The sequence below is a fragment of the Marinobacter nauticus genome, assembly GCF_003634635.1.
Lineage (GTDB): Bacteria > Pseudomonadota > Gammaproteobacteria > Pseudomonadales > Oleiphilaceae > Marinobacter > Marinobacter nauticus.
Window position 1 is genome coordinate 171,090 of record NZ_RBJB01000004.1, and the last position, 115,343, is coordinate 286,432.

Sequence of the window (115,343 nt, forward strand, 5' to 3'; positions counted from 1 at the left end):
CCCTTCTCGATCACCAGAATCCGGTCCGCCGCATCCATCACAAAGCTCAACACCTGCTCCGACACCACAATCGACAACCCCCGCTCGTCGCGAATCCGCCGAAGGGTTTTGGCAATGTCCTTGATGATGTTGGGCTGGATGCCCTCGGTCGGCTCATCGAGCAGAAGCACCTTGGGCCGGGTCGCCAGGGCCCGGGCGATGGCCAGCTGTTGCTGCTGCCCGCCGGAAAGGTTGCCGCCCCGGCGGTGCTGCATTTCCTTCAGCACCGGAAACAGCTCATAAAGGTCTTCCGGAATTTTCTTCTCGCCTACCGCGGCCAGACCGGTCTCGATGTTTTCCTTCACCGTCAGGGTCGGGAAAATCATCCGCCCCTGGGGCACAAACCCGATGCCGGCCCTCACCCGCTGGAAGCTCTTCAGGTTCGACAGGTCCGTGCCATCCAGCGTGACCTGGCCACCGCGGCTCGGGGTCATACCCACCAGGGATTTCATCAGGGTGGTTTTACCCATACCGTTGCGGCCAACCACCGCCACGATTTCCTGCTTGCCCACCTCCAGGTTCAGGTCCTGAATGATGCTGCTCTGGCCATAGGCCACCGAATGTTGTTTGACGCTCAGCATGATCAATGCCCCAGGTAGACTTCGATGACTTTAGGGTCCGACTTCACGTGCTCGATGGACCCCTCAGACAGAACCTTGCCCTGGTGCATCACCGTGACCCGGTCTGCGATATCCCCGACAAACTGCATGTCGTGCTCGATCACCAGCACCGTGTGGTCTTTGGTAATGCGCCGCAGCAGTTCAGCGGTTTTCTTGCGCTCGGCCACCGACATGCCGGCCACCGGTTCATCCAGCATCAAGAGGTCCGGCTTCTGGATCAGCAGCATGCCAATCTCCAGCCACTGCTTCTGGCCGTGACTGAGCAGCGACGCCGGCTGCTCCAGGGCATCTTTCAGGAAGATGGTCTCGGCCACGTCTTCGACCGCAGCCACCACCTCAGCCGAGCGTTTGAAGGCCAGCGCGCCCATCACGCTGTGGCCCTGTGGATAAGACACCTCCAGGTTCTCGAACACCGTCAGGTCCTCGAACACCGACGGGGTCTGGAACTTGCGACCAACGCCGGAATGCACAATCTGGTGCTCCTTGAGCCTGGTCAGCTCCTTGCCATCAAACTTGATGGAACCCGAGGTCGCCTTGGTCTTGCCGCAAATCAGGTCCAGTACCGTGGTTTTGCCGGCCCCGTTGGGGCCGATGATGACCCGGATCTCTTTCGGGTCCAGGTAGAACGAGAGATCATCCACCGCCTTGAAGCCATCGAATGAGACGGTCAGGCCCTCGACTGCGAGCAGGAAGTCCTTGCTCTGTGCTTTGGCTGCGTTCATCAGGATTTCTCCGGGCTGTATTGATCCAGCATCGGGTCGTAATCACGGCCCTCATCTTGGCGGGCAGCAGGCGCTGGCTTCGCCGGGGCGCTCACCGCTGCTTTCGGCTTGCGCTTGAACAGACGGTCTTCCAGGGGCATCACGTAGGTCTGGTACAGGCCGGCCAGGCCATTCGGGAAAGCCAGCACCACACCGATGAACAACGCACCCATGGCGAACGGCCACAATTCCGGGAAGGATTCGGAGAAGCCGCTCTTGGCGGCGTTCACCAGCAACGCGCCGTAGACTGCGCCCAGAATCGACAGGCGACCCCCGAGGGCGCAGAAGATGACCATTTCAATAGAGGCAACGATGCCGATGAACGAGGGCGACATGAAGCCGACAATCAGGGTGAACAGCGCGCCGCCAATGCCCGCAAAGGCGGCGGCCAGGCAGAACACGAAGATCTTGAACGCGGCCACGTCATAGCCGGAGAAACGCACCCGGTTTTCCTGGGCGTTCATCGCCACCAGGATGCGACCGAGTTTGCGGTTCTGGACGAACCGGGCCACGAACAGGCACACGAACAGCAGGCCCACGCATACGAAGTACAGGATGGTTTTGGCCTCGTCGGTGCGGATGTCCCAGCCCATCAGGGTCTGCAGATCGGTAATGCCGTTGACACCCCCGGTGTAGCCCTGCTGACCAATGATCAGAATGGTCAGGATGGCGGCGATGGCCTGGGTGATGATGGCGAAGTAGACGCCCCCCACCCGGCGGGTAAACATCGCAAAACCGATGATGAATGCCAGCAACACCGGCACACCGACGATCGCCAGCAGGGTGAACGAGAAGCTGTGGAACGGTTCCCAGAACCACGGCAGCTCGGTCAGCTGGTTCCAGTCCATGAAGTCCGGGATACCCGGGGTGGACTGGATGGCCGTGGCCTCCGGCGTGGAAGCCTCCAGCTTCAGGAACATGGCCATGCAGTAGCCGCCCAGGCCGAAGAACACGCCCTGGCCCAGGCTGAGGATGCCGGCTTTGCCCCAGCACATCACCAAGCCGATGGCCACGAAGGCGTAGGTGAGGTATTTACCCACCATGTTCAGGCGGAACGGGTCCAGCGCCAGCGGCAGGATGACGACCAGCAGCAACGCCAGTGCCAGATAGTAGAGTCCCTCTCGGGAGGCAAACCATTTCAAAGGGGAAGTGTTTTTCATGACAGTCTCCTAGCGACGGACCTTGAGCGCCATCAGGCCTTCCGGGCGCAGCATCAGGATGCCAACGACCACCAGCAGGGTGAGGACTTTGGCCATGGAACCACTGAGGAAGAACTCCATCGTGGACTGGGCCTGGGAAATACCGAAGGCAGAGACAATGGTGCCAATCAGACTCTGGGCACCGCCGAAAACCACCACCAGGAAGGTATCGACAATGTAGGCCTGGCCGGAGGACGGGCCCGTGGAGCCGATCATGGTGAAGGCCGCACCGGCGATACCGGCAATGCCACAGCCCAGGGCGAAGGTCATACGGTCAACACCGGCACTGTTGATGCCCACGGCTTCGGCCATCGGTCGGTTCTGTACCACGGCACGAACCTTCTTGCCCCAGCCGGAGCGGTACATCAGCAGGTAAACCCCCAGGGCGATGGACAGGGCAATGATCATCACGAACAGGCCGTTGATGGGCAGTTCCACCAGATCGGTAACCTGGATGGCGCCCATCATCCACTCCGGCAGTTCCACACCCACTTCCCGGGCCCCGAAGATGGAGCGGTAGGTTTGCTGCATGATCAGGCTCAGGCCCCAGGTGGCCAGCAGGGTGTCGAGTGGCCGCCGGTAGAGGTGCCGGATCATGGCCCATTCGATAAAGGCCCCGAGGGCCGCACAGATGAGAAACGCAATAATGATGGCGACGAAGAAGTATCCGCCAAACAGACCGGGCAGGACCGACTGGAAAAACCCGGAGACAAGGTAGGTGGTGTAGGCGCCGAGGATCATGAATTCCCCGTGGGCCATATTGATCACCCCCATCTGACCAAAAATGATCGCCAGGCCCAGTGCCATCAGTACGAATACCGAGAACAGGGACAGCCCGGCAAAGCCCTGCATGGCAAAAATCGACATCAATTCGCTGGTGGTGTATCCGTCAAACATGACCCTTACTCCCGTCGCTTAAGAACACGTGCTTGCGTCCGAGCCGGACGCCGGTGCCCGAAGGCACCGGCCACGGCTGCTTACTGGTAACCTTCCGGGAACGGATCGGGTTCCATCAGCTCGTCGGTTTCATAAACCACTTCATACTGGCCATCGGTTTTGGCGCGGCCGATGCGGGTCTTGGACCAGAGGTGATGGTTTTCGTGGATGCGGACATAGCCTTCCGGTGCCTTGGTAAACTCGATACCGGGTGAGGCTTCACGGATCTTGTCGATGTCGAAGGAGCCGGCTTTTTCCACCGCCATCTTCCACAGCCACGGGCCGAGATAGGCCGCCTGGGTTACGTCGCCAATCACCATGTCGTCACCCCAGGCTTCCTTGAAGGCGGCCACGAATTCTTCGTTGTTGGGGTTATCCAGGCTCTGGAAATACTTCATGGAGGCGTAGATACCTTCCACGTTCTCACCGCCGATACCGCGGATTTCATCCTCGGTGACGGAGATGGTGAGCAGCAGCGGCTTCTCGTCGGTGAAATCGACACCGGCGGCTTTCATCTGCTTGTAGAAGGCCACGTTGGAACCACCCACCACCGACGCAAAGATCACGTCCGGCTTCTTGAGCTTGATCTTGTTGATCACGGAGTTGAACTGGGTGTGGCCCAGCGGGTAGTACTCCTCGCCCACTACTTTCAGGCCCAGTTTGTCGATGTGCTTGCGGGCAATTTTGTTGGAGGTACGGGGCCAGATGTAATCCGAGCCCAGCAGGTAGAAGGTTTTGGCGCCTTTCTCTTTCACCGCCCAGTCGATACCCGCCAGAATCTGCTGGGTGGCTTCCTGGCCGGTGTAGATCACGTTGGGTGACTGCTCCAGACCCTCGTAGAAGGTCGGGTAGTACAGCATACCGTTGTACTGCTCGATGACCGGCAGAATGGCTTTACGGGAAGCCGAGGTCCAGGCTCCGAAGATGGCCGCGACGTTGTCCTGGCGAAGCAGCTTACGGGATTTCTCCGCGAAGGTGGGCCAGTCACTGGCGCCGTCTTCCTGGACAAACTCGATCTGCCGGCCAAGGACACCGCCGGACTCGTTGATCTGCTCAATAGCGAGCTTCTCGGCCTGCACCGAACCAATCTCACTGATGGCCATGGTGCCGGTGATGGAGTGCAGGATACCGACCTTGACGGTGTCGTCAGTGACCGCCAGTCCGGTGGTGTTTACCTCATCGGTTGCCGGCGTGGCCGCCTGGGCCGACGTGGCCAGCATGATGGATGCGGCCAGGGTGGCCAGGCTCTTTCGTAGCCCTTTGCTCTTGTGACTCCGCCCTCCGGCGGCAATGGTTGTGGTTCCCATGGTCATTCCTCGCAGTGGTTGAAAGCCGGTACCGTGCTCCGCTCCGGAAGCACAGTGCCCACGTCAATCATTCTGCTCAGGCCTGTCATGGGTGCCCATTCGGCATTCACCCCAGCGTGGTACGTCATTTGACGCATACCCGTGCCAGGTCAGACAGGTTACAACCGCAGGCAACCCCAAGGCGCACATCCGTTGCACCGGTTTATGGCACGGTTCTTGTTCCAGCTTTCTGATCCGGTGCGTGACGGCAGCAAACGCGCACCAATTCAGGGCGGCCCGGCGGGCCAGGAGCAGGGCGGGAATGGCAGTAAAACAGAATATTTTTCGGGTCCGGCGTAGCTATAACCAATGGGTAGCCAACCAGACCCTGGAGGACTACGCCCTGCGCTTTACCGCCAAAAGTGCGCGTCGGTGGTCGGCTGCGCGGGTCAGCCACACTGCACTGGGGGCCATCTCGTTCCTGGCCATGGAGGCCATCGGCGGCTCCATTACCCTGCACTATGGTTTCGACAACGCCGTCGCGGCGATCCTCGCGGTCAGCCTGGTGATTTTCCTGACCGCGATCCCGATCAGCTACTACGCCGCCCGCTACGGGGTGGATATCGACCTGCTGACCCGGGGCGCCGGCTTCGGCTACATCGGCTCAACCATCACCTCGCTGATCTACGCCTCCTTTACCTTTATCTTCTTCGCCATTGAGGCGGCCATCATGGCGATGGCGCTGGAAATGCTGATTGCCATTCCCCTGGTACTGGGCTACCTGATCTGCGCCGTGGTGATCATTCCTCTGGTCACCCACGGCATCACCACCATCAGCCGCTTTCAGGTGTGGACCCAGCCCCTGTTTATCCTGCTGCAACTGGCGCCTTTCGTTTTCATCATCTACGCAGATGCCTCCTCCATCACCGACTGGACGCAGTTCCAGGGCGTGGGCCTGCCCGCCGACAATGGCTTTGACCTGTTGCTGTTCGGGGCGGCCGCCGCGGTGGTGTTCTCCCTGATTGCCCAGATTGGCGAACAGGTGGATTTCCTGCGCTTCATTCCCGAGCCCACTAACGCCCCGGAACGGCGCCGTTGGTGGGTGGCGGTGATGGCCGGCGGCCCCGGCTGGATTGTCATCGGCATGGTGAAAATTCTGGCCGGCTCCTTTCTGGCCGTGCTTGCACTTAATCAGGGCATTTCCGCGACGGAGGCGGCCGATCCAACCCAGATGTATCTGGTGGCGTTCAACTACATCACCCATTCTCCCGAGCTCTCGCTGGCGATGGCCGGCATCTTCGTGATCCTGTGTCAGATCAAGATCAACGTGACCAATGCCTACGCCGGCTCCATTGCCTGGTCCAATTTCTTCTCCCGGTTGACCCACAGCCACCCTGGCCGGGTGGTCTGGCTGGTGTTCAATGTCGCCATTGCCCTGCTGGTGATGGAACTTGGAGTGTATCGGGCACTGGAAGAGACCCTGGGGTTCTACGGCATTGTCGCCATTGCCTGGGTGGGTGCCCTGGTGGCAGACCTGGTGATCAACAAACCCCTGGGCCTGAGCCCGGCCCATATCGAATTCAAACGGGCGCACCTGTACGACATCAATCCGGTGGGCGTGGGCGCCATGATCACCGCCTCGGTGGTGGGAATCACCTGCCACACCGGGGTACTGGGTGACTACGCCCAGGCCCTTTCCCATTTCTTTGCCCTGGCGGTGGCACTGGTCACCGCGCCCCTGATTGCCTGGAAGACCGGCGGGCGTTTCTACACCGCCCGCCCGTTTGTGCCCCTCGCCACCGATCACCAACTGGTGGGGTGCAGCATCTGCGAACACCGCTTCGAGCCGGAAGATGTTACCCACTGCCCCGCCTACGATGGCGCCATCTGCTCGCTGTGCTGTTCGCTGGATGCCCGCTGTGAGGACGCCTGCAAGCCGGGTGCCGGCTATCAGGAGCAGATGCAGCAGTTTCTCGGGCGCTTCCTTCCGGCGCCACTGCTGTCGGCACTGCGCTCCCGGCTCGGGCATTTCCTGTCGCTGCTGGTGGTCATCAACGGGTTTTCCGCACTGCTGCTGTCGCTGATCTACTTCAAAACTCCGGTGGCTTCGCTTGCCGAGGCTGTGCTGCTGTCTGTCACCCTGTGGAAAGTGTTCTTCATTCTGGTGATTGTCACCGGAGTGATCTGCTGGCTGTTTGTACTGGCCCATGAAAGCCGGGTAGTGGCAGAGGAGGAATCCCGGCGCCAGACCCGCCTGCTGACCGAGGAAATTGTCGCCCACGAGCGCACCGACCAGGCCCTGCAGCAGGCCAAGGAACAGGCTGAGGCCGCCAACGGCGCCAAGAGCCGGTACCTGACCGGAATCAGCCACGAGTTACGCTCGCCCCTGAACGCCATCCTCGGTTACGCCCAGCTCATGGAGAACGACGACTCGGTACCGCCTCATCGCAAGGAAGCCCTGGGGGTCATTCGCCGCAGCGGCGAATACCTGGCGGATCTGATTGAAGGGTTGCTGGATATCTCAAAAATTGAGGCGGGCCGGCTAGATCTGCACCGGGACCAGGTACGCATCGGGTTGCTGATGGAGCAGTTGGTCACCATGTTCCGGCTTCAGGCCGAAGAAAAGGGCCTGGCGTTCGACTACCACTGCCCTCACCCTCTGCCGGAGCTGGTGACCACCGATGAAAAACGCCTGCGCCAGATACTGATCAATCTGTTGTCGAACGCCATCAAATACACCGACCAGGGCAGCGTGTCACTGACCCTCCGCTACCGCAGCCAGGTGGCGGAATTCACCGTGCGTGATACCGGCGAGGGCATTGCCGCAGAGAACATCGAACGCATCTTCCGGCCGTTTGAGCGTATCCGCAATCCCGGCCAGAGCCGCACCGGAACCGGCCTGGGCCTGACCATCACTCGGCTGCTGACGGAAATCATGGGCGGCGACATCTCGGTGGAGAGCGAACCTGGCGAGGGCAGCGTGTTCAAGGTCAGCCTGATGCTGTCGAGCCTGCATTCCGCCAGCCCTCGCTCGATCTCGACACCGGCCCGCCGGATCTACGGCTACCATGGCGCCCGCCGGAAAATCCTGCTGGTGGATGACGACGACTCCCATCGTCAGGTGATCCGGGCCATGCTGTCGCCACTTGGCTTTGAGATCAGCGACACAGGCAATGCCATGACCGTTCCGGAACGGGTGGAACAGGAGCGCCCCAACCTGATTCTGCTTGATGTGTCGATGCCCGGGAAAAGCGGCTGGGAGGCGCTGGCCGAGCTCAGGGAAATGAAATACAACCTGCCCGTGGTGATGGTCTCGGCCGACGCCAACGAGGGCCACCATAGCGCCGAGGCACCGCGCCTGCACGACGGTTACATCATCAAACCGGTGCGACTGAACCTGCTGCTGGACACCATCGGCCGGGTCATGGGCCTGGACTGGCGCTTCGAGAAAAGCCCGGAGCCCCTGGCCGCGCTACCGCTGCCAGCCAGCGGCGCGCTTGAACTGCCCGCCCGGGAGCACTGCGAGGCGTTGGCAGACCTGGCCAGAATCGGCCACCGCAAGGGCCTGCTGGAGGCGCTGCACAGCTTGCAGTATGCCGGAGACGCCAGTGACGCCTTCGTTCAGGAGATCACCAAATTCACCAACGATTTCCAGTTCGAGAAAATTCTCGAACTTCTTGAGGTAGCCGAACATGAAGCATCCTGATGACCGCAAAACCGTGGTACTGGTCGTCGACGACGCCATCGATTCCATACGCATGATCAATGATGCACTGGAAGAAGCAGGCATGACCGTGCTGGTGGCGCTGGAAGGCAATCAGGCCCTGACCATCAGCCAGAACATCACCCCCGATGTGGTGCTGATGGATGCGCTGATGCCGAATATGGATGGCTTCGAGACGTGTCGGCGACTCAAGGAAAACCCAGCCTTCGCGGACATTCCGATCATTTTCATGACCGGCCTGAGCGATACCGAACACGTGGTTATGGGCCTGAATGCCGGCGGCGTGGACTATGTCACCAAGCCCATCGACACCACCGAGTTACTGGCCCGCATGGCGGTGCACCTGGCCAACGCCAGAATGACCCGCAGCGCCCGTTGCGCGCTCGATACCGCCGGTCAGAACCTGTTTGCGGTCGACCGCGAGGGCAATCTGCTGTGGGGTACTCCGCAGGTATGCCGTTGCCTGCCGCCGCCGGATCACGAGGACTTTCAGGAAGTACGGGAACAACTTGAGGACTGGCTGGGCCACCGGCCGGATCCCGGCCACAGTCTCCCCATCCGGTTACTGGACACGCCCCGCTCCATTGAATATCTGGCCCTGGTGGATGGCCAGGAATACCTGTTGCGACTGAAAACACCCCAGAACCAGAACAGCGCCTCAGCGGCGCTGCGGGAACGTTTTGATCTTACCCTGAGGGAGTCGGATGTCCTGCTGTGGATCGCCAATGGCAAGACCAACCGGGAAATCGGACAGATTCTGGAGATGAGCCCCCGCACTGTGAACAAACACCTGGAGCAGGTGTTCCGGAAGATGAATGTGGAAAACCGGACGGCGGCAGCGGCCAATGCCATTCGGGTGCTGGCAACGCTTTAAAGCCTGCCGGTGTTACTGATACTGTACCGGGAATCCTGGCACCACATAGGTTTGCTGAAACCGCCGCACCGGCGGTACTTCGCCCTTTTCGGCCAGGCGCAGGTAAGCGTCGTCAAAGGCCTCACGCAGAATGGCCGCACGCGGATTGGCCAGGGAAAACAGCCAGGCGCCGTTGCGACTGCGCATTTCCGATTCGCGAATCTCGTTATCTTCGTTCCGGCTCAGGGTCTGCTGAACCGGTTGCCGGTAGTCCAGCAGGTAATCGCCGCGATGACGCTTGAGCATGTTGAGCCCGGAGCGATGGTTCGGTGCTTCGGTAATCTGGATATCGGGCTGGGAGGTCAGCCAGTCTCTGAGGCCGGCATAGGTATAGCCGCCGATCAGAATCACGGTTTTGTTACGCAGGCGATCCATATGATCCACCGGTGGCACGCCCTCCAGATACCAGGCACTCAGTTCCACCGGAATCGGGCTGATCCAGCTTTCGAGAATGTCATCTTTTAAAGCGGGAATGTCGGTTAGCCCCATCCACAAATCGATCGTGCCGTTTTTCAGATAGAGGTAGGTGCGGGCCACCGGCAGGTAGATGAATTCCAGTTGGTAACCCGCCTCTGTCGCTACCTTGCGGGTGATGTCCACAAACTCTCCGGCAGGCTCGCCCCTGTCATCCCGATAAGTGACCGGAGGAAACTCGACATAAGCAACCCGTATGGTTTTATCGACAATAGCCTCCGAATCTGAGGCACGGACAGCGCTGGGATAGAACAAATATGAGAAAACCAGAACAAGAAAAAGCGCCATCAGACAGGCGCGCGAAAGGATCGATTGGGGTTGTTGGCAACTGCGCATGTATACCGCTTTTCTTTTATCTGTTTACCTGAAGGTTAACAGATCCTATGAAAACTGTGCGGTGAAATATGCAAAACCTTGACTCAGAACGCGTGGGTGACCATGTACAGACCGACGCCCCCCATCACGATGGTGTAAGGCAACGCCATGATCACCATGCGCCCGTAGGACAAACGCACCAGAGGTGCAATGGCTGAGGTCAGCAGGAACAGGAACGCCGCCTGGCCATTGGGTGTAGCTACGCTCGGCAGGTTGGTACCGGTATTGATGGCTACGGCCAGGGTCTGGAAGTGCTCGTAGCTGATGCTGCCGGCGTCCAGCGCCTGTTTCACTTCGCTGATGTAGACGGTCGCCACAAACACGTTGTCGCTGATCATCGACAACAGCCCGTTGGCAATGAAGAACATGCCCGGCTGCTGGCCTTCAGGCAGCGCCAGTACGTAATCAATGATCGGTTTGAACAGGTGCTGCTCGTGAATCACTGCCACCACGGCGAAAAATACCACCAGCAATGAGGTAAAGGGCAGGGATTCCTGGAACGCCTTGCCAATCTGGTGTTCGTCCGTCACGCCGGTAAAGGAGGTAATCAGGATAATCACCAGCAGACCAATCAATCCTACTTCGGCGATGTGGAATGCCAGACCAAACACCAGAATGACCGCCGCCAGCGCCTGAATCCAGAGCGCCGCCTGATCAGACTTGGTGCGCCGTGCCTTTTCATTGTCAGCGAACTCTTCCAATACCCTTCGCACCGGCTTGGGCAGTCGACCGCCGTATCCGAACCAGCGCAGCTTTTCCAGCGCCCAGCAGGTAAACAGGCCGGCGAACAGAACCGGAATACTCACCGGTGCCATGTGCAGGAAAAAGCCGGCGAAATCCCAGCCCACCACCTTGGCAATCAGCAGGTTCTGGGGTTCACCCACCATGGTGGCGACGCCGCCCAGAGCGGTACCGATCGCCCCGTGCATCAACAGGCTGCGGAGAAAGGCACGGAAGTTTTCCAGATCTTCCCGGTGCAGCTCAATCACTTCGTCGTCGCTGTTGGTGTTGTGATCTTTCTGCTGGTAGCCCTTGCCGGATGCCACCTTGTGATAGACCGAGAAGAAACCTACCGCTACGCTGATGATGACGGCGGTGACGGTCAGGGCATCGAGAAACGCAGACAGCACCGCTGCAGCGCTACAGAACAGCAGCGACAACGCCGACTTGGACCGCACCCCCACCAGAATCTGGGTGAAGGTCACCAGCAGCAGCTCTTTCATGAAGTAAATACCTGCCACCATGAACATCAGCAGCAGGATGACCGGGAAATTGGTCAGAACCTCATGGTACACCGCATCTGCCGACGTCAGCCCGATCAGCAGGGCCTCCACCGCCAGCAAGCCCCCCGGCAGCAGCGGATAGCATTTCAGCGCCATCGCCAGGGTGAAAATAAACTCGCCGATAAGCAACCAGCCAGCAACGCCCGGCCCTAGCACGTACATCACGACGGGATTGGCGATCAGGAATAGCAGAATGACCTGCTTGTACCAGACGGGCGCCTTGCCAAGAAAATTATGGGTGAAGCCAGCAATTACGGTGTTGGGCATTACACAATTCTTCTGAAGATGACTGCCGGAGAAGTATGCGGCATGAAGCCGTTATCTTCCTTGATATTTGTGCCCGGAGTAATGGCCCGAAGGTAGTAGAAAGGCCCACATTCAGGTGTAGGCGGGGCGTACCCATGCGGCATGGTTGGCAAGTTTACCGGTATTTATCCACAGGCGCGAGTGTCGGTAGTGACCGGAACTCTGGCTTGTTCGGATTTTGGTGGCCAGAAACTGAACGCTTTTGTTTTGCATTTGAGACACAATATCAATAACATCTGTGTGCACGTATTGACCAGCCCATCGCAGGCCTGTACAACGCAGCCCGGCACCAAGGTTTTGTGTGTATGACCCCGGAAACTCTGGCTGAGGGCGTTTCGCCGCCCGACCAGACACAGCCCCGCGCCCATTTCTCACGCATCAGCCAGGTTCTTGATTATGTCCACCGGAACCTGGATCACCCCCTGGCGGTCGACCATTTGGCGGGCATCTGCGGCTGGTCACGATGGCAATTCAACCGGGTGTTCGCGCGGGAGACCGGCCGCTCACTGGGGCGTTATGTGCGGGAATTGCGGTTGAGCCTGGCCGCAGAAATGCTGTTGTTCACCGATCAGCGGGTGATTGATATCAGTATCGCCTGTGGCTTCAACTCAGACATCAGCTTTGCCCGCAGCTTTCGCCAGTATTTTGGCTGCTCCCCCCGCCATTACCGCCAACGCGGCCTGCCTTGCCTGCTCAAAGCCCCCATCGAATGTCAGGCCAACTCGCTCCCGCCGGCCACTCTGCAGGCCAGGCTGCCGGAAATCCGTCTCGACCACCGGGAGGCTTTTTCCGTCACCGGCATTGCCGGTGACATCACCGGCCTGTTCTCCGACACGCCAAACTTCCGAACCCGGGTACCGGAATTATGGGCCAAGGCTCTGGATTCCCTGCCGATTCCGCCAGCTCAATGCAAGGTGGGCGTACTTGATGCCTCGGGCCCACCGGGTGCCCCGATGCGCTATCTGGCCGGTGTCGAAGGCATCGAACGGGCCGAGACGCCCGACGCGAAAACATTAACCGTGCCCGCCCGGAACTACGTGGTGATTTCGTTTCGTGGACCGCTGGCATCGTTGTCGGACATCCTGCAATGGTTTTTCGATGCCTGGCTGCCTAACGCCGGCTGTTCTGCCCTGAATGGCTACGATCTGGAGGTTTACCCAGCCGGTTTTGATCCTTCGGCACCGGAGATTGCGATGGAATACTGGATACCGGTCCGGCTGGTTCGTCCCTTGATTGGCGGTTATGCACCAAAGTGTTAAGTATCGATCCTGCGCTTGAATATAATAGGAATGATTCTCACTACATTCCTTTATATGGTTCACACACGGGATTTCATCATGCTTGATCGTATCGGCAACCCCCGCCTGCTTGCGCTCGCCATCAGTGCGGTTATTAGTCAGACAACACTGGCCAGCACCGGCGATGCGTTGGAACTGGATGCCCTGGCCGTTTACGGCGACACCTACCGAAATACCGCCACCAAAACGGCGCTGGAACCCGAAGAAACTCCACAGAGCATTTCGGTTCTCGATCAGCAGGCACTGGAGATGCGGGACGCCGATTCCGTAGCTGCCGCGCTTCGCTACGCCCCCGGGGTCAATACCGAATTGCGCGGCGGCGCGGTCGGGCGCCTGGACCTGTTCAGCATTCGCGGGTTCATCAACTACCAGAATTACTACGACGGCCTCCAGCTGCTTTATAACGACTGGAACCTTCAGCCCCAGGTGGATCTCGCGGCGGTTGAACAGGTGGAGGTTTTCCGCGGCCCGACCTCCACCCTGTACGGCGCCATGCCGCCGGGGGGCATGGTTAACCTGATTGGAAAACAACCCTCAACGGATTCGTTTCATCGGGTTGAGCTGGCCACCGGCTCGCGCAATCTACGGGAAGCCACCATTGAAAGCCGTGGCCAGATCGCCGACTCTGACCTGTCGTACAGCCTGGTGGGCCTGAGCCGCAGCCGTGACGGCCAGGCCAAAACCTCGGAGGAGGAACGCCACCTGATTGCGCCCTCAGTGGACTGGCGGGTCAGCGACGATACCCTGGTAAACTTCAACCTGTATTACCAGAAAGACCCGGAGATGGGCGTTTACACCAGTCTGCCCGCATCTGGCCTGTTCCTGCCCAACCCCAACGGGAAGCTGGAGACCGACGCGTTTTCCGGCGACGCCAACTGGAACGAATTCGATAAAGAAGTGTTGATGGCCGGTTACAAGATCAACCACAACATCAACAACAACTGGACGTTCCTGCAGAACTTCCGCTATACCGATGCCGAGGTGTTCCAGACAAACACCTACAGTACGGGCCTTGCCGCAGACGGCCGTACCCTGGCCCGCCAGGCCTATCTGACCGACGAAACCACCAGCGGATTCACTGTGGATAACCAGTTCTCCGGCCGTTTCAGCACCGGCCGCGTGCAACACAATATTCTGGTAGGTGTGGATTACCTCAGCCTGGACTCCGACGTGCTCTATGAAGACACCGCAGCACCCACCATTGATCTTTACAACCCGGATTATTATCAGATCTCCAAAGATACCATCAATATCACCAACACCGCGCTCTCTTCAGACTTCGCTATCCGCAAGAAGCAGTTGGGCCTGTATCTGCAGGATCAGATTGAGCTAGGGCAATTTGTGCTCATCGGTGGCGTGCGCTGGGATGACTTTACCGGCGAGGAAGACGGCCGCAAATACGGCGCGCCGGTAGACACCAAACTCGAACAGGACAATGTGTCCACCCGCGTTGGCGTGATGTATCGCGGCGACAACGGCGTATCGCCCTACCTCAGCTTTGCCGAGAGCTTCGAGCCGCAAACCGGCAGCGACCGAAACGGCAACGAGTTTGAACCGTCTGAAGGCGACCAATGGGAACTGGGGCTGAAATATCAGACCGAAGACCAGCGCACCTCTGCCAATCTGGCGTTCTACCAGATCACCAAAGACAATGTGCCAACACGAGACCCGAACGGCACCGCCTATGACAAAATCCAGGCCGGTGAAGTGCGGTCTCAGGGCTTGGAACTGGAAGCCCAGACCCAACCCATCGATAGCCTGATCATGACCTTGAGCTATACGCTACAGGATGTTGAAATAACCAAAGACAACTCCGGCCTGAAAGGCCAGACACCGGTGTGGGTGCCTGAGCACCTGCTGTCAGTCTGGGCCGATTACGGGTTCTACCGTGGTCCGCTGAACGGTCTGGTAGCCGGCATCGGCACCCGCTACATCGGCGAATCGGAATACAACGCCGCCACTAATGAAGATAGCGTTCCGGATGTCACCCTGGTGGATATCGCACTGCGCTACGATCTCGGCCAACTGGCTCACACCCTGCGCGGCACAGAGCTGGGGCTGTCGGTTAACAACCTGACCAATGAGCGCTATTACAGCTGTTTTGACAGTGCGAACTGCTGGTTTGGGGAAGAACGGACGGTGGAGGCGTCGGTGTCTTACGCGTTCTGATCGGAAACTCGGGAACAGGCATAGGCCGGAGCAAGGGAGCATCCGGCCCGTGCCCATTACATTACTCCACCGTCACACTCTTGGCCAGATTTCGCGGCTGGTCCACGTCCGTACCCTTCAATACCGCCACATGATATGACAACAGCTGCAGTGGCACGGTGTACACGATGGGCGCGGTGATCTCATGCACGGATGGCAGTTGCATCACGTGGATGCCTTCTTCCGGCTTCACATCCGCCGCCTTGTCGGCAAAAACAAACAGCTCACCGCCACGGGCGCGAACTTCCTCCAGATTGGATTTCAGCTTTTCCACCAGGTCGTTGTTCGGTGCCACCGTGACTACCGGCATTTCACTGTCCACCAATGCCAGAGGACCGTGTTTGAGCTCGCCGGCGGGATAGGCCTCGGCGTGGATGTAAGAGATTTCCTTGAGCTTGAGGGCCCCTTCCATCGCCACCGGGAACTGAGAGCCGCGGCCCAGGAACAGGCTGTGGTTCTTGTCCATAAACGCCTTGGACATTTCTTCAATGTCGGCATCCAGGGCGAGGATATCACTCACCTGCTTGGGCAACTGATGAATGGCGGCAACGATGTCTGCCTCTTTCTCTTCACTCAGGCCATTATGGCGCGCCAGAGCCAGGGTAAAGATCAGCAAGGCGGTCAGCTGGGTGGTGAACGCCTTGGTCGACGCCACACCAATTTCCGGACCGGCCTGGGTCATGATGACCAGATCGGATTCCCGCACCAGCGAGCTGCCCGGCACGTTGCAGATGGCCAGAGCCGCGCGGAAGCCCGCCTGTTTGGCCTGGCGCAATGCCGCCAGAGTGTCGGCGGTTTCACCAGACTGGGAAATGCACAGGAACAGGGTGTCGGGCTGAATCACGTGTTTGCGGTAGCGGAACTCGGAAGCGACTTCCACCGAACAAGGCACGCCGGCCAGTTCCTCAATCCAGTAGCGGGCCACCATGCCGGCATGGTACGAAGTGCCACAGGCGATGATCTGGACGTGACGGACGTTATCCAGCAGGTTGGCCGCATCGGTTCCCAAGGCTTGCTCCAGGACCCGGCTGTCGGTGATCCGGCCTTCCATGGTGGCCTTGATCACTTTCGGTTGCTCGTAGATTTCCTTGAGCATGAAGTGGCGGTATTCACCTTTGTCCGCAGAGTCAGCACCGTGTTCAAAACGGGTAATGGTCCGCTCCACCGGCTGACCACTGCGATCGTGGATGCGGATGTTGTCCTTGCGGATATCGGCGATATCGCCCTCTTCCAGGAACATGAAGCGGTCGGTCACCGGCAACAGGGCCAGCTGGTCAGACGCGATAAAGTTCTCGCCAATACCGACGCCAACCACCAGAGGGCTGCCCTCGCGACAGACCACCAGGTGATCCGGCTCATCGGCATGAACAACGGCCAGGGCGTAGGCACCGCGCAGACGCTGAATGGCCGACTTTACCGCCTCATAGAGTTTGCCCTGTTCACGGAAGTATTTCTCGATCAGGTGCGCGACCACCTCGGTATCGGTCTGGGAGGTAAACTCAAAACCCTCGGCCCTGAGTTCATCCCGGAGTTCCTGGTAATTCTCAATGATGCCGTTATGGACGATGGCCAGCCGCTCGCCGGACATATGGGGATGGGCGTTTACCTGAGAGGGCTCGCCGTGGGTGGCCCAGCGAGTGTGGGCGATACCCAGGTGACCAGCCAGGGGGTTTGCTTCAATGGCATCAGCCAGGGCCGCCACCTTGCCAACTTCCCGGGCTCGCTGCACCAGGTGCTGGCCATTGATGACGGCCATGCCGGCGGAGTCGTACCCCCGGTATTCCAGGCGGCGCAGGCCCTCCAGCAGAATACCCTGGACATCCCGTTCAGATACCGCTCCTACAATCCCACACATGCTGTTATCACCTGTTCGTTAATCGTTGGTTACGCTTTTTTCGGCCGTTCCCAGCCGGCGATGTTGCGCTGCTTGCCACGGGCCACCGCCAGTTCCCCTTCGCTGATATCGCGGGTAATGGTCGAGCCGGCACCAATGGTGGCCTGTTCTGCTACGTTCACCGGGGCGACCAGTGAGGTATTGGAGCCGACAAATACCCCGTCACCCAATACCGTCTGGTGTTTGTTCACACCATCATAATTGCAGGTGATGGTACCTGCACCCACATTCACATTACGGCCCAGTGAGGCATCACCAACGTAACTGAGGTGATTGATCTTGCTGCCCTCACCCACCACGGCCTTCTTGGTTTCGACAAAATTGCCAACCTTGGTGTTGGCGGCCAGTTCAGTTCCCGGGCGCAGACGTGCGAATGGCCCGATCTGGGCGTTGGCACCCACTACAGCACCTTCAATCACGCTGTTGGCCTTGATCTCGGCACCGTCGGCGATGGTGGCGTCTTTGATCACACAGTTGGGTCCGATCACGACGTTGTTGCCGAGGCTCACCCGGCCTTCAAAGACCGCATTCACGTCTATCCACAGGTCGTTGCCAATGGTGAGCTCACCGCGCACCTCAATGCGGGCCGGGTCCGCCAGGGATGCACCCTCGGTCATCAAACGCTCGGCTTGCTGACGCTGGTACCAGCGCTCCAGTTCCGCCAGTTGCAGGCGGTTATTCACGCCCTGAACCTCAAACGGATTCAGCGGCTGGGAAACCGTCACTGACAAGCCGTGGTCGACCGCCATCGCGATAATGTCAGTCAGATAATACTCGCCCTGGGCATTGCTGTTGGACAGAGCGGGCAGCCATTGCTTCAGATGACGGGCGGATACCGCGAGAATGCCGGTGTTCACTTCCTGAATCTGCTGCTGTTCAGCGGTCGCGTCTTTCTGCTCAACGATGGCCTGAACCAGGCCTTGTTCGTTGCGAACGATCCGGCCATAACCGTGGGGGTTGTCCATATCCACCGTCAGCAAAGCCAGATTCCGTTCGTCCAGGTCGGCGACCATGGTTTCCAGGGTATCTTTGCGAGTCAGAGGGACGTCACCGTACAACACCAACACCCGGGCATCATCCGGCAGTGCCGGCAGTGCCTGGGCCACGGCATGGCCGGTGCCCAGCTGTTCGGTCTGCAACACCCAGTTCACCGAGTCGTCTTCCAGAGACGCCCGAACCTGATCGGCTCCGTGACCAATCACCGTGTGAATTTTCTCCGCGCCCAGTTGTTTTGCGGTATCAACCACATGGTGCAGCATGGCTTTACCCGCCACCGGGTGCAGCACCTTGGGCAGGGAGGATTTCATGCGGGAGCCCTGGCCTGCGGCCAGGATCACAACGTGTAACGCGCTCATGGGGCAATCAGCTCCGGTATTCAAAACGTCCATAAATGAAAAAACCGCGTCCCGGTGGAATCGCCGACACTCCGTTTCCGGAGTACCGGGCCCTCCACCTGAGGATGCGGTTCACTGTCAGGCCAGTCCGGGCGCTGACACAGGCTCTGCTTAGCGCAGGTGCTTGCGCAGCTTCTGGATGGTGCGCAGCTGAGCGGCAGCTTCGGCCAGCTCGGCGGCAGCACGCGAGTACTCGAACTCGCCTGTCTTGTTCGCCAGTGCCTTCTCGGCTTGCTTCTGGGCTTCCAGGGCCGCTGCTTCGTCCACATCCTTTGCACGAACGGCGGTGTCGGCCATCAGGGTAACCAGATTGGGCTGTACTTCCAGATAACCACCGGATACGTACAGAATCTCCTCACTGCCACCCTGCTTAATGATCCGCACTGCGCCGGGCTTCAGCTCGGTCAGTAGCGGAGCATGGCCATACTGGATGCCAAGCTCACCTTCGGTACCGGTGGCGATCAGCATCTCCACCAGGCCCGAATAGATTTTTTCCTCGGCACTTACGACGTCACAATGTACGGTCATAGCCATTTCATACGCCTCTTGGGTCAGAAAGGAAAAAAGGTGTCTTACTTACCTTCCTTCTCTTTCATTGCCTTAGCTTTCTCAATCGCTTCTTCGATGCCGCCGCACATGTAGAACGCCTGCTCCGGCATGTCGTCGTAGTCACCGTTGAGAATGCCTTCGAAGCTGGCGATGGTCTCTTTCAGAGACACGTACTTACCCGGAGAACCGGTAAATACTTCAGCAACGTGGAACGGCTGCGACAGGAAACGCTCAATCTTACGGGCGCGGGATACGATCAGCTTGTCGTCTTCAGACAGCTCGTCCATACCCAGGATCGCGATGATGTCTTTCAGTTCCTTGTAGCGCTGCAGAACGTTCTGAACACCACGGGCAACGTTGTAGTGCTGCTCACCAATCACCAGCGGATCCAGCTGACGGGAGGTGGAGTCGAGCGGGTCGATCGCCGGGTAGATACCCTTGGAAGCGATGTCACGGCTCAGTACCACGGTCGCGTCAAGGTGCGAGAAGGTGGTGGCCGGAGACGGGTCAGTCAAGTCATCCGCCGGTACATAGACCGCCTGGATAGAAGTGATGGAACCGGTCTTGGTAGAGGTGATCCGCTCCTGCAGCTGACCCATCTCTTCCGCCAGGGTCGGCTGGTAACCTACCGCAGAAGGCATACGACCCAGCAGTGCAGATACCTCGGTACCGGCCAGGGTGTAACGGTAGATGTTGTCAACGAACAGCAGTACGTCACGGCCTTCGTCACGGAACTTCTCAGCCATGGTGAGACCGGTCAGGGCCACACGCAGACGGTTTCCAGGGGGCTCATTCATCTGGCCGTATACCATGGCAACCTTATCGAGAACGTTGGACTCCTTCATTTCATAGTAGAAGTCGTTACCTTCCCGGGTCCGCTCACCAACACCTGCGAATACGGAGAGACCGGAGTGCTCTTTCGCGATGTTGTTGATCAGCTCCATCATGTTTACGGTCTTGCCCACGCCGGCACCACCGAACAGACCAACCTTACCACCCTTGGCGAACGGGCAGATCAGGTCGATAACCTTGATGCCGGTTTCCAGCAGGTCGGCAGACGCTGCCTGATCGGCATAGCCCGGTGCTTTGCGGTGGATAGCCCAGCGCTCTTCTTCGCCGATGTCGCCCTGTTCGTCAATGGGACGACCCAGAACGTCCATGATCCGGCCCAGAGTCTGTGTACCAACAGGTACAGAGATCGGCTTGCCGGTGTTTTCTGCTTTCAGGCCACGCTTCAGGCCCTCAGTGCTGCCCATGGCGATGGTACGAACAATGCCGTCACCCAGCTGCTGCTGGACTTCCAGAGTTGTTTCGCCACCTTCAAGCAGCAGTGCGTCGTAAACGCTTGGAACGGAGTCACGTGGAAATTCCACGTCGATAACCGCGCCAATGATCTGAACGATGTGTCCGCTACTCATGCTCGGTTCCTCGTTATCTTGATAGTCAATAAAACCAGTAGGTCTGTGAGCGTTAACCAACAGATGCCGCGCCGCTCACAATCTCCGAAATCTCTTGTGTGATCGCTGCCTGACGGGCCTTGTTGTAGGCCAGTTGAAGCTCGTCAATGATGCTGCCAGCGTTATCTGTCGCGCTCTTCATGGCAATCATCCGGGCAGCCTGCTCACAGGCCAGATTTTCTACCACACCCTGATACACCTGGGATTCGATATAACGTGGCATCAGCCCGTCAAGGATCGGACGGGAATCCGGCTCGTAGATGTAATCCCACTGGTGACCGATTTCTTCATCATCGCCTTCCGGCAGCGGCAGCAACTGCAACGCCTTCGGGCTCTGGGTCATGGTGTTGACGAATTCGTTGCTGATCAGGAACAGGCGGTCGATCTTGCCTTCCACGAACGAATCCAGCATCACCTTGACGCTACCGATCAGCTGATCTGCACTCGGGCTATCGCCCAGGTGCGTCACGGCTGCCACCACGTTCCCGCCGTAGTTGCGGAAGAAGGAGGCACCCTTCTGGCCAATAGCGCAGATATCGGTCTCAATACCTTGTTGTTTCCATTCACGCATTTCTCTGACGAGCAGCTTGAACGCGTTGGTGTTCAGACCACCGCAAAGACCGCGATCAGAGGAGACCACAATGTAGCCTACCCGCTTGACCTCGCGCTCCTGCATGAACGGATGGCGGTAATCCTTGTTGGACTTCGCAATGTGTCCGATTACCTGGCGCATCTTTTCAGCGTACGGGCGGGTTGCCTGCATACGCTCCTGAGCCTTACGCATCTTGCTCGCGGCTACCATTTCCATGGCAGACGTGATCTTCTGCGTGCTCTTGATGCTTCCGATCTGGTTACGTATTTCTTTTCCGACGGCCATATGTCACTGCCTTTTCAAGTTAGACACTCAAATGGACCAGCAGGCCCGCACAACGGCGGGCCTTTTGGATTTACCAGCTCTGAGTGGTCTTGAATTTCTCCAGAGCAGCTTTGAGGCCGGCAGTGATGTCGTCGTTGAAGTTACCTTCAGGGCCGATCTTGTCCAGAAGTTCCTTCTGCTCGGACCGCATCCAGTCCAGCAGTTGGGCTTCGAACTTCACAACCTTGTTGACATCCACATCGTCCAGGAAGCCTTCGTTCGCTGCGAACAGTACGGTACCCATTTCCGCAACGGTCATCGGGCTGTACTGGTTCTGCTTCATCAGCTCGGTGACGCGCTGACCATGCTCCAGCTGCTTACGGGTTGCTTCGTCGAGGTCAGAAGCGAACTGGGCAAACGCCGCCAGTTCCCGGTACTGGGCCAGGGCCAGACGGATGTTACCGCCGAGCTTCTTCATGATCTTGGTCTGGGCTGCACCACCTACCCGGGATACGGAGATACCGGCGTTCATGGCCGGACGGATACCGGAGTTGAACAGGTTGGTTTCCAGGAAGATCTGACCATCGGTAATGGAGATTACGTTGGTCGGTACGAACGCAGACACGTCACCAGCCTGAGTCTCGATGATCGGCAGCGCGGTCAGGGAACCGGTCTTGCCTTTCACTTCGCCGTTGGTGAACTGCTCAACGTAGTCAGCATTTACACGGGACGCACGCTCCAGCAGACGGGAGTGCAGGTAGAAAACGTCACCCGGGAATGCTTCACGTCCCGGCGGACGACGCAGCAGCAGGGAGATCTGACGGTAGGCAACGGCCTGTTTGGACAGGTCATCGTATACGATCAGGGCGTCTTCACCGCGGTCGCGGAAGAACTCACCCATGGAAGTACCGGCGTACGGAGCCAGGAACTGCATGGCGGCCGGATCGGCGGCGCCAGCAGCAACCACGATGGTGTGGTCCATGGCACCGTGCTCTTCCAGCTTGCGCACAACGGCGGCAATGGAAGACTGCTTCTGGCCAACGGCAACGTAGATACACTTGATGCCGGTGTGCTTCTGGTTGATGATCGCGTCGATGGCAACCGCGGTCTTACCGATCTGACGGTCGCCGATGATCAGCTCACGCTGGCCGCGGCCGATGGGAACCATGGTATCGATGGCTTTCAGACCAGTCTGTACCGGCTCGTCAACGGACTGACGGGCGATAACGCCAGGTGCAACCTTCTCGACCGGGGAGGTCAGGCTGTTGCCCAGCTCGCCCTTACCGTCGATGGGGTTACCCAGGGAGTCAACCACACGGCCCAGCAGTTCGTTACCAACGGGTACTTCCAGGATACGACCAGTACAACGTACCTTCTGGCCTTCGGCCAGACCTTCGTAGTCACCCAGAACAACCGCACCAACAGAATCACGCTCCAGGTTCAGCGCCATGCCGTATGTGCCGTTGGCAAATTCAATCATCTCGCCGTACATAACGTCGGCCAGACCGTGGATCAGCACGATACCGTCAGATACAGACAGGATCGTACCTTCGTTTTTTGCTTCGGAAGAGATGTCGAGTTTCTCGATTCTCTTCTTGATGATGTCACTGATCTCGGATGGATTCAGTTGCTGCATGCCTTTGTCCTCAAACCTTGTGCTGAAATCAGGAGCCCAGAGCCCTGGCCATTCTGGCCAGTTTGCCACGGACTGAAGCGTCGATAACCAGGTCGCCTGTTCGTACGATCACGCCACCGATCAGGGACTGATCCACGGTGGTCTCGAGTTCGACCTTGCGCTCCAGCTTTTTGGACAGTGCGTCGATCAGTTTCTGCTGCTCGTCTGCAGACAAGTCGAATGCGGTATCGATTGTCAGGTGCACAGACTTCTCAAGGTCTGCACGGTACAAACGGAACAAAGCAGAAATCTCCGGCAGCAGGGCCAGACGCTTGTTTTCAGCAAGAATCAACAGGAAGTTTCTGAGTGCTTCAGGCAGCGGCTCTTCAAAACACTCTGCGAAGAGTTCCGCCTTGCGTTGCTCAGACAGGCCGGGGTTGGCCAGGATGTTCTTTACCTCTTGGTCAGCCGCAACCTGAGCGGCAAAAGCCAGAGCCTGATCCCATTGATCAACGGCGTTCTGGTCCTGCGCGGCATCAAAAACGGCCTTCGCGTAGGGTCGGGCTAACGTTGTAAGTTCTGCCATGATGACCCTCGTTTAGAGTTCTGCGGCCAGCTTTTCCAGCATCTCGCTGTGAGCTTTGGCGTCTACAGAGGTTTCCAGAATCTTCTCGGCACCGGCAACGGCCAGGGTGGCCACTTCTGCTCTGAGTGCGTCGCGAGCCTGAACACGCTCCTGTTGAATTTCCGCCCTGGCCTGCTCAATAAGCTTTTCGCCTTCTTTGCGGGCATCCTCTTTGGAGGCTTCCACAATCTGGGCGGCACGCTTGTTGGCCTGGTCAATCAGGGCTGCAGCTTCTTCTTTCGCCTTTTGCAGTTCTTTGGTGGCTTTTTCCTGGGCCAGTTCGAGATCGAGTGATGCCCGATCGGCCGCGGATAGGCCATCTGCAATTTTCTTCTGGCGCGCTTCCATGGCAGCCGTAATCGGCGGCCATACATATTTGACGCAGAACCAGACGAAAATAGCGAAGGCAATCGATTGCCCTATCAACGTAAGGTTTATATTCACGGCGATATACCTCTTGCTATTCGTTGCGTCCTGGTTTCCGGAAGGAGGGGCGCGGCCTTAGCCGGCGCCCACAGCTCTCGGTTTAATTAACCAGCAACAACGAAGATCAGGTACATCGCGATACCAACACCGATCATGGGAACCGCGTCAAGCAGACCAGCCATGATGAAGGCTTTGGTTTGCAGTTGGTTGGCCATTTCCGGCTGACGGGCAGTGGACTCAAGCAGTTTGCCGCCCAGCAGACCGAAACCGATACCAGCGCCCAGAGCGCCCAGACCGATGATCAACGCAGCTGCGATAAATACCATTTCCATTGAAGACTCCTCAGTTTTTTCAGATAGTTAAGGGTTTGTTTATTTAAGGGTTAATCAGTGATCTTCGTGTGCCGCGCTGAGGTAAACCACAGTAAGCACCGTAAAAATAAAGGCCTGAAGCGGAATAACCAGAATGTGGAAGATCGCCCAGGGAACGTTCAACGTCCACTGAATCCACAGTGGCAACAGCGCAATCAGGATAAACACAACTTCACCAGCGTACATGTTACCGAACAGACGCAGCGCCAGACTGATTGGCTTGATGATCAGTGCCAGGATTTCCAGCAGCAGGTTGAACGGGATCATGATCCAATGATTGAACGGGTTAAAGGCCAGCTCTTTGCTGAAGCCACTGACGCCTTTCACCTTGAAGCTGTAGAACAGAATCAGCAGGAACACACCAATCGACATGCCGAAGGTAGCATTCGGATCGGTGGTCGGAACAATCTTGAAGTACTCAAGCCCCAGCGCGTGAGCGATCGACGGAATATAGTCGATGGGGATCAGCTTCAGGATGTTCATCAGCAGAATCCAGACGAAAATCGTCAACGCCAGGGGCGCAATCAACGGATTCTTGCCGTGGAAGACGTCGCGCACGATGCCCTGAACAAATTCAAAGGTCATCTCGATCAGGTTCTGCAAGCCGCTCGGCGTGCCTTCGGTGACCCGGTTGGCCACAAAGCGGAACAGGCCCAGGAACAGAATACCCATGGCAATTGACCAGCCGAGGGTATCGACGTGGATTGCCATGAAGCCCATATCTGTGGCCTCCTGACCAGTTCGTGCGAAGGTCCAGGTGGCCTCCTGCACGACACTGCCATCCGCGCGCTCATAGCCTTCCGGGAGCTTGCCATAGGTAAGGTTGGTGAGGTGGTGTTTTATATACTCTACTGGGGTATCAGCTGCCATACTGCTCTCGTCCAGTCATCGCTGTGGTCGCGGCCGGATGAGCCAGCGCAATGCCGTACCCAACACAACCATCACAGCAAAAGTGAATAACAGAGCCGGTACGTGGACTGGCTCCATTAAAGTGAAAACGGCCGCAAAAAACACTGCGGTAAGGGCCAGCTTGATGCTCTCTGCCCTGAATATGTTGCTCACTGCCAGGTGCATCTGTCGGGCACCCTGATAACGATAAGCGCGGTGAGCAAAGTACGCGTTTGGTATGACAAAAATAAGACCGCCAATGAGGGCGGAATACCCGGCCAAACAACTTTCCAACAACCACAACAGGCTCAGAATCAGCAGAACCGCCATCTCTATAATCAACCACTTGCCAAGTGGTACGTACGTGATGGCTCTCGAAGAACGGTTCATATCACCAGCTGTCATTCCAAGCGCGCGGAATTATATGTGTTAACCGATAGGTGTTCAACATAACCGCACGGAAAAATTGGCGAAAAAGTGAGCAGATTTTGCCGCCGAAATCTGAAGTTTTACACAGGTTGTGTTGCTCATCGATCGCCACAACCACATGTGGTGTTTCCGGCACCAGACGGGACTTTAGGATGATTTTCAGGTTTTATCGGGCCGACTAGCGGATGTGGCCCAGAATGCCGTCAAGCTCGTCCAGTGAACTGTACTCAATCACCAGCTTGCCTTTGCCCCGTTTACCATGATTGATCGCCACCCGGGCACCGAGCCGGTCAGACAGATCGTCCTGCAAGGCCCGGATGTTCGGATCAAGAGCCGGCTTGGTGTTGTCTTTGTCTTCCGGTTTTTCCTGCTGAACCCGGCGCACCAGGGCTTCAGTCTGGCGTACCGACAGCGATTTGGCGACCACCTGACGGGCCACCTGCATCTGCTGCTCCGGTGGCAGGGTGAGCATGGCACGACCGTGACCCATTTCCAGATCACCATGCTCCAGCATTACCCTTACGTCTTCGGTCAGGCCGATCAACCGCAACAGGTTGGTGATCGTCGTTCGGGACTTGCCCACCGCCTCGGCCACCTGAGCCTGGGTCAGGCCGAACTCGTCCTGCAGGCGCTGCAGGGCGAAGGCTTCTTCAATAGGGTTCAGGTTTTCGCGCTGGATGTTCTCGATCAGCGCCATCGCAATGGCGGCTTCATCCGGGACATCGCGGATAATGGCAGGAATACGGTCCAGTTCTGCCAGCTGGGTGGCACGCCAGCGGCGCTCACCGGCAATCAGTTCATAACGGCCTTCCGAAACCGGACGCACCACGACCGGCTGCATCACGCCCTGCTGACGAATGGAGTCTGCCAGTTCCTGCAGAGCGGCGGGATCCATATCCCGGCGCGGCTGATAACGACCACGCTGGATCAGGTCGACCGGGATCTCACGCAGTTCACCATCGTGATCACTGGTCTCCTGATTGAGATTCACCTTCGAGCCCTGGAGCAGTGCCCCCAGTCCCCGTTCGCCCAAGCCTCGCTTCTTCGCCGCCATGGTAGTTGTCATTCTTCCTGTTGAAATAGTGGGTGCATGGTTGCCTGACGGCGATCTATGTTACACCGCAACCGCGGGCGATGTCTTTTTCGATCCGTGCCGGCGTACCATCTCGCCAGCCAGCGCCAGATAAGCCACCGCACCTTTGGACACCCGATCATACTTGAGTGCCGGCATGCCGTAGCTGGGCGCTTCTGCCAGCCGGACATTACGGGGAATCACCGCCCGGTAAACCTTGTCACCGAAATATTCACTGAGCTGACCGGAGACATCCAGAGTCAGACTGTTGCGGGGGTCGTACATGGTGCGCAGGATACCCTCAATCTCCAGATTGGGATTGACCGTTTCCTGAATCTGCTGGACGGTGTTCATCAGTGCCGCCAGCCCTTCCAGGGCATAATATTCACACTGCATCGGGATCAGTACCGAATCCGCGGCAGACAGAGCATTCACGGTCAGCAGACTGAGTGAAGGCGGGCAATCAATCAGGATGTAGTCGTAGTTTTCCCGAACGGTGTTGAGGGTCAGCCGTAACCGGTGTTCCCGGCCAATCTCGTTCATCAGCTCCACTTCGGCGGCGGTCAGGTCACCGTTGGCGGGCAGCAGATCAAAACCGGAGGCTTCGGCGTGGACGATCACGTCCGCCGGCGTAGCCCGTTTGGTCAGCACATCGTATCCCGACAGCTCCAGGGAATTTTTATCCACACCGCTGCCCATGGTGGCATTGCCCTGGGGATCCATATCTACCAGCAGCACCCGGCGCTTGGTGGCCGCCAGAGACGCGGCAAGATTGACGCAGGTGGTGGTTTTGCCCACACCGCCTTTCTGATTGGTCACTGCAATCACGCGCGCCATGCTTTGCCTCCTGCTGTTGAGGGTTACCGGTGTCGTTCAGCCCGGGCGACGATCAGTAAATGCCGTTCACCGTCGGCTCCGGGGACGGTCAGGGAATGGCTGGATTCTACCTGCCAGTCCGCCGGAAGGGCAGCTACTTCATCATCCGGATACTGGCCTTTCATGGCAAGGAACTCGCCGTCATTCGCGAGCAGACCGCCACACCAGGTCACCAGGTTTTCCAGCGCGGTAAAGGCCCGGCTGCTGATCTGGGTGAAGGGCTGATCGGGCTGGCAGTCTTCCGCCCGGCCGTGGATAACTTCAACGTTGTCCAGCCCGAGCTCAAGCACACACTGATTCAGGAATCGGGTTTTCTTGCCGTTGCTGTCCAGCAGGGTAAAGCGTTTTTCCGGGAACACAATGGCCAGCGGAATACCCGGCAGGCCGCCGCCGGCACCCACATCCAGCAAATGGTTTGTGGTCACCCAGGGCAGGATGCTCAGACTGTCCAGCAACTGGCGGGAGACCATGACCCGCTCATCCCGCACGGCGGTCAGGTTGTAGGCCTTGTTCCACTTGTTCAGCAGAGCCAGAAAAGCCAGCAACTGTTGCTGCTGGCTGTCGGACAAAGACAGGTTCATGGCCGCGAGGCCGTCCCGAAGCTGGCCGGGCCACTGTGGATAACTCATCTCAGGCGCTCTGCTTTTTCAACAGGTCGCGCTTTTTCAGATGCACCAGAATCTGGCTGACCGCCGCCGGGGTCACACCCTGGATACGGGACGCCTGAGCCACCGTTTCCGGGCGCACGTCCTTGAGCTTCTGCTTGATTTCGTTGGACAGGCCACCGATGACGTCGTAATCCAGATCCAGCGGCAATGCGGTGTTCTCGTTCTTGCGCAGGCGCTCGATCTCATCCGCCTGGCGGGAGATGTAGCCTTCGTATTTGATCTCGATTTCCACCTGATCGGCTACGTTCGGGTCCTCCGCCCGTTCGGCCCCGATCTCGGCGATGTGATCGTAGACAATCTCCGGACGGCGCAGCAGCTCCGCCAGAGACTGGTCACGGGTCATCGGCTGTTTCAGGTAGCCATTGGCTCGCTCACCCGCCTCGGTGTTCGGATGGATACGGGTGCTTTCCAGGCGGCTACGCTCTTTGGCAATGCCTTCGCACTTCTCGCTGAACTTCTGCCAGCGCTCGTCGTCCACCAGGCCCAGCTTGCGGCCGGTTTCGGTCAGGCGCAGGTCGGCGTTGTCCTCCCGCAGGATCAGCCGGTATTCGGCACGGCTGGTAAACATACGGTAGGGCTCCTGGGTGCCCATGGTGATCAGGTCGTCCACCAGTACGCCCAGATAGGCCTCATCCCGGCGCGGGTACCACTCTTCTTTATCCTGGGCCCGCAGCGAGGCGTTGATGCCCGCCAGCAAGCCCTGGGCACCGGCTTCTTCGTAACCGGTGGTGCCGTTGATCTGGCCGGCAAAGTACAGGCCCTGGATAAACTTGGTTTCCAAGGTGTGGCGCAGGTCCTGCGGGTTCAGGTAGTCATACTCGATGGCATAGCCCGGGCGCAGGATGTGGGCGTTCTCGAAACCGGGAATCGAGCGCACTGCCTTGAGCTGGATATCAAACGGCAGGCTGGTGGAAATACCATTCGGGTACAGCTCGTTGGTGGTCAGGCCTTCGGGCTCGACGAAAATCTGGTGCGAATCCTTGTCGGCAAAGCGGTTGACCTTGTCCTCGATGGACGGGCAATAACGCGGGCCCACGCCCTCGATGTTGCCAGCGAACATGGGCGAGCGGTCAAACCCACTGCGGATAATGTCGTGGGTTTCTTCAGTGGTGCGGGTCACGTAACAACAGATCTGCTCCGGATGTTCGTCACGGCTGCCAATAAACGACATCACGGGTGTCGGATCGTCTCCCCACTGCTGCTGCATCGCGGAGAAATCCACGGTGCGGGCATCAATGCGCGGCGGTGTTCCGGTTTTCAGGCGGCCAACGTTGAACGGTAACTCCCGCAGGCGTTTGGCCAGGGCATTGGCCGGCGCATCACCGGCGCGACCACCGGCGTGATTCTGCATACCGATGTGGATAACGCCACCGAGGAAGGTACCGGTGGTCAGGACCACGGTTTTGGCGTTGAAGCGGATGCCGGTCTGGGTCACCACGCCCACCACCTGGTCGTTTTCCACAATCAGGTCATCGGCCGCCTGCTGGAACAGGGTCAGATTGGGCTGGTTTTCCAGCATATGGCGAATGGCGGCTTTGTACAGAATCCGGTCCGCCTGAGCACGGGTGGCACGCACTGCCGGGCCCTTACGGCTGTTCAGGACCCGGAACTGGATGCCTGCCTGATCGGTGGCCCGGGCCATGGCGCCGCCCAGGGCATCGATTTCCTTCACCAGATGGCTCTTGCCAATGCCACCGATGGCCGGGTTACAGGACATCTGCCCCAGAGTCTCAATGTTGTGGGTCAGCAGCAGGGTTTGCGAACCCATGCGCGCAGCCGCCAGGGCGGCTTCAGTACCGGCATGGCCACCACCAATGACAATGACATCGAAACGGGTCGGAAACTCCACACTACACCTCGGAAATCGGGGAAAAAAACAGGGCGGCGAGTATAACGCCTCGCCCGGGAAATTGCAGTCGGAATGTGCAAATTTTAACCAGCAACGAGGTGAATAAAAACCCTGTCGGCTGGCCTTGGCCGAATATCAGTGCGACGCGGCTCTCTGACAGGGTTCGTACAGGATAAGGAAATTCCGAAAGTTTCAGGATTTCATAGCCTTGTCATACATTGTTCAAAAAAGTTTTCAAAAAGTTATCCACACAATTGATGCCTTCACTTACAGCCAAAAACGTCGGTAACTATTTGTTAAATAAAAATTTAATTAAATTACTCTGGCATTATTCGCAAATTATCCCAGTAATTATCCACAGCGTTTTTACAGAATGCCTATATACGGTGCAAAAAACCGGTACCCCTGAACGCAAGTGCACCAACAAAGGGCCAGTTTCCACGCAGGCTCGCCAGCGCGGTCGCTTGGCCCCGGTGTCAGGCGCCCAACCAGAGGTTTTGGCACAGAACTCGCTTGAGCCTGGAATGCAGTTTCTCAACCACGGCCAGGAAGGCTCGAACAGGCAGTACAAGGGTTCCTGACCATGAAGCGCGTTCTCAGACTTGCCGAGCACCGGCACCGCCCCTCTGGCAAAACCGCCAGCTTTATCGAACATCACGATTTCCGGTCGGTCTACCAACCCATTCTCAGCCCCACCCATCAGAAGATGGTCGGCTACGAGGCACTGGTTCGGGTTCGCCGTGGTAATCAGCCAGTGGCGCCGCCTTCGCTTTTCGAGCAGGCCAGCATTCAGGGCGTCACCTCGGAACTGGACCGGCACCTGCTGAACCTGCATCTGGAGAATTTCACCCAGGCCAACCTACCTATCTGGCTGTTTATCAATATCAACCCGGACACTCTGTTCCACCATAACGACTACCTGTCTGTACTGGCTGACCATTGCCATCAACTGGGTGTGCATCCGGAGAAAATCGTGCTGGAGCTGGTGGAGACCGCCTCCCGGGACAGCGCCACGCTGCTGGAGTTCGTCCAGGAAGCCAAGGCCCGGGGATTCCAGATCGCCATCGACGACTTTGGCATGGGTGATTCCAATTTTGAGCGCCTGTGGCGAATCAACCCGCTGATCGTGAAGATTGACCGGTCCCTGTTGATGAACGCCCAAGATCACAACCGCGCGCGATTGCTGTTGAACAGCCTGGTCCGGATGATTCGCGAGAGTGGCAGCCTGGTGCTGATTGAAGGCATCGAGAACAATGCCCAGGCTCACATTGCGCTGGCCACCGAAGCAGATCTGCTGCAGGGCTTTCTGTTTGCCCGACCGGGGCAAGGGTCCGAAGAACTGACACAGACCGCCGAAACCGCGTTGCGACAGGTCATGTCTGAATCCGAACGCTGGTGCCAGAACGATTTCAGGACCCGCGAGACCTATCTCAAGCTGCTGAGATTCGAAATCATGGATGCCTGCCATGCCCTGGCCCGGGGCGAGGAATTTGATCGGGTCTGCCGGCCTCTGCTGCAAATGGAGGGCGTACGGCGATGCTTCCTGCTCGATCAAAAAGGGGTTCAGCAAGGTAGTCTGGCCCAATCCGGGGCTTCCCGGAATGCCGCATTCAACCCGCTGTATCAGTCCGCTGGCGCCTGCTGGAGCCATCGGGAATATTTCCGCAACGCACTGGAGCGACCGCAACACATCAGCTGCAGCCGCCCCTACGTGGCCCTTCCGGACGCCCGACGAACCGTTACCCTGTCCACCGGCACCTCACTGGCCCAGGGCCACCGGATCTTCTGCGTGGATATCCATCCGGATGAGGTCCTGGACGGTCAGGTTCTGTTCCCGGACACCCTTTGATCCCGGGATTTCACCCGGTCGGGTTCAGAAATCGTCCGCCTTGCGCTGTGGCACCGCCGCCGAACTGCTACCGCCGGATGGGCCCGCTGCCAGGCGTTCCAGCTCCTGCTCCACCGCGTTCGAGGATTTCGCAAAGCGGGCCAGAAGGTTGTACAAGACCGGGATAATGAACAGAGTCAGGGTGGTGGCGAAAATCAGGCCACCCAGGATCACCATGCCGATAGCCGCCCGGCTCTCGGCCCCGGCACCAGTGGCAATCACCAGCGGAACCGCCCCGAACACCGTAGATATGGTGGTCATCAGTACCGGACGGAAGCGCAGGCTGGCGCCTTCCAGAATGGCTTCTTTCACCTCGTAACCCTTGTCCCGAAGCTGGTTGGCAAATTCCACGATCAAAATTCCGTTCTTGGCCATCAGTCCCAGCAGCATGATGATGCCAATCTGGCTGTAGATGTTCAGACTGATGCCCGACCAGGCCAGCGCGATCAGCGCACCGGTCACCGCCAGCGGCACCGACAGCATGATAATCAGCGGGTGGATCCAGCTCTCGAACTGGGCCGCCAGCACCAGGAACACGATAATAAACGCCAGCCCGAAGGTCAGGTAGATGGCCGCCGAGGAATCCTGGAATTCCTGGGACAGGCCCTTGTAACTGAGCCGGGCCTCCGGAGGCAGGTTATCCACAGCCAGGTTATTCAGGTAGGTCAGCGCTGAACCCAGGTCATAGCCCTCGGCCAGGGACGCACTCACCACCACCGCCGGCAGCCGGTCAATCCGGCGCAAATCCGGATTGGCCCCGATCTCTTCCACAGATACCAGGGCCTTGAGTGGAATCAGTTCCCCACCTGCCCGAGGCCGCAGGAAGATCTGTTCCATATCACCGGGCGTGGCCCGGTCGGCATCGTCCGCCTGGATAATGACGTCGTATTCCCGGCCCCGATCGAGATAGGTGGTTACCTGCCGGGAGGCCAGCATGGTCTGCAGGGTGAGGCCTACGTCTTCGATGGTGATATCCAGATCCGCTGCCCGGTCGCGGTCAATATTGACCTTCAGTTCCGGCCGGGTCAGCTCAAAATCGGTGTCGACATTCAGCAGATTCGGGTTTTCCTTTGCCCGTTCAACGATCTCCTCACTCCAGGCCTGCACCGACTCGTAGTCAGGGCCGGCAATGACAAACTCCACCGGCTGATTGAAGCCGCGCTGGCCCAGCCCCGGCGGATTGATGACACTGATCCGCACCCCGGAAATGTCAGACAGCTTGTCGCGGATCTCGGTGGTGACCTGCTGCTGCTTGATATCCCGCTGTTCCCAGGGCACCAGCCCCATGATCATGAAGGCATTGTCTTCTTCATCCCGGAATCCGACGATGGACAGGAATCGCTCAGCGATACCGTCATCCAGGTAGGGCAACAGCCGCTCTTCGGCCTGTTTGACAAAGTGATCGGTGAATTCAACCGTCGAACCCCGGGGCGCGCTGACGGGCATGATGATCACGCCGCGGTCTTCGGTCGGGGCCAGTTCCTGGGGCAACCGGGGGAAAATCACCACAGCGATGATCAGCCCGACAATACCAAGCCCGAGCAACAGGCCCGGCTGGTTCAGAGAGAAGCGAAGCATTCTCTGATAGCCATTCGTCAGGCCATTCAGGATGCGTTCACTGAAGGCCCAGAGCCGATGCCCCTCGGCACTGTCAGGACTGTGCCGGAGCCACTTGGAGCAGAGCATCGGCGCCAGGGTCAGAGCAACCAGGCTGGAAACCACCACGGCGGCGGCCAGGGTGAAGCCGAATTCCGCAAACAACCGGCCCACGTTGCCGCCCATGAACGAGATGGGCACAAACACCGCCACCAGAGTCAGCGTGGTGGCGATCACCGCGAAAGCCACCTGCTTGGCGCCCCGGTAGGCCGCCAGCAACGGTGGTTCGCCTTCATCAATGCGACGCTGGATGTTCTCCAGCATGACAATGGCATCGTCCACCACCAGGCCGATGGCCAGAATGATGGCCAACAGGGTAAGTACGTTGATGGAAAAGCCCAGGAAACCCAGGCCGATAAACGCACCGATCACCGCCACCGGAATGGTGACCGCCGGAATCAGGGTTGCGCGCCAGGAGCGCAGGAACAGGAAAATAACCAGTATCACCAGCGATACCGCAATCGCCAGCGTGGTCAGAACCTCTTTGATCGAAGCCCGGATAAACACCGATTCGTCATAGCTCTCGGCAATACGCACTTCCGGCGGCAAGGTCTCGCGAATCTTCACCAGCTCCGCCTTCACCGCATCCGACACCGCTACCGTGTTGGCCTTGGACTGGCGGATTACCCCCATCCCGATAGCGGTTTCGCCATTGGCCCGCAAACGACCAACATCCGATTCCACCCCGACCTGAACATTGGCAACCTCGCCCAGGCGCAACAGGTCGTTGCCATCCCGGCGGATCACCAGATTGCGGAAATCTTCCACATTTGACAACCGCCCTTCCGCGCGCACGGTAAAGTTGCGGGTGGAGGAGTCCACTGAACCGGCCGGTAACTCCACGTTGTTCTGCCGCAGTGCCTGCTCCACCTCGGCAACGGTTATGTTGCGGGCCGCCAGGCGGGTGCGGTCGAGCCAGACCCGGATGGCGTAACGGCGTTCACCGCCAATCCGGACATCGGCAACACCGTCCAGAACCGATAACCGGTCTGCCAGAACCCGATCGGCAAAGTCACTGAGTTCGGCACTGTCCCAGACGTCACTGATCAGAGTTATCCACATCATTGGCCGGGCATCGGAATCGGCTTTCTGAACCACCGGGGGATCGGCCTCATCCGGCAACTGGTTCAGAACCCTGGACACCGCATCGCGTACGTCGTTGGCGGCAATGTCGACATCCCGGGAGGTATCAAATTCTATTGAGGTTCGGGATTCACCCTGTTCGGTTGAGGATTCGATGGAGCGAATGCCTTCAATGCCACTGATGGCCCCTTCAATCACCTGGGTAATCTGGGTGTCGACCACTTCCGCCGCAGCGCCGGTGTAATCGGTGGACACCGAAACCACCGGCGGATCAATATCCGGATACTCCCGAACCGGCAAGCCCAGCAAGGCGGCCACGCCGAATACGACAATCAGCAGGCTCAGAACGGTGGCAAACACCGGGCGTTTGATGGAGACATCAGACAGCACCATGGATCAGGACTCCACGGTCCGGGCAAACCGGTTTTCCGGAATCGCCTGGTCGTTACTCTGTACTTCAATGCGGTCGCCGGTACTCAGGCGATCCTGCCCGGTTACTACCACGGCATCGTCCAGGGTCAGGCCAGAGGTAATTTCCACCAGACCGGGCATGCGCGAACCGGTCGCCACCGATACCCGGCGTGCCACGCCGTCTTCGGCAACAAACACATACTTGTCGTCGCCACGAATCATCACTGCCTGCTCCGGAATCACCAGCCCTTCCCGTTCCTGCAGGGTCAGTGACGCCGACATGAACTGGCCCGGCCGCAGACGACCGTCCGGATTATCGATAATGGCTCGCACCGACAGGGTTCGGCTCAATTCGCTGATGCGGGTGGCGAGTTCCACCAGCTCTCCCCGGAAGACCTCGTCTGGGAATGCCGGCGAGGAGGCAATCACCGATTGGCCTACCCGAACCTGGCCGACAAAACGTTCCGGAACCGCAAAACCCATTTCCATTCGATCGGTGGTGTCCAGCGTGGTAATGGTGGTGCCCGCTTGCAGATATGCCCCCACGCTGATGTCGCTCAGGCCCACCACACCGGAGAACGGCGCTTCAATGCGATGGTTTTCCAGCCGCACCCGGGCAGCCTGTCGCTGGGCTTCAGCCACACTCACGGCGGTGACCAGTTCATCCACCTGGGACTGGGACACGCTATTGTTGGAGCGCAAACGCCGGGCCCGCTCCAGTTGCCGCCTGGCATCGGCCAGCTGGGCTTCAATCACCTGGAGATCGGCACGGGCCTGACGATCGTCGAGACGTAACAGGACATCGCCCTGAGATACTTTCTGTCCGGGTTCGAGGTTGATCTGCACCACCCGACCGGTGACTTCGGTGGTCAGTTCCACGGCATTCAGTGCCTTGAGGTTGGCCACCGAACGAATCTCATCCCTGACCTGCTGCAATCTGGGCGCCACTGCACTGACTTTGCTGGCCCTCGGCTCCTCACCGGCCTGTTCTGTGGACGAGGAATCCATCGCCAAAAAGAACACCGCACTTCCGGCACCCGCTGCAACCAGTACCACCGCAATCAGCCATTGCTTCCACATGGGTATCGCAAACCTTTCCGAGTTCAGTTCTGCGGGACAGCCCCGCTTTCATGTTTCTGAATCACCAACACCACTTCACCCACATCGACACCCCACTTGCTCATGGTGGTCTGGTTGATCAGGGTGTCGGGAGTAACCAGGTACATCCAGTCGTCCATCCGGACATCGATCGTGCCATCGCCGTATGCCACCCGCAGGACATAATTCATGTGTATGGCGTTGCCCTGCCAGCGCATGGTGCCGGCTTCCACCACGTCGCCGGCGCTGGCGTGATAGCTGCCGTTGTCCGGTGTCAGCGTCCAGATCCGGGTCTGGACCTCGCCGTCGTTGAAACGGAACACCTCATCCAGCGTACCGACACCGTTTTCATCCCAACTGGCCACAATGTCTGCGTCGAAGGTACGGATAACCTGGCCGGCGTAGTCCTTGACCACCCCCCGGGCCGAAAGTTCGCCCCGGAAAAACTCCGAGGGCACCAGCTCCGGTGCCTGGCCCTGATAATCCTCCAGATTCGGCCCGGCACACCCTGCCAGCATCAGGGTCATTAACAGTATAAGACCACCGCTTCGAAGACCATGGAAAAGACCGGGGAAAGGCTGCGTTTGCATGACTTTTACACTCCTTGGCGACTACCGGATAGCAACAGAACGTTTACAGCATTACGGACCCATGGCCGTGCCCGATCAGTCCCCGGGCCCAACCGTCATTTCAGCCAATTGTCCATTCTGACATCAGCACCAGCGCTTTCCGTCAATGGCAGCCCGCCGGGAATACCGTACAACTGCACACACAGTGGCCTTTCTGGCCCAACCAATTCCGGATGATCAATGCATGTGAGGACTGGCTATGCCTGTGTATAAAGCGCCCCTGAGGGACATGAAATTCCTGCTCAATGACGTATTCGATTACCCGCGGCACTACCAGACACTGGCCTCCGGTGAGAACGCCACGCCCGACATTGTCGACGCCATTCTGAGCGAATGCGGCCGTTTCTGCGAAGAGGTGCTGAGCCCGCTGTATCAGTCCGGCGACGAAGAAGGGTGCCACCTGGAAAACAGTGAAGTGATCACCCCCAAGGGCTATAAAGAAGCCTACGAGCAATATGTGATGGGCGGCTGGCAGGGCCTGTCGGCACCGGAGGAATTCGGGGGCCAGGGCCTGCCGGCCTCCATGGGCCTGTTGAAGCAGGAAATGATGGGCACCGCCAACTGGTCCTTTTCCATGTACCCGGGCCTGTCCCTGGGGGCCATGAACACCATCTATCTGCACGGCGATGAGCAGCAGCAACAGACTTATCTGGCGCCGCTGACTGAAGGCCGCTGGGGCGGCACCATGTGCCTGACCGAGCCCCAGTGCGGTACCGACCTGGGCCAGGTCAAAACCCGGGCCGAACCCCAGGCCGACGGCAGCTACAAACTCACAGGCACCAAGATCTTCATTTCCTCAGGAGAGCACGATCTGACCGAAAACATCGTTCACATCGTGCTGGCCCGTCTGCCGGATGCCCCGAAAGGCACCAAAGGCATCAGCCTGTTTATCGTGCCCAAGTTCCTGCCCGATGCCCAGGGCGGTGTCGGTGAGCGCAACGCCGTCAGTTGCGGCGCGCTGGAGAAGAAAATGGGCATCAAGGCTTCGGCCACCTGTGTGATGAATTTCGATGGCGCCACCGGCTATCTGATCGGCCCGGAGAATCAGGGCCTGGAGTGCATGTTCACCTTTATGAACACAGCCCGCATCGGTACGGCAATTCAGGGGGTTGGCCCCGCCGAGCTGTCCTATCAGTGGGCTCTGGATTACGCCAGGGAGCGCCGTTCCATGCGGGCGCTGTCCGGCAAGAAAGAGCCGGATGAGGTTGCCGACAGCCTGATTCACCATGCCGATGTCCGGCGTATGCTGCTGACCCAGAAAGCCATCGCGGAAGGCGGCCGCTCCATGCTCTATTACGCCGCCAAGATCGCGGACCATATGGTGGAAGCGCATACCGCAGGCGATACCGCCAAGGTTGAGAAATATGACGACAAACTCGGCTTCCTGACGCCAATCCTGAAGGGATTCCTGACCGAACTAGGCTGTGAGGCCACCAATCTGGGCATGCAGGTGTTCGGCGGTCATGGCTACATCCGCGAACACGGTATGGAGCAGATTGTCCGGGATACCCGTATTGCCACCCTGTACGAAGGTACAACCGGCATCCAGGCGCTGGACCTGCTCGGGCGCAAGGTCTTGCTGATGACCCAGGGCGGAGCAGTGCGGGAATTCACCCTCAAGGTGGCCAATTTTGCCCGCAAGCACCTGACCAACAAACAACTGCGGCCGATGGCGGTGGAGCTGCTGAAACTGACCGCCCAGTGGAACCTGCTGACCGTGCGCGTGATGCTGGCAGCACGCAAGGATCGCGACGTGGTCAGCGCCGCCGCCAACGACTTCCTGATGTACAGCGGCTACGTGACCATGGCGTATATGTGGCTACGCCAGGCGGCGGTGGCCAGCGATAAACTGGAAAACGGCGGCGATGAATCTGACGCCTTTTACCGCACCAAGCTGGCGACCGCCGAGTTCTATTATGAGCGCTTGCTGCCCCGGGCCCAGGCCCACGCCACCAGCATGCTGAGCCCGACCCGCAACCTCATGCAGGTGGCGCCGGAAGAGATGGCCTTTACCGGTTAACCTCCGGTATTTTCCCGTCCCGGGCGCTGCCCGGGACATTTTTGCCTGTTCATGACCATCCGGAAACCGGGGTTGAAATCCCGTTGATACGACCTCAACTTTCCCCCTGCCTTACCACTTTTCTCACAATGCACTGAGGTTTAACGACTTTTAGAGACATCACCATTCTCGCGTATAAAAGAAGGAGGTTCGAAAATGGACAATCGTACTGACGACTTTTATCCCACCCGCCTCGAGCGCCCGGCAGAGAGTTTCGAGCGCAAGGACCCGGTTATCCACAGCCAGGGAACCGACCGCCACAATGGGCCGCTGAGCGAAACTGAACTGGCCCGGTATGAACGGGACGGCTTTCTGGTATTTAACAACTTTCTGGATCAGGAAACGGTCAAACGTTTCCGGGACGACCTGCGAGCCTATGAGAATGACGACAGCATCCTGCGTTCCGAAGGCACTATTACTGAGCCGGGCAAGCAGGAAATCCGCTCTATTTTCGGGATCCACGAACTGTCTGATCGCTTCGACCGACTGACCCGGGAGTCCCGCCTGCTGGATATGGTGCACCAGCTACTGGGCAGTGATGCCTACATCCACCAGTCACGCATCAATTTCAAACCCGGTTTCCACGGCAAGGGCTTTGACTGGCATTCGGATTTCGAGACCTGGCACGCCGAGGACGGTATGCCGCGCATGCGGGCCGTCAGCTTTTCCATCGCCCTCACCGACAACACACCATTCAACGGCCCATTGATGCTGATTCCCGGCTCCCACAAAACGTTTGTGCCCTGTGTCGGCCGCACGCCCGAGGACAACTACCAGTTCTCACTGAAAAAGCAGGAGCTGGGGGTCCCCAACGAGCAGGACCTGCAGAAGATGGCCGATCAGTACGGCATCCAGGCGCCTACCGGGCCAGCGGGCTCTCTGATCATATTCGAGTGCAACACGTTGCATGCCTCCAATGCCAATATGTCACCCTGGCCCCGCAGCAATCTGTTCTTCGTCTACAACAGTGTGGAAAACCGTCTGGAACAGCCATTCTGCGGCAACAAACCGCGGCCCGACTTTCTGGGCAATCGCAGCCATACCGAGGCCCTGCGCCCGGTTCGTTCACCGGATCTGCGCCGCACCGGTTAAGCGATGGCCCAATAACGAAAAAGGGGAAGCCAGTGGCTTCCCCTTTTGCAATGGAACAAAGCTCTGATCAGAGGCCGTACTTGGTCTCAATAGCCTCGTAGATTCCGTTGTTCTTGATGGTTTCCAGGCCCTGATTCAGTTTCTGGATCACCTCGTCCGGCGTTTCCATGTTCATGGCCAGGTACAGTTCGGTCTTGTTGAACGAATACACCGGAACCAGCCCTTCCACATCCTGCTGGGAGGCAAAATAGGGCCCGGCCAGCTGGTCCGCAATCCAGAGGTCAACCTGTCCCAGTTCCAGGCGCTTCGGGTTCAGATCGTCGCTTTCCATCTCCGAGACCTTATAGCCGCGCTCCAGCAGGTATTCGGTCATGACGTCACCGCGATAGCCGGCATACAGCAAACCCCGGGTATCTTCCAGATCGTCGATCTGCAGGTTGGTGCCGGCCGGGGCAAAGATGGTCCACAGGTTGTTCGCCAATGGCCCTACCCACTTGAACTGCGGTGCCCGGCTTTCGGTATAGGTGGTGCAGAAGATCCCGTGGTTCTTTTTGTTCAGGGCCCGGTTGTAGCCGTAATCCCAGTTCCGGAGCTTGATGACATAGTCCAGCCCGGACGCCTGCAGCACCGCTTTCACCATCTCGGTGCACAGTCCATCAATGCCATCGCCGTTATGCTCGAAGGCACGGCCGGTGGAACTCATGTTGTACGGAGGAAAGTTCTCGGTGTAGATGTAGAGTTTGTCTGAGCCCAGGGCGGGCACAGAAACGCCGGCAAACACCAGCGTGGCAGCTAACAGAGAGGCCAACTTGCGCACGGGTTATCTCCTTTACCACGAATGACTTGGTCCGCTGCACAGGCAGCGGCACGATGAGACAGTAGTGGAGTTTACCCGAGCTTTTAACGTTGTTTTACAGATAAACTGTTTGTTTTCGTAAGGGAACACCCGAGAGCCAGAGCGGGCTGAGGGCTCCGTCCTGAATTATTTTCCGATGCAGAAGCTGCTGAATATCTTACCCAGAAGCTCATCCGGGGTCAGATGCCCGGTGATTTCCCCCAGGGCGTCCTGAGCGGCCCTCAGATCTTCGGCCAGCAATTCACCGGCGCCGTAACCTTCCAGCTGGGTCTGGCCTTGCAACAGGGAATCCCGGGCACGTTCCAGGGCATCCAGGTGCCGGCGCCGGGCCAGGAAGCCACCTTCGGTAGTGCTGGCAAAGCCGATGCATTCTTTCAGGTGCTCCCGCAGGACCTCCAGGCCCTCCGCGGCTTTTGCTGCCAGACGAATCACCGGAGCGGTCTGATGCGGCTCTGCGCTGATGCCGACCGGTTCACCAGACAGATCCACCTTGTTACGAATCACAGTCACCGGCGCGCTTCTGGGCAGTTGATCAATAAAATCCGGCCAGATTTCATGGGGCTCGGTTTTGTCGGTGGTGGTGGCATCCACCATCAGCAAAATACGATCGGCCTGTCGGATTTCTTCCCAGGCCCGGGCAATACCAATCTGTTCCACTTCGTCCGGGCTGTCCCGCAGGCCGGCGGTATCAATAATGTGCAGCGGCATACCATCAATGTGGATATGTTCCCGCAACACATCCCGGGTCGTGCCCTCGATGGCGGTGACAATCGCAGCCTCCCGACCCGCGAGGGCGTTCAGCAGGCTGGATTTTCCGGCATTGGGCCGGCCAGCAATAACCACCTTCATGCCGTCCCGCAGAATGGTGCCTTGCTGGGCTTCACCGAGAATCTTCTGCACCTGCTCCAGCAGACCCTGCAAGTCAGAAGCAACCTTGCCATCGGCCAGGAAATCGATCTCTTCCTCCGGAAAATCGATGGCCGCTTCCACGTAGATGCGCAGATGGGTGATGGCCTCCACCAGGTTATCCACACGTTTGGAGAACACCCCCTGCATGGAACGCACGGCGCAGCGGGCCGCCTGTTCCGAGCTGCTTTCAATCAGATCTGCAATGGCCTCAGCCTGAGCCAGGTCCAGCTTGTCATTGAGAAACGCTCTTTCGGAAAATTCACCGGGCCGGGCCAGCCGGGCGCCCAGGCTGCAGACTTCCCGCAACAGGATATCCAGGATCACCGTACCCCCATGGCCCTGAAGCTCGAACACATCTTCGCCGGTAAAGGAATGCGGGTTGGGAAAGTACAGACCGATGCCCTCATCAATGAGCTCTCCCTGCCGATCCCGGAACGGGCCGTAATGGGCGTACCGGGGTTTTGGCTCAAAGCCCAGCATGGTGCGGGCAATGGCCATGGCTCTGGGTCCGGACACCCGGACAATCCCCACCCCGGCCTGGCCCGGGGCAGTGGCGATGGCGGCAATGGTGTCAGTCGCTGGCTGCATCTTGGTTTTCCTGAAATAGAAATGACAAAGGCTCCACAAGGGAGCCTTTGTCAGGTCAGAAGCACTGTTGAATCAGTACTTCTTGCCTGCCGTTTCCGCTTCGATCTTGCGGGTAATGTACCACTGCTGGGAGATCGAAAGAATGTTGTTCACCAGCCAGTACAGAACCAGACCAGCCGGGAACCACAGGAAGAACACGGTGAAGATCAGCGGCATCAGCTTCATGATCTTGGCCTGCATGGGGTCCGGGGGCGTCGGGTTCAGGCTCATCTGGATGAACATGCTGGCGCCCATCAGGATCGGCAGGATGAAGTACGGGTCCATCTGGGACAGATCCTGAATCCACAGCATGAACGGCGCATGACGCAACTGGACACTTTCAAACAGTACCCAGTAAAGCGAGATGAACACCGGCATCTGCACCAGTATTGGCAGACAGCCGCCGAGCGGATTGATTTTCTCGCGCTTGTACAGCGCCATCATTTCCTGGGACATGCGCTGGCGATCGTCGCCATAGAGCTCTTTCAGCCGGGTCAGTTGCGGAGCAACCGCGCGCATTTTCGCCATGGAGCGATAGCTGGTGGCGGAGAGGTGGAAGAACACCGCTTTTACCAACACCGTCAGCAGGATGATAGCGACACCCCAGTTACCGACGAGGCCATAGAACCATTCAAGAATGTAGAACAGCGGCAGGGAAATGAAGAACAGCCAGCCGAAATCAACGGTGCGATCCAGGTTCGGAGCCAGAGCTTCCAGCCGATCAATGATCTTGGGACCGACATAAGCAGTGGCGCCCACTTCTGCGGTCTCACCCGGTGCTACCGTCGTCGCAGGATAAACAAAGCCCATGACATGGAGATCGCCCCGTCGGGTGGTCTGGAACTGGGCTTTCTGATCCCGCTCGGGGACCCATGCGGTCAGGTAGTAATGCTGCAGGAAGGCCAGCCAGCCATTGGTGACGGACTGATTGACGCGCTTCTCTGACAGATCCTCGAAATCGTACTTCTCATACGGATCTTCCGGGGTACTGATCACCATGCCGAGATAAGCCCGGATTCCCATGCTGGCCTGGGAGGTCGGATCTGGCGCCTGATCGCGTACGATCTTGCCGGTGAAGTTACCTTGCCATGGGCTTTCTGAACGGTTGTCGATCAGGTAGCTGACATCAATCTGATAGCTGTTGCGGGCCAGATGATAGCGTTTGGTGATGGCTACACCGCTGTCAGTGGTGTACACCAGGTCGATGGTCAGTTCATCTTCCCCTTCCGCCAGCTGGTAACTGCCGGTTTCTGCCTGAAATACCGGAGCGTCACCGGCCTGGCTGCCATCCGGGCCATCGCGACCGATCAGGCCACTTTCCAGGAGATAGGTGCGGGTACTGGTATTGGTCAGCAGTTTCAGTGGCTGTTCGCTGTCCAGAGACTCGTCGTATTGTAACAGGGAACTGTCAACCACATTACCGCCTACGCGGTCGATCTTCAGCTCGTAAACATCCGTGGTCACGGTAATGAAACGATCTGCCAGATCCTGATCGCTGCTGGCGGAGGTTGTCGCGAGTGAGCCGGTCTCCGGCGTTGCAAACTCTTCACCGCCTGCGTTGTTATCCTCAGGCAGGATCATGTCATCGGTGCTGTTGGTAGCACTGCTGTCTGAGGGAGATTGCGCCTCGGCAACCTGTTCTGTTTGAGGCTGGTGATAATCCTCGTTCCAGGCAAGTACCATCAGGTAACTGACAATGGCGAGGCCGGCAAACAAAACGATGCGTTGAATATCCATAAACTTAGTGTCTGGTCTGAGTAGTGGAATGAGTGCTTTCTGTCGGATTGCAGGCCTGGCCGGAGCGAGGCGCCGTATTCAGTTCCGTTCCCGGTACCGGATCATAACCGCCTTCTGCCCAGGGATGACACCTGAGTAGCCGGGCTGTTGCCAGGTAACCGCCTTTCAGAGGTCCGTGATGTTGGATGGCCTCGAGGGCGTATTGTGAACAGGTAGGGTAATGACGGCAATGGCTGGCCATCATCGGACTGATGGCATACTGGTAGAACCGGATGGGCAAGAGCAGGAGTTGACGCATTACTCCGTACCTCTGGGATTGCCGACGGATTGATCAGGCGTGGACTGCCGGTATTTTTTCTTTACCCGATGCCAAAGATCATTCAGTGAGGAACGGACCGTATCGTTATCCAGCCGATCCAGCCCCTGGCGGCCGAGCACAATGATATCAAGGCCTGGCAGATCTGGTTGGAGCCGGAAGGTTTCCCTTACCTGACGCTTGATCCGGTTTCTCTGAACGGCGAGCCGAAGATTCTTCTTGGAGAAGATCAATCCGACCCTGGCGTGTCCCAATGAGTTGGCAGAGGCCAGGATCAGAAAATTCCTGTGCGGAACTTTCAGCGTTACGTCATTGAAGACCCTGCTGTAATCCGAAGGTTTCAACAGTCTGTGAGACTTCGGAAACGTCAAGGCCTTCATGAGGCAGGCTTCAGATTACGCAGACAGGCGTGCACGGCCCTTGGCACGGCGACGAGACAGTACCTTGCGACCATTGGCTGTCGCCATACGGGCACGGAAACCGTGAACGCGCTTGCGCTTCAGGACGCTCGGTTGGAATGTTCTTTTCATGGTGATGTTCTCACAAATCGTCGATGGACATTGATCAGTGGCTGGAAAATAGACAGCCAAAACAGGAGCGGCATTCTAGTCAAATACCGGTGCAAGTTCAATGGTTATAGTTTGGTCAGGCAAGATTCTGGCATGGGTACTAACCGACATGGTGAGTAATAGAATCTGTAAGGTCTTTTTAAAATTCTTTCAAAGATATTTATTACTGTTATTAGGCACCTTGATTTCTGTGGATAAGAGAAATTTAATCTGAATAATCATGAGATTAACGCCATGACAAAGCTTGTGACAGATACCCGTGAGCCCTGTGGATTTCGTCATCACGGATTGTGCACAAGTGGGATAGGTGATGGTGAACCGAGTTATGCAAGTATCCGTCAAGATCTTTCCCACAGGACTGAACCCCGGCTTTGCACAAGCTCCTGTGAATAACTTTTTTTCAGGCATTTTCTGTACACAAGGCTGTAGATATGTCTGAAACAATCTGAAAAATATGAAGAAAAGTTTCCACAGGGTGTTTATGACAAAGGTTTCCGGCCTTTTACTGAAGGCTCGTGCAGGTTAGAATCTCCGGTCACTTCAGGCACCGGTTGGCGTTGGTTTAACGGTGCCTTATCAGTCAGGTTTTCGGGAGCAGGCGGTCGTGCCGAACAGTATGTGGCATCAATGTCTTGAAGTACTCCGGGATGAGTTTCCCGCACAGCAGTTCAATACCTGGTTGAGGCCCCTTCAGTCTGATCACCGGGAAGGGCAGCTCATGCTGTTTGCCCCGAACCGGTTTGTGATGGACTGGGTCAACGAAAAATACCTTCGCCGTATAGAAGAAGTATTGAAGGATCTGAATGGTGGTCAGGCGCCACGAGTCATGATGAAAGTGGGCTCTGCGCCCAAGCCCACAGATCCGGTGGTTCGCTCCGAAGTGGCGCCGCCGGTCCGGGTCTCGGAAGAAACCGAGCAGACCGTTACGGAAGAAGAAAGAAGTGTTGCGGCTACTGTTGCGGATTCAGCACCAAGAGCGATGTCTGCGCCGGCACCCAAGGCCCAGGCCGAGCGCCGTCCGGTGCAGGTAGAAGGTGATATCAAACACCAGAGTTTTCTTAACGAAACCTTTACCTTCGATACCTTTGTCGAGGGTAAATCGAACCAGCTGGCCCGGGCTGCCTCCATGCAGGTGGCGGAAAACCCCGGTGGTGCCTACAACCCGCTGTTTCTTTATGGCGGCGTGGGCCTGGGTAAAACCCACCTGATGCATGCCATTGGCAATGAGATTGTGCGTCGCAACCCGCGCGCGAAGGTAGCCTATCTGCGTTCGGAACGGTTTGTGGCCGACATGGTCAAGGCACTGCAGCTGAATGCCATCAATGAGTTCAAACGCTATTACCGGTCGGTGGATGCGCTGCTGATTGACGATATCCAGTTTTTTGCCCGCAAGGAACGCTCTCAGGAAGAGTTTTTCCACACCTTTAATGCGCTGCTTGAAGGTGGCCAGCAGGTGATCGTGACCTGTGACCGTTTCCCGAAAGAAATCTCTGATATGGAGGAGCGGCTGAAATCCCGCTTTGGTTGGGGCCTGACGGTGATGGTTGAGCCTCCGGAACTGGAAACGCGGGTGGCGATCCTGATGAAGAAGGCGGAACAGGCCAATGTGAAACTCAGCAGCGAGGCCGCGTTCTTTATTGCACAGAAAATCCGGTCAAACGTTCGTGAGCTTGAAGGGGCGCTGCGTCTGGTGATAGCGAATGCTCACTTCACTGGCTCAGAGATTACCCCGCCGTTTATCCGTGAGAGCCTCAAGGATCTCCTGGCCCTGCATGAAAAGCAGGTGAGCATCGATAATATCCAACGAACGGTGGCTGAGTACTACAAGATCAAGGTGGCGGATCTGCTGTCCAAACGCCGCACTCGCACAGTCACCCGGCCGCGCCAGGTGGCTATGTCCCTGGCCAAGGAACTGACCAATCATAGCCTGCCGGAGATTGGCGACGCGTTCGGTGGGCGTGACCACACCACCGTTCTGCATGCCTGTAAAAAGATTGTTGAATTGCAGGAAACCGATCCCGGTATCCGTGAGGATTATCAGAATTTTATGAGATTGCTGACCACCTGATTGAAGGTGGCCTGTACGAACAACACATACATTCACTTCCGATAACTGAAGCCGAGTGCCATGAAACTGACCATCAGCCGTGAATCACTGATCACCCCGCTGCAAAGCATTGCGGGCGTTGTGGAAAAGAAACAGACCATGCCGGTGTTGTCCAACGTACTGCTGGAAGCGGAAGACAATACGCTGACACTGACCGGTACCAATATGGAAGTGGAGCTGGTGGCTCGGGTAGCACCAGTCCATGTGGATCAGCCTGGTCGTATCACGGTTCCGGCGCGGAAGTTGGCGGATATCTGCCGGGCCTTGGGGGATGAGGCGCCTATCGATCTGGTACTGGAAGGCGATCGTCTGCATCTGCGCGCCGGAAATTCCCACTTCACCCTGTCGACGCTGCCAGCGGAGCACTTTCCCAATGTCGAAGATGAGCCGGAAAGCTTCCGCCTGGCATTGCCACAGAAAGAGCTCGGTCGCATGCTGGATGCCACTGCGTTCGCCATGGCCCAGCAGGATGTGCGTTATTACCTGAACGGGTTGTTGCTGGAAGTGGATGTTAATCATGCCCGGGTTGTGGCTACCGATGGTCATCGTCTGGCCATGGCCCAGTTCGATCTGGATACCGGGTGTCCAGAGTTGCGGCAGGTTATTGTGCCTCGTAAAGGTGTGCTGGAGCTGGCCCGGCTTCTGGATGATGAAGAATCGCCGGTTACGCTGGTCATCGGTGACAATCATCTTCGGGCGACGGTGGGCAGCTATACCTTTACCTCCAAGTTGATTGAAGGCAAGTTCCCGGATTACAACCGGGTGATCCCGCGGGGCGGCGACAAGACCGTACTGGCTGATCGTTCAACGCTGAAAAGTACCCTGCAGCGGGCGGGCATTCTGTCTCACGAGAACATCCGTGGTGTGCGCCTGAACCTTTCTCCCAACCAGTTGCAGGTGTTCGCCAATAACCCTGACCAAGAACAGGCCGAAGATGCGTTGCCGGTGGAGTATCAGGGCGAATCCCTGCAGATCGGGTTTAATGTAGGCTATCTGGTAGATGTCATGAATGCACTGGATGATGACCAGGTGAAGATTACGTTGTCGAATCCCAACAGCAGTGCGCTGATTGAGGCTCAGAACGACAACCGTTGCCTGTATGTTGTCATGCCGATGCGACTGTAATCAGGTTTGGAGGGCTCTATGGGTGCTGTAACGAATGGAATCAAAGGCGCGTTCAGGATCGGTCAGACCCTGTCTGTGCTTGGCCGCACCGGGGTAAACTGGGTTCGGGGCGATCGGCCCCCTGCCCCGAAACTGTTGAGGCAGACCTTCGAAAGCCTGGGCGCAACCTACATCAAGCTGGGACAATTTATTGCCAGCTCGCCGACCTTTTTCCCCAAGGAGTATGTGGAGGAGTTCCAGTTCTGCCTCGACAAGACCCCGAGCCTTCCCTTCAGCGTAATCAAGAAGATCATCCGGGACGAGCTTGGTCGCCCTATTGATCAGGTGTATTCGGAAATTGATCCGGTTGCACTGGCTTCGGCATCCATTGCCCAGGTTCATGCTGCTCGCCTGGTAACGGGTGAAGAAGTGGTGATCAAGGTTCAGAAGCCGGGTGTGGAAAACATTCTGCTGACGGACCTCAACTTTCTTTACCTGTCTGCCCGAATGCTCGAGACGCTGGCCCCGAAACTGTCCTGGACCTCCATGTCCGGCATTGTGGATGAAATTCAGAAAACCATGATGGAAGAGTGCGATTTCATCAAAGAGGCCAACAACCTGAAAGTGTTCCGGGAATTTCTGCAGAACACCCACAATGAAGACGCGACGGTGCCGCGGGTGTACGAGCATTGCAGTACTCGCCGGATTCTGACTATGGAGCGGTTCCATGGGGTTCCATTGACGGATCTGGAAAGTATTCGAGGCTTTTCCCGGGATCCGGAGCGGACATTGATTACCGCCATGAATACCTGGTTCGCCAGCCTGACCCAGTGCGAGTTTTTTCACGCAGACGTTCATGCCGGTAACCTGATGGTGCTTGAGGACGGTCGCGTTGGTTTTATCGATTTCGGCATTGTCGGTCGGATCAGGCCGGATACCTGGCAGGCCGTGAGCGATTTCATTTCGGCGATTATGGTGGGCAATTTTGACGGTATGGCTGACGCCATGATCCGGATTGGCGTTACCCGGCATACCGTGCGGGTGGACGATCTGTCTGCTGATCTTCAGCGTCTGTATCGTCAGATGGATCGCATGGTGCCGGATGATGTGCCCTATGAAGTGGAACGGGCCGAGGACGACGTGAATAATATCCTGATGGACATGGTAAAGGTTGGCGAAAGTCACGGTTTGCATTTCCCCCGTGAATTCGCCTTGCTGCTCAAGCAGTTCTTGTATTTCGACCGCTATGTTCACATCCTGGCGCCAGAAATGGATGTGTTCATGGACGAACGGCTAACCATGCTTCATTAACCGGTCTACCGGGGTTTCTAGTACACTAGGGCGATATCGGAAACGGTATCGCCCTTTCTCGTTTTGGTCGTCCGAATTCTCAGCCTGAGCACTCCGTTACCCATGGCGTTAGTCAAACTCCAGACACAGCATTTCCGAAACCTGTTATCTGCGCCTGTAGAATTTTCACCGTCCTTCAATCTTCTTTATGGCGCCAATGGCAGTGGTAAAACCAGTGTGCTGGAGGCAATTGGTTATCTTGGACTTGGCCGGTCGTTTCGGGTCAGCCGGCATCAGGCAGTGGTGGCCCACGGGCAGTCGAAGCTGACTGTCTTCGGGGCACTGGATTCAGGTCTGTTGGCTCAAGCGTCTTCAGAAAAGGTTGAGCACAGGATTGGTATTTCCCGGGATGTCAGCCTCAAGGAAACCCAGTTGCGGGTAGATGGTGAGGCGGTTCGCAGTCTTTCGTTTCTGGCGATGCATCTTCCGGTCTCGGTGATTGATCCCGGTGTGTTCGACATTGTTGCCGGTGGTCCGGGCAAACGCCGACAGTTTCTGGATTGGTTAGTGTTCCACGTGGAACCTTCCTTTTCTGCCCTGTGGCAACAGGTTCAGAGGGTCACGTCACAGCGGAATCAAATGCTGAGAAATGGTAGACTGGACGAATCGTTGATGCGGGTCTGGGATTCCCAGTACGGCGCCTTGGCGGAGTCGTTGAGTGACATCCGCGAAACTGTCTTCCATCGCTTCAAGATCGCTTTTGAATCGGTGTTGGCGGAGCTGGATGCGCCTTGGGTGGAAGGTCTGAAGATGGACTTCTACCCGGGCTGGGATCGAAGCACAGCGTTGACCGAAGTACTGGTTAACCATCGCGAACAGGAACGTCGTATGGGCCACACCTTGTACGGCCCGAACCGGGCGGATATCCGCCTGAAGTTTGGTGGTCGTCCGGTGGCGGAAACCTTCTCGAGAGGCCAGCAAAAGACACTGGTGATCCTGATGAAGATTGCTCAGGGCAAGGTGTTGAGTGATCTTGGCAAACAGGTGACGTTTCTGTTGGACGATATCAACGCCGAGTTGGATGTTCGTCATCGCGTTATGCTGGCTCGCAACTTACAGGAACTGCGTTGTCAGGTGTTTATCACCTCCATTGAGCATCCGGAACCGGACACGTTGTGGCACGATGGGGATACACCTGAATACAGAATGTTCCACGTGGAACATGGACAATTGACGGAAGAATAGCTGAGCCTGGCGGGTTCGCGAATTATCGTGTCGCCAGGGCTGGGCTCACCTCCAGGAGTCTCTTTTAATGAGTGAATCGAACTACAATTCCTCCAGTATCAAAGTCCTCAAAGGACTCGACGCGGTGCGTAAACGGCCCGGTATGTACATCGGTGATACCGACGATGGCACCGGCCTGCATCACATGGTCTTTGAGTTGGTGGATAACTCCATCGATGAGGCTCTGGCTGGTTACTGTTCTGAAATCGGCATCATCATCCACCCGGACGAATCCATTACCGTAAAAGACAACGGTCGCGGTATCCCGGTCGATCTTCATGAAGAGGAAGGTGTTTCGGCCGCCGAGGTCATCATGACCGTCTTGCACGCCGGTGGTAAGTTCGACGACAACTCCTACAAGGTCTCCGGCGGTCTGCACGGCGTGGGTGTGTCTGTGGTCAACGCCCTGTCTTCCTCGCTGACCCTCACCATCCGCCGGGATGGCAAGGTCTACGAGCAGAGCTACACCCACGGCGTGCCCAATGCGCCCCTGGGCGAAGTCGGTGAAACCGATGCCTCCGGTACCAAGGTTCACTTTATTCCCTCGCCGGAAACCTTCACTCATATCCAGTTCCATTACGACATCCTGGCCAAGCGCCTGCGGGAACTTGCGTTCCTGAACAGTGGTGTGCGTATCCGCCTGACGGATGAGCGTTCAGGCAAGGAGGAGATCTTTGAGTATGAAGGTGGTCTGCGGGCCTTTGTTGAGCACCTGAATACCAACAAGACGGCCATCAACCGTGTCTTCCATTTCAACCGTGAGCGGGAAGATGGCATTGCGGTAGAAGTGGCCATGCAGTGGAACGATGCCTTCCAGGAAAACATCTACTGCTTCACCAACAATATTCCCCAGCGTGATGGTGGTACTCACCTGGCCGGTTTCCGGGCAGCACTGACCCGCTCTCTGAACAACTACATTGATCATGAAGGCCTGGGCAAGAAAGCCAAAGTAGCAACCTCCGGTGATGATGCCCGGGAAGGCCTGACCGCTATCATCAGTGTGAAAGTGCCCGATCCCAAGTTCTCCTCCCAGACCAAGGACAAGCTGGTGTCCTCGGAAGTGAAGACGGCGGTGGAGCAGGAACTGTATCAGAGCTTTGCGGAGTACCTGCAGGAGCAACCCAACGAAGCCAAGCAGATCGTTAACAAGATGATCGAAGCGGCCCGTGCCCGGGAAGCAGCCCGTAAGGCCCGGGATATGACCCGCCGTAAGGGCGCCCTGGACATTGCCGGCCTGCCCGGCAAGCTGGCGGACTGCCAGGAAAAAGACCCTGCCCTCTCCGAACTGTTCATTGTGGAGGGTGATTCTGCGGGTGGCAGTGCCAAGCAGGGCCGTGATCGTAAGACCCAGGCCATCCTGCCCCTGAAAGGTAAGATCCTGAACGTCGAGAAAGCCCGTTTTGACAAGATGCTGTCTTCCGCGGAAGTTGGCACTCTGATCACGGCACTGGGTTGTGGCATCGGCCGCGAAGAGTTCAACCCGGACAAACTCCGTTATCACTCCATCATCATCATGACCGATGCCGATGTGGACGGTTCACACATCCGTACCCTGCTGCTGACCTTCCTGTTCCGCCAGATGCGGGAAATCATCGAGCGCGGCCATGTGTTCATTGCCATGCCGCCACTGTACAAGGTCAAGCGTGGCAAACAGGAGCAATACCTGAAGGACGAGAAGGCGAAGGAAGCCTATCTGACCCAGACGGCCCTGGAAGGCGCCCAGCTCTATGTGAACCCGGAAGCACCGGCCATCAAGGATTCCGCCCTGGAAACCATGGTGAAGGATTATCAGGCAGTGATGGCGATGATCGATCGCCTGTCCCGGGCCTATCCGGCCAAGGTACTGCAGCAGATGGTCTACAACAGTACGCTCAAGCCGGAACACCTGAAGGAAGAGGCTGAAGTGGCCCGTTGGGTGGCGCGCCTGGGTGAAGGTCTGGATCTGGATACCCGCACGGGCACCAAGTACACCTTCTCCGTTACCCGCGATGAGGAACGGGGCCTGTACCTGCCCAAAGTCACCATCTTTGTGCATGGCATTCCCCATGAGCATGTGTTCAGTCATGACTTCTTCGAGTCTTCGTCCTACGGGGCCATTGCCCGTCTGGGCGAGACCCTGGAGGGGCTGATTGAGGATGGCGCCTACATCCAGCGTGGCGAGCGCAAGCAGTCTGTGCTGTCCTTCGAGGGCGCCCTGGAGTGGCTGATGAAGGAAGCCCAGCGTGGCCTGAACATCCAGCGATACAAGGGGCTGGGTGAAATGAACCCGGATCAGTTGTGGGAAACCACCATGGATCCGGAAACCCGCCGGATGATGAAGGTCACCATTGAGGATGCGATTGCCGCGGACCAGATCTTCACCACACTGATGGGGGATGACGTGGAGCCACGGCGGGACTTCATCCAGAGCAACGCGCTGGAAGTGACCAACCTGGATATCTGATCAGACAAACCTTGTTGGCAATAAAAAACGGTGGCTCCTTGTGGATGCCACCGTTTTTTTATGGGTGTCCGGGGAACCCGGAAACCGGTGTTGTAATAACCTATTTCGAGGACCCTGACTCTGCCCTCTTCCGTTCCTTTTCTTTTTCCTTTTCAATCAGATGTGGCGCCATCACCTCTTCCAGGGTATACCCCGTCAGGCGCCGGATGGTGCGCCAGAGGTAATAGAAGATCAGCATCATCATCACCATGGAGGGGATGGCAATCATCGGATAGCTCACCAGGGTCATGCGGCCCAGTTCCTCATTGAAGGCCTGGGTGCCCGAAGGGCTCACCACAATCCATTTCGCCAGCACATAATTCATGATGGACGAGAACAGGAAGGTGCCGGCAAAGAAATAGCTGGCCTTAAGTAGCCGCCCTTCAAACTCCTCCACGCAGTTCTTTTCTTCCAGTGAGGCCTGAATCTTGTCCACGTCCAGCACATTCGGGTTATAAAGCAGAGTACGGACCAGGGGGTACCTGGTGCGCGTAGACACCAGTACCGCCAGACCAATGACGGCGGGCACGGCCGCTTCCTTGATGGCGAGCCAGCCGGCATCCAGTTCCAGCAAACCAATGCCGCCGGTGAGGCCGACACTGATCAGGCCCAGCAAGGCGATGAAGTTTTTCTTGTGGTAGCGCACCAGCTCGAACAGGCCCCAGCCCAGGGGAAACGCCAGGCCGATGATCAGCGCATTGACGCTGCCGAGGTGTTCGTCACCACTGAACTTCATCAGAATCACCGAGGGAATGATGATACTGACCAGCAGGTCGATCCAGGGTCTGGGTTGGTGGTCTGGAGTGGGAGAATTACTCTGGGACGTCATGGTTACCGCCTGATCGGTGAATCAACGGCAGAACCCGAGGGGGGCACTGCCGGAAAGAGCTTCCGGCAGTATACGACGAATAGGAAGTCAGAAGTAACCGCCTGGTTCAGGCGCCCACTTCCTTCAGGCATTCCTCAACAATATTCAGCCCTTCTTCCAGCACTTCGTCTTCGATGGTCACCGGCATCAGGAATCGCAGTGTGTTGCCGTGCATACCGCAACTCAGCAGGATCAGTCCTTTCTCCTTTGCCTTTTTGGTAATGGCCCCGGCCAGTTCTGGCATGGGCTTGTGACTTTCCTTGCTTTCCACCAGCTCGAAGGCCGCCATGGGGCCCAGATTGCGAGCGTTGTCCACATGGGTGAACTGCTCCTGCCATTGGTCGAACCGGGATCTAAGTTTCTCGCCCAGGCGCTGGCTCCTGCCAAGGATATCTTCTTCCTTGATGACATCGAACACCGCCAGGGCGGCGGCGCACGCGGTGGGGCTGCCGGTGTAGGTACCGCCCAGGGAGTTCGGGCCGGAGGAGTCCATCACCTTGTCCGTGCCGACGATGGCCGAGATGGGCATGCCATCGGCCATGGATTTGGCCATGGTCATAATGTCCGGCTCAATACCACTGTGTTCGATGGCGAACAGCTTGCCGGTGCGGCCAAAGCCACTTTGCACTTCATCCACGATCATCATGATGTCGTTTTCATCGCAGATCTTGCGGATGGCTTTCAGGAAACTTGGCGGTGCCGGGTAGAAACCGCCCTCACCCAGAACCGGCTCCAATACGATGGCGGCGGTTTCATGGGCCGGGGAGTCGGCTTTCATGGTCATCGCCAGGCCGCGCAGGGACTCTTCTTCGGAAATGCCATGGTAAGGCACCGGGTAAGGCGCGCGGTAGACCAGGCCGGGCATGGGCCCGAAGGAGGTCTGGTAAGGGGCGGCCTTGCCGTTCATGGCCATGGTGAAGAAGGTGCGGCCGTGGTAACCGCCGTCAAAACAGATAACGTTGTTTTTGCCGGTGGCTGCGCGGGCAATCTTGACTGCGTTTTCCAATGCCTCGGCGCCGGAGTTGGCCAGCATGACCTTGCCGTGGCCTTTTACCGGCACCACTTCGCTCAGTTTCTGAGCCAGCTTCACGTAGCCCTCGTAGGGCATCACCGTCTGGCAGGTGTGCATCAGTTTGTCGAGCTGCGCCTTGACGGCCTCAACCACCCTGGGATGTCGATGGCCGATGTTCAATACGCCGATACCGCCGGCGAAATCGATCATGCGTTTGCCATCTGCGTCCCAGACCTCTGCGTTCAGGGCGTGATCTGCAAATTGATCATTGGGGCTTGCTGCGCCCGCGGCGACGTATCGCTCTTTGAGTGCCTGCAATTCTTTGTTGCTCACTTTGCGTGTCTCCCTGTGTCAGGATTAGGAATTTCTAGTACCAGTGTAGGGAGTACGCACCCAACACACAAACCGACCAACGGGGCACTCAGTGTTCTGTCTGGCTCCCGGTGTCCCGGAATTGCAGGCTGGCCAGGCGCCGGTACAGCGCGTTATCGCGGATCAACTGGTCGTGACTGCCCACTGCCAGCAGTCGGCCCTCGTCAAATACCGCGATCCTGTCGGCATCCCGCACCGTTGCCAGCCGATGAGCAATCACCAGGGTAGTCCGGCCCTCCGTGAGCGCCGGCATGGCCTGCTGAATCAGATGTTCGCTTTCCGCATCCAGGGCGCTGGTGGCTTCATCAAGCAGCAGAATCGGAGCGTCGGCCAACAGCGCACGGGCAATCGCCAGTCGTTGTTTCTGGCCACCGGAAAGGCCCTGGCCGGCATCACCCAGGGGCGTGTCGTAACCCTGTGGCAGGGCCTGAATGAATTCGTGGGCGTGGGCAATACGGGCGGCTTGCTCGATCTCAGCCTGATTGGCCTCGGGCCGGGCGTAGCGAAGATTATCGGCGACAGTGCCATGAAACAGGGCGGGATTCTGCGGCACCAGAGCGAAACACCGCCGCAGGTCAGCCAGTGGAACCATGGCGGTGTCTATGCCATCCAACCGGATAGAACCGGCCTGTAGCGGATAGAAACCCAGTAGCAGATCAAACAACGTGGATTTACCGGCACCGGACGGACCGACCAGGGCAAGGGTTTCACCCGGCTGGATCTCCAGAGAGACCCCGGCAAGCGCTGGCCGTTCCGTGCGCCCGCTATAGCTGAAGCTCAGGTTATCCAGAGTAATTGCACCGGTCACTGTGCCCGGGAGCCTGGCCGTTCCCGTCTCGGGACGCCGCTCCGGCTCGGTCTGCAGCAGCTCGAACAGGCGAGCTGCGGAACCGGCGGCGCGCTGCAATTCGCCAATCACCTCACTGATGGCTCCAGCCGCGACCCCCACCAGCAGGCTGTAGAACACAAAGGCTGCCAGCTCACCCGGTGAGATTCGGCCATGAATCACATCCAGCCCGCCAATCCAGATGACAATACCGACGGCGCCCATTACCAGGGAAATCGCCAGTGTGGTCAGCCAGGCGCGCTGGCGAATCCGTTGCCGGGCAATATCGAAGGCCTTTTCAGAGACCTCGGCGAAGTAGCGGCGATCGTGAGGCTGATGATTGAAGGCCTGTACGGTTTTGATCTGGCTGAGATTCTCCCCGACATAACTGCCAACATCCGCCACCCGATCCTGACTCAGTCGGGACAGCGCCCGCACCCGGCGGCCGTAAAACAGGATCGGCGCAATCACCAGCGGAAACCCCAGCAGGATGATGCTGGCCAGCTTGGCGTTGGTGACAAACAGAAGAATCAGCCCGCCGATAAGCATCAGCGTGTTGCGCAGGGCGATGGAGACGGTGGAGCCAATCACCGATTGCAGTACGGTGGTGTCAGCCGTAAACCGGGACTGAATCTCCAGGGCCCGGTTCTGTTCAAAGAAGCTGGGCGTGAGATCGATCAGGTGATTGAATACCCGTTTGCGAATGTCTGCCACCACCCGTTCGCCAATCCAGGACACCAGGTAGAATCGGGCAAACGAACCAAAGGCCAGGCCGAGGACCAGCACGAAAAACAGGCCGATAGCCTTGGCGAGGTTTTCCGGAGACTGCGTGGCCAGGCCCTGATCGACCAGAATGCGCAGGCCCTGGCCCAGACCAAGGGTGATGCCGGCGGTAATAACCAGGGCAATCAGCGCACCGATCACGGCTCGTCGGTAGGGGCTGATAAACTCTATGACAAGTCTTAGAGCTTTACGATGGTTGGGGCTGATGGTCACTCTCCTGATCGATCAAAGTTTAATTAAGCCGTTTCTTTTACGATTTGTCCTCAGATGAAGACGTATCATAGCTGTTAGCAAGAGTGCACGGGATGGGGAGCCTTTCCGGGACCGTCAAAAGCCAGGGATGGCTTTTGTCGAGCGTACAGGGATGTATTTACAGCGTGTCCCGGAAAGGCTCCCCATCTCGGGCGCTCGACATCTCCAAAAGTTCAAGGATATTGCATTGAGAGCCTACGCCGACAACGACTACCCCGCCGATCATAAGCCAGACTGGTCGATTATTTCCGGGCTGTGGCCGTATCTTCTGGAATTCAGGGGGCGGGTCGCGTTGGCTATGGCGATGCTGGTTTTGGCAAAGCTGGCCACCGTCGCCACCCCGGTGGCACTGAAATACATTGTCGACTACCTGGACCAGAACCGAGGTGCCGACATGCTGCTGTGGATTCCGGTTGTCTTGGTAGTGGCCTACGGTAGCCTGCGTTTTGGTGCCACCCTGTTCAGCGAACTGCGGGATGCCGTGTTTGCGCGGGTCGCGGAGCGGGCTATGCGGCGGGTCTCTCTGCGGGTGTTTGAACACCTGCACCAGAGGGAACTGGGATTTCATCTGGACCGTAAAACCGGTGGCCTGGCCCGGGATATTGAACGCGGCACCAACGGCATCAGCTTTCTGCTGCGCTTCACCCTGTTCAACATCGTGCCTACCATCCTGGAAATCCTGCTGGTGGCGGGCATCCTGCTGGTGGTGTTCAACGTCGGGTATGTCGTCGCCATTCTGGTGGCGGTGGTTGTGTATGTGGTGTTCTCCATCAAGATCACCGAATGGCGGACGAAATTTGTTCGGGAGGCCAACGCCCGGGATAACCAGTCCAACTCCCGGGCCATCGACAGCCTGCTCAACTACGAAACCGTCAAATACTTCAACAACGAACGCTACGAAGCCGAGCTTTACGATCAGGACCTGGATGAGTGGGAAAAGGCTCGGTTGAAGAACCGTCTGTCGCTGGCCACCCTGAACGCTGGCCAGGCATTGATCATCGGCGTGGCGCTGATCGTCATTATGGCCATGGCGGTACGCGAAGTGGCCAGCGGCGAAATCACTCTGGGTGATTTCACCATGATCAACGCCTACCTGATCCAGCTGTTCATTCCTCTGAATGCCCTGGGCTTTGTCTACCGGGAAATTCGCCAGGCCCTGGTGAATGTGGAGCGTCTGTTCAAACTGCTGGGTGACCAACCGGCAATCCAGGACGCGTCGGATGCCAGGCCCCTGGTTGTGGATAACGGAGAGGTACGCTTCGAACATATCCACTTTGCCTACCGCCCGGACCGGTTGATCCTGCAAGACGTTAGCTTCACTATCCCTGCCGGCCATACCGTGGCGGTGGTGGGCGCCAGCGGTGCCGGCAAGTCTACCCTCGCCCGGCTGCTGTTCCGCTTCTACGAGGTCGATAACGGCGCGATCCGGATTGATGGCCAGGATATTCGATCGGTCACCCAAGACAGTCTGCGTTCTGCCATCGGGGTGGTACCGCAGGACACCGTACTGTTCAACGATACGCTTTACCGTAACCTGGCGTATGGCCGCCCCGAAGCGACCGAGGAAGAAGTCTACCGGGCCGCGCGCATGGCCCACCTGGAAGATTTCATCCACAGCCTTCCAGAAGGCTACGAAACGAAAGTCGGCGAGCGCGGCCTTAAGTTGTCTGGCGGCGAAAAACAGCGGGTGGCCATTGCCCGGGTTATCCTGAAGAACCCGCCAATACTTATTCTGGACGAGGCAACCTCCTCCCTGGACTCCTTGTCCGAACAGGCCATCCTCGGTGCCCTGAAAGAGGTCAGCCACCAGCGTACTACCCTGGTGATTGCCCACAGGTTATCCACAGTTCGCGATGCCAATAGCATTCTGGTGATGGACGGGGGCCGGATTGTCGAAAGTGGCAGTCATCACGAGTTGCTGGCCCGCGATGGTCATTACGCCCGTCTTTGGGAACAGCAACATCGGAGTGAGGATAACTAATGCCCGGGGCTATTGCTCCCCGAGCCGAAGCGCCAGTCCTGAAGCCCGCACCACCTGTTGGCTCACGCTGTCTTTGAACACCTGCGCATCGCCGGTAATCAGGCTGAACCAGTTCTTGGCCCGGGTGATGCCCGTGTACACCAGTTCCTTGGTCAGTACCGGGCTGAGGCGATCCGGCAGCACCAGACAGGTGTGGTTGAATTCGGAACCCTGGGACTTATGCACCGTCATGGCGTATACCGTTTCCAGCTGTTGCAAACGGCTGGGGGAAATCCAGCGAATGCCGCCGGTGCTGTCACCGCTCGGGAAGGCCACCCGAAGGGTCGTTTTTGGCTCGCCGGTTTCGGTCTTATCCCAGGGTACACTGAAGGTGAGGCCGATATCCCCGTTCATCAGGCCGAGGTTGTAGTCGTTGCCGGTGACCAGCACCGGCCGGCCGGCGTACCAGCCGTCGGTTTTGTCGATCAGTTTTTCAGCCAGCAGCTTCTGGGCGATACGCTGGTTCAAGCCCTCCACGCCCCAGGGGCCTTTGCGTAACGCACACAGCACCTGGAAATCGTTGAAGGCTTCCAACACCTCAGCGGCGTGGGCATCCCAGGCTTCCCGGGGACTGCCGGCGGTCAAATCACAGCTGTGGATAACTTCCAGATAATGGCGATAGCCTACCGGTGTTGGCAGCGCCTGGCCATTCACCACCCGGCCCTGGCCGGAGTTGCGGAAAGCCTCCGGTGAGCCGGTGATGGCGTGGTGGCAGATCAGCTCAAGTGTCTGATCCGGATCGGGTTTTGGTGTTTGGCCGTTCAGCCAGATTACATCATCAAACCCGGCGTCCCGGATCTGACCCAGTACCTGGCTGGTGAGCTCGCTGGAGTTTACGGATTCTGCCAGTTGACGGATACCACTGTCCTGTCCGAAGCGGTAGCTCTTGCGCAACATCGCCACCGCCTGGTCGAGTGGCTGGCCGGAGTTATCCACAAGGCTATCCGGCACCTGCGCGCTGGTGATGGCTGCCAGCCAACGGGCAGTATCCGGCGTGTAGTGGGCGTCCAGGGCCCGTTGGCACAGTTCCCCCAGCACCGCACCGGCGTCCACTGAGGCCAGCTGGTCCTTGTCGCCCAGCAGGATCAGCTGAGCGCTGGCGGGCAGGGCATCGAATACTGAGGCCATCAGGTCGACATCCACCATGGATGCCTCATCGATGACCAGGATATCCACCAGTAACGGATTGTCTCGGTGATGTCGGAACTGGCGGGTGTCTGGCCGGCTACCGAGTAGCCGGTGCAGGGTGGTGACCTTGGTGGGAATGTCCTCCAGTTTCACGGAGCCGGGCAGGTCGGCCAGTGGCAGCTTGCTGACCGCACCGCCAATGGATTCGTTCAGCCGGGCGGCGGCCTTGCCGGTGGGTGCGGCCAGGCGGATACGGTACTTGCGCCCTGCCCGTTCCGGGCTTTCCCCGGCCACGGCCTGCAGGGCTGCCAGAAGATTCACCACGGTGGTGGTCTTGCCGGTACCCGGGCCACCGGTGATCACGGCAAAGCGGTTACGGGCGGCCAGGGCGCAGGCTAGTTTCTGGTAATCCACCGACTCTGTGGACCGGAACAGTTTGCTGAGCGTTGTGGATAAGGTTTGCGAGGCCGCCGATTGCGGGTCGGCCAGCGGCGATGGCAAGGCCAGTCGTTGCTGTATGCCCTCGGCAATGCGTTGTTCGTAACGCCAGAACCGGCGCAGGTACAGTCGGGTGCCGTTCAGTACCAGCGGTGCCGGCACGGAGCCATCGCTCACGGCCAGAGAACCCTGCAGGGCTGTGAGGCAATCGGTTAGTTGTACCCGTGACAGCAGTTCCTGTGGATAACGCCCTTGCAGGTTGGCCACCTCGCTCTCAGACAGGCCGGTATTGGCCGGTTCTTCCGGCGGCAGCGCCAGGGTCTGGCCGGCATCGTCGAGTAGCGTGGCCAGGTCAATGCACACATGCCCCCGGCCCACCTGGTGCGAGGTCAGTGCCGCCAACAGCAGCACCAGTGGTTGCGGGCCTTCGCCCTGCTCTTCGCTGAGTTCCCTGATCAGCCGGGCAAAGCCGGTATCCAGCGGGCGAATCCAGCCGGCCTGTTGCCATTGCCCTAACAGCGCCTCGGTGTCGTCAGGATGGGCCAGCAGCAGGGAGTTATCCACAGCCTCCGGTGATTCTGTGGCCGCCCGGTTCACTGGCGTGTCGTCACCCAGGTCCAGGGCAAACTGGTTTTCGGTATGGCGGGTACGGCTCATGCAGCCACCTCCCCGGACACCGGCTCGCCATCGAACAGGGCGTCCAGTTGTTCGATCAGCACCCTGGGGGGCTTGTCGGTAAAGGCGCCGCCGCTGGCGGAGTTCACCCCTCGCAGGAACAGGTACACCGCGCCGCCAATGTGCTGGTCGTAGTCGTATCCCGGTAAACGGGCCTTCAGCAACCGGTGCAGGGCCAGCAGGTAGAGGATGTATTGCAGGTCGTAGCGTTTGTCCAGAATCGCCTGGCCCATGGCCTGGTCGGTGTAGGCGTCGTCGTCCTCGCCCAGAGCATTGGATTTGTAGTCCAGCACGTAATACTGCCCCTTGTGTTCAAACACCAGGTCGATAAAGCCCTTGAGCATGCCATTGAAGCGGTTGGCCTCGGCCCGGGGCCGGTCCGCGCCGTTCAGGGTGTAACGGGTGACCAGTTTGTCCAGTGTATGGATGCTGACGTTACGGCTTTCAAACCAGAACTCCAGCTCCGGGCGCAGATTGGCCAACTGCGCCAGGCTGGCGGCATCCTGGCCATTGCGATCCAGTCGCAGTGGTTTGCGGATCAGCCCCAACAGCCACTGTTGAAGGGGCTCGATCCAGTCGCCCCAGCCCCGGGTGGAGCAGCGGCGGGCCAGCTGCTCGTGCAACAGCTCCGGGTTATCCACAACCCGTTGGAAGCCCTGGGCGGTGCACCATTCCAGCAATTCGTGCAGGAAGGTGCCGGGTCCCGCGCCTTTGGGGAAATGATGGTGGTTGCGTACGGCGGGTACGGCGGGGGCCTCCCCGGTGTCATTCTGGGCGCTTTCTTCCAGCAGGTTCTGGGTCTGGGCGTCTTCCACCTCGCCGGTGAAGGTAATACCGGTGCCGGTCATGCCGGTGTATTCGATGGTGGAGTAGCTGGCGATCCACCAGTCTTCCTTCGCTTCCCGCGTGGAGATCAGCGCCGGGCCCAGGGCGTCCGGGGCCATTTCGGTGAATATTGTGTTTCCGGCTTCCGGCAGCGGGGAAATCCGGATTTCCGGGCGGCCCTGGGCCAGTGAGGCCAGAGCCTGGCTGATGGACTGCTCCGGTGTTCCGGCAATCGCATAGCCCAGGCCGCTCTGATACCAGTTATCCACAGCCGCCGCGCCCACCCAGGTGGCAAACCGGGCCCGCGTCAGGGCCACATAGAGTTTACGGATGTCCTCGCCCAGGCGTTCCTGGTCGGCCCTTTCAATGTCTTCCGGAGTCGGATCGAACACGGTCACCAGCTTGCCGGTGTCGTCGTGGTAGCGAACATACGCCTGCTTCGGGTTCTCTGCCCGGAAGGCGGTGCCGAAGGGCAGGAATACCAGCGGGTATTCCAGGCCCTTGGATTTGTGCACGGTGATCACTTTTACCAGACCGGCGTCGCTTTCCAGGCGCAGGGTGCGGTGTTCGTCTTCTTCGTCTGCCGCCCGCAGGATCTGGGTGAAGTGGTGCACCAGGGCATGTTCGCCGTCCAGTTGCAGGCTGTCCTGCTGCAGCAGTTCGGCGATGTGCAGGATGTCAGTCAGTCTTCGCTCACCGTCAGGGCGTTGCAGCAGGCGGCCGGGAACCTCGAAGTCCATCAGAAAACTACGCAGCATGGGCAGTACGCCCTGGCTCTGCCACTGTTGCTGGTAGCGCTGGAAGCGCTCGATTTGCCGTTCCAGTATCAGCTCGTCGGTGAGCAGCCGATCCAGTGCCTGCCAGCTCTGGCCCAGGGTCGGTGTGGCCAGCGCGGAGCGGATGAAGGCCAACTGCCGGGGTTCGGCAAAGGCGCGCAGCCAGCACAGTACCTCGTTCGCCTCCCGTGAGGCCAATACTGAATCCCGGTCCGACAGGTACACACTCTTGATGCGCCGCCGGCCAAGGGCGTCCCGCACCGCAGCGGCCTCGTTGCGGTTATTCACCAGTACGGCAATGTCTCTGGGTTCAACGGGTTCGAGGTCATCCGGGCTGTCTGGCAAGGCAAAGCCGGCCTCCCTTCCCTGCCCCAGGGTCAACAATCGGGCGATTTCACTGGCGCAGGTTTCGGCCATTTCGGCCGTGGCGGTGCCCTTGGCGAGGCCCTTGGGGTTACCCTCTTTGTCGGTTTCACCGGATTCGTGGGTCCAGAACACCAGGCTGGGCTGGACTTCACCCTGCACCGACCACAGCCGCCTGGTGCCGTTGGCATCGACGCCCTGGAACGGCAGCGGCGTGCTGTCGCCCTTGCCGAACAGGAAGGCGCCCCTGGCGCTGAACTGGTCGCTGTGCTCAAACACCCGGTTGACGGCGCTCACCATGGTTTCGGCGGAGCGGAAGTTCTTGCCCAGGGTGTAAGTGCGTGCCTGCACGCCCAGGCGGGCCTGCAGGTAAGTGTGGATATCGGCGCCCCGGAAACCGTAGATGGCCTGTTTCGGATCGCCGATCATCAGCAGGCAGGTGTCCGGTTGGTTGGCTTCGACGTTATAGATCCGGTTGAAGATGCGGTACTGCACCGGGTCGGTGTCCTGAAACTCGTCAATCAGCGCTACAGGAAACTGGCGGCGGATGGTGGCGGCCAGTTGGTCCCCGCGGGGGCCATGCAGCGCGTCATCCAGGCGGGTGAGCAGGTCATCAAAGCCCATTTCCGAGCGCTGCTGCTTTTCCGCTTCCAGCCGCCCGGCAATCCAGTGGCTGGCGTGGCGCAGGATGTCGGACTTGGCACTGGGTGGGTTCTGGCCGAATGCCAGTAAGGCGTCGATGGCGTCAAACGCCGGGTGATGGGGTGCCTGGTCGTCGCCTTTCAGGATGTTGTCCAGACCCTCGGGGGTCTGGTTCTTGTAACCGGCAGCGCTGTCCAGCTTCTCCGGCAACAGCTCGTCGGATTCGGCCCAGGCGACCAGAAATTCCCACACCTTGAGCATGGCGTTCTTGCTGCCGCCATGCAGGCGCTTGCCTTTGTTCAGATCGTTCAGCAGGTCAGTGACTTCCTGTTGCCACTGGGCCCAAGGGTGGGCTTTCAGTTCACCGGCCCGCGCGAGCCGTTCGCTGACCACCTGGTCAATGGCTTCGTGTACGCTCTGGGGCGGTGTACCCAGAGCATCCGGGTCGTCGATCAGGTTACGTACCGCCTTGCGCAGGTCGGTGGGGGTTTTCCAGTGGCTCAGGGCTTCGTCCATAAGGGCCGGTGGTAAGGGGTAAACGAAGGTGCGCCAGTAATCCCTTGCCACCTCGTCCAGCAGTTCGCTCTGGTCCGTTTCCAGGGTGAGCTTGAACAGGCTGCCGCTGTCGAAGGCGTGTTCGCTGAGCATGCGGTTGCAGAAACCGTGAATGGTGGATACCGCCGCTTCGTCCATCCATTCGGCGGCCAGCAGCAGTTTCTTGCGGCAGTCAGGCCACCTGGCCGGGTCCGGGTAACTGTCATCCCGCAGCTTGTGGATAAGTGCGGTTTCCGGGGTGGGTTCGAGGTGGTCAGCGGCGTCGGAAAACGCCTCGGCGGCCTGGGTCAGCCGGGTGCGGATGCGGTCCCGCAGCTCCTTGGTGGCGGCGTCGGTAAAGGTGACCACCAGCAGGTTAGGCGGCAACAGGTTCTGCAGCGGGCTGTCTTCTGCCTGGCCATGGCCCAGCACCAGGCGCACATACAGGATGGCGATGGTGAAGGTTTTGCCGGTGCCTGCGCTGGCCTCGATCAGCGCGCTGCCGTTCAGGGGCAGGGCCAGTGGGTCCAGATTCGGGTTTCGGTTGGTTCTCTGTTCCGTCATTCCATGCTCCCGATTTGCTCCGCCGCCGACTTGCCCTGTTCGGCTTCCCACAGAGGCACATAAAGCTGATTCAGCAGGGCTTCAAACTCGCCGCTCGCCATCAGTGCCTCGGGACTTTCGAAGGCACCCAGCAGGTAGCCGGTGTCCCGGTCCAGGGCGGTGGAATAGGCCTGTTCTGCTTCGCTAATGGCCCGTTCGTGGTCGCCGACAGATTTCTTGCCGCCATAGAAACTGGTGATCCAGGCAAAGCCGGCTTCGCAGTGAATGGGCAGGGTCCGGGTGGTGGCTTCCATCCAGCGGCCCAGAATGGCTTCGAAGTGCTTTTGTGCCTGCTCCGGGGCCATGACCGGGAAGTGGAATTTACGGCCTTCTTCCTTGCCCAGGATCACGGTTTCATAGGGCTGGCCACTGAGTTGCCCGGCCAGGTGAACCAACCAGTCCCGCAGCAGATTGGCGTAGCGGACTTTTTTCGAGTAACCGGAGCCGGTCAGCAGACCGGAGTTGGCGATCACCAGTCGGCACAGTTGTCCTGAAGGGTTGCAGCGCAGATTGTCGATTAAATCGACCACCTCCACTGCGCCTGTGCTATCCGAGTACCGAAACTCGAACGGTAAGGGCTCGGCCACTGCTTCCGGCCACTCGGCCAGCGCGCCGTGGTAGCGTTGAAACAGGTCTGGCAGGCGGCCGGCCAGCTCGGTGCGCAGGCGATGTTCAGTCACCCCCATACCCAGGTCGCCCCGCCGGGCCATGCGGTCCAGAGTGGCTTCCAGGCGTTCGTGCAATTCCTCTTCGCTGGCGGCTTTGACGACACCCTCCTGGATCAGCTCGTTGTCCAGGCGCCAGCGGTCCAGGCCGTTCAGGTCGAAGTTTTCGTTATCGGTGTCGTCTTCCTCCACCGCTTCAAAGCGCACCTGCAGCCGGCGCTGGTAGAAGGTGTCGATGGGCTTTTTCAGGAAATTCGCCAGCTCGTTCAGGCTGATGGGCTCTTCGGGCGTCTGGTACGGCAGCGCTTCCCGGCTCTGCTCCGGGTTATCCACTGCATGAGCGCTGCGCCATTCCCGTTCATAGGTGAACAGTCCCCGGGCCTGCAGCACGTCGGCCAGGGGTTTGGGTTGGGTCTCTTCACCCTCGCCCACGCCGTTGGTTCTGGGGAAATAGTCCCGGCTGAAAGGCTGCAGCGGATGCTGGGTGGTCAGAGCCTTGGTAACAGAACCATCCGATTGCCCCGCCACGGTCCACAGACTGTTCAGGTGGTCCTGTAACTGGCCGATGAGCACCGAGGGTGGCCGTTCGGAGTCGTCCCTGATACTGCGCCCCACCCAGCTGATGTACAGCTGTTCCCGGGCGGACAACAAGGCTTCCAGAAACAGGTAGCGGTCGTCTTCCCGGCGGGAGCGGTCCCCCGGCCGATAATCCTGGGCCATCAGGTCGAAATCCACCGGCGGCCGGGAGCGAGGGTAATCGCCGTCGTTCATGCCCAGCAGGCACACCTTGCGGAACGGAATGGCCCGCATCGGCATCAGGGTGGCGAAGTTGACCTTGCCGGCCAGGAAACGCTGGTTCAGGCCGCCCTCATCCAGGCCCTGCAGCAGCACATCCTTGACGATATTCAGGGGCAGCGGTTGCTGTTCCAGTCCGGCGGCCAGGGCATCGTCCAGCCACTGCTCCAACTGACGGCGGAAGCGGTTGAGCAACAGCAGGTCCTGGCCTTCCACCTTGTGGAAAAACTGCTCCAGCATGGCGGAGAACAGGGCTTCCCATTCACCGGGCGTGCGGGTGGCCTGCAGTGCCTGCCACAGGGTTTCCAGCTGGTGCACGAACTCGCCCAGGCGACCGGCCAGGCTGGCTTGCAGGCCGCCGATTTCACCATAGGGCTCTACCCCGCCCCAGGGCTGGTCATCGCCCATGCCATAACCCAGCAACATGGCGCGCAGCCCGGCTTGCCAGGTGTTGCGTTCCAGCTCTGCCGGCAGGTCCAGGCTTTCCCGGTGCTTGCCATGCAGGCCCCAGCGAATATTGGCGCCTTCCACCCAGCGCCGGGCCAGAGGGATGTCGTCTTCGCTGATGTCAAAGCGGTCGCGGATGCCGGCTACTTCCAGCAAGCTGATGATTTCGCTCACACCGAAGCGGCTTCGGGGCAATGACATCAGGGTTTCCAGGGCAATCAGCACGGGTTCGTGGTGGCGCTGTCCCTGGTCGGAAATGGTGAACGGAATGTGGCGCTTGCGGCCCGGCGAGTAGCGACCGAACACCGCCTGAATATGGGGCGCGTACACGTTGATGTCAGGCACCATCACGATCACATCCCGGGGCCGCAGTGTCGGATCGGCATTGAACGCAGCCAGCAGCTGGTCGTGCAGAATTTCCACTTCCCGCTGGGGGCCGTGGGCGTCGTGGAACACCACGGAATGGTCGCGGGTCAGATCCACCGTGCGCTGCTGCTGGCGGATTTCCTGCAGCGGCGTCAGGTTGTGGATATCGTTCTGCAACTGGTGCAGCAGGCAGGGGTTATCCACATCGCCATGGTCGGTGAAGATGTCGATCTTCTGGCCCGGCGTCTGGAAACTGGCGCGGTAGTCGTCCGGGTTGTCGAACTCATCCAGCAGGCGAATGTAGTCCCGGCCCTGTTTTCCCCAGGCCGCCAGCAACGGGTTGGCGTGCTGGTGCAACTGGTCCGGGTCGTCAATTTGCGACAACACCGGGTGTGCTGCGCCCCGCTTGCGTTCGGCTTTTAACAGTTCCCGGTCGCTGATGATGTCGGCCCAGTAGAACTGGCAGGGGTTGTGAACACACAGTACCACCTGGCTGAACCGGCTCAGGACATACAGGGCTTCCAGCGCCTGCCGGGGTAAAGACGAGACCCCGAACACCACGATGCGTCTTGGCAGGCGGGCTGGGTTAGCCGGTTCGCTGATGCGCTGGCCCTGTTCCATAAAGCGGGTGTGAATCTGCGAGCGGCTGGTGTGGGCCTCGCTGCCTGTATCTGCTACCAGCTTGCGCCAGAGCAGCGGCTGCCAGCGGGTTTCCGCATCCAGGGCTTTCTCCTCGCCCCGAGCGGTAATTACCACATCCTTGCCCTGCTCCCAGGCCGCCAGCCAGTCGGCTCGGAACACCTGGTACTGGTCGAACAGGTCGGCCACTTTCTCCGCCAGCTGGAAATTGCGCAGATCGGTATCGCGGCCGTCCAGGAATCGCGCCAGTGGTGTGAACGCCTCATCCTGCCCCACCAGCTCCGGCAACAATCGGTACAGCCGCCAGACCAGACGGCGCTTGTCGAAGGGGGACTGCTCCGGTACTTCGCCGTCGGGCAACACCGCCCGGTAGGCCTGCCAGATGAACCGTGCCGGAAACAGGAAATCCATGCCGGCGGCAATGCCCAGGCCGCCTTCCACGCCATCCTCGGTGCGCTTCTCCGCCAGCGCCAGCTTCAGCCACTGGGCAATGCCGTTACTCTGCACCAGAAAGGTCTCGCTCTGTAGCGGCGGCATGGGGTTCTGCCGGCAAATATAGACCACGGCGCGGCGCAGGTCTTCCAGATGGTTGGCATGGATGGCGTGAAAGCCGGGTTCAATGGCTGTGGAGTCGGCCATGGTTTTCCTTGTCTGATGAACAATTCAATCCTCGGGCCACAGCTTACCGCAGTTGGCCGAGAATACGGACCGTCAGGCGCACTCCATCGTAACCTGACGGAGCGACGCGGGCAGTCGTAATTGTTCAAAAGACAGACGTTGCGAATCCGGATGTCGGCGGGCTCAGGAATGCCGCAGACAAGCCAGAAGCAGATGACGAACCAGGCTCTGGGAGGACGCATCCAGACAAGAGAAATCCTCGGCGTGCAACTGCCTGTTTTGCATTAGCCTGGCCAGACTTTTGGTATCAATGCTGATGCAAACCCGATCATGATGCCGGCTCTCCAGCCAGCTCAGATCTTCAATCTTGTGCGCCTGAACCGGGTTCGGGCGTGTGAAGGGCATACCCATAGCTCCTCCGTAAACCTGTCAGTGCATGGCCATCGCCGGGCGTGTTGTCGGCGTTGTGAACGGGAACGAGGGCCAGTTCAGGTACTCGGCAAAGAATTCCGAATGACGACGATGATCCAGCAATACCTCCAGACACTCATCGGTGCTGCATCGACCGGTTATACCCGGGCAGGGCTCGCTGGATTGCAGGCTGTCCAGAGCCCGGAAAAGCACATGCTCGGCGGCGCTGATGTCGCCACGGTCGCGCAGCGCCCGGCATACCAGTATCGCCGCCAGGGTCAGCTCTACCTGCATGCAGTCCGGGTGATGTTTGCGGGCCAGGCACGCCAGATCGAAAGCACTGCCGGTGGCGGCCACCAGCTTGTCGGAATCGTGGTTTTCGCTGAAGGTAAAGGCATATTCCATCCAGAGCAGCCATAGATCATTTTTCTCGTTCAGGGAAAGACTGGCAAACATCCGGCGGTGGCGTGGGCAGAGAAATTTCATGGCGTCCTCCTTGTCTTGATGCAAATGATAATAGTTATCATTAAATGAATTGGCAAGGCTCGTGATGATTAATTTTTGTGCATGGAACAGGTTTGAGCCTGCCCGCCTTCCGGCGTAAAGTTTGTGCCTCTCTGCCAATCCAACGTCTGCATTCCTATGATCAAGCACCGACCGGTTCCCGCCAGCCTGGATGATCCGCTCTATTATCTGGAGAACATGGATATTCTGGTGGCCTGGGTCGCGAACCACCACGCGGACCTGTTAACGGAACAGGAGCGAAACCGGCTGGCGGCCTTCAGCGGCCTGGCCACCGGGCCCCGGGCGCTGCTGACCCGCATGGTAATGCGTACCGGAGAGCTGTTCCGGGCCGACAAGCTGCGTTATCCCGAACTGCCGGTGCCGGAATCGGAAGCACTCAGGATACTGGTGCAGGCGGGCTGGCTGGATCCTGCGCCGGAGCTAAGCCTGGACGACCTGTTCCGGCTGTTTACCCTGGCTGAATTACGGCCGGTGTTCGCCGATTGGTTGCAACAGCAGGGTCACCCGAAAACTCTGGGCAAGGCCCGGATGCGGGAGCTGATGGCGGAACCGTTCAATGCACCAAGAGCCCTGGGGGCTTGGCTGCCTGGTGGCGGTGAGGCTTCGACTGTGGTCCGGTTGCAGGACATGGCCTTGTTCGATCGCATCCGCCTGATGTTCTTCGGCAATCTGCGCCAGAGCTGGACCGACTTTGTGCTGGTGGAACTGGGCGTTCAGCAGTTCGAGTCTGTGCCATTTACCCCGGCATCCCGGGCCTTCCAGCAGCGGGCCGAGGTGGATTGCTACCTGCAGATGCACCAATGCCGGGAACGGCTCGACAACGGCGAACCGGCGGTCGACGTCTGGCCCGATGTTCCGGGGCCTGTGGATAACCCCTGGCTCACCAGCCGCCGGGACCGGTTGTTGCTGGAACTGGGCCGGCAGGCGGAGCGACAGGGCGAACGGGAACTGGCACTTGAGGTCCTGGAAAACAGCGGTCACCGGGAAGCGCGGCTGAAACAGCTTCGCTTGCTGGAACGGATGAAGCGTTTTGAGGAAGCCTGGGCCATAGCCTGTCAGTGGCGAACCAGTGAGCTGAGCGACGCCGAAGCCCAGGGCCTGGCCCGGTTGCTGAAGCGGCTGGCGCCCAGGGTCGGGGCCGACCAGCCCAAGCCTGTGGATAACCCCCCACTGCAGGAATTCACCCTCACATTGCCGAAGCCGGACACGGGTACGGTGGAGTGGGCAGCGCTGCAACATCTGGCCACGGATGACGCCCCGGTGTTCTATGTGGAAAACACCCTGATAAACGCCCTGTTCGGTCTGCTGTGCTGGCCGGTGATCTTCCAGCCCCTGCGTGGCGCCTTCTTCCATCCTTTTCATATTGGTCCGGCAGACCTGCCCCGGGAAGACTTCGTTGCCCGTCGCCAGCAGGCGTTCGAGCAAAGGTTCCGTTTGCTGGGCACTGGCGCCTATCGCCGGGAAATCCTCGACACCTTCAAGAACAAGCAGGGTATCGCCAATCCCTTCGTGTTCTGGCCGGTTTTGGATGAAGCTCTTTTGGAGCTGGCCCTGCACTGCATTCCCTCGGGCCACCTGGAGGCCCTGTTCCGACGCCTGCTCAACAACATCAAGGAACACCGCAGCGGCTTCCCGGACCTGATCCGTCTGGTGCCAGAAGCAGACCACCCGGAACAACGCTATGAAATGATTGAGGTGAAAGGCCCTGGCGACCGCCTGCAGGACCATCAGGTGCGCTGGTTGCAGTTCTTCGCCCGGCAAGGCATCCCGGCCAGCGTGTGCTATGTGCGCTGGCAGGATGATGAGGCCATTGTGTGAAAGTTGCTGTCCGCACCCTGTGTGAGTTCGCCGCCCGCCACGGCGACCTGGATTTCCGCTACACCCCTGCACCCACCGCCGAGGAGGGCATAGCCGGCCATCAGGCCATCCAGTCAAAGCGTGGCTACGGCTACAAAAGCGAGTTTTCAGTGACCGGTCTCGTTCTCGGAATGGAGCTGTCCGGCCGGGTTGATGGTTACCATCCGCATAAGAACCGGCTGGAAGAAATCAAGACCCACCGGGGCGATGTGTCCCGCATCCGCCCTCACCAGCAGGCTTTGCACCGGGCCCAGTTACGGGCCTATGGCGCTTTGCTGTGCCGGCAGGAAAACCGCAAGAGCGTGGAACTGGCGCTGGTCTACTACGACATCGGCCGGGACAAGGAAACGTTGCTCACCGAAACCGCCAAAGCCGACGAGCTCTGGCAGGAGCTGGAAACCCTGTGTGGTCTGTACAAAGCCTGGGCCGAGCAGGAAGAACACCATCGGGAACAACGAGACGCCCTGCTGGCCAACCTGCGCTTTCCCTTCCCGGACTTTCGCCCCCGGCAACGGCAGCTGGCGGAAACCGTGTACAAGAACTCGGTCAAAGCCGGTACCCTGCTGCTGGAAGCGCCTACCGGCCTGGGCAAAACCCTGGGTACCCTGTTCCCGGCCCTGATGGCGATGCCTGCCGCGAGGCAGGACCGGCTGTTCTACCTCACCTGCCGCAACACCGCCCGGCAGCTGGCGCTGGACGCTGTGTATAAGTTGCAGCATGCCCAGGATGAGTTGCAGCCCTGGCCTCTGCGCACCCTGGAACTGGTATCGAAGGACGACGCCTGCGAACACCCGGACAAAGCCTGCCACGGCGACTCCTGCCCGCTGGCAAAGGGCTTCTTCGACCGCCTGCCCGATGCCCGGGCCGAGGCGGTACAGAGCAAGGAGCCGTTAACTCAAGAGACATTGGCGAACATCGCCGCCGGTCATGATATTTGCCCCTACTTCCTGGCCCAGGAAATGGTCCGCTGGAGCGACCTGGTGATTGGTGATGTGAACCGGCTGTTCGATCAGTCGGCCCTGCTGCACGGCCTGATTCGCCAGAACCACTGGCAGGCCAGCGTGCTGGTGGACGAAGCCCACAATCTGGTAGACCGGGCCCGGGGCATGTACTCGGTGCAGCTGGAACAGCAGCGCTTGTTGAAGCTGAAAAAAACCGCCCCGAAACCGGTGAAAGCCGCCCTGGAACGCACCGCTCGGGCCTGGAAGGCGCTGATCCGGGATCACGGCGAACAGGCCCAGCCGGTGTTCCTGCCGATTCTGCCGTCGCAATTGCTGGGTGCCCTGCAGGCGATGGTCTCGGTGATCACCGATTACCTGGCTGACAACCCGCCGGACCTGGCCCTGCAGGAAGTGATGTTCGAAAGTGTGGCCTTCATGAAACTGGCGGACAGCTTTGGTGATCATTCCCTGTGCGAATTCCAGCGCAGCGGCCGTGGCCGGGCCAGCCTGACCATCCAGAACCTGATCCCGGCGGATTTCCTCATTGAGCGCTTCAAAGCCGCTCACTCGGTGCTGCTGTTCTCCGCAACCCTCAGCCCCGGCGTGTATTACCGGGACTTGCTTGGTTTGCCGGAAGACGCCCGCTTCACGTCCCTGCCCAGCCCGTTCAGCGCCGGACAACTGAAGGTTGAGTTCACGCCCGGCATCAGCACCCGGCAGGTGCATCGTGAAGCCAGCCTGCAGCCCATCGCCGAACTGATCGCCAAACAGTACCGGGCACGGCCGGGCCACTACCTGGCGTTCTTCAGCAGCTTTAAATACGCCAAAGAGGTGAGTGATGCGTTGGCAAAACAGGCACCTGATATTCCCCAGCGTTCACAACAACCGGGGATGAGCGCGGAGCAGCGTCGGCAATTCCTGGCGGACTTTCGGAAGGCTGAAGGCAGCATCGCTTTTGCGGTGCTCGGCGGCGTGTTCAGCGAAGGCATCGACCTGCCTGGTGACCAGCTGATTGGCGCCTTTGTGGCCACCCTTGGCCTGCCCCCGTTTGATGCCTGGCATGAAATCCTCAAAGACCGTCTGCAACAACGATTTGGCGAAGGCTATAACTACACCTACCTGATCCCCGGCCTGCAGAAAGTGGCCCAGGCCGCTGGCCGGGTGATCCGCACTCCGGAAGACCGGGGGGTAATCTGGCTGATTGATGACCGTTTTCTGAAACGACCGGTGCGGGGCCTGTTGCCGACCTGGTGGTTCACCAACACCTGATTCAGAGAGCGTCAAATTGTCGCGATCGACGTCAGTTGTTACATATCACTATGGAAAAACCTGTTCGCTTGCTTAGAATTCGTGGCCCTTAATGACAACCCCTCCGATGATCAAGGACACTGATTGCAAATGAACCCGACCGATCTTGTTTTCCAGAGCTATGGTCGCTGCTGCCGCAAGGATGAATTCTTTGTGGATTTCTACGACTTCTTCATGTCCAGCTCCGATGCCATCCGCAACCGGTTTCTGAACACGGATATGTCTGCTCAGCGCCATCTGCTGCGTAACGGTGTGATGCAGATCATCCTGGTTGCCCGGGGTATGTCCGACCGCAAATTGCGGGATCTGGGAGAAAGCCATAATCGCCACAATTACAATATTCAGCCTGAGTGGTACGACCTCTGGCAGGAGGCATTGCTGAAAACGGTTCGCGCTCACGATCCAGAATACACGCCCGAACTCCGAGAGGCGTGGCGTAGCGTGCTCAAGCCCGGTATCGACCTGATCCGCGGCGCTTACTGAGTTCGTGGCAAGCTGACGGGCGGGATAGATTGGAAGCTATCTTGATTCCCGTCAGCCTGAACGTCACACTTCTGCTCTATACTTACCCTGTCATACCTATTCTTCCCCTCAAGGACGACACATGGCCCAGAAAAGCACCAACACCGCTCCCAAACTTTTTCTCGTTGTGCTGATCGTGGCCCTGATTGCCGTTGCAGCTTGGTACCTGATGCCGAAAGGCGATCAGGTGCCGGAGCATATTGGCTCTGGTAACGGTCGTATTGAAGCCACCGAAGTCGATATTGCCACCCGAATACCCGGACGCCTGGAATCCTTCGAAGTCCGCGAGGGCGACATGGTTGAAGCCGGCATGTTGCTGGCTGTGATGGATACCGACGAACTTGAGGCCAGCCTGGCAGCGGCGCAAGCCAGTTTGCACCAGGCCGAGCAGAGCCGGCGACTGGCCGAGGCCGTGGTGGCCCAACGGGAAAGCGAGCGTCGGTATGCCCAAGCCGAACTGGCCCGTATTGAATCGCTGGCCGATCGGGGCCATGCCTCTCAGGAGCAGTTGGACCGCGCCCGTACCGCGGCGGAAACCGCCGAGGCGGCATTGCAGGCCGCCAGAGTACAAGTGGCGTCTGCCGATGCCAGTATCGAAGCTGCCAAAGCCAGTGCCCGCCGTATCCAGACCAATATTGATGACAGTCAGTTGACCACGCCGGTGGGTGGCCGGGTTCTGTATCGGCTGGCGGAGCCGGGCGAGGTGCTGGCCGCCGGTGGCAAAGTAGCCACGGTACTGGATGTCACCGATGTGTACATGACCATCTTCCTGCCCACAGCCCAGGCGGGCAAAGTCCGGGTTGGCTCTGAAGCCCGGATCGTTCTTGATGCCCTGCCGGACTATGTGGTGCCAGCGGAAGTCAGCTTCGTCGCCGCCGAAGCCCAGTTCACGCCGAAGTCTGTGGAAACCCGCAGCGAGCGGGAGAAGCTGATGTTCCGGGTTCGTATCCGGATTGATCCGGAGTTGCTCAAAGCCTATCGGGACCGGGTGAAAACCGGTGTACCCGGCGAAGCCTACGTAAGACTGGATGAGGGCCAGCCCTGGCCCGAGAGCCTGAAAGTGGCTTTGCCCAATGACTGAGACCGTGGCCCGGCTGGAAGGAGTCAGCCATCGCTACGGGGAAACCGATGCGCTGTCTGATATTTCCCTGACGTTTCCGTCTGGCTGCATGGTTGGGCTGATCGGCCCGGACGGGGTGGGCAAATCCACACTGTTGGGCCTGCTTGCCGGTGCCCGTGAGTTGCAGACCGGCGAGTTGCAGGTGCTTGGCGGCGATATGCGCAGCCAGCGGTTTCGTAACCGGTCCGCCCCCCGCATTGCCTATATGCCCCAGGGACTGGGCGGTAATCTCTACCATACGCTGACGGTGGACGAGAACATCGCCTTCTTCGCCGATCTGTTTGGTTTGCGAGGCCCCTCCAGGAAGGATCAGATTGACCGGTTGCTTGAAGCTACTGGGTTGTTGTCTTTCCGGGACCGTCCCGCCGGCAAGCTGTCCGGCGGTATGAAACAGAAGCTGGGGCTGTGCTGTGCCCTTATCCACAGCCCCGATCTGCTGATTCTGGATGAACCCACCACCGGCGTGGACCCGCTGTCCCGCAAGCGTTTCTGGGATCTGATCGATACCATTCGCCGGCAACGCAGCGGTATGAGCGTGTTGGTGGCCACGGCCTACATGGAAGAAGCCGAACGTTACGACTGGCTGGTGGCCATGGACGAGGGCAAGGTACTGGCTACAGGCTCACCGGCCGAACTCCGTGAGCAGACCAATACCGAGACGCTGGACGATGCCTTCATCGCGTTGTTACCCGAAAACCGGCAGGTGCAGGAAAGCGGCGATACGGCTAATGCTGCGCAGCGAGAGCCAACCGGGGAAAACCAGACGCCGGCCATTGAGGCTGAGCATCTGACCCTGCGGTTTGGCAGCTTTACGGCGGTTCGTAACGTCAGCTTTTCCATCCCGAAAGGCGAGATCTTCGGTTTTCTGGGATCCAACGGTTGTGGCAAGACCACCACCATGAAAATGCTCACCGGATTGCTGACCCCAACAGAAGGCGAAGTCCGGCTGTTCGGTGAACCACTGGATGCCAAAGACCTGGCCACTCGGCAGAAGGTGGGCTACATGTCCCAGGCCTTCTCGCTCTATGGCGAACTCACCGTGCGCCAGAATCTGGATCTGCATGCCCGGCTGTTTCACCTGCCGGACACCAGAATCCCGGAGCGTATTTCGGTGCTGGTTCGGGAGTTCGGTCTTGAAGATGTACTGGACCAGCGAGCAGGCGCCCTGCCACTTGGGGTTCGCCAGCGGCTGTCCCTGGCCGTGGCTGTGGTGCACGAGCCCGAATTGCTGATCCTGGATGAACCTACCTCAGGCGTCGACCCGGGGGCCCGCAACCGGTTCTGGCAATTGTTGATGCGCCTGTCGCGGGAAGATGGCGTGACCATTTTTATCTCCACTCATTTCATGAACGAGGGTGAGCGCTGCGACCGGATTTCGCTCATGCACGCGGGCGAAGTATTGGCTTGCGATACGCCCGATCGACTGGTTGAAGCCTCTGGCACCGACAGCCTGGAAGGCGCGTTCATGAAAACCCTGGAAGCGGTGGATAAAGAGCCGGAGACCGGCGCCGACCAACTGGCTCTGGAGCCCGCCAGTCATGGTGACCGGCCGATCGTGTTCAGTCCCCGGCGCTTGCTGGCTTACGCCACCCGGGAAGCGAGGGAACTGTTGCGGGATCCCATTCGAATGGCCTTCGCCTTTATCGGTTCCGCGTTGTTGATGCTGATCCTGGGTTACGGCATTACCCTGGATGTAGAAGACCTGTCGTTCGCCGTGCTGGATCGGGACCAGACACCCCAGAGCCGGGATTACATCGCGGCGGTGTCCGGCTCCCGATATTTCCTGCAACAACCGGAGTTGCAGAATATCCAGGAGCTGGAACAACGCATGCGCTCCGGCGAGCTAAGCCTGGCTATTGAGATTCCGCCGGGCTTCGGCAAAGACCTGAAACGGGGGCGACCGACTGAAATGGCGGTTTGGGTGGATGGTGCCATGCCTTTCCGGGGCGAGACCATCCTGGGTTACGTTGAAGGCATGCACATCAGTTACCTGACGGAGCTGGCCCAGCGCACTCTGGGCGTGGTACCCACACTGACACTGGTCACGCTGGAGGACCGGTATCGCTACAACCAGGACTTCCGGAGCCTGGATGCGATGGTGCCAGCGGTTATCCCCATTCTGCTGATCTTTATTCCGGCCATTCTGATGGCCCTGGGCATCGTCCGGGAAAAGGAACTGGGCTCCATCACCAACCTGTACGTCACTCCGGTCACCCGGGTGGAGTTCTTGCTGGGCAAACAGCTGCCCTACATCGCGTTCAGTATGATCAGCTACGTGAGCCTGGTCTTGCTGGCGGTGTACGTGTTTGATGTCGAGATCAAAGGCAGCCTGCTGACGCTCACCTTCGGCGCCCTGCTCTTTGTGACCGCCACCACGGCCCTGGGTCAGGTGATGTCGACCTTTGCCTCGACCCAGATTGCCGCCCTGGCGGCCACTGCGATTCTCACCATCCTGCCGACCGTGCAGTTCTCCGGCCTGACCGAACCGGTGTCGTCCCTGAGCGGTGCCGGCGCGTTGATCGGTCCGGTCTGGCCGGCGACCTGGTTCCTGCAGATCAGCCGTGGCGTGTTCACCAAAGGCCTGTCGCTGGCAGATATGCAGGGCGCGTTCCTGGCCCTGGCGGCGTTCGTTCCGGTGCTGACCGTAATGGCGGTGGCGCTGCTCAGAAAACAGGGGCGCTGACATGAATTCCTTACGCAACATCTGGCACCTGGGTATCAAGGAACTGCGCAGTCTGTGGCAGGACAAGGCATTGATGGTGTTTGTGCTGGTGGCGTTTACGGTGATGATCTACACCGCAGGTTCCGCTGGCTCCATGGAGCTTCACAACGCACCGATCGCCGTGGTGGACGAAGATCAGACGGTGTTGTCTGGCCGCATCATCAATTCGCTCCAGCAGCCATGGTTCCTGACGCCGGATCTGGTGGCCTACGGTGACATTGACGACTTGCTGGACAAGGGCAGCCATACCTTTGCCCTGGTGATCCCCGAAAGCTTTGAGCGGGATGTCCGGCAGGGCAACCCGGTAGCGTTGCAGCTGAACATCGACGCCACCCGCATGAGCCAGGCCTTTATAGGCACCAATTACATTCAGCGCTTTGCGATGGCGGAAGTGGCGGAGTTCCTGCAACCGGGTAGCTCTGCCAGCACCGGGCTACCGATCGAGCTGGTCACCCGGGTGAGTTACAACCCCAACCTGGACGGAACCTGGTTTGGCGGTGTCATGGAGCTGATAACCCAGGTGACCCTGATCAGCATCATTCTTACCGGGGCGGCACTGATCCGGGAGCGGGAGCACGGCACGGTGGAGCATCTGATGGTGATGCCGTTGCGGCCTTTTGAAATCATGGCGTCCAAGGTGTGGGCCAATGGTCTGGTGGTGTTACTGGCAGCGGCGCTGTCGGTAACGCTGGTGATCCAGGGTTGGCTACAGGTGCCGGTGGCAGGGTCGGTGTTGCTGTTTCTGCTCGGCGCCCTGATTCACCTGTTTTCCACCACCGCGATCGGCATTCTGATCGGCACCGTGGCCCGAACCATGCCCCAGTTTGGCCTGCTGCTGATTCTCACCATCCTGCCTTTGCAGCTGCTGTCGGGCGGTATCACGCCCCGGGAAAGCATGCCCCAGCTGGTGCAGGATCTGATGCTGGCGGCGCCCACCACCCACTTTGTCAGCATGGCCCAGGCGATTCTGTACCGGGGTGCGGGGCTGGAGGTGGTGTGGCCACAGATGCTGGCTCTGATGGCCATTGGCGGGGTGTTCTTCACGGCGGCGTTGTTGCTCTTCCGTCGCCATCTCTCGGTGTAAGTCAGTAAGCCACCACCCAACCGGGGTGGTGGCGGTCGACGCTTAGCCGAATTCGAAGAACGCCAGCTTGTTGCCATCCGGGTCGCGCACATAGGCGCCGTAGAACATGTCCGGAATGCGCTGCCCCGGTTCGCCATCGCAGGTGGCGCCCAGTTCAATGGCCTTGTGGTAAAACTTATCCACGGCTTCTTTGGAGCCCGCCGGAATGGCCACCATGTTGCCGTTGCCGGGATGGTTGGGTTCACCGTTGAACGGGGTGCAGACGGCCAGCATGGGGGCTCCCATGCTTTTGCCAATAAACGCAATTCGCTCCATGTCCATCAGCACCTTGGCGCCCAGATCTGCCAGCAACTCCGTGTAGAACTGCTTGGCCCGGCCCATATCGCTGACTCCGAGTGTGACGTATCCGATCATATTCGACTCCTTGGTTGGTTAGCGCTGGGTATACGAGCGCCAGGGTGTTTTAGAGCTTAACACCTGTTTGACGATCTTTGCCTGTGGCTTTGCTATGGTTGGTTCACGACTGTTCTTTGGGAGTTTGTCATGAAGACTGGATTGGCTGTAATCGCGTTACTGTTTCTGATGACGGGCTGCACCGGTGTGCCCAAGGGCATTGAACCAGTGACCGGTTTTGACCAGCAGCGCTACCTGGGCACCTGGTACGAGATCGCCCGGTTGGATCACTCGTTCGAAGAGGGCCTGAGCCAGGTTACCGCCGAATACAGTCTAAACAATGACGGCAGTATCAAAGTGGTCAACCGGGGCTACAACGCCGAAGCCGGTGAATGGAAAGAAGCCGAAGGCCGTGCGGTATTTGTGGGCGACAGCAATGTAGGCCACCTGAAAGTATCGTTCTTTGGACCTTTCTATGCGTCCTACGTGGTGTTCGAGCTGGATGACCAATACACCACCGCGTATATCACCGGGTATGACCGGGATTACCTGTGGCTGATGTCGCGCACGCCGGAGGTGAGCGATGAGGTGCTGGAGGCGTTCAGAGCACGGGCTGAAGCTAAGGGTTTTGAGCTGGAAGAATTAATACTTGTCGAACACGGGGAAGACTAGACAAAAGCGGGAAAGTGGTCGGCGTGGCAGGATTCGAACCTGCGACCCCTTCGTCCCGAACGAAGTGCGCTACCAAGCTGCGCCACACGCCGATCAACGGCCGGTATTATACGCATTGGCGGCGGTTTTGCTACCCCTTCCCCGGGCTGGAATTCAAAAATTCTGTCGTGGATTGTCCGGATCGGTGGCAAGCAGAAGCCTCGCCCTGGCAGTGGTAAACGCGGTTGAATGGGCGTATAACAGCGGCGTGGATGCCGCCTTGCCTTGTAAGGCGTTGCGACTGGCCTGTGTCCGGACATCGGAGCCCCCTGCCCTGTGAACATTATCCCCATTGTTCAGATCCTCGGTTTTCTGCTCATCCTGCTCAGTTTCCTCATGACCCTTCCGGTTAACCTGCTGGTATTCGGTGATACGCCGGATTGGCTGGCGTTCGTGAAATCCTCGGTGGTCTGTTTCAGCATTGGTGCCGCGGCTCTGGCTTTGGCGGGGCGGCAGAAACACGCGCTACGCCAGCAGCAGATGTTCATGCTGACGGTGTCGGCGTGGGTTGTGATTCCGCTGTTCTCCAGTTTGCCGCTGCTGCTGAGTGACATGAAGCTGAGCATGACCGATGCTTTCTTTGAGAGCATTTCCGGCGTGACCACCACCGGATCCACCGTGCTCACCGGCCTGGATCATCTGCCGGACGACATTCTGCTCTGGCGTTCGATCATGCAATGGATGGGCGGTATCGGGATCATCGGTATGGCCGTTGCCATCCTGCCGTTTCTCCGGATTGGCGGTATGCGGCTGTTTGCCACCGAATCGTCCGAATGGAACGAGAAAGCGGTGCCCCGCACCAACCATCTGGCCCGCAGTCTGGTACTCATCTATCTGGGCTTGACGCTCGGTTGCGTGCTCACCTACTGGCTGCTGGGGATGAGTTTCTTTCAGGCACTGAATCACGCGTTGACCACGGTATCGACCGGCGGCTATTCCACTTCAGACAGCTCCATGGGGCAGTTTGATTCGCCGTCCATTCTCCTGGCGTCGACGGTATTCATGGCGATGGGCGCCATGCCGTTCTTTCTGTTTGTCCGGTTTATTCACGGGCAGCGCCAGCCCCTGATTCGGGATCAGCAGGTGCGTTTCTTCCTCCGGTTCCTGGTAATTGTCGCTGCGTTGCTGACCATTTACCGGGTTCTGAGGGAACCGGTAGATCCGTTTGAGACCTTTGTTTCAGCGCTGTTCAATGTTACGTCGGTGGTGACCACCACGGGCTATGCTTCTACCGACTATTCCTTGTGGGGCCCGTTTGCGGTGGTGGTGTTTCTGTTCATCACCTTTGTCGGCGGCTGTTCCGGGTCCACGTCCGGTGGCATGAAAATCTTCCGGTTTCAGCTGTCCATGCTGTTGCTCAGGGAGCAGGTACGTCGTTTGCTGCACCCTCACGCGGTGTTTGCCCGCAACTACAACGGGCGGGTGATTGGTGACGATATCGTGGCCTCCAGTGTCGCCTTCTCTTTCATTTTTCTGGCGACGCTGGCGCTGGTGACGGCGATTCTGGGGGCGCTGGGGCTGGATCTGGTGACCAGTCTTTCCGGAGCCGCTACGGCTTTGACGAATGTCGGGCCAGGACTGGGCGATACCATCGGCCCGGCAGGCAATTTCCAGACGTTGCCGGATGCGGCCAAATGGGTTCTGATGGGCGCCATGATTCTGGGCCGGTTGGAGCTGTTGAGTGTGTTTGTGATGTTGTCGCCGGACTTCTGGCGCAGCTGAGTGGAAAAGCAGGACAGGCAGGCCGCTGGTTTATTGTGAACCAGCGGCCTGTGTGCCTCAGCCTGCTGTGGGCAGCAGGGAGATGTCGGCAACCCGCAGGAACAGGTTGCGCAGGCGGTTCAACAGTGCCAGACGATTGTTGCGCACGGCTTCTTCGTCTGCCATCACCATCACTTCATCAAAGAAGGTGTCGACCGGCTCACGCAGGCTGGCCAGCGACGTCAGCGCACTGGCGTAGTCACCCTGCTCGAACATCGGCAGTACTTTCTGTGCCTGCTCTTCCACCTTCGCGGCCAGGGTCTTCTCGGCAGCGTCCTGCAACAGTGTGTTGTCTACGGTCTCGCCGATGCTGTCACCACCCTGTTTGGTGAGGATGTTGGAAACCCGCTTGTTGGCGCCTGCCAGAGCCTGGGCTTCCGGCAGCTGGCGGAAGGCTTCCACGGCTTTTACGCGGCGATCGAAATCCAGCGGGCGGGTTGGGCGGCGGGCGTGCACAGCCAGGTACACTTCGGCGCCGATGCCCTGCTCATCATAGTGGGCACGGAAACGCTCCAGCATGTAGTCCACCACGGTGCTGGCGGTGTTCTTCTCGGTCAGCACGGTAAAGTTCTGTTCGGCCCACTCGCACACCGTCTGCAGGTCCAGCGGCAGTTCACGTTCGATGATGATGCGCAGCACACCGAGAGAAGCACGACGCAGGGCGAACGGGTCCCGGGTACCGGACGGCGGCTGGTTGATGCCGAACAGGCCGACCAAGGAATCGATGCGGTCGGCGATGGCCACGGCGCAGCCGGTCAGGGTGGTGGGCAGGTCGTCGCCGGCAAAGCGCGGCATGTACTGCTCGTTCAGGGCCTTGGCGACATCGGCATGTTCGCCGTCGTTGGCGGCGTAGTACTGACCCATAATGCCCTGAAGGTCGGTGAACTCCAGCACCATTTCGGTGACCAGATCGGTCTTGGCCAGCATGGCAGCACGCTCGGCCAGGGCCGGGTCGCTGTTGATGGCTTCGGCAATCTTTTTGGCCAGGGCTGCTACCCGTACAGATTTGTCGTAGATGCTGCCCAGCTTGTCCTGGAACACGATGGGCTTGAGTGCCTCGATGCGGTCTTCCAGTCTGGTCTTGCGGTCGGTGTCGTAGAAGAAGGCGGCGTCGGACAGGCGCGGGCGAATCACTTTCTCGTTACCGGAAATCACCTGGGCCGGGTCTTTACTCTCCAGGTTGGCCACGGTGATAAACAGCGGCAGCATCTTCCCGCCGGCATCCACCACGTGGAAGTACTTCTGATGTTCCTTCATGGAGGAAATCAGGGCTTCGGCCGGTACATCCAGGAAGCGCTCCTCGAAGCGCCCCATCAATGGTACCGGCCATTCGTTCAGGGCAGTCACTTCGTCCAGCAGGTCTTCGTCGATTACGGCCTTGCCGCCGGCTTCTTTCTCCGCCAGCGCGGCCACGCCGGCGCGGATCTGCTCACGACGCTCGGCGAAGTCTGCCAGTACGTAGCCTTCCTGCTTGAGCACCACTTCGTAGTCGGCCGGGGTGGGCACAATCAGCTCTTTCGGGCAGTGGAACCGGTGGCCACGGGTCTTGTTGCCGGGCTTGAGGTTCATCACCGGTGCTTCAATCACCTTGTTGCCGTACAACAGAATCAGCCAGTGTACCGGGCGCACGAATTCGGTCTTCCAGGCACCCCAGCGCATGCGTTTGGGAATGGGCAGGGCGGCCAGGGATTTGTCCACCAGATCCGGCATCAGTTCTACGGTGGGCTTGCCCTTCTCAACGGTACGGTACACCAGCCAGGCACCCTTGTCGGTCTCCATGGTGTCGAGCTGATCCGGGGTAATCCCCAGGGAGGTGGCGAAGCCGGTCAACGCCCTGGTGGGGTTACCGGAATCATCAAACGCTGCTTTCACGGCCGGGCCGCGCTTCTCGACCGATTTGTCCGGCTGGGCATCGGCCAGGTCCCGGATACGTACCGCCAGACGACGGGGTGCTGCGAAGCTTTCCACCGCACCAAAGGCCACGCCGGCTTCTTCCAGGCCTTTGACAATGCCCTGGGTGAAAGCGTCAGAGAGGGGCTTGAGAGCTTTCGGAGGCAGCTCCTCGGTGCCCAGTTCGACCAGAAAATCCTGAGTTGCCATGATTATGCGTTCCCCTGTTCCTGCGGTGCCTTGTTGGCTTTCTTGCCCTTTTTACTGGCCTTGGCGTCGGCGGCTTCAGCGGCGGCCAGCACTTCCTTGCGGAGGTGTTCCGGGGCCAGCGGGAAGCCCAGCTTGCGACGGCTCTCGAAGTAGGCCTGGGCCACGGAGCGAGCCAGGGTGCGTACACGCAGGATGAAACGCTGGCGCTCGGTCACGGAGATGGCGTGACGGGCGTCCAGCAGGTTGAATGTGTGGGAGGCCTTGAGCACCTGCTCATAGGCCGGCAGTGGCAGACCTGCGTCGATCAGGCGGGCGCTTTCCCGCTCATAGACATCGAAGCTGTGGAACAGGAACTCGGTGTCGGCATGTTCGAAGTTGTAGGTGGACATTTCCACCTCTTGCTGATGGAACACGTCGCCGTAGGTAACCACGCCATCCGGGCCATTGGTCCAGACCAGGTCATACACGCTGTCCACACCCTGCAGGTACATGGCGATACGCTCAAGGCCGTAGGTCAGCTCGCCGGTGACCGGATAGCATTCCAGGCCACCTACCTGCTGGAAGTAAGTGAACTGGGTCACTTCCATACCGTTCAGCCAGATTTCCCAGCCCAGGCCCCAGGCGCCCAGGGTCGGCGATTCCCAGTTGTCTTCGACAAAGCGGATGTCGTGCACCAACGGGTCCAGGCCCAGGGCGCGCAGAGAATCCAGGTACAGCTCCTGAATGTTGTCCGGAGACGGCTTCAGAACCACCTGGAACTGGTAGTAGTGCTGCAGGCGGTTGGGGTTCTCGCCGTAACGGCCGTCGGTGGGGCGGCGGCTGGGCTGGACGTAGGCGGAGTTCCAGGTTTCCGGACCGATGGATCGCAGGAAGGTGGCCGGGTGGAAGGTACCGGCGCCCACTTCCATGTCCAGGGGCTGGAGAACCACGCAGCCGTGCTGCGCCCAGAAATTCTGCAATGCCAGGATCAGACCCTGGAAGGTCTTGATGTCCGGCGCGGAGTTGTTGGTTGCCTTGTCTGTCACGACGTTTGCCTGCTGGTCAGTCTGTGTGTGGGCCCCGGTTCCGGGGCACTCCGAAAATTTGAAAACGCGCATTATACGCTGGCCGGCGCCGCATTTCTAAGTGCCAGCCAGGGTGTTGTTTTGCCTGAGATCAATCAGAAGAACGTGAGGCCCACCTGGAACAGTTTCTCGACGTCCCGTATGCGCGACTTGTCCACCAGGAACAGGATCACGTGGTCGTCTGGTTGCACCCGAAGGTGGTCGTGGGCGATGAGCACTTCGTTGTGCCGGACAATGGCACCAATGGTCGTTCCGGATGGCAGATTGATTTCGTCCAGGCGTTTGCCAACCACCTTGGAGGAACGGTGGTCGCCGTGGGCGATGGCCTCAATGGCTTCGGCCGCGCCCCGGCGCAGGGCGTGCACGTTCACCACATCACCACGGCGCACGTGGGTAAGCAGGCTGCCGATGGTGGTCTGCTGGGGTGAGATGGCCACGTCGATATCGCCGCCCTGGATCAGGTCCACGTAATCGGGGTTGTTGATCAGGGTCAGGACCTTGCGGGCACCCAGTCGCTTGGCCAGCAACGAGGCCATGATGTTGGCTTCGTCGTCGTTGGTGACGGCGCAGAACACATCGGTATTCTCGATGTTCTCTTCCAGCAGGATGTCCTTGTTGGCTGCATTACCTTCCAGTACCACGGTCTTTCGCAGGCGCTCGGACAGCATCACGCAGCGTTCATGGTCCCGTTCCAGGAGTTTCACCTGATAGCGGTCTTCCAGGGTGTTGGCCAGCCGGTAGCCGATGTTGCCACCGCCGCAGATGAAGATGCGTTTGTAGGGCTTCTCCAGCGGTTGCAGTTCGCTCATCACCGAGCGGATATGGTCGGCGGCGGCGATAAAGAACACCTCGTCGCCGTCTTCAATTACGGTATCGCCCTGGGGCATGATCGCCCGGTCCTTGCGGAAAATCGCCGCCACCCGGGTATCGATCTTGGGCATGTGGGTGCGAAGGTAGGACAGTTCGTGCCCCACCAGTGGGCCGCCCTCGGTGGCGCGAATGGCGACCAGTCGGGTCAGGCCCTTGGAGAACTCCAGTACCTGCAGGGCACCGGGGTATTCAATCAGCCGAGTAATGTGCTGGGTTACCAGATGTTCGGGACTGATCAGAACGTCCAGGGGGAAGCCTCTCAGGCTGTCCAGGTCCTTGACCGTATCCCGGTTGTAGAACAGTTCCGGCTTGGCCAGATAGGCGCCGGCACGCACACGGCAGATGGTAGTGGGGGTCTTGTACAGCAGCTTGGAGACCTGGCACGCCACCATGTTGGTTTCATCGCTGTTGGTTACCGCGATGATCATGTCGGCATCTTCGGCACCGGCCTGTCGCAATACCGTGGGATAGGAGGCGCGGCCATGCATGGTGCGGATGTCGAGCCGGTCCTGCAGTTCGCGAAGGCGGGCGCTGTCGTTGTCCACCACGGTGATGTCGTTGGCTTCGTTTGCCAGGTTTTCCGCCAGGGTGCCGCCGACCTGGCCGGCGCCGAGAATCAGGATTTTCATGGTTCAGGTTTCTCCAGCACGGCGTAGAAAAAGCCGTCATGGCTGTCCGGGTCTGGGAACAGCTGACGCCCGGTGTTCATGTCCCGGCCCCAGTCTGCTTCGATGCATTTCAGCGTTGCCTGATTCTGCTGCTTCAGGAACCGCTGGATTATACGGTGGTTCTCCTGTGGAAACACCGAACAGGTGGCATACACCAGTCGCCCACCGGGCTTCAGGATAGACCACATGGCCTCCAGCAGGCCAAGCTGGATACTGGCCAGAGGCACGATGTCGGACTCCCGGCGCAACAGTTTGATGTCCGGGTGCCGGCGGATCACGCCGGTGGCACTGCAGGGAACGTCCAGCAGGATGCGGTCGAAGGGCGTGCCGTCCCACCAGCTGTCGATATCGGCGGCATCGGCCTGGGTCAGGGTGGCGTGCAGGTCGAGCCGGTCCAGGTTTTCCTGGACCCGGGGCAGGCGCTCGGCGGATTCGTCGATGGCCACCACTTCGTCCAGTTCGCCACAGGCTTCAAGGATGGCGCAGCTCTTGCCTCCGGGCGCGGCGCAGGCATCCAGTACCCGCTGGCCTGGCTGCAGATCCATTAGAGTCGTACACAATTGGGCGGCTTCATCCTGAACACTGACCGCGCCGTCCTCGAACCAAGGCAGTCGGTCCACCGGCACCGGCCGTTGGAGCTGGATGCCGCTGGGGGCAAAGCGCGTGGCGTGGGCCTCGATGCCGGCTTCCGACAACAGGTTCAGGTACTCGTCGCGTTTGAAGCGCAGGGCATTGACCCGCAGGGTCATGGGTGCCTGCTGGTTGTTGGCTTCAAGGATGGCCTGCCAATCGTCCGGCCAGTTGTGGCGAAGCTTCTCCACCATCCACACCGGATGACTGAAGCGGCCACTATCGTCTTTCGGCGCTGGCGCCCCTTCCCGTTCGGCGGCCCGCAGCACTCCGTTGACCAGACCGGTCAGGTGGGGCTTGTCCAGTGCCCGGCAAGCCTCCACGGTTTCGTTCAGTACCGCGTAGGTGGCCTGTTCGCTGTAACGTAACTGAAACAGGGCCACCAGCATCAGGTGGTGAATGATCCGGTCCGGCTTGCGCAGGGGCTTTTTCAGGCGCTGGTTCAGCTCGCTCTCAAGCCGGTGAAACCAGCGGCAGGTACCGTAACAGATAGCTTGCAGTTGTGGCCGTTGTTCCGGGGGTAACTGGTTCAGGGCGGATGGCAGGCATTGGGATAACGACTGGCCCTGTTCCACCGCCAGCAATACGTTGGCGGCAATGGCTCGGAATGGCAGGGGCTGGTAAGCCATGGTCAGTTCAGCTCCTGGCCGGGCAGCAGCACCTGCTTGCCACCATTGATCAGGTCGTTGATGCTCTGGGCCTTGCTGCCTGGTAACTGCGCGGAAGTGATTCTGAGCGTGCCGGTGCCGCAGGCAACGTCTACACCGTCCCGCTCCCGGGCAATCACGGTACCGGGACCCTTGTCGCTGCCCTGCTTCAGGGCGCTGGCCTGATGAATACGGATACGTTGCTCGCCAAGATCGGTAAAGGTACCGGGCCAGGGGTTGAACGCGCGAATCAGTCGTTCGATTTCCTGCGCGCTTCGGCTCCAGTCGATGTGGCCCTCTTCCTTCGACAGCTTATGGGCGTAGTTGGCCTCTGCCTCATTCTGGACTTCGCCGGTCAGATCGCCCTTGGCCAGCCGCTCCATGGCCTGCACAATAGCCTTGCCGCCCATCTCGGCCAGCCGGTCATGCAGGCTGCCGCCGGTATCGTCGGCGCTGATGGGGGTGTCCAGTTTCAGCAACATGTCGCCGGTATCCAGGCCCTCGTCCATCTGCATGATGGTGATTCCGGTTTCGGCATCGCCGGCGGCAATCGCCCGCTGGATAGGGGCGGCGCCACGCCATCGCGGCAGCAGGGAGGCGTGAATGTTCAGGCAGCCATGGGTTGGTATGTTCAGCACTGCCTTGGGCAGAATCAGGCCATAGGCAGCCACGATCATCACATCCGGTTGCAGTGACGCCAGTTCCTGTTGGGCCTCTTCTGGCTTCAGACTGACCGGTTGATACACGGGAATGCCAGTATCCAGTGCGACCTGTTTGACCGGGCTGGGCATCAGTTTGCGGCCGCGGCCGGCGGGGCGATCAGGCTGGGTGTAAACGCCGACGATGTCGTAACCGGCATTCAGCAGGGTTTTCAGGGCGGTGGCGGCGAAATCCGGCGTGCCGGCAAACACAATGCGCACGTTGGTTGCTTCTCTGTGTCGTTGATACGAAAAAACCGGGTCGTAACCCGGTCCTGAATTCGGTCTATGCTGGCAGCGCCTCAGGCGCTCTGCTTGTGCAGCTTTTCCAGCTTCTTGCGAATGCGATTACGTTTGAGCTGGCTCAGGTAATCGACAAACAGCTTGCCATTCAGGTGGTCCATTTCATGCTGGATGCAAACTGCCAGCAGGCCTTCAGCCTCCAGGACAAACTCCTTGCCGTCGCGATCCTTGGCGGTAATCCGGCAGTGCTCGATGCGCTTCACATCTTCATAGAACCCCGGTACCGACAGGCAGCCTTCCTGCATGGCTTCGAGCTCGCCATCCAGCACTTCCACTTTCGGGTTGATGAACACCCGCGGCTCGGTTTTATCTTCGGACAGATCCATTACGATGATCTGCTTGTGTACATCCACCTGGGTCGCGGCCAGGCCAATGCCGCGGGCATCGTACATGGTCTCGAACATGTCGTCGATCAGCGTACGGATGTCATCGGTCACTTCCTCCACCGGCTTGGCGATGGTGCGAAGTCGTGGGTCCGGATACTCAAGAATTTCTCGAATCATAATGCTCTTGCTTCTGGCCTGTGTGTATCGGGCAATCTCTAATGTCAGCCTGTTTGACGGGCTGCCCAGCGCAGAATTTTACCATTTGTAACGCTGTGAAACCGATTGCCGAAATGCGACAGCGTACTGCGCAAATTTTCTTGGTCTGCCTATGATGAATCCAGAGATTCCGACAGTATGAACCGTTAATGCTGGCAGAGTTCCCGGGTTCAAGGTAATAACGTCCGCCTGACGGTGCCTATTATCCAATAATTCGCCGATTGAGTACAAACTGATCAGTTAATAGTTAAAATCTTTCACGAATGCGCTTCGATGGCTGCAGAAATCACTCGAAGAACAAAAGATAACATCACAAATTCCGGGACTTCTTCTATAGTAACGGGAATAACAACGTAATATGCTGCGGGGATTCTGCGGCGACATTACCGAACGCAAAGATTCAAGGCACGCGATCAAGGACATAAACAATGAGGAAACTGTTGTACGCTCTGGCAGCCTCTGCGCTGCTGTTTACCTCCTGGGCCCAGGCACAGCCGGAGCTGAGGTCTGATCATCCTGAGCGTTACACTGTCGTCAAAGGGGACACCCTCTGGGACATTTCAGCGCGATTCCTGAACAACCCGTGGTACTGGCCGGAAATCTGGCACGTGAACCCGCAGGTTGCCAACCCACACCTGATCTATCCCGGTGACCGCCTGGCACTGGTGTACATCGATGGCAAGCCCCGGATTACCAAGGTCGCGACCAGCGATGTGGTGAAGCTCTCGCCTCAGGTTCGTTCCGAGGCCATCGACACACCAATACCGGCCATCCCCCTGGATGCCATCGCCAGTTTCCTGACAGAAACCCGTATTGTCAGCCCGGAAGAAATTAACGGTGCGCCCTATGTGCTTGAAGGTGAGGACGGCCGCATCATCACCGGTGCCGGTGACCGTATTTACGCTCGCGGCGAGAAGCCGGCCGATCGCGTGGGTATTTTCCGTCGCAGCAAGGAATTTGTGGATCCGGACACCGGCGAGTTCCTTGGCCTGGAAGCCCGGAGCATTGCCCGCGGCAACGTTAATGCCGAAAATGGTGATGTGCTGACCGTAGGCATTACCAAGTCCAGTGAAGAAGTGCGTATTGGCGACCGGTTGCTGGTGAATGAAGATCGCCGGCTGACCACCAGCTTCGTGCCCAGCTCGCCGGATAGTGAGATCGAAGGCAAGATGATTTCTGTCGATGGCGGTGTCAGCCAGATCGGTCAGTACGATGTGGTCGCCATTAACCGTGGTGAGCGCGAAGGCCTGGCGCCCGGTAATGTGCTGGCGGTGCTGAAGGCGGGCAACATGGTTCGTGATCCGGTCACTGGCGAAACCATTGAATTGCCGTCTGAGCGGGCTGGCCTGCTGATGGTGTTCCAGGCCTATGAGAAAATGAGCTACGGTCTGGTGCTGCAGGCAACGCGGCCCCTCTCGGTAGGTGACAAGGTCACCAATCCCTGAGGCCGCGCGTTTGATGAGTTGATGGAATAAGACATGGCCGGGCCGGAATGCCCGGCCATTGTTGTTTTCAAGGAAGAGAAAATGTCAGATCAGGAATTTCTGCAAACACCGGCAGGCCAGTGGCTGCTGCTGTCACTGCTGCCCCGGTTCGGAATCCCCCTCAGGGAGCGGATTCTGGGTTCTGTTGATACGCTCACCGACATCCTGCCCCTGAATGCTGCCACGCTTCGCGCCATGGGGCTTGGCGGCGATGCCGTGGAGGCCATTGTCGCCTGGCAGGCGGGGGATCTCAGCCAGGGCGTCATTGCCCGGGCACTGGATATCTATCGCCAATGTCGGGAAAGTGGTATTGGCGTGCTCGGACAGGGCCAGTCGCCCTACCCGGAATGCCTGCGCCATATCCACAATGCCCCTCTGGTGCTCTATACCCTGGGTAACGTTGAGTTATTGCAACGGGACCAACTGGGCGTGGTCGGCAGTCGCAACGCCACCCGAGCGGGGCTGGACCATGCCCGCCAGTTTTCTGCCGAACTCAGCCGGCGAGGGCTTCTGATCACCAGTGGTCTGGCCCTCGGAATAGATGGCGCAGCCCACGCCGGTGCCCTGGATGCTGGCTATCCGACACTGGCGGTGGTGGGTTGTGGTCTCGACCGGTTGTATCCGGCCCAACATCGTAACCTGGCCCACCGCATCATTGAGAACGGCTTGATTGTTTCTGAGTACCCGCCGGGCACCCAGGCCAGAGCCGCCTATTTCCCCCAGCGTAACCGCATTATCAGTGGCCTCGCCCGGGGTGTTCTGGTGGTGGAGGCCAGCCTCCGGAGCGGTTCACTGATTACGGCTCGAACCGCCCTCGAGCAGGGGCGGGAGGTGTTTGCCATTCCCGGTTCGGTGCACAGCCCGGTGGCCCGGGGCTGTCACCAACTGATTCGCCAGGGCGCCCGGCTGGTGGAGACCGCCGACGACGTGATGGAAGAACTGGGTACCTGGTGGTCCATGCAGGCGCAGCCCGCAGAACCGGAAGCAACGGAGAATTCGTCAGACCTGTCGTTTCTGGACAGCCGGGAAATCGCGGTATTCGAGGCTTTGGGGTATGATCCGCAGTCTACCGATGCACTGGGCCTTGCCACGGGTTTGCCCGCGGATCAGTTGCTGCAGTCACTACTGATCCTGGAGCTTGAGGGCCTCGCCCATGCCTGCCCGGGTGGTTATCAGCGCACCGGTCGGGACCTTGTTCATTGTTCTGCATGAGGGCGCCGATATCTGATGGCGGATACATCTTCTCCGAGTTTTCTTCAACTGGCTCTTGCCCGCCAGACGGTACTGGCAGGCGGGGTAATCGCCTATCCCACGGAAGCGGTGTGGGGACTGGGGTGCGATCCCTGGAACCGGGAGGCGGTCGAATACATCCTTGAGCTCAAGCAGCGGCCCATGGAGAAGGGCGTGATACTGGTGGCAGCCTCGGTTGAACAGGTGCGTTTCCTGCTGGATCCGTTGCCCGACGCCGTTCAGAGCGAAGCTCTGCGCCACTGGCCAGGGCCGGTCACCTGTCTGTTGCCGGACGTAAACCAGCAGGTGCCGGAGTGGGTCCGCGGCAAACACAGTTCCATTGCCGTTCGGGTCAGTGATCATCCGGTGGTGCGGGCCTTGTGTGAGGCGACGGGTATGCCGCTGGTCAGTACCTCATGCAATCCGGCGGGGCGTCAGCCGGCCCGTGCCATCTGGCAGGTGCGGCGCTATTTCGGCGACCGCCTAGATCGTATTGTCCCCGGTGCGCTGGGCGGCAATCGCAAGCCCAGTCGCATTATTGATATTGTTACCGGTCAACAGTTTCGCTAGGAGAATTCATGTCACAGCAGCCGGATATCCAGGCCGTCAAGGACTACCTCATCGGTCTTCAGGAGCGCATTTGTCAGCGGCTGGAAGCGGTCGATGGCCAGGCATCGTTTATCCGTGACAGTTGGCAGCGGCCGGAAGGCGGTGGCGGTATCAGCCGCGTACTGGCCGACGGTGGTGTTGTCGAGAAGGGCGGCGTTAACTTTTCCCACGTGATGGGCGAGACCATGCCAGCGTCTGCCACGGCTCACCGCCCTCACCTGGCGGGCGCGCCCTGGCAGGCCATGGGGGTGTCGCTGGTGATTCATCCGAACAATCCATACGTGCCCACCTCTCATGCCAACGTGCGCTTTTTCATCGCTACGCCGGAGGACAGCGCTCCGGTGTACTGGTTCGGTGGTGGCTATGATCTCACGCCCTATTACGGATTTGAGGAAGACTGCGTGCACTGGCACCGCACCGCAAAGGCAGCCTGCCAGCCATTCGGTGACTCCGTCTACGCGGACTACAAGCGCTGGTGCGACGACTATTTCTACCTCAAACACCGGCAGGAGCCACGGGGCGTCGGCGGGCTGTTCTTTGATGACTACAACACCGGCGATTTCGACCGTGACTTTGCCTTTATGCAGGCCGTGGGCGACAGTTACATTGAGGCCTACGAGCCGATTGTGCGCCGGCGTATGGATCAGCCCTGGGGGGAACGGGAGCGGGAATTCCAGCTCTACCGCCGGGGCCGCTATGTCGAGTTTAACCTGGTGTACGACCGGGGCACGCTGTTTGGACTGCAGTCGGGCGGCCGGACCGAGTCTATCCTGATGTCCCTGCCCCCGTTGGTGCGCTGGGATTACGACCGCCGTCCGGAGCCAGGCACTGAGGAAGCCCGGCTGACCGAGTATTTTCTGACCGGCCGTGACTGGTTGGAGGAACGTAATGACTAACGATCTGTATGCCGTGGTGGGCAACCCCATCAGCCACAGCAAATCACCCCGTATCCACAGCCTGTTTGCCCAACAGACCGGTGAGGCCGTGGAATACACCGCGATTCAGGCGCCGCTGGAGGATTTCGCCGGCACCGTTCATCACTTCTTTGACCACGGCGGCAAGGGTCTGAACATTACGGTGCCGTTCAAGGAACAGGCCTGGACCCTGGCCGAGCACCGGACTCACCGGGCCGAGCTGGCAGGTGCCGCCAATACTCTCTATCTGGATCAAGAAGACCAGCTGGTGGCCGATAACACAGATGGTGTGGGTATTGTTCGCGACCTGCGGGACAACCATGGTGTGCCTCTGAAGGGCGCGCGAGTACTGGTGCTGGGCGCTGGTGGTGCGGTGCGCGGGGTGCTCGGGCCTCTGCTGGACGAGCAGCCCGCCAGTGTGGTTGTGGCCAATCGTACTGTCGCCAGGGCCGAAGCGCTGGCCCGGCTGTTTGGCCGGGAACACAGTGGCATTGAACTCTCGGCCTGTGGTTTTGAGCAGGTCGAAGGACCGTTTGATCTGGTGATCAACGGCACCAGCGCCAGCCTGAAGGGCGACTTGCCAGCCATTACGGCAGATGTGATCGGCGCAGATACCGTGGTTTACGACATGATGTATTCTCTGCAGACCACCACGTTTAACCAGTGGGCCCTGGATCATGGCGCCGTACGCGTGTTTGACGGTCTGGGTATGTTGGTGGAACAGGCTGCCGAAGCTTTTTTCGTGTGGCGGGGCGTTCGCCCGGAAACCTCGGCCGTCATCGAGGAACTGAGAACAGACTGAGGCAGGCGATGCAGCCGAGCCGTCGATAAGGGTCAGTTATGGATATTCTTACGCTTGTCGGGTTGCTAGCCGGAACCCTGATTGTGTTGCTCGCCATGTTGGCGAATGCAACCGTGCTTACCTTTCTGAACCTGCCAGGCCTGGCCATCGTACTCGGTGGGACGTTTGCCGTTACCCTGATCAAATTCCGCATGCCCTCCGTGCTGAGTGCTTTCCGGCTGGCATTCCGCGCGGCCTTTACGGACAAGCTGGCGCGCCCGGCGGAACTGATTCGGGAAGTGGGCGTGCTGGCCCGGGTGGTTCGCAAGGAGGGCATTCTGGGTCTGGAGAACCATGACACCAAGGACGAGTTCCTGCAGAAAGCCATCAACCTCTGTGTCGATGGCCACCCGCCGGAACTGGTAGAAGAGGCCCTGTTGCAGGACAGCCAGCAGACCGCCGAACGCTACGAAGTGGCGGAAAGGGTGTTCCGCGGCATTGGCGAATCGGCACCGGCCATCGGCATGCTGGGTACCCTGGTGGGTCTGGTGCAAATGCTCAATACCCTTGATGATCCTTCCTCCATTGGTCCGGCCATGGCCATTGCCCTGCTGACCACCCTGTATGGCGCATTCATTGCCCAACTGATGGCGTTACCCCTGGCCGACAAGTTGCAGCTGAAGGCGGAAGACGATGCCCGTAACCAGATGCTGATCATTACCTCCATCAAGAGCATCATGCGCGGTGAAAACCCCAGGGTTATGACCGAACTGCTGTCTTCCTATGTGTCTCCGGAACACCGCACCAACCTCGAACCCGAGCGGGAGGCCTGAGGTTTGCAACCGGCACGGCCACTGAAAAAGAACCGGGGCAAGAAAGGCACCCCGGACTGGATCGTGACGTTTGCCGATCTGGCCACACTGCTGCTGACGTTTTTTATTCTGCTGCTGTCTTTCGCCGAAATGGATGTGGAAAAATACCGGGCCATGGCCAACTCCATGTCGCTGGCCTTTGGTTCCAGCAACGTGATGGCGGAGGACGTGGGTGGCTCCCCTATTACCCTGGTGGAATCGGATACCGTCTCGCTGCCCGAACCGTCGGAATCGTTGCAACAACAACCTGAGTTTATTGATGAGCGTACCGAGCGCTCGGAAACCCGGCAGATACCCGGCGGTGTGCTGGACCTGGCCGGGCGTCTGGTTCGGGAACTGGAAGAGGAAGTAGCTTCCGAAACCCTGCATGTGAACTACGACGAGGATCAGGTGGTTATCCGGTTCTCGGAGGAAGCGACCTTCCGCTCTGGCGACGCCACCATCAAGCCGGAAATGATCCCGATCATCGAGCGTGTGGTGAGTGTCCTCTCCGCCTGTAGCGGGGATGTGGTGGTTTCCGGGCATTCCGACGATCGACCGATTTCCAGCAGCCAGTACCGCTCAAACTGGGACCTGTCTGCTGCCCGGGCGGTCTCGGTGGTGCATGAACTGGTACTCAACCGGGATATCCCCGCCGAGCGGGTCGTTGCCGCGGGCCGTGCCGAGACCCGTCCACTGGCCCCTAACACCAGCCCGGAAAATCGCGCCATGAACCGCCGGGTGGAAATCGCCATCCGTAACCCCGAATGCAGTGATGAAGTGCCCACCGCAGACCTGCCGGTGGAAATCCTGCCCTGAGACGCCGGTATCTCCGTTCTCCTTATGCTCGCAGCGCAGATACTCATAGTGGATTCATATAACCTCTGCCCATTCAAAACCTTATACTGTGCGCCCTGAATTGCACACAGCAGGAGATGCCAGCATGAGCGGACCGGACAAACCGAAAGTCATTGGTGAGGAATGGAGTGACGAGCGGGTAAAGAGCTATCTCGACCTGACCCCCTGGGACCGAAGCATCAATGCCGATTACTTCGTGCTGAGTCGGGCTTATGAATCTATGCGGGCCGAAGACTTCGAGCGCTTTATCAGCTTCTTTGTTGAAGCCGGTCGTGACCTGAATGCTGAAGACGAACACGGAGCAACCATTCTGGATCGGGTCGCCCGCCACCGGCGTAGTGCAGAGTATGCCAGCGTCCTGGAAAACGCCGGCGCACAAAAAAAAGCAGCGGCCGGGAACTGATTCCCGGCAAGGCTGCCTTGCCGCTGCTTTTTATTCCGAGGGATTCAGGTATTCGTCTTTCAGTTTGACGTAGTTGGCGGCAGTGTATTTGAAGAACGTTTTTTCCTTGTCGCTCAGGGCCCGGGCCTGCTTGCACGGGGAGCCCACATACAGGTAACCGGATTCCAGGCGTTTGCCTGGCGGTACCAGGGTGCCGGCGCCGATAATGACTTCATCTTCCACCACGGCGCCGTCCATCACGGTACAGCCCATGCCGACCAGAACCCGGCTGCCAATGGTGCAGCCATGCAGCAGGGCTTTGTGGCCAACGGTCACGTCGTCGCCCAGGATCAGCGGCCAGCCGCCGGGGTTGTAGTCGCTGGCGTGGGTGATGTGCAGCACCGAGCCGTCCTGGATGCTGCAACGGTCGCCGATGCGGATCTTGTGCATGTCGCCTCGGATTACGGTCATGGGCCAGACCGAGCAATCCTCCCCCATTTGTACATCTCCGATGACCACGGCGCTGTCGTCTACCCAGGTGCGTTCGCCAAATTGTGGTGTGATACCCTTGTGAGTTCGTACATTCGCCATTACATATACCTTTTGATTGGACTCGAGTTGGGAGCAAGGAGTCTTTGGGAGGGGGCTTTCCAAAAAACGCTCCTGCGGCACATCCATGTGGCGCTTCTGCTCCGCCATCCATGGCTCCGCAAATTTTTGGAAAGCCCCCTCCCAAAGACTCCCCCAAGGATTGGAGTTGCCTGAAAGTAACTTAAACCTAGACAGCTGAGAAGGGGACCTATGAATAACCCGCTACTGACTGACGATCTGTTGCCGAAGTTCGGCCATATCCGTACCGAGCACATGGAAACGGCCATAGACCAGATTCTCAGCGAGAACCGGATGAAGATCCAGACGCTGGCCCAGCAGGAGGATCCCAGCTGGGAAACCCTGGCCCAGCCGATGCAGGAGCTGGAAAACAAGCTGAGCAACGCCTGGTCGGTGATCTCTCACCTGAACGGTGTGATGAACAACGATGACCTGCGCAAAGTGTATAAGAACTGTCTGGAAAAGCTGACCGAATATAGTACTGAAGTCAGCCAGAACAGTGCCCTGTGTGAGGCCTATAAAAAGCTGGCCGCCCGCGACGATTTCCGCAACCTGAGCGAATCCCAGCGCAAGTCCATCGACAACATCCTGCGGGATTTCCGGCTCGGTGGTGTGGATCTGCCTGAGGACAAGAAAAAGCGTTACGCGGAACTGTCCCGGGAGCTGGCGGAACTGTCCAACAAGTTCAGCGATAACGTGCTGGACGCCACCCAGCACTGGTACAAGCACATCACCGATGTGGATGAGCTGTCCGGCCTGCCGGAGACGGCCATTGAAGGCGCAAAGCAGGCTGCCCGGCAGAAGGAGCTGGACGGCTATGTGATTACCCTGGATTTCCCCAGTTTCTATCCGGTGATGACCTACGGCGACAACCGCAGCCTGCGCCGGGAAGTGTACGAGGCGTTTGTTACCCGGGCGTCAGATCAGGGCCCGGATGCCGCGAAGTGGGATAATACCCCGGTGATGGCTGAGATTCTCAAGCGTCGCCATGCCCTCGCCCAGTTGCTCGGATTTGACAACTACGCCGAGCGTTCGCTGGCCACCAAGATGGCCCGCAGTGTCGATGAGGTGATGGAGTTCCTGAATCAGTTGGCAGCCAAATCCAAGCCCCAGGCGGAGAAGGAGTTCGCCGAGCTGAAGGCATTTGTGAAAGACGAATACGGCGTCGAGGATCTTCAGGCCTGGGATGTGGGTTATTACAGCGAGAAGCTGCGCCAGAAGCGTTACGATATTTCCCCGGAAACCCTGCGCCCCTGGTTCCCGGTGGACAAGGTGGTACCGGGCCTGTTCCGGGTGGCAGAGAAGCTGTTTGATGTTCAGATCGAAGCCCATCCAGAGGTGGAAACCTGGCACGCAGATGCCCAAGCCTACTGTATCAGTCGCCACGGCGAGCCGATTGCCTGGTTCTACCTTGACCTCTATGCCCGCCAGGGCAAACGCGGTGGTGCCTGGATGGCGGACTGCCGGGTGCGCTGGCGCGATTTGCGCGGCCGGTTGCAGTTGCCAGTGGCGTTCCTGACCTGCAACTTCACGCCACCGGTGGACGGCAAGCCGGCATTGCTGACTCACGACGAAGTCACCACCCTGTTCCACGAATTCGGTCATGGTCTGCATCACATGCTGACCCAGGTCGAGGTGATGGATGTGTCGGGTATTAACGGTGTGGCCTGGGATGCGGTGGAGTTGCCCAGCCAGTTCCTGGAGAACTGGTGCTGGAATCCGGAGTCGCTGGCGCTGATTGCCAGTCACCATGAAACCGGAGAACCGCTGCCGGAAGATCTGCTGCAGAAACTGTTGGCGGCCAAGAACTTCCAGTCCGGGATGGCCATGGTGCGGCAGCTGGAGTTCTCGCTGTTCGATTTCCGGTTGCACGCGGAATTCAGCGAGCAGGCGCCGACCAATCCGCTCGACATGCACCGGACAGTGCGGGAAGAGATTGCCGTGGTTCAGGCGCCGGAGTTCAATCGTTTTCCGAATGCTTTCTCCCACATTTTCGCCGGCGGCTACGCGGCGGGCTATTACAGCTACAAGTGGGCGGAAGTGCTGGCGGCCGATGCGTTCTCGCTGTTTGAGGAGAATGGTATTTTTGATCCGGAAACCGGCAAGGCCTTCCTGCACAACATTCTGGAGAAAGGCGGCTCGCAGGAGCCCATGGAGCTGTTCAAGGCCTTCCGGGGCAGGGAGCCCGAAGTGGATGCCTTGCTGAAGCAGACCGGCATTACGGACGAAGCGGCCTGATACAAACACGCCCGGTGGTCGTACTGGCCATCGGGTGACTTATCTGGAGTTGAATTATGGCGAGTCCGAAACGCTTTATCGCCGGCGCTGTCTGTCCCCGTTGTGCGGAGATGGACAAGATCATGATGTTTACCGATGACCACGGTGAGCAGGTGCGCGAATGTGTGGCATGTGGGTTTACCGATGCCATGTCCGATCAGGAGCAGCCGGCGGCACCGGAGATCGAGACCCGGGTGAACAAGCGCGACAACAAGGACGATCACACGGTAAAACAGGTGGTGTTCTTCAAGTCCGGTTCAGAAGACTGATCCCCCGGCTTGCCTGGCCGTCTTCGGCCGGCGGCAAACCGAGGGCGTCGCCGGTGCCTCAGAGCACCATGGCGGCCAGCCAGCCGAAGGCCAGCAGTGGCAGGTTGTAGTGCAGGAACGTGGGCACCACGGTGTCCCAGATGTGGTTGTGCTGGCCATCCACATTCAGGCCGGCGGTGGGGCCGAGGGTGGAGTCTGATGCCGGAGAGCCGGCATCGCCCAGAGCACCCGCCGTGCCCACCAGGGCTACGATGGCCAGGGGGCTGAAGCCCAGTTGCAGCGCCAGTGGCACATACAGGGCGGCGATAATGGGGATGGTGGAGAATGATGACCCGATGCCCATGGTGATCAACAGGCCCACCACCAGCATCAGCAATGCTGCCAGCGCCTTGTTCTCGCCTATGGCGGCGACCGAACCTTCCACCAGAGTGGCGATTTCGCCGGTTTCCCGCATCACTTCCGCAAAGCCGTTGGCGGCAATCATGATGAAGCCGATCATGGCCAGCATTTTCATGCCTTCGGTGAACAGGTCGTCGGCTTCTTTCCACTTCACCACGCCAGAGACATTGAAAAGCACGAAGCCGGCCAGGGCGCCCAGGATCATGGAGCCCAGCCAGAGTTGCACCACGAACGCTACGGCAATGGCGACCAGCGCCATCACCAGCGTTCTGGGGCTGTATTTCACATCCACACGCTCGGTCTGTTCGATACGCTTGAGGTCATAGCCGCGACCGCCCCGGTAGCTGAAGAAGACCGCAACCAGCAGGCCAAGGAGCATGCCCAGTGCCGGCAGCGCCATGGCAGACATGACGTTCAGGTTGCTGGCATCAACGCCGTTGTCGGCCACATTGGCCAGCAGGATCTCGTTCAGATAGATACCGCCGAAGCCTACCGGCAGGAACATGTAAGGCGTGATCAGGCCGAAGGTCAGCACGCAGGCCACCAGCCGGCGGTCCATGTTCAACTTCGCCATCACGTACAGCAGTGGCGGCACGACCAGCGGAATGAAGGCGATGTGAATCGGCAGGATGTTCTGGGACGATACGGCAATGGCCAGCAGCAGACCGATGATCATGAACCGGATGCCGGTGGCAGCGCCCCCTTCATCCTGCCGGCCCACCATGGCCAGGGCCTTGTCGGCCAGGGCGTGGGCCAGCCCCGATTTTCCGATGGCGACGGCAAACGCGCCCAGGGTGGCATAGGACAAGGCCACGGTGGCACCACCGCCCAGGCCGATATTGAAGGCATTGATGGTATCTTCAAGGGACATGCCTGCCACCAGGCCACCGGAAATGGCGCCGATGATCAGGGCAACAACAACGTGAATGCGGCACAGGCTCAGTACGAGCATGATCAGTACCGCGGCAACTACGGCATTCATGGCAAACTCCGGATAGGAATCTAGGGAATACCGGCACCTTTTGGGCGCCGGCAGCACGAAAAGTGCGCTAATGTGCAGGAAATGGCCGCCGCAGTCAAAACGGTTGTGTAACCGTTACTCGTCCTCAACCCGCATGAAACGGGGAACCTGTTCGCCGGCCACATCGACGGTTTCCAGAAACATGGGGAGCGGGCGAACCCATAGACTATGGTCGCCGTACAGGCAGCGATAGACCACCAGCGGCTCTTCGGTTTCGCTGTGGCGGGCCACGCCGATCACGTCGTAGTCCTTGCCTTTGTAGTGCCGGTAGCGGCCGGGCTGAACCGTGTGTCTGCGTTCGGGCATGTCTTCCTCTCTGGTGGTAGCGGGGCTTTACCCCTTAATTTCGTCGGACTTGAGCCGGATATCCGTCTACACTGTTTGTGAAGCACGGTTGGTTATGGTGTTTCCCATCAGAACACAACAGTGTAGTTCAAGCACCCCGGGCCGGAAATTACAGACAAGAATGAACGGGCGCATTTCCCGCAGAACAGGCATATTCCTTACCTTGCTGCTGTGCTTGGCCTTCACTGCTGCCCATGCCGAGCCGGTATCCTTCCAATGGTTGTCGGTACCTCAGGGGGCCAGGGATGTCGAGGCGATCCGCGCCATCGGCCCTGACCAGTGGCAGACGGTTCCGGCCGGCCAGACCCTGAACCGGGGATTCAGTGACGACGAATTCTGGTTGCAGGTACGGGTACCGGCGCAACCCGTCAACCGGGTTCTGGAAGTGGGCTATCCCCTGCTCGATGAAGTGTCGGTGTATTGGGAACTGGATGGCCGGATTATCGAATCCCATCACACCGGGGACACCCGGCCGTTCGACAGCCGGCCGATTGTGCACCGCAATTTCGTCTTTCTGGTACCGTCCAATACCGAGCCGGTCACGGCCTGGATTCGTGTGCAGACCCAGGGCTCGGTTCAGGTTCCCGTCGCGGTAACCCCGTCCGCCGAATTTCTTGCCAACGAGCAGATTTCCTATGGCTGGCAGACCATGTTCCTGGGAATCGTGGTCGCCCTGGCCCTGTATAACCTGTTTCTGTTCCTGATTGTCCGCCACCAGACCTATCTCTGGTATGTGCTGACAGTTGTCTGTTCCGGTGCCGTGCAGCTCAACTTCAATGGCCTGCTGTTCCAGTGGTTCTGGCCTGACGTGCCGTGGATCAACCGTTACTTCACTGTGCCGGTGGTCAGTGCCGCGCTGATTGCGGCCATTGTTTTCACCATGAAATTCCTGTTGGTCAAGAGTTACTCGCGCTGGGGTTATCGGATTCTTCAGGCACTGCTGGCGGTCAACCTGTTGGGTCTGATCTATGGTTTCCTCGGTTCTTACCAGGTGGGCATTATCTGGATAAGCAATCTGGCTGCGTTCGCGACCCCGGTGGCCTGGCTGATTGGTATCAATGTCTGGCGCAGGGGCCAGATCCTGGGCGGCTTTTATGTACTTGCCTGGACGCCCTTGCTATTGGGGCACCTGGTGCTGGCAGTCAGCAAGCTGGGCTGGATTCCGCGCAGCCCGTTTACCGAACTGGCGCCCCAGGCCGGGGTGGCGGTTGAGGTGATCTTGCTGTCGTTTGCCCTGGCCTACCGGATCAACATGGAACGCCGGCGCCGGCAACAGGCCCAGGAGCATGCCCTGGACATACAGCGCCAGGCCAACCTGACCCTGGAATCCCGGGTTCGGGAACGCACCGAGGAGCTGGAGCAGGCAAACGAGCAGTTGCGGGCCATCAGTCTGACCGATGGCCTGACTCACGTCGCCAACCGGCGCCGGTTTGATGAGAAACTGGAAACCGAGTGGAACCGGGCGTTGCGTCACGAGCATGAACTGAGCCTGATTCTGCTGGATATTGACCACTTCAAGCAGGTGAACGACCGCTTCGGTCATCTGGTGGGGGACGATTGCCTGGTGGCGCTGGCCTCGATTCTGTCCGATGAAGTCCAGCGCTCTGGGGACCTGGTGGCTCGTTACGGCGGTGAGGAGTTCGCCATTCTGCTGCCCACCACGGATGTGGCCGGCGCGCAGCAGGTGGCGGAACGGATGCGGCTGTCGGTCGCCCGAACGCCGGTCAACAGCGGCGAGCATATGTCGCCGGTCAGCCTGACCATCAGTCTGGGTGTGGCGACACTGACCCCCAACCGGCAATCCGATTGTCAGGAACTGATTCGCCGCGCCGATGAGGCGCTCTACGCCGCCAAGTCTGATGGGCGCAACCGGGTGGTGGTCTGGCACCCGAAAGCGGTTGCGCCCACCACCGGCTGACCTCAGTTCTTGAGCTTGTACCGGCCCGGCCCCAGGAAAATCAGCGCCAGTGCGGTGAACAGGAAGAAGCCCTGAAGTTCCAGCGCCCAGCCGCCATTGCTGCTCAGGGTCAACAGCTGATGGCCATGCACCAGGGCGATGGCAACGATCATGTTGAAGACAATGATCAGGGCGCCAATCCGGGTCTGGTATCCGAGAATAACCATCAGCGGTGCAATGACTTCCCCGATATAGACGCCGTAGGCCAGGATCGTGGGCAGGCCATGGCTGGCCAGCTGGCCTTCGATAAAGCCAATGCCATTGAGCAGTTTGGCGATGCCGTGGAACAGCAGTAACCCGCCCAGTGTCAGCCGTACAATCAGTTTTCCAAGATCGGCATTATCCAGCACGTTTGGCCTCCTCAGTGTTGTTCGGGAGGGCAAGAATACTGGTTTTCCGGAGGCAATTCAGTGACGTGTTGTTATTAAACTCAGCACGACGGCCCGAGGGCGAAGCGGATGTGGTTCCGCTCCAGCAGGTTTTCCCAGTACTGTCGCATCCAGTCCCAGGCCTGGTTATTGACCTGGTCGATGAAGGGTTCCAGGTCCAGGTCGTAGTAATCCGGGGTGCCGGCAATCTGGAGTACGGTAACGGTAATGGCATCGTCCAGCTCATTGGCGAAGGGTTCACCAATGAGCTCGTGCACCAACAGGTTGGCCCGGGTGGCTTCCAGGTCAATCAGTTCGCTGGCGCGGGTAGAGCGGTTGTTATCGTGCATTTCTTCCATCAACCGGTGGCACAGGTAAGCGCGTATGAGCAGCCCGTCCAGGCCATCGTAGCGGACCAGCAGTACTGAGGGCTGGGTGAAGTAGCGGGTAGCGGCATCAATGAAGGGTTGGAACAGTTCGGTTATGCCGGCTTCCCGGGCACAGGCGTCAACACATTCCACCAGCCTGGGCGCCATCTCGATGTATTCCACCGCGAACTGGAACAGGGACGTTGCCGGTTGATAGCCATCCACCACCACCGAACCCGGCAGCCGGGCGGCTTTCTCTTTCATCTGGCGTAAGAAGGCGCCGGATCGTGCTTCCTGGCGCCTTGCCTGATCGATGATTTCAAGGACGGCCTGTGGTGTCATTTCAGGAGATGCCGAAGTCTGAACAATGTGAGGTCGCAAGGCGCCTCCCGTTCTATCAAGGAGTAACCGGAGGCAGGAAAGCAGGGGCTGGCTACCGCAACATGCCTGCCGTTTCTGACTAGTGTAGCCAAGATTTGTTGCCTTGCTGCCTGTACTGGCAAATTTAACGGTTACGGTGTGTATAGCAGGCTTCAGCGGGCATCAAACCACCGGTCCTCGCGGGTATAGCGCCAGCACAACCAGCCCATGCTTCCGGCTCGCGCCAGCATCAGCGTAATGAGCGCAAACCAGAGTCCGTGGTTGCCCCACCCGGTGGTCAGCCACCAGACCGGCAGAAACACAGCCAGCGCTGAAAACAGCATGGTGTTCTGCATTTCCCGGGTGCGGGTGGCGCCGATGAACACACCGTCAAGCAGAAAACCCCAGACCGAGGCAAATGGCAGCAGCCAGAGCCAGGGCAGGTATTGCCAGGCGGTAGTTCGCACCTCCTCCAGACCGGTCAGCAGGCTGATTAGCCAGCGACCGCCGAGCACGAACGCAACGGTCAGCAGCAACGCACCCCAGATCGACCAGCGCAGGGCGCTCAGGAAGACCATGCGGAACCGGTGCCGGCTGTTCTGGCCAATGGCCTCACCCACCAAAGCTTCGGCAGCATTGGCGAATCCGTCCAGGGCATTGGAAATCACCAGCAAAAAGGTGATCAGCACGGCGTTGGCGGCCAGGATGATATCCCCCTGCCGGGCACCCTGAGCGGTGAAAAACGCCAGTACCAGCAGCAGGGCAATGGTGCGAACCATGATGTAACGGTTCACCTGCAGAATGGTCAGGTAGTCTGCCAACTGTCCGAACAGCGCGCGGGTCAGTCGCTGGCCTTCGGGCATCCTCCGGAGCACGATGGCAAACCCGATCAGGGCAGCACCGTATTCCGCCATCACGGTGGCCATGGCCACGCCCCGGCTGTTCCAGCCCAGTACCGTAACGAAGAACACGTCCAGCACAATGTTGATGCCGTTGGCGATGATCAGCATCACCATGGGGCCGCGGGGGAACTGGGTGCCGATCAGCCAGCCCACCAGGGTGTACTGGCACAGCACCGCGGGCGCACTCCAGATACGGATGGCCGCGTATTCTGCGGCCAGAGCCGACACCTCAGGGCTGGGATTCATCAGCTCCAGACCGATCCGGATCAACGGTTGGTGGAACAGAATCAGTAACAGCCCGATGCCGATGGCCAGCAGGATTGAGCGTAATAGCAGCGCGACCTGAGCAAAGGCATCCCGTTTGCCCCAGGCCTGCGCCGCCAGACCGGTGGTGCCCATGCGCATGAAGCCGAAGGTCCAGTACAGAATGCTGAACAGGTTGGCGCCCACGGCGACCGCGCCCAGGAATTCCGGACTGTGCAGATGGCCGAGCACGGCGGTGTCCACCAGGCCCAGCAGGGGCACGGTGAGATTGGTCAGCATCAGTGGCCAGGCCAGTGCCCACAGGCGTCGGTCAATGATGCCGGGCGCACGCTGCTTATTCTTTATGCTTCTCAAAACTCTGCACTTATCTTATTTGGATTTAAGGATTTTTTAGTCTTTTTTTGATCTGTGTCTATACTCAATTTTGATGTATCCATAAGCAGGCTTTCACTCGGGGATTTCCGACGGTTGCGAGTGCCATCGGTAAATTTCTGAGGGATGACGCAAAATCCGACAAGAATAACACTCTGTGGAGACACAGTATGCGCGTGCATGCCAAGCGGGCAGTAGCCCTAGCCGCTGGTCTGTTGTCACCGGCTGTGGTCGTGGCCGACTGGACCATGAACATGACGCCCGGTGTAACCGGCACCAGTAATCAGATTTTCAGCCTTCACATGACCATTCTCTGGATCTGCGTCGCCATCGGTGTGGTGGTGTTCGGGGTCATGTTCTGGTCCATTTTCGCCCATCGCAAATCCCAGGGCGCGAAACCGGCCAATTTCCATGAGAACACGGTGGTCGAAATTCTCTGGACCATCATTCCGTTCGCCATTCTCGTGGCCATGGCCATTCCCGCCACGGCAACGCTGGTGGAGATGTACGACACCACCGAATCCGAAGTGGATATCAAGGTTACCGGCTATCAGTGGCGCTGGCAGTATGAGTATATCAATGAAGATTTTGGTTACTTCTCCAGCCTGTCCACACCCCGGGACCAGATCGAGAACCGCCAGGCCAAGGGTGAAAACTACCTCCTGGAAGTGGACAACCCGCTGGTGATCCCAGTCGGCAAGAAAGTGCGTTTTCTGTTGACCGCCAATGACGTAATCCACTCCTGGTGGGTGCCGGAGTTTGGCGTGAAGAAAGATGCCATCCCCGGTTTTATCAATGAAACCTGGACCCGGGTGGATGAGCCGGGCATTTACCGTGGCCAGTGCACCGAGCTGTGTGGCAAGGACCACGGCTTCATGCCGGTGGTGGTCGAGGCGGTGCCGGAAGAGGAATACAACGCCTGGGTGGCGGAGCAGCGCGAGGCAGCCGAGAAAGAACGCCAGCTGACCCAGAAAGACTGGACTCTGGAAGAATTGATGGCGCGTGGTGAGAAGGCTTATGCCACAGCCTGTGCGGCCTGCCACCAGGCGGATGGCAGCGGGGCCCCCCCGGCGTTCCCCGCGCTCAAGGATAGCCCGATTGCGACCGGAGATATGACGGCTCACATCGACATTGTGGTGAACGGCAAGTCCGGGACGGCGATGCAGGCGTTCGGCAACCAGCTGAGCGAAGTTGACCTGGCCGCGGTGATTACCTATGAGCGTAATGCCTGGGGTAACAACACCGGCGATATGGTCACGCCCAAGGAAATTTTTGATTACAAGAACCAGCAGTAATCAACGCCAGATAACAACAATCACCAGCCACATCAGAAGGCGGTAACGGGGGTTTTCATGAGTGCGGTTGCAGATACCCACAGCCAGGAACATCACCACGGCCCGGCCAAAGGCATCAGCCGCTGGCTGCTGACCACAAACCACAAAGACATCGGGTCCATGTACCTGATGTTCAGTTTTGCCATGTTCCTGCTCGGCGGCAGCATGGCCATGGTCATCCGGGCCGAACTGTTCCAGCCCGGCCTGCAGATTGTGCAGCCGGAGTTCTTTAACCAGATGACCACCATGCACGGTCTGATCATGGTGTTCGGGGCGGTCATGCCGGCTTTTGTCGGGTTAGCCAACTGGATGCTGCCCTTGATGATCGGCGCGCCGGACATGGCACTTCCGCGCATGAATAACTGGAGTTTCTGGCTGCTACCCTGCGCCTTCCTGATTCTGGTCTCCACCCTGTTCATGCAGGGCGGCGCCCCCAACTTCGGCTGGACCTTCTATGCGCCGCTGTCCACCACCTACGGGCCGCCCAGTACCACGTTCTTTATCTTTGCGGTGCATATCATGGGGGTGTCTTCGATCATGGGCGCCATCAACGTCATTGCCACCATTCTGAACATGCGGGCACCGGGCATGACCCTGATGAAAATGCCCCTGTTCGTCTGGACCTGGCTGATCACCGCGTTCCTGCTGATTGCGGTCATGCCGGTACTGGCCGGTGTGGTGACCATGATGCTGATGGACATCAACTTCGGTACCAGCTTCTTTGATGCCTCCGGTGGTGGCGATCCGGTGCTGTTCCAGCATGTGTTCTGGTTCTTCGGGCATCCGGAGGTGTACATCATGATCCTGCCGGCGTTCGGGGCCATCTCCCACATTGTTGCGGCCTTCTCCCGCAAGCCGCTGTTTGGCTATGCCTCCATGGTGTATGCGGTGGGTGCCATTGCCCTGTTGTCGTTCGTGGTCTGGGCGCACCATATGTTTACCGTGGGTATTCCACTGGCCGGGCAGTTGTTCTTCATGTACGCCACCATGCTGATTGCCGTGCCCACCGGGGTGAAGGTGTTCAACTGGGTCACCACCATGTTCCGGGGCTCCCTGAGTTTCGAGGCGCCCATGCTGTTTGCCGTGGCCTTTATCATTCTGTTCACTATCGGTGGTTTCTCCGGGCTGATGCTGGCCATCGCGCCTGCGGACTTCCAATACCACGATACCTACTTTGTGGTCGCGCATTTCCATTATGTGCTGGTGCCCGGTGCCATCTTCGGCATCTTCGCTTCCGCCTACTTCTGGCTGCCCAAGTGGACCGGCCACATGTACGACGAAACCCTGGCCAAGACCCACTTCTGGCTGTCGTTCATCGGCATGAACCTGGCTTTCTTCCCCATGCATTTCCTGGGGCTGGCGGGCATGCCCCGGCGGATTCCGGACTACGCGCTGCAGTTTGCTGACTTCAACATGGTATCGAGCATCGGGGCTTTTATGTTCGGCGTCAGTCAGTTGCTGTTCCTGTTCATCGTGGTGAAGTGTGTGCGAGGGGGCGAGAAGGCCGCCGCCAAACCCTGGGATGGTGCCGAAGGGCTGGAATGGACGGTGCCCTCGCCGGCGCCCTATCACACTTTCTCGACACCGCCGGAAGTGAAATAACCGGGAGGTCGCCATGGCAGAGCCACAACCGCAACACGGCAAACGCAGCAACGGTCGGGTGATTGCCTGGTGCATGGCCGGTGTGGTCGGTATGTTCGCCTTCGGCTTCGCCCTGGTGCCCCTGTACGACGTGTTCTGCGAAATCACCGGTATCAATGGCAAGACCGCCGGCCGGTACGAAGCGCAGGTCACCAACCAGGCGGATGCCAACCGCACCGTGACGGTCCAGTTCCTGGCCAGTAATGGCCCGGGTATGTCCTGGGAATTCCGGCCGGTGACCCGCAGCATCAAGGTGCATCCCGGTGAGCCGGTGACCGTCAATTTCTACGCCGAAAACGGCAGCGACCAGGCCATGGTCGGACAGGCAGTTCCCAGCCTGTCCCCGGCTGAGGGCACCCTGTACTTCCACAAGACCGAGTGTTTCTGTTTCAACCAGCAGCCCCTGGAAGCCGGCGAAAGCACAGAAATGCCTCTGGTGTTTATCGTGGATCCGGAACTGCCGGAACACATCACCAAGCTGACACTGTCCTACACCCTTTACGACCAGAGCCAGAAGGCCGAGGTATCGGGTGCCGCCGGGGCAGCAAAAACAACCAACAATAACGGCTAAGCCATCGGAGACAGCTATGGCGGATCACCAGACCTACTACGTTCCCGAACAGAGCAAGTGGCCCATTGTCGCCACCGTTGGCCTGGGGGTCACCCTGTATGGCGCGGCAGCCATCATGGTGAACGGCAACCAGGGTGAAAGCACCACCGGTTCCTGGATCATGTTCTGGATTGGCGCGCTGATCATGGCGTACATGCTGTTCGGCTGGTTCGGCAGCGTCATCCGCGAGAGCCGGGCCGGACTTTACAGCGACCAGATGGACCGCTCTTTCCGCTGGGGGATGAGCTGGTTCATTTTCTCGGAAGTCATGTTTTTTGCGGCTTTCTTCGGTGCGCTCTTCTACGTTCGGATGTTCGTGGTGCCCTGGCTGGGGGGCGAGGGTGATAAAGGCAGTAGCAACATGCTGTGGGAAGGCTTTCAGGCCAGTTGGCCTCTGGTCAGCAACCCCAACCCGGAGGCCTACCCGGGACCGAAGGAAGTGATCGGTCCCTGGGGCCTGCCGCTGATCAACACTATCCTGCTGGTAACCTCGTCGTTCACGGTAACCATTGCCCACCATGCCCTGAAAGCGGGTAACCGGGCCAAGGTGAAGCTGTGGCTGGGAGCCACCATTGCGCTGGCGGTGGTGTTCATGTTCGTTCAGGGCTACGAGTACATGCACGCCTATCAGGACCTGGACCTGACCCTGAAGTCCGGCATCTACGGCAGCACGTTCTTTATGTTAACGGGTTTCCACGGGGCCCACGTGATGCTGGGTACTTTGATGCTCGCCATCATGCTGGTCCGGATCATCAAGGGCCATTTCACCGCCGACAATCATTTCGGCTTTGAAGCGGCAGCCTGGTACTGGCATTTTGTGGATGTGGTCTGGCTGGGCCTGTTTGTGTTCGTGTATGTGCTCTGAGGCAGGTGAAGTCAGGGCGTCGGGTTCAGAGTGAGATCGCCGGTCCAGAGCGCGATCAGCACCACGGCCAGTAATAGCACGCTGAGCGAGACTCGCACCGCCAGTGAGTTCACCACACGGTTGGTTTTACCGCCGTCCCGAATCAGGAAAAACAGCCCGCTGAACAGGCTGATAATGACGGCGAACAGCAGTACGACAATGGCAAGTTTTAACATGAGGAATCCGGTTGTATCAGGTCCGCAGCCTGTTGAGCATTCTGGTGCCGGGAACAACGCCCCGGTTCGTTACTTCACTATAGCAGAGCGGCGCTAAGTGGGTTTCAGCTCCCGCCGCTGGCAGTTCGACTGGCGCCTGCTGGTCTTCAGCGGTGTCTTTCTGCCTCTGCTGATCAGTCTGGGTGTCTGGCAGCTGAACCGCGCCGCGGAAAAAACCAGTCTGCTGCAGACCTGGAATTCAGAAAGTGCCGGGCGGGACTGGCAGGATGTGGCGGCTGCAGATGGGTGGCAGGAGGGCCAACCGGTCACCCTGACCGGTTGGTACCGGGAGCAGACTTGGTTGCTGGACAATCGGACCCGGGACGGCCGCGCCGGTTACGAAGTGTTGACGCTTTTTGAGCCGCTCTCAGGCCCTTTGGTGGTGGTCAACCGGGGCTGGGTACCGGCACCGGCCAGCCGTGAACAACTGCCGGAAGTGCAGACGCCTGGGTCTCGGTTCACCCTTCAGGGCCGGCTGGCGGCCTATCCGGAACCGCCGGTTCTGGGAGAGGCGGAGCCCGATACACCCGGCTGGCCAAGACGGGTTCAGGCGTTGCCGGAAAGCCGTGTCCGGGCCTTGGGTAATACGCCGGCCCCGATGATTGTTCACCTGGCCGACAGCCAGCAGCCGGGTGCATACCAGGCGGACCGGGCGCCGGATGTGATGGGCCCGCAGACGCATTACGGATACGCCGCTCAGTGGTTTGCGCTGGCGGCAGCACTGACTATATTGACTCTGGTGGCGAGTTATAAAAAAAACAGCGAAAGACCCAAGGCAGGAGCCGACAATGACAACGACAACGGCTGACTCTCTCTCTCATTCTGATGGCCCGAGCCCGGCTCAGGTCAGGCGGGGCCGGCGCACCGCCATGCTGCTCTTTGCGGTGGGGTTCGGCCCCATGCTGGTGGCGACGGTCATGTTTTACACCGGCTGGCTTAACCCGGCCGGTCAGAGCAATCAGGGGCAGTTGGTGCAACCGCCGGTGCCGGTGGCAGAGCTGAATCTGCAAACCGCTGCGGGGAACCCCCTGCAGGCACGCTTTGGTGTTGATGTCGCCGACCCGAAATGGCTGATGCTGGTGGCTTCGGAACGTTGCACGGAAGACTGCGAGCAGCTGCTGTATCTGGCTCGCCAGGTTAACGTTGCGCTTGGCAAGAACGCGCCGCGTGTTGGTCGTGCCGCCTATCTGGGCACGGTACCGGCGGATCTGGAGCGGCGCTGGTCTGATGAGTACCAGTTGATGGAGCGCCTGCAACCGGCCGCTGGCAAGACACCGGCATGGCCCGCCGGGATCAACCCGGAGCAGCAACCGAGAATCCTGCTGATCGACCCGTTTGGCAATGTGATGATGCACTATGGCAGCGAACACACCGGCAAACAGCTGCTTAAAGATCTGAAGCACCTGCTGAAACTGTCACAGATTGGCTAACGGGAGGCCTGCGGTATGACGGCGATGTCTCCGGAGCAATCCCGGGCAACAGCGCAGAAACTGGCGTTCTGGGCTACCCTGGCCTGCTTGCTGGCAGTGGTGGTGATTATGCTCGGTGCCTGGACACGACTGGTTCACGCCGGCCTGGGATGCCCGGACTGGCCTGGCTGTTATGGCTTTCTGACCGTGCCCCAGGATGAAACCCGCATCGCCATTGCCAATGCCCGTTTCCCGGAGACCCCGGTGGATGTCTCCAAGGGCTGGCCCGAAATGATTCATCGCTACGCCGCCGGTACCCTGGGACTACTGGTATTCGGGCTGGCCATTGCCTCGGTGCGCAACCGCAGAGCGGGGCTTCCGGTCAAACTGCCGCTGTTCATTGCCGGCTTTATCGTGTTGCAGGCCGCGTTCGGCATGTGGACGGTTACCCTCAAGCTCTGGCCCCAGGTGGTGGCCCTGCATCTGCTGGGCGGATTTACCACCCTGAGCCTGTTGTTGTTGCTGACCCTGCGGCTCCGGCGGCGGGCACGTGAAAGTGAGGCGCCGCGACCGGCGATGGCGGCATCCCTGGCAAGACTCCGACCCTGGCTGTATGGCGGTTTGCTGCTGGTCATTGCCCAGATTGCCCTGGGGGCCTGGACGGCAGCCAACTACGCCGCCGTTGCCTGTACCGATCTGCCTACCTGTCAGGGTCAGTGGTGGCCCGAGGGCATGGATTTTCAGCATGGATTTGATATCACCCAACATGTTGGTCCCAACTATCTGGGCGGCCAGCTGACCAGCGATGGCCGGGTTGCTATTCACGTCAGCCATCGCCTGGGCGCGGTCCTTGTGTTGGGTTATCTGGCCATATTGCTGGGGCTGCTGTGGCGCCAGCGAGCCCAGAGCGGTCTCGACAGGGCCATCGCTCTGGTGGGCGGTGCCCTGGTGCTCCAGTTCTGTCTGGGGCTGACCAACGTCTGGCTGCACATTCCCCTGATCGTCGCCGTTGCCCATAACGCCATGGGCGCCGGCCTGTTACTGTCGATGGTGCACCTGATCTGGCGGCATCATCAGCTGGCCCTGCCAGCACTATCCCCCGCACCTCATACAACAACCATAAACCGGGAGGTTACGGCATGAGCGAGCAAGTGAAGGCGCTGCCGATCCAGAATTCAACGCATGCGAGCCCTATTTCCTGGCGCGATTACCTGGAACTGACCAAGCCCCGGGTAGTGGCATTGATGATTCTTACCTCGGTGATCGGCATGCTGCTGGCAGCACCAGGCGTTCCCGGATGGAGCGTGCTGCTGTTTGGCAACCTGGGTATCGCCCTGCTGGCCGGCGCGGCTGCGGTGGTGAACCACGTGGTGGATCAGAAGATTGATACCGTGATGGCCCGCACTCGCAAACGGCCGGTGGCGACTGGCCGGATTGCGCCGCTGGACGCCCTGCTGTTTGCTACCGTGCTGGCGGCTCTGGGTATGGTCGTGCTGGTGTGGCAGGTGAACGAGCTAACCGCCTGGCTGACGCTGGCCTCCCTGGTGGGTTACGCCGGTGTTTACACCCTGTTCCTGAAACGGGCGACGCCACAGAACATTGTCATCGGTGGGCTGGCCGGTGCCATGCCGCCACTGCTGGGCTGGACCGCGGTCACTGGCCAGGTGGAAGGCCACGCGCTGTTGCTGGTTCTGATCATCTTCGCCTGGACGCCACCGCATTTCTGGGCTCTGGCCATCCACCGCAAGGAGGAATACGCCAAGGCTGGTATTCCCATGCTGCCGGTGACCCACGGCAATCGTTACACCGAACTGCATATTCTGCTCTATACCCTGATGCTGCTGGCCGTCAGCCTGCTACCGTTTGTCACAGGCATGTCCGGCGGTATTTACCTGGTGGGCGCCCTGGCGCTAGGCTTGAGGTTCCTGCAATATGCTGTTCGCCTGCTGCGCGGCGACGACCGGCGGGTAGCGCTGAACACCTTCAAATATTCCATCACCTATCTGATGGCGTTGTTTGTGGTGTTGCTGGTAGATCATTTTGTCTTTGTCCCGGCCTGACTGGCCGGGGTTAAGCCTGGTTGGGAGACCCTATGGGGCGGTCGATTCGGATCACGTTGTTTGTTCTGTTGTTGCTGGTGGTGCTGGTGTTCGGCCTGACAGTGGGTCGGCAGGTCTTTCTGGTGGGGGGCGAACCGGCACCGGCGCCGGATCTCAGCCAGTACAACGCCTATGTCTACGACCAGCCACGGCCCCTGGTGGAGTTCTCTCTGACCAACGAGGAAGGAGAGACGGTCACCCGGGAAGATCTCCGGGGCCGGTGGACCTTCGTGTTTGTGGGCTATACCAATTGCCCGGACATCTGCCCCGCTGCCATGGCCAATCTGCGCCGTACCGACCAGTTGCTGTCCCCGGAATTACCCCAACCGGACTATCTGCTGGTCTCGGCAGACCCGGAGCACGATACCCCGGCGAAGCTGAAGGCCTATACCGATTTCT

94 protein-coding genes and 1 tRNA gene (2 of these 95 cut by a window edge) are annotated in these 115,343 nt (G+C 59.1%); 41 read left to right on the top strand and 54 right to left on the bottom strand.

Translation table 11 applies throughout. The features are described 5' to 3' along the window. From urtE to urtA, 5 genes are all read right to left on the bottom strand, one after another. Positions 1 to 620, bottom strand: partial view of an urea ABC transporter ATP-binding subunit UrtE gene (urtE, locus tag C7436_RS12235; RefSeq protein WP_011787264.1) — the 5' portion only. The gene continues 70 nt to the left of window position 1, outside the view; only the first 620 of its 690 coding nucleotides appear in the window; the start codon lies at positions 618 to 620; its stop codon lies beyond the left edge, outside the window. Between the two features lie 2 nt (positions 621 to 622). Beyond that, positions 623 to 1,381 (bottom strand): urea ABC transporter ATP-binding protein UrtD, encoded by a 759-nt coding sequence (gene urtD, locus C7436_RS12240; protein ID WP_023008412.1) that lies wholly within the window; start codon positions 1,379 to 1,381, stop codon positions 623 to 625. Further along, positions 1,381 to 2,580: an urea ABC transporter permease subunit UrtC gene (urtC, locus tag C7436_RS12245; protein WP_121208004.1), complete on the bottom strand. Its 1,200-nt coding sequence runs from the start codon at positions 2,578 to 2,580 to the stop codon at positions 1,381 to 1,383. The genes urtD and urtC overlap by 1 nt, the downstream gene beginning before the upstream one ends. 9 nt (positions 2,581 to 2,589) lie before the next feature. Continuing rightward, positions 2,590 to 3,516, bottom strand: a complete 927-nt coding sequence (gene urtB, locus C7436_RS12250) for an urea ABC transporter permease subunit UrtB (RefSeq protein ID WP_011787267.1) — start codon at positions 3,514 to 3,516, stop codon at positions 2,590 to 2,592. Positions 3,517 to 3,596: 80 nt separating this feature from the next. Further along, positions 3,597 to 4,862: an urea ABC transporter substrate-binding protein gene (gene urtA, locus C7436_RS12255; protein ID WP_011787268.1), complete on the bottom strand. Its 1,266-nt coding sequence runs from the start codon at positions 4,860 to 4,862 to the stop codon at positions 3,597 to 3,599. Positions 4,863 to 5,163: 301 nt separating this feature from the next. Here urtA and C7436_RS12260 point away from each other — a divergent pair, with 301 nt between their 5' ends. Both C7436_RS12260 and C7436_RS12265 read left to right on the top strand, forming a co-directional pair. Then, positions 5,164 to 8,547 carry a hybrid sensor histidine kinase/response regulator gene (locus C7436_RS12260; RefSeq protein ID WP_121208005.1) on the top strand — a complete coding sequence of 1,128 codons (3,384 nt, stop codon included), beginning with the start codon at positions 5,164 to 5,166 and terminating at the stop codon, positions 8,545 to 8,547. Then, the gene (locus C7436_RS12265) at positions 8,534 to 9,439 is read left to right on the top strand and encodes a response regulator (protein ID WP_121208006.1); all 906 of its coding nucleotides are present in this window, start codon (positions 8,534 to 8,536) and stop codon (positions 9,437 to 9,439) included. Before C7436_RS12260 ends, C7436_RS12265 begins: the two co-directional genes overlap by 14 nt. A gap of 12 nt (positions 9,440 to 9,451) precedes the next feature. Here the strand turns inward: C7436_RS12265 and C7436_RS12270 are convergent, their stop codons facing one another. Both C7436_RS12270 and nhaB read right to left on the bottom strand, forming a co-directional pair. Beyond that, positions 9,452 to 10,207: a substrate-binding periplasmic protein gene (locus tag C7436_RS12270; RefSeq protein ID WP_228198132.1), complete on the bottom strand. Its 756-nt coding sequence runs from the start codon at positions 10,205 to 10,207 to the stop codon at positions 9,452 to 9,454. 164 nt (positions 10,208 to 10,371) lie between these two features. Further along, positions 10,372 to 11,877: a sodium/proton antiporter NhaB gene (gene nhaB / locus C7436_RS12275; RefSeq protein WP_121208008.1), complete on the bottom strand. Its 1,506-nt coding sequence runs from the start codon at positions 11,875 to 11,877 to the stop codon at positions 10,372 to 10,374. 344 nt (positions 11,878 to 12,221) lie between these two features. Here nhaB and C7436_RS12280 point away from each other — a divergent pair, with 344 nt between their 5' ends. Further along, positions 12,222 to 13,175, top strand: coding sequence for a helix-turn-helix domain-containing protein (locus C7436_RS12280; RefSeq protein WP_121208009.1), 954 nt, complete (start codon positions 12,222 to 12,224; stop codon positions 13,173 to 13,175). Between the two features lie 78 nt (positions 13,176 to 13,253). After that, positions 13,254 to 15,383 (top strand): TonB-dependent siderophore receptor, encoded by a 2,130-nt coding sequence (locus C7436_RS12285; protein WP_121208010.1) that lies wholly within the window; start codon positions 13,254 to 13,256, stop codon positions 15,381 to 15,383. A 61-nt stretch (positions 15,384 to 15,444) separates the two neighbouring features. Here the strand turns inward: C7436_RS12285 and glmS are convergent, their stop codons facing one another. From glmS to mnmG, 15 genes are all read right to left on the bottom strand, one after another. After that, complete coding sequence (gene glmS, locus C7436_RS12290; protein WP_022992608.1) at positions 15,445 to 17,277, bottom strand: glutamine--fructose-6-phosphate transaminase (isomerizing); 1,833 nt, start codon at positions 17,275 to 17,277, stop codon at positions 15,445 to 15,447. Positions 17,278 to 17,306: 29 nt separating this feature from the next. Further along, the gene (gene glmU, locus C7436_RS12295; protein WP_121208011.1) at positions 17,307 to 18,671 is read right to left on the bottom strand and encodes a bifunctional UDP-N-acetylglucosamine diphosphorylase/glucosamine-1-phosphate N-acetyltransferase GlmU; all 1,365 of its coding nucleotides are present in this window, start codon (positions 18,669 to 18,671) and stop codon (positions 17,307 to 17,309) included. Positions 18,672 to 18,821: 150 nt separating this feature from the next. Continuing rightward, positions 18,822 to 19,244, bottom strand: coding sequence for a F0F1 ATP synthase subunit epsilon (locus tag C7436_RS12300; RefSeq protein WP_014423136.1), 423 nt, complete (start codon positions 19,242 to 19,244; stop codon positions 18,822 to 18,824). 38 nt (positions 19,245 to 19,282) lie between these two features. Further along, on the bottom strand, positions 19,283 to 20,677 hold the full coding sequence (gene atpD, locus C7436_RS12305) for a F0F1 ATP synthase subunit beta (protein WP_011787276.1): 1,395 nt from the start codon (positions 20,675 to 20,677) through the stop codon (positions 19,283 to 19,285). Between the two features lie 52 nt (positions 20,678 to 20,729). Next, the gene (gene atpG, locus C7436_RS12310; protein ID WP_011787277.1) at positions 20,730 to 21,593 is read right to left on the bottom strand and encodes a F0F1 ATP synthase subunit gamma; all 864 of its coding nucleotides are present in this window, start codon (positions 21,591 to 21,593) and stop codon (positions 20,730 to 20,732) included. Positions 21,594 to 21,663: 70 nt separating this feature from the next. Further along, a complete protein-coding gene (atpA, locus tag C7436_RS12315; RefSeq protein ID WP_011787278.1) occupies positions 21,664 to 23,208 on the bottom strand; it encodes a F0F1 ATP synthase subunit alpha in 1,545 nt (514 codons plus the stop codon). A gap of 28 nt (positions 23,209 to 23,236) precedes the next feature. Further along, positions 23,237 to 23,773, bottom strand: a complete 537-nt coding sequence (locus C7436_RS12320) for a F0F1 ATP synthase subunit delta (RefSeq protein ID WP_011787279.1) — start codon at positions 23,771 to 23,773, stop codon at positions 23,237 to 23,239. 12 nt (positions 23,774 to 23,785) lie between these two features. Further along, complete coding sequence (locus tag C7436_RS12325; protein WP_011787280.1) at positions 23,786 to 24,256, bottom strand: F0F1 ATP synthase subunit B; 471 nt, start codon at positions 24,254 to 24,256, stop codon at positions 23,786 to 23,788. Between the two features lie 86 nt (positions 24,257 to 24,342). Then, the gene (gene atpE, locus C7436_RS12330; RefSeq protein ID WP_014423137.1) at positions 24,343 to 24,570 is read right to left on the bottom strand and encodes a F0F1 ATP synthase subunit C; all 228 of its coding nucleotides are present in this window, start codon (positions 24,568 to 24,570) and stop codon (positions 24,343 to 24,345) included. Positions 24,571 to 24,624: 54 nt separating this feature from the next. Next, positions 24,625 to 25,479 carry a F0F1 ATP synthase subunit A gene (atpB, locus tag C7436_RS12335; protein WP_011787282.1) on the bottom strand — a complete coding sequence of 285 codons (855 nt, stop codon included), beginning with the start codon at positions 25,477 to 25,479 and terminating at the stop codon, positions 24,625 to 24,627. Between the two features lie 15 nt (positions 25,480 to 25,494). Continuing rightward, entirely contained in the window at positions 25,495 to 25,902 is a 408-nt protein-coding gene (locus C7436_RS12340; protein WP_121208012.1) for an ATP synthase subunit I, read from the bottom strand. Positions 25,903 to 26,104: 202 nt separating this feature from the next. Then, the gene (locus C7436_RS12345; protein ID WP_014423139.1) at positions 26,105 to 26,980 is read right to left on the bottom strand and encodes a ParB/RepB/Spo0J family partition protein; all 876 of its coding nucleotides are present in this window, start codon (positions 26,978 to 26,980) and stop codon (positions 26,105 to 26,107) included. Positions 26,981 to 27,040: 60 nt separating this feature from the next. Next, a complete protein-coding gene (locus C7436_RS12350; RefSeq protein ID WP_014423140.1) occupies positions 27,041 to 27,835 on the bottom strand; it encodes a ParA family protein in 795 nt (264 codons plus the stop codon). Positions 27,836 to 27,858: 23 nt separating this feature from the next. Next, positions 27,859 to 28,503 (bottom strand): 16S rRNA (guanine(527)-N(7))-methyltransferase RsmG, encoded by a 645-nt coding sequence (gene rsmG / locus C7436_RS12355; protein WP_121208013.1) that lies wholly within the window; start codon positions 28,501 to 28,503, stop codon positions 27,859 to 27,861. A gap of 1 nt (position 28,504) precedes the next feature. Next, entirely contained in the window at positions 28,505 to 30,391 is a 1,887-nt protein-coding gene (gene mnmG, locus C7436_RS12360) for a tRNA uridine-5-carboxymethylaminomethyl(34) synthesis enzyme MnmG (RefSeq protein ID WP_014423142.1), read from the bottom strand. Between the two features lie 583 nt (positions 30,392 to 30,974). Between mnmG and C7436_RS12370 the strand changes: the two genes are divergently transcribed. After that, positions 30,975 to 32,240, top strand: a complete 1,266-nt coding sequence (locus C7436_RS12370; protein WP_121208015.1) for a sensor domain-containing phosphodiesterase — start codon at positions 30,975 to 30,977, stop codon at positions 32,238 to 32,240. Positions 32,241 to 32,264: 24 nt separating this feature from the next. Here C7436_RS12370 and C7436_RS12375 read toward each other — a convergent pair whose 3' ends face one another. The 3 genes from C7436_RS12375 to C7436_RS12385 are packed head-to-tail and all read right to left on the bottom strand — an operon-like array spanning position 32,265 to position 37,045. Then, positions 32,265 to 35,411 (bottom strand): efflux RND transporter permease subunit, encoded by a 3,147-nt coding sequence (locus C7436_RS12375; protein ID WP_014423145.1) that lies wholly within the window; start codon positions 35,409 to 35,411, stop codon positions 32,265 to 32,267. Positions 35,412 to 35,414: 3 nt separating this feature from the next. Beyond that, on the bottom strand, positions 35,415 to 36,509 hold the full coding sequence (locus C7436_RS12380) for an efflux RND transporter periplasmic adaptor subunit (protein ID WP_121208016.1): 1,095 nt from the start codon (positions 36,507 to 36,509) through the stop codon (positions 35,415 to 35,417). A 23-nt stretch (positions 36,510 to 36,532) separates the two neighbouring features. Continuing rightward, a complete protein-coding gene (locus C7436_RS12385; RefSeq protein WP_374730301.1) occupies positions 36,533 to 37,045 on the bottom strand; it encodes a DUF3833 domain-containing protein in 513 nt (170 codons plus the stop codon). 310 nt (positions 37,046 to 37,355) lie between these two features. Here C7436_RS12385 and C7436_RS12390 point away from each other — a divergent pair, with 310 nt between their 5' ends. Then, the gene (locus C7436_RS12390) at positions 37,356 to 39,176 is read left to right on the top strand and encodes an acyl-CoA dehydrogenase C-terminal domain-containing protein (protein WP_121208017.1); all 1,821 of its coding nucleotides are present in this window, start codon (positions 37,356 to 37,358) and stop codon (positions 39,174 to 39,176) included. A 195-nt stretch (positions 39,177 to 39,371) separates the two neighbouring features. Beyond that, a complete protein-coding gene (gene thpD, locus C7436_RS12395; protein ID WP_121208018.1) occupies positions 39,372 to 40,307 on the top strand; it encodes an ectoine hydroxylase in 936 nt (311 codons plus the stop codon). A gap of 67 nt (positions 40,308 to 40,374) precedes the next feature. Here the strand turns inward: thpD and C7436_RS12400 are convergent, their stop codons facing one another. The 6 genes from C7436_RS12400 to rpmH form a co-directional block, all read right to left on the bottom strand. Next, a complete protein-coding gene (locus C7436_RS12400; protein WP_014423150.1) occupies positions 40,375 to 41,124 on the bottom strand; it encodes a substrate-binding periplasmic protein in 750 nt (249 codons plus the stop codon). Between the two features lie 165 nt (positions 41,125 to 41,289). After that, positions 41,290 to 42,660 carry a tRNA uridine-5-carboxymethylaminomethyl(34) synthesis GTPase MnmE gene (gene mnmE / locus C7436_RS12405; protein ID WP_121208019.1) on the bottom strand — a complete coding sequence of 457 codons (1,371 nt, stop codon included), beginning with the start codon at positions 42,658 to 42,660 and terminating at the stop codon, positions 41,290 to 41,292. A gap of 72 nt (positions 42,661 to 42,732) precedes the next feature. After that, positions 42,733 to 44,436 (bottom strand): membrane protein insertase YidC, encoded by a 1,704-nt coding sequence (yidC, locus tag C7436_RS12410; protein WP_121208020.1) that lies wholly within the window; start codon positions 44,434 to 44,436, stop codon positions 42,733 to 42,735. A 4-nt stretch (positions 44,437 to 44,440) separates the two neighbouring features. After that, entirely contained in the window at positions 44,441 to 44,734 is a 294-nt protein-coding gene (gene yidD / locus C7436_RS12415; protein WP_121208021.1) for a membrane protein insertion efficiency factor YidD, read from the bottom strand. Continuing rightward, the gene (gene rnpA / locus C7436_RS12420; RefSeq protein ID WP_011787298.1) at positions 44,734 to 45,132 is read right to left on the bottom strand and encodes a ribonuclease P protein component; all 399 of its coding nucleotides are present in this window, start codon (positions 45,130 to 45,132) and stop codon (positions 44,734 to 44,736) included. Before rnpA ends, yidD begins: the two co-directional genes overlap by 1 nt. Positions 45,133 to 45,147: 15 nt before the next feature. Next, positions 45,148 to 45,282, bottom strand: a complete 135-nt coding sequence (gene rpmH, locus C7436_RS12425) for a 50S ribosomal protein L34 (protein WP_008940054.1) — start codon at positions 45,280 to 45,282, stop codon at positions 45,148 to 45,150. Between the two features lie 643 nt (positions 45,283 to 45,925). Between rpmH and dnaA the strand changes: the two genes are divergently transcribed. The 5 genes from dnaA (at position 45,926) to gyrB (ending at position 53,549) form a co-directional block, all read left to right on the top strand. Then, complete coding sequence (dnaA, locus tag C7436_RS12430) at positions 45,926 to 47,389, top strand: chromosomal replication initiator protein DnaA (RefSeq protein ID WP_011783582.1); 1,464 nt, start codon at positions 45,926 to 45,928, stop codon at positions 47,387 to 47,389. A gap of 60 nt (positions 47,390 to 47,449) precedes the next feature. Beyond that, positions 47,450 to 48,553 carry a DNA polymerase III subunit beta gene (gene dnaN, locus C7436_RS12435; protein ID WP_121208022.1) on the top strand — a complete coding sequence of 368 codons (1,104 nt, stop codon included), beginning with the start codon at positions 47,450 to 47,452 and terminating at the stop codon, positions 48,551 to 48,553. An 18-nt stretch (positions 48,554 to 48,571) separates the two neighbouring features. After that, positions 48,572 to 49,843, top strand: coding sequence for an ABC1 kinase family protein (locus tag C7436_RS12440; RefSeq protein WP_114434619.1), 1,272 nt, complete (start codon positions 48,572 to 48,574; stop codon positions 49,841 to 49,843). A gap of 102 nt (positions 49,844 to 49,945) precedes the next feature. Further along, positions 49,946 to 51,067: a DNA replication/repair protein RecF gene (gene recF / locus C7436_RS12445; protein ID WP_121208023.1), complete on the top strand. Its 1,122-nt coding sequence runs from the start codon at positions 49,946 to 49,948 to the stop codon at positions 51,065 to 51,067. Between the two features lie 67 nt (positions 51,068 to 51,134). After that, positions 51,135 to 53,549, top strand: a complete 2,415-nt coding sequence (gene gyrB, locus C7436_RS12450) for a DNA topoisomerase (ATP-hydrolyzing) subunit B (RefSeq protein ID WP_113879386.1) — start codon at positions 51,135 to 51,137, stop codon at positions 53,547 to 53,549. A 100-nt stretch (positions 53,550 to 53,649) separates the two neighbouring features. On the opposite strand, the gene C7436_RS12455 is transcribed toward gyrB, so the two are convergent. The 3 genes from C7436_RS12455 to C7436_RS12465 all read right to left on the bottom strand — a co-directional run bounded on the left by C7436_RS12455 (position 53,650) and on the right by C7436_RS12465 (position 57,662). Next, positions 53,650 to 54,417 (bottom strand): VC0807 family protein, encoded by a 768-nt coding sequence (locus C7436_RS12455; protein WP_011783587.1) that lies wholly within the window; start codon positions 54,415 to 54,417, stop codon positions 53,650 to 53,652. Positions 54,418 to 54,523: 106 nt separating this feature from the next. Continuing rightward, a complete protein-coding gene (locus C7436_RS12460; protein ID WP_113879387.1) occupies positions 54,524 to 55,801 on the bottom strand; it encodes an aspartate aminotransferase family protein in 1,278 nt (425 codons plus the stop codon). Positions 55,802 to 55,889: 88 nt separating this feature from the next. Further along, complete coding sequence (locus C7436_RS12465; protein ID WP_121208024.1) at positions 55,890 to 57,662, bottom strand: ABC transporter transmembrane domain-containing protein; 1,773 nt, start codon at positions 57,660 to 57,662, stop codon at positions 55,890 to 55,892. A 226-nt stretch (positions 57,663 to 57,888) separates the two neighbouring features. On the opposite strand from C7436_RS12465, the gene C7436_RS12470 reads away from it, so the two are divergent. Continuing rightward, positions 57,889 to 59,682, top strand: coding sequence for an ABCB family ABC transporter ATP-binding protein/permease (locus tag C7436_RS12470; protein WP_121208025.1), 1,794 nt, complete (start codon positions 57,889 to 57,891; stop codon positions 59,680 to 59,682). A 9-nt stretch (positions 59,683 to 59,691) separates the two neighbouring features. On the opposite strand, the gene recD is transcribed toward C7436_RS12470, so the two are convergent. From recD to C7436_RS12495, 5 genes are all read right to left on the bottom strand, one after another. Further along, positions 59,692 to 61,944: an exodeoxyribonuclease V subunit alpha gene (recD, locus tag C7436_RS12475; protein ID WP_121208026.1), complete on the bottom strand. Its 2,253-nt coding sequence runs from the start codon at positions 61,942 to 61,944 to the stop codon at positions 59,692 to 59,694. Beyond that, positions 61,941 to 65,666, bottom strand: coding sequence for an exodeoxyribonuclease V subunit beta (gene recB, locus C7436_RS12480; RefSeq protein ID WP_121208027.1), 3,726 nt, complete (start codon positions 65,664 to 65,666; stop codon positions 61,941 to 61,943). Before recB ends, recD begins: the two co-directional genes overlap by 4 nt. Further along, positions 65,663 to 69,256: an exodeoxyribonuclease V subunit gamma gene (gene recC / locus C7436_RS12485; protein WP_121208028.1), complete on the bottom strand. Its 3,594-nt coding sequence runs from the start codon at positions 69,254 to 69,256 to the stop codon at positions 65,663 to 65,665. Before recC ends, recB begins: the two co-directional genes overlap by 4 nt. A 162-nt stretch (positions 69,257 to 69,418) precedes the next feature. After that, positions 69,419 to 69,640, bottom strand: coding sequence for a hypothetical protein (locus C7436_RS12490; RefSeq protein WP_147232528.1), 222 nt, complete (start codon positions 69,638 to 69,640; stop codon positions 69,419 to 69,421). A gap of 24 nt (positions 69,641 to 69,664) precedes the next feature. After that, on the bottom strand, positions 69,665 to 70,132 hold the full coding sequence (locus C7436_RS12495; RefSeq protein WP_022992633.1) for a hypothetical protein: 468 nt from the start codon (positions 70,130 to 70,132) through the stop codon (positions 69,665 to 69,667). A 156-nt stretch (positions 70,133 to 70,288) separates the two neighbouring features. Between C7436_RS12495 and C7436_RS12500 the strand changes: the two genes are divergently transcribed. The 6 genes from C7436_RS12500 to C7436_RS12525 all read left to right on the top strand — a co-directional run bounded on the left by C7436_RS12500 (position 70,289) and on the right by C7436_RS12525 (position 79,725). Continuing rightward, positions 70,289 to 71,989, top strand: a complete 1,701-nt coding sequence (locus C7436_RS12500) for a VRR-NUC domain-containing protein (protein ID WP_121208029.1) — start codon at positions 70,289 to 70,291, stop codon at positions 71,987 to 71,989. Then, positions 71,986 to 74,238 carry an ATP-dependent DNA helicase gene (locus tag C7436_RS12505; protein WP_121208030.1) on the top strand — a complete coding sequence of 751 codons (2,253 nt, stop codon included), beginning with the start codon at positions 71,986 to 71,988 and terminating at the stop codon, positions 74,236 to 74,238. Before C7436_RS12500 ends, C7436_RS12505 begins: the two co-directional genes overlap by 4 nt. Before the next feature lie 129 nt (positions 74,239 to 74,367). Beyond that, entirely contained in the window at positions 74,368 to 74,760 is a 393-nt protein-coding gene (locus C7436_RS12510; protein WP_011783597.1) for a globin domain-containing protein, read from the top strand. Positions 74,761 to 74,881: 121 nt separating this feature from the next. After that, positions 74,882 to 75,880: an HlyD family secretion protein gene (locus C7436_RS12515; RefSeq protein WP_022992636.1), complete on the top strand. Its 999-nt coding sequence runs from the start codon at positions 74,882 to 74,884 to the stop codon at positions 75,878 to 75,880. After that, on the top strand, positions 75,873 to 78,602 hold the full coding sequence (rbbA, locus tag C7436_RS12520) for a ribosome-associated ATPase/putative transporter RbbA (RefSeq protein WP_121208031.1): 2,730 nt from the start codon (positions 75,873 to 75,875) through the stop codon (positions 78,600 to 78,602). The genes C7436_RS12515 and rbbA overlap by 8 nt, the downstream gene beginning before the upstream one ends. 1 nt (position 78,603) lies before the next feature. After that, on the top strand, positions 78,604 to 79,725 hold the full coding sequence (locus C7436_RS12525; RefSeq protein ID WP_121208032.1) for an ABC transporter permease: 1,122 nt from the start codon (positions 78,604 to 78,606) through the stop codon (positions 79,723 to 79,725). 42 nt (positions 79,726 to 79,767) lie between these two features. Here the strand turns inward: C7436_RS12525 and C7436_RS12530 are convergent, their stop codons facing one another. Then, positions 79,768 to 80,139, bottom strand: a complete 372-nt coding sequence (locus C7436_RS12530) for a VOC family protein (RefSeq protein WP_014420015.1) — start codon at positions 80,137 to 80,139, stop codon at positions 79,768 to 79,770. A gap of 129 nt (positions 80,140 to 80,268) precedes the next feature. Between C7436_RS12530 and C7436_RS12535 the strand changes: the two genes are divergently transcribed. Continuing rightward, on the top strand, positions 80,269 to 80,790 hold the full coding sequence (locus C7436_RS12535; protein ID WP_031211716.1) for a lipocalin family protein: 522 nt from the start codon (positions 80,269 to 80,271) through the stop codon (positions 80,788 to 80,790). Between the two features lie 15 nt (positions 80,791 to 80,805). Here C7436_RS12535 and C7436_RS12540 read toward each other — a convergent pair. Next, a tRNA-Pro gene (locus C7436_RS12540) sits at positions 80,806 to 80,882 on the bottom strand. A gap of 223 nt (positions 80,883 to 81,105) precedes the next feature. On the opposite strand from C7436_RS12540, the gene C7436_RS12545 reads away from it, so the two are divergent. Beyond that, positions 81,106 to 82,551 carry a TrkH family potassium uptake protein gene (locus C7436_RS12545; protein WP_022992647.1) on the top strand — a complete coding sequence of 482 codons (1,446 nt, stop codon included), beginning with the start codon at positions 81,106 to 81,108 and terminating at the stop codon, positions 82,549 to 82,551. Positions 82,552 to 82,608: 57 nt separating this feature from the next. Here the strand turns inward: C7436_RS12545 and glyS are convergent, their stop codons facing one another. From glyS to def, 6 genes are all read right to left on the bottom strand, one after another. Continuing rightward, on the bottom strand, positions 82,609 to 84,690 hold the full coding sequence (glyS, locus tag C7436_RS12550; RefSeq protein ID WP_121208033.1) for a glycine--tRNA ligase subunit beta: 2,082 nt from the start codon (positions 84,688 to 84,690) through the stop codon (positions 82,609 to 82,611). A 2-nt stretch (positions 84,691 to 84,692) separates the two neighbouring features. Beyond that, positions 84,693 to 85,715 (bottom strand): glycine--tRNA ligase subunit alpha, encoded by a 1,023-nt coding sequence (gene glyQ / locus C7436_RS12555; RefSeq protein ID WP_036149746.1) that lies wholly within the window; start codon positions 85,713 to 85,715, stop codon positions 84,693 to 84,695. Positions 85,716 to 85,849: 134 nt separating this feature from the next. Further along, positions 85,850 to 87,253 (bottom strand): Trk system potassium transporter TrkA, encoded by a 1,404-nt coding sequence (gene trkA, locus C7436_RS12560; RefSeq protein ID WP_014420019.1) that lies wholly within the window; start codon positions 87,251 to 87,253, stop codon positions 85,850 to 85,852. Continuing rightward, positions 87,250 to 88,551 (bottom strand): 16S rRNA (cytosine(967)-C(5))-methyltransferase RsmB, encoded by a 1,302-nt coding sequence (gene rsmB, locus C7436_RS12565; protein ID WP_121208034.1) that lies wholly within the window; start codon positions 88,549 to 88,551, stop codon positions 87,250 to 87,252. Before rsmB ends, trkA begins: the two co-directional genes overlap by 4 nt. Positions 88,552 to 88,553: 2 nt before the next feature. Continuing rightward, positions 88,554 to 89,489: a methionyl-tRNA formyltransferase gene (gene fmt, locus C7436_RS12570; RefSeq protein ID WP_011783622.1), complete on the bottom strand. Its 936-nt coding sequence runs from the start codon at positions 89,487 to 89,489 to the stop codon at positions 88,554 to 88,556. Positions 89,490 to 89,569: 80 nt separating this feature from the next. After that, positions 89,570 to 90,076, bottom strand: coding sequence for a peptide deformylase (def, locus tag C7436_RS12575; RefSeq protein WP_198324811.1), 507 nt, complete (start codon positions 90,074 to 90,076; stop codon positions 89,570 to 89,572). Between the two features lie 464 nt (positions 90,077 to 90,540). On the opposite strand from def, the gene C7436_RS12580 reads away from it, so the two are divergent. The 8 genes from C7436_RS12580 to C7436_RS12615 all read left to right on the top strand — a co-directional run bounded on the left by C7436_RS12580 (position 90,541) and on the right by C7436_RS12615 (position 97,242). Next, positions 90,541 to 91,557 carry a LysM peptidoglycan-binding domain-containing protein gene (locus C7436_RS12580; RefSeq protein ID WP_011783624.1) on the top strand — a complete coding sequence of 339 codons (1,017 nt, stop codon included), beginning with the start codon at positions 90,541 to 90,543 and terminating at the stop codon, positions 91,555 to 91,557. Positions 91,558 to 91,590: 33 nt separating this feature from the next. Next, the gene (dprA, locus tag C7436_RS12585) at positions 91,591 to 92,808 is read left to right on the top strand and encodes a DNA-processing protein DprA (RefSeq protein ID WP_121208035.1); all 1,218 of its coding nucleotides are present in this window, start codon (positions 91,591 to 91,593) and stop codon (positions 92,806 to 92,808) included. 15 nt (positions 92,809 to 92,823) lie between these two features. Beyond that, complete coding sequence (locus C7436_RS12590) at positions 92,824 to 93,396, top strand: L-threonylcarbamoyladenylate synthase (protein WP_121208036.1); 573 nt, start codon at positions 92,824 to 92,826, stop codon at positions 93,394 to 93,396. Between the two features lie 8 nt (positions 93,397 to 93,404). Next, positions 93,405 to 94,331, top strand: a complete 927-nt coding sequence (gene hemF, locus C7436_RS12595; protein WP_121208037.1) for an oxygen-dependent coproporphyrinogen oxidase — start codon at positions 93,405 to 93,407, stop codon at positions 94,329 to 94,331. After that, a complete protein-coding gene (aroE, locus tag C7436_RS12600) occupies positions 94,324 to 95,151 on the top strand; it encodes a shikimate dehydrogenase (protein ID WP_113879410.1) in 828 nt (275 codons plus the stop codon). Before hemF ends, aroE begins: the two co-directional genes overlap by 8 nt. Positions 95,152 to 95,189: 38 nt before the next feature. Beyond that, positions 95,190 to 95,963 (top strand): motility protein A, encoded by a 774-nt coding sequence (locus tag C7436_RS12605; protein WP_011783629.1) that lies wholly within the window; start codon positions 95,190 to 95,192, stop codon positions 95,961 to 95,963. A 3-nt stretch (positions 95,964 to 95,966) separates the two neighbouring features. Continuing rightward, a complete protein-coding gene (locus tag C7436_RS12610; RefSeq protein ID WP_121208038.1) occupies positions 95,967 to 96,800 on the top strand; it encodes a flagellar motor protein MotB in 834 nt (277 codons plus the stop codon). Positions 96,801 to 96,924: 124 nt separating this feature from the next. Then, entirely contained in the window at positions 96,925 to 97,242 is a 318-nt protein-coding gene (locus tag C7436_RS12615; RefSeq protein ID WP_121208039.1) for a PA4642 family protein, read from the top strand. A 30-nt stretch (positions 97,243 to 97,272) separates the two neighbouring features. On the opposite strand, the gene C7436_RS12620 is transcribed toward C7436_RS12615, so the two are convergent. Then, entirely contained in the window at positions 97,273 to 97,812 is a 540-nt protein-coding gene (locus C7436_RS12620) for a gamma carbonic anhydrase family protein (RefSeq protein ID WP_014420031.1), read from the bottom strand. A 210-nt stretch (positions 97,813 to 98,022) separates the two neighbouring features. On the opposite strand from C7436_RS12620, the gene prlC reads away from it, so the two are divergent. Both prlC and C7436_RS12630 read left to right on the top strand, forming a co-directional pair. Beyond that, entirely contained in the window at positions 98,023 to 100,068 is a 2,046-nt protein-coding gene (gene prlC, locus C7436_RS12625; RefSeq protein WP_121208040.1) for an oligopeptidase A, read from the top strand. A gap of 56 nt (positions 100,069 to 100,124) precedes the next feature. Further along, positions 100,125 to 100,376, top strand: coding sequence for a YheV family putative zinc ribbon protein (locus tag C7436_RS12630; RefSeq protein WP_011783635.1), 252 nt, complete (start codon positions 100,125 to 100,127; stop codon positions 100,374 to 100,376). A gap of 58 nt (positions 100,377 to 100,434) precedes the next feature. Here C7436_RS12630 and C7436_RS12635 read toward each other — a convergent pair whose 3' ends face one another. Both C7436_RS12635 and C7436_RS12640 read right to left on the bottom strand, forming a co-directional pair. Then, positions 100,435 to 101,757, bottom strand: a complete 1,323-nt coding sequence (locus tag C7436_RS12635; protein ID WP_121208041.1) for a Na+/H+ antiporter family protein — start codon at positions 101,755 to 101,757, stop codon at positions 100,435 to 100,437. Between the two features lie 114 nt (positions 101,758 to 101,871). Continuing rightward, positions 101,872 to 102,102 carry a DUF1653 domain-containing protein gene (locus tag C7436_RS12640; protein ID WP_011783637.1) on the bottom strand — a complete coding sequence of 77 codons (231 nt, stop codon included), beginning with the start codon at positions 102,100 to 102,102 and terminating at the stop codon, positions 101,872 to 101,874. 160 nt (positions 102,103 to 102,262) lie between these two features. Between C7436_RS12640 and C7436_RS12645 the strand changes: the two genes are divergently transcribed. Beyond that, a complete protein-coding gene (locus C7436_RS12645; RefSeq protein ID WP_228198135.1) occupies positions 102,263 to 104,059 on the top strand; it encodes a sensor domain-containing diguanylate cyclase in 1,797 nt (598 codons plus the stop codon). Positions 104,060 to 104,061: 2 nt separating this feature from the next. On the opposite strand, the gene C7436_RS12650 is transcribed toward C7436_RS12645, so the two are convergent. The 3 genes from C7436_RS12650 to C7436_RS12660 form a co-directional block, all read right to left on the bottom strand. Beyond that, complete coding sequence (locus tag C7436_RS12650; RefSeq protein WP_014420036.1) at positions 104,062 to 104,448, bottom strand: DoxX family protein; 387 nt, start codon at positions 104,446 to 104,448, stop codon at positions 104,062 to 104,064. Between the two features lie 80 nt (positions 104,449 to 104,528). Further along, complete coding sequence (locus tag C7436_RS12655) at positions 104,529 to 105,176, bottom strand: hypothetical protein (RefSeq protein ID WP_031211724.1); 648 nt, start codon at positions 105,174 to 105,176, stop codon at positions 104,529 to 104,531. 191 nt (positions 105,177 to 105,367) lie between these two features. Continuing rightward, complete coding sequence (locus tag C7436_RS12660; protein ID WP_121208042.1) at positions 105,368 to 106,714, bottom strand: MATE family efflux transporter; 1,347 nt, start codon at positions 106,712 to 106,714, stop codon at positions 105,368 to 105,370. Between the two features lie 188 nt (positions 106,715 to 106,902). On the opposite strand from C7436_RS12660, the gene coxB reads away from it, so the two are divergent. From coxB to C7436_RS12680, 4 genes are read left to right on the top strand one after another with little or no spacing between them, the layout of a single operon-like run. Beyond that, positions 106,903 to 108,027 (top strand): cytochrome c oxidase subunit II, encoded by a 1,125-nt coding sequence (gene coxB, locus C7436_RS12665; protein WP_121208043.1) that lies wholly within the window; start codon positions 106,903 to 106,905, stop codon positions 108,025 to 108,027. Between the two features lie 57 nt (positions 108,028 to 108,084). Further along, a complete protein-coding gene (gene ctaD / locus C7436_RS12670) occupies positions 108,085 to 109,668 on the top strand; it encodes a cytochrome c oxidase subunit I (protein ID WP_011783643.1) in 1,584 nt (527 codons plus the stop codon). Between the two features lie 13 nt (positions 109,669 to 109,681). Then, positions 109,682 to 110,278: a cytochrome c oxidase assembly protein gene (locus C7436_RS12675; protein ID WP_121208044.1), complete on the top strand. Its 597-nt coding sequence runs from the start codon at positions 109,682 to 109,684 to the stop codon at positions 110,276 to 110,278. A 16-nt stretch (positions 110,279 to 110,294) separates the two neighbouring features. Then, positions 110,295 to 111,182, top strand: a complete 888-nt coding sequence (locus C7436_RS12680; protein WP_121208045.1) for a cytochrome c oxidase subunit 3 — start codon at positions 110,295 to 110,297, stop codon at positions 111,180 to 111,182. Positions 111,183 to 111,193: 11 nt separating this feature from the next. Here the strand turns inward: C7436_RS12680 and C7436_RS12685 are convergent, their stop codons facing one another. Next, entirely contained in the window at positions 111,194 to 111,397 is a 204-nt protein-coding gene (locus C7436_RS12685; protein ID WP_011783646.1) for a twin transmembrane helix small protein, read from the bottom strand. 97 nt (positions 111,398 to 111,494) lie between these two features. Between C7436_RS12685 and C7436_RS12690 the strand changes: the two genes are divergently transcribed. The 5 genes in view from C7436_RS12690 to C7436_RS12710 are tightly spaced (at most 32 nt apart) and all read left to right on the top strand, a layout consistent with a single transcriptional unit that may run on beyond the window. After that, a complete protein-coding gene (locus C7436_RS12690; protein ID WP_121208046.1) occupies positions 111,495 to 112,244 on the top strand; it encodes an SURF1 family protein in 750 nt (249 codons plus the stop codon). Beyond that, positions 112,225 to 112,866, top strand: a complete 642-nt coding sequence (locus tag C7436_RS12695; protein WP_121208047.1) for a hypothetical protein — start codon at positions 112,225 to 112,227, stop codon at positions 112,864 to 112,866. The genes C7436_RS12690 and C7436_RS12695 overlap by 20 nt, the downstream gene beginning before the upstream one ends. Before the next feature lie 15 nt (positions 112,867 to 112,881). Then, positions 112,882 to 113,988 carry a COX15/CtaA family protein gene (locus tag C7436_RS12700; protein ID WP_121208048.1) on the top strand — a complete coding sequence of 369 codons (1,107 nt, stop codon included), beginning with the start codon at positions 112,882 to 112,884 and terminating at the stop codon, positions 113,986 to 113,988. After that, complete coding sequence (gene cyoE / locus C7436_RS12705) at positions 113,985 to 114,905, top strand: heme o synthase (RefSeq protein ID WP_014420047.1); 921 nt, start codon at positions 113,985 to 113,987, stop codon at positions 114,903 to 114,905. Before C7436_RS12700 ends, cyoE begins: the two co-directional genes overlap by 4 nt. Before the next feature lie 32 nt (positions 114,906 to 114,937). Then, on the top strand, positions 114,938 to 115,343 hold the 5' portion of the coding sequence (locus C7436_RS12710; protein ID WP_011783651.1) for an SCO family protein. It continues 251 nt past the right edge of the window; only the first 406 of its 657 coding nucleotides appear in the window; it begins with the start codon at positions 114,938 to 114,940; the stop codon falls past the right edge of the window.

Bases quoted from the DNA above. Each gene is read 5' to 3' on its own strand.
- C7436_RS12685 (WP_011783646.1), bottom strand. From the start codon at position 111,397: ATGTTAAAACTTGCCATTGTCGTACTGCTGTTCGCCGTCATTATCAGC.
- C7436_RS12655 (WP_031211724.1), bottom strand. From the start codon at position 105,176: ATGACACCACAGGCCGTCCTTGAAATCATCGATCAGGCAAGGCGCCAG.
- thpD (WP_121208018.1), top strand. From the start codon at position 39,372: ATGGACAATCGTACTGACGACTTTTATCCCACCCGCCTCGAGCGCCCG.
- C7436_RS12630 (WP_011783635.1), top strand. From the start codon at position 100,125: ATGGCGAGTCCGAAACGCTTTATCGCCGGCGCTGTCTGTCCCCGTTGT.
- cyoE (WP_014420047.1), top strand. From the start codon at position 113,985: ATGAGCGAGCAAGTGAAGGCGCTGCCGATCCAGAATTCAACGCATGCG.
- C7436_RS12345 (WP_014423139.1), bottom strand. From the start codon at position 26,980: ATGGCGGCGAAGAAGCGAGGCTTGGGCGAACGGGGACTGGGGGCACTG.
- C7436_RS12515 (WP_022992636.1), top strand. From the start codon at position 74,882: ATGGCCCAGAAAAGCACCAACACCGCTCCCAAACTTTTTCTCGTTGTG.
- C7436_RS12605 (WP_011783629.1), top strand. From the start codon at position 95,190: ATGGATATTCTTACGCTTGTCGGGTTGCTAGCCGGAACCCTGATTGTG.
- C7436_RS12320 (WP_011787279.1), bottom strand. From the start codon at position 23,773: ATGGCAGAACTTACAACGTTAGCCCGACCCTACGCGAAGGCCGTTTTT.
- C7436_RS12500 (WP_121208029.1), top strand. From the start codon at position 70,289: ATGATCAAGCACCGACCGGTTCCCGCCAGCCTGGATGATCCGCTCTAT.
- C7436_RS12285 (WP_121208010.1), top strand. From the start codon at position 13,254: ATGCTTGATCGTATCGGCAACCCCCGCCTGCTTGCGCTCGCCATCAGT.
- C7436_RS12530 (WP_014420015.1), bottom strand. From the start codon at position 80,139: ATGATCGGATACGTCACACTCGGAGTCAGCGATATGGGCCGGGCCAAG.
- C7436_RS12375 (WP_014423145.1), bottom strand. From the start codon at position 35,411: ATGGTGCTGTCTGATGTCTCCATCAAACGCCCGGTGTTTGCCACCGTT.
- C7436_RS12300 (WP_014423136.1), bottom strand. From the start codon at position 19,244: ATGGCTATGACCGTACATTGTGACGTCGTAAGTGCCGAGGAAAAAATC.
- C7436_RS12440 (WP_114434619.1), top strand. From the start codon at position 48,572: ATGGGTGCTGTAACGAATGGAATCAAAGGCGCGTTCAGGATCGGTCAG.
- C7436_RS12700 (WP_121208048.1), top strand. From the start codon at position 112,882: ATGACGGCGATGTCTCCGGAGCAATCCCGGGCAACAGCGCAGAAACTG.
- C7436_RS12635 (WP_121208041.1), bottom strand. From the start codon at position 101,757: ATGAATGCCGTAGTTGCCGCGGTACTGATCATGCTCGTACTGAGCCTG.
- prlC (WP_121208040.1), top strand. From the start codon at position 98,023: ATGAATAACCCGCTACTGACTGACGATCTGTTGCCGAAGTTCGGCCAT.
- rsmG (WP_121208013.1), bottom strand. From the start codon at position 28,503: ATGAGTTATCCACAGTGGCCCGGCCAGCTTCGGGACGGCCTCGCGGCC.
- gyrB (WP_113879386.1), top strand. From the start codon at position 51,135: ATGAGTGAATCGAACTACAATTCCTCCAGTATCAAAGTCCTCAAAGGA.
- C7436_RS12645 (WP_228198135.1), top strand. From the start codon at position 102,263: ATGAACGGGCGCATTTCCCGCAGAACAGGCATATTCCTTACCTTGCTG.
- glyS (WP_121208033.1), bottom strand. From the start codon at position 84,690: ATGGCAACTCAGGATTTTCTGGTCGAACTGGGCACCGAGGAGCTGCCT.
- yidD (WP_121208021.1), bottom strand. From the start codon at position 44,734: ATGCGTCAACTCCTGCTCTTGCCCATCCGGTTCTACCAGTATGCCATC.
- C7436_RS12390 (WP_121208017.1), top strand. From the start codon at position 37,356: ATGCCTGTGTATAAAGCGCCCCTGAGGGACATGAAATTCCTGCTCAAT.
- urtD (WP_023008412.1), bottom strand. From the start codon at position 1,381: ATGAACGCAGCCAAAGCACAGAGCAAGGACTTCCTGCTCGCAGTCGAG.
- urtA (WP_011787268.1), bottom strand. From the start codon at position 4,862: ATGGGAACCACAACCATTGCCGCCGGAGGGCGGAGTCACAAGAGCAAA.
- C7436_RS12260 (WP_121208005.1), top strand. From the start codon at position 5,164: ATGGCAGTAAAACAGAATATTTTTCGGGTCCGGCGTAGCTATAACCAA.
- C7436_RS12265 (WP_121208006.1), top strand. From the start codon at position 8,534: ATGAAGCATCCTGATGACCGCAAAACCGTGGTACTGGTCGTCGACGAC.
- C7436_RS12580 (WP_011783624.1), top strand. From the start codon at position 90,541: ATGAGGAAACTGTTGTACGCTCTGGCAGCCTCTGCGCTGCTGTTTACC.
- C7436_RS12615 (WP_121208039.1), top strand. From the start codon at position 96,925: ATGAGCGGACCGGACAAACCGAAAGTCATTGGTGAGGAATGGAGTGAC.
- dprA (WP_121208035.1), top strand. From the start codon at position 91,591: ATGGCCGGGCCGGAATGCCCGGCCATTGTTGTTTTCAAGGAAGAGAAA.
- atpB (WP_011787282.1), bottom strand. From the start codon at position 25,479: ATGGCAGCTGATACCCCAGTAGAGTATATAAAACACCACCTCACCAAC.
- glmU (WP_121208011.1), bottom strand. From the start codon at position 18,671: ATGAGCGCGTTACACGTTGTGATCCTGGCCGCAGGCCAGGGCTCCCGC.
- C7436_RS12350 (WP_014423140.1), bottom strand. From the start codon at position 27,835: ATGGCGCGCGTGATTGCAGTGACCAATCAGAAAGGCGGTGTGGGCAAA.
- nhaB (WP_121208008.1), bottom strand. From the start codon at position 11,877: ATGCCCAACACCGTAATTGCTGGCTTCACCCATAATTTTCTTGGCAAG.
- recC (WP_121208028.1), bottom strand. From the start codon at position 69,256: ATGGCCGACTCCACAGCCATTGAACCCGGCTTTCACGCCATCCATGCC.
- C7436_RS12590 (WP_121208036.1), top strand. From the start codon at position 92,824: ATGGCGGATACATCTTCTCCGAGTTTTCTTCAACTGGCTCTTGCCCGC.
- recD (WP_121208026.1), bottom strand. From the start codon at position 61,944: ATGAGCCGTACCCGCCATACCGAAAACCAGTTTGCCCTGGACCTGGGT.
- C7436_RS12280 (WP_121208009.1), top strand. From the start codon at position 12,222: ATGACCCCGGAAACTCTGGCTGAGGGCGTTTCGCCGCCCGACCAGACA.
- C7436_RS12380 (WP_121208016.1), bottom strand. From the start codon at position 36,509: ATGTGGAAGCAATGGCTGATTGCGGTGGTACTGGTTGCAGCGGGTGCC.
- C7436_RS12455 (WP_011783587.1), bottom strand. From the start codon at position 54,417: ATGACGTCCCAGAGTAATTCTCCCACTCCAGACCACCAACCCAGACCC.
- yidC (WP_121208020.1), bottom strand. From the start codon at position 44,436: ATGGATATTCAACGCATCGTTTTGTTTGCCGGCCTCGCCATTGTCAGT.
- urtB (WP_011787267.1), bottom strand. From the start codon at position 3,516: ATGTTTGACGGATACACCACCAGCGAATTGATGTCGATTTTTGCCATG.
- hemF (WP_121208037.1), top strand. From the start codon at position 93,405: ATGTCACAGCAGCCGGATATCCAGGCCGTCAAGGACTACCTCATCGGT.
- atpD (WP_011787276.1), bottom strand. From the start codon at position 20,677: ATGAGTAGCGGACACATCGTTCAGATCATTGGCGCGGTTATCGACGTG.
- C7436_RS12675 (WP_121208044.1), top strand. From the start codon at position 109,682: ATGGCAGAGCCACAACCGCAACACGGCAAACGCAGCAACGGTCGGGTG.
- coxB (WP_121208043.1), top strand. From the start codon at position 106,903: ATGCGCGTGCATGCCAAGCGGGCAGTAGCCCTAGCCGCTGGTCTGTTG.
- C7436_RS12695 (WP_121208047.1), top strand. From the start codon at position 112,225: ATGACAACGACAACGGCTGACTCTCTCTCTCATTCTGATGGCCCGAGC.
- rsmB (WP_121208034.1), bottom strand. From the start codon at position 88,551: ATGGCTTACCAGCCCCTGCCATTCCGAGCCATTGCCGCCAACGTATTG.
- recB (WP_121208027.1), bottom strand. From the start codon at position 65,666: ATGACGGAACAGAGAACCAACCGAAACCCGAATCTGGACCCACTGGCC.
- trkA (WP_014420019.1), bottom strand. From the start codon at position 87,253: ATGAAAATCCTGATTCTCGGCGCCGGCCAGGTCGGCGGCACCCTGGCG.
- C7436_RS12525 (WP_121208032.1), top strand. From the start codon at position 78,604: ATGAATTCCTTACGCAACATCTGGCACCTGGGTATCAAGGAACTGCGC.
- recF (WP_121208023.1), top strand. From the start codon at position 49,946: ATGGCGTTAGTCAAACTCCAGACACAGCATTTCCGAAACCTGTTATCT.
- rpmH (WP_008940054.1), bottom strand. From the start codon at position 45,282: ATGAAAAGAACATTCCAACCGAGCGTCCTGAAGCGCAAGCGCGTTCAC.
- C7436_RS12510 (WP_011783597.1), top strand. From the start codon at position 74,368: ATGAACCCGACCGATCTTGTTTTCCAGAGCTATGGTCGCTGCTGCCGC.
- C7436_RS12490 (WP_147232528.1), bottom strand. From the start codon at position 69,640: ATGCCCTTCACACGCCCGAACCCGGTTCAGGCGCACAAGATTGAAGAT.
- C7436_RS12340 (WP_121208012.1), bottom strand. From the start codon at position 25,902: ATGACAGCTGGTGATATGAACCGTTCTTCGAGAGCCATCACGTACGTA.
- C7436_RS12535 (WP_031211716.1), top strand. From the start codon at position 80,269: ATGAAGACTGGATTGGCTGTAATCGCGTTACTGTTTCTGATGACGGGC.
- C7436_RS12385 (WP_374730301.1), bottom strand. From the start codon at position 37,045: ATGCTGGCAGGGTGTGCCGGGCCGAATCTGGAGGATTATCAGGGCCAG.
- C7436_RS12640 (WP_011783637.1), bottom strand. From the start codon at position 102,102: ATGCCCGAACGCAGACACACGGTTCAGCCCGGCCGCTACCGGCACTAC.
- atpG (WP_011787277.1), bottom strand. From the start codon at position 21,593: ATGGCCGTCGGAAAAGAAATACGTAACCAGATCGGAAGCATCAAGAGC.
- rbbA (WP_121208031.1), top strand. From the start codon at position 75,873: ATGACTGAGACCGTGGCCCGGCTGGAAGGAGTCAGCCATCGCTACGGG.
- glmS (WP_022992608.1), bottom strand. From the start codon at position 17,277: ATGTGTGGGATTGTAGGAGCGGTATCTGAACGGGATGTCCAGGGTATT.
- C7436_RS12495 (WP_022992633.1), bottom strand. From the start codon at position 70,132: ATGAAATTTCTCTGCCCACGCCACCGCCGGATGTTTGCCAGTCTTTCC.
- ctaD (WP_011783643.1), top strand. From the start codon at position 108,085: ATGAGTGCGGTTGCAGATACCCACAGCCAGGAACATCACCACGGCCCG.
- C7436_RS12620 (WP_014420031.1), bottom strand. From the start codon at position 97,812: ATGGCGAATGTACGAACTCACAAGGGTATCACACCACAATTTGGCGAA.
- aroE (WP_113879410.1), top strand. From the start codon at position 94,324: ATGACTAACGATCTGTATGCCGTGGTGGGCAACCCCATCAGCCACAGC.
- atpA (WP_011787278.1), bottom strand. From the start codon at position 23,208: ATGCAGCAACTGAATCCATCCGAGATCAGTGACATCATCAAGAAGAGA.
- rnpA (WP_011787298.1), bottom strand. From the start codon at position 45,132: ATGAAGGCCTTGACGTTTCCGAAGTCTCACAGACTGTTGAAACCTTCG.
- C7436_RS12370 (WP_121208015.1), top strand. From the start codon at position 30,975: ATGAAGCGCGTTCTCAGACTTGCCGAGCACCGGCACCGCCCCTCTGGC.
- atpE (WP_014423137.1), bottom strand. From the start codon at position 24,570: ATGGAAATGGTATTTATCGCAGCTGCGTTGATCATCGGTCTGGGCGCT.
- urtC (WP_121208004.1), bottom strand. From the start codon at position 2,580: ATGAAAAACACTTCCCCTTTGAAATGGTTTGCCTCCCGAGAGGGACTC.
- mnmE (WP_121208019.1), bottom strand. From the start codon at position 42,660: ATGCAGCCAGCGACTGACACCATTGCCGCCATCGCCACTGCCCCGGGC.
- C7436_RS12680 (WP_121208045.1), top strand. From the start codon at position 110,295: ATGGCGGATCACCAGACCTACTACGTTCCCGAACAGAGCAAGTGGCCC.
- dnaN (WP_121208022.1), top strand. From the start codon at position 47,450: ATGAAACTGACCATCAGCCGTGAATCACTGATCACCCCGCTGCAAAGC.